Annotated in this window: 71 protein-coding genes and 8 tRNA genes; 22 read left to right on the top strand and 57 right to left on the bottom strand. The window is 35.5% G+C overall.

All coding sequences use genetic code 11. The features are described 5' to 3' along the window. Window positions 1-19: 19 nt before the first annotated feature. The 20 genes from SCA31_RS20515 to SCA31_RS20420 form a co-directional block, all read right to left on the bottom strand. Window positions 20-93, bottom strand: a tRNA-Asp gene (locus SCA31_RS20515). 127 nt (window positions 94-220) lie between these two features. Next, window positions 221-538: a thioredoxin gene (trxA, locus tag SCA31_RS20510; RefSeq protein ID WP_027374941.1), complete on the bottom strand. Its 318-nt coding sequence runs from the start codon at window positions 536-538 to the stop codon at window positions 221-223. Between the two features lie 84 nt (window positions 539-622). After that, window positions 623-1798, bottom strand: coding sequence for a cysteine desulfurase family protein (locus SCA31_RS20505; protein WP_410698856.1), 1176 nt, complete (start codon window positions 1796-1798; stop codon window positions 623-625). Between the two features lie 2 nt (window positions 1799-1800). Next, on the bottom strand, window positions 1801-2274 hold the full coding sequence (locus tag SCA31_RS20500; protein ID WP_410698855.1) for a hypothetical protein: 474 nt from the start codon (window positions 2272-2274) through the stop codon (window positions 1801-1803). Window positions 2275-2298: 24 nt separating this feature from the next. Further along, on the bottom strand, window positions 2299-2886 hold the full coding sequence (locus SCA31_RS20495) for an HAD family hydrolase (protein ID WP_109620445.1): 588 nt from the start codon (window positions 2884-2886) through the stop codon (window positions 2299-2301). Window positions 2887-2888: 2 nt separating this feature from the next. Beyond that, on the bottom strand, window positions 2889-3614 hold the full coding sequence (locus SCA31_RS20490) for an SDR family NAD(P)-dependent oxidoreductase (protein ID WP_410698854.1): 726 nt from the start codon (window positions 3612-3614) through the stop codon (window positions 2889-2891). Further along, window positions 3614-4933 (bottom strand): FAD-binding protein, encoded by a 1320-nt coding sequence (locus tag SCA31_RS20485; protein ID WP_410698853.1) that lies wholly within the window; start codon window positions 4931-4933, stop codon window positions 3614-3616. Before SCA31_RS20485 ends, SCA31_RS20490 begins: the two co-directional genes overlap by 1 nt. Next, window positions 4930-5817, bottom strand: a complete 888-nt coding sequence (locus SCA31_RS20480) for a decaprenyl-phosphate phosphoribosyltransferase (RefSeq protein ID WP_410698852.1) — start codon at window positions 5815-5817, stop codon at window positions 4930-4932. Before SCA31_RS20480 ends, SCA31_RS20485 begins: the two co-directional genes overlap by 4 nt. Before the next feature lie 107 nt (window positions 5818-5924). Beyond that, window positions 5925-6614, bottom strand: coding sequence for an OmpA family protein (locus SCA31_RS20475; RefSeq protein WP_410698851.1), 690 nt, complete (start codon window positions 6612-6614; stop codon window positions 5925-5927). A 24-nt stretch (window positions 6615-6638) separates the two neighbouring features. Further along, the gene (locus SCA31_RS20470) at window positions 6639-7130 is read right to left on the bottom strand and encodes a hypothetical protein (RefSeq protein ID WP_410698850.1); all 492 of its coding nucleotides are present in this window, start codon (window positions 7128-7130) and stop codon (window positions 6639-6641) included. 227 nt (window positions 7131-7357) lie between these two features. After that, window positions 7358-9031 carry a S8 family serine peptidase gene (locus SCA31_RS20465; protein WP_410698849.1) on the bottom strand — a complete coding sequence of 558 codons (1674 nt, stop codon included), beginning with the start codon at window positions 9029-9031 and terminating at the stop codon, window positions 7358-7360. A gap of 89 nt (window positions 9032-9120) precedes the next feature. Beyond that, complete coding sequence (locus SCA31_RS20460) at window positions 9121-9744, bottom strand: WbqC family protein (RefSeq protein ID WP_410698848.1); 624 nt, start codon at window positions 9742-9744, stop codon at window positions 9121-9123. 58 nt (window positions 9745-9802) lie between these two features. Beyond that, window positions 9803-11452, bottom strand: a complete 1650-nt coding sequence (gene lepB, locus SCA31_RS20455; RefSeq protein ID WP_410698847.1) for a signal peptidase I — start codon at window positions 11450-11452, stop codon at window positions 9803-9805. Window positions 11453-11588: 136 nt separating this feature from the next. Then, window positions 11589-12290, bottom strand: coding sequence for a 4-hydroxy-tetrahydrodipicolinate reductase (gene dapB, locus SCA31_RS20450; RefSeq protein ID WP_410698846.1), 702 nt, complete (start codon window positions 12288-12290; stop codon window positions 11589-11591). A 56-nt stretch (window positions 12291-12346) separates the two neighbouring features. After that, window positions 12347-12988 (bottom strand): DUF5683 domain-containing protein, encoded by a 642-nt coding sequence (locus SCA31_RS20445; protein ID WP_410698845.1) that lies wholly within the window; start codon window positions 12986-12988, stop codon window positions 12347-12349. Next, window positions 12989-13879 carry a ParB/RepB/Spo0J family partition protein gene (locus tag SCA31_RS20440; RefSeq protein WP_410698844.1) on the bottom strand — a complete coding sequence of 297 codons (891 nt, stop codon included), beginning with the start codon at window positions 13877-13879 and terminating at the stop codon, window positions 12989-12991. It abuts the gene before it with no gap. A 69-nt stretch (window positions 13880-13948) separates the two neighbouring features. Then, window positions 13949-14722, bottom strand: a complete 774-nt coding sequence (locus SCA31_RS20435) for a ParA family protein (RefSeq protein ID WP_002981269.1) — start codon at window positions 14720-14722, stop codon at window positions 13949-13951. A gap of 165 nt (window positions 14723-14887) precedes the next feature. Continuing rightward, the gene (locus tag SCA31_RS20430; RefSeq protein ID WP_410698843.1) at window positions 14888-15739 is read right to left on the bottom strand and encodes an energy transducer TonB; all 852 of its coding nucleotides are present in this window, start codon (window positions 15737-15739) and stop codon (window positions 14888-14890) included. Window positions 15740-15985: 246 nt separating this feature from the next. Beyond that, window positions 15986-16276, bottom strand: coding sequence for a hypothetical protein (locus SCA31_RS20425; RefSeq protein WP_410698842.1), 291 nt, complete (start codon window positions 16274-16276; stop codon window positions 15986-15988). A gap of 124 nt (window positions 16277-16400) precedes the next feature. Then, window positions 16401-17687 (bottom strand): adenylosuccinate synthase, encoded by a 1287-nt coding sequence (locus SCA31_RS20420; protein ID WP_410698841.1) that lies wholly within the window; start codon window positions 17685-17687, stop codon window positions 16401-16403. Between the two features lie 246 nt (window positions 17688-17933). On the opposite strand from SCA31_RS20420, the gene SCA31_RS20415 reads away from it, so the two are divergent. Next, window positions 17934-19445, top strand: coding sequence for an alpha/beta fold hydrolase (locus SCA31_RS20415; RefSeq protein ID WP_410698840.1), 1512 nt, complete (start codon window positions 17934-17936; stop codon window positions 19443-19445). A gap of 135 nt (window positions 19446-19580) precedes the next feature. After that, window positions 19581-20099, top strand: a complete 519-nt coding sequence (locus SCA31_RS20410; protein ID WP_410698839.1) for a hypothetical protein — start codon at window positions 19581-19583, stop codon at window positions 20097-20099. A 97-nt stretch (window positions 20100-20196) separates the two neighbouring features. Here SCA31_RS20410 and SCA31_RS20405 read toward each other — a convergent pair whose 3' ends face one another. Then, window positions 20197-21786 (bottom strand): ABC-F family ATP-binding cassette domain-containing protein, encoded by a 1590-nt coding sequence (locus tag SCA31_RS20405; protein ID WP_410698838.1) that lies wholly within the window; start codon window positions 21784-21786, stop codon window positions 20197-20199. 195 nt (window positions 21787-21981) lie between these two features. Here SCA31_RS20405 and SCA31_RS20400 point away from each other — a divergent pair, with 195 nt between their 5' ends. From SCA31_RS20400 to SCA31_RS20365, 8 genes are all read left to right on the top strand, one after another. Next, a complete protein-coding gene (locus SCA31_RS20400) occupies window positions 21982-22536 on the top strand; it encodes a phosphoribosyltransferase (protein ID WP_076357464.1) in 555 nt (184 codons plus the stop codon). Window positions 22537-22667: 131 nt separating this feature from the next. Further along, window positions 22668-23246, top strand: a complete 579-nt coding sequence (locus SCA31_RS20395; RefSeq protein ID WP_076357462.1) for an adenylate kinase — start codon at window positions 22668-22670, stop codon at window positions 23244-23246. Between the two features lie 79 nt (window positions 23247-23325). Continuing rightward, window positions 23326-24309 (top strand): GTPase ObgE, encoded by a 984-nt coding sequence (gene obgE, locus SCA31_RS20390; RefSeq protein WP_106918251.1) that lies wholly within the window; start codon window positions 23326-23328, stop codon window positions 24307-24309. Window positions 24310-24464: 155 nt separating this feature from the next. Next, a complete protein-coding gene (locus SCA31_RS20385; protein WP_410698837.1) occupies window positions 24465-24953 on the top strand; it encodes a DUF6438 domain-containing protein in 489 nt (162 codons plus the stop codon). A gap of 109 nt (window positions 24954-25062) precedes the next feature. Next, window positions 25063-25695, top strand: coding sequence for an outer membrane beta-barrel protein (locus tag SCA31_RS20380; protein WP_410698836.1), 633 nt, complete (start codon window positions 25063-25065; stop codon window positions 25693-25695). Further along, window positions 25696-26043, top strand: a complete 348-nt coding sequence (locus SCA31_RS20375; RefSeq protein WP_410698859.1) for a DUF6438 domain-containing protein — start codon at window positions 25696-25698, stop codon at window positions 26041-26043. It begins immediately after the preceding gene. Window positions 26044-26158: 115 nt separating this feature from the next. Then, a complete protein-coding gene (locus tag SCA31_RS20370; protein ID WP_410698835.1) occupies window positions 26159-26785 on the top strand; it encodes a porin family protein in 627 nt (208 codons plus the stop codon). Window positions 26786-26982: 197 nt separating this feature from the next. Then, on the top strand, window positions 26983-28284 hold the full coding sequence (locus SCA31_RS20365; RefSeq protein ID WP_410698834.1) for a DEAD/DEAH box helicase: 1302 nt from the start codon (window positions 26983-26985) through the stop codon (window positions 28282-28284). 3 nt (window positions 28285-28287) lie between these two features. Here SCA31_RS20365 and SCA31_RS20360 read toward each other — a convergent pair whose 3' ends face one another. The 9 genes from SCA31_RS20360 to SCA31_RS20320 form a co-directional block, all read right to left on the bottom strand. Beyond that, a complete protein-coding gene (locus SCA31_RS20360; protein ID WP_410698858.1) occupies window positions 28288-29133 on the bottom strand; it encodes an acyltransferase family protein in 846 nt (281 codons plus the stop codon). A gap of 227 nt (window positions 29134-29360) precedes the next feature. After that, a complete protein-coding gene (locus SCA31_RS20355) occupies window positions 29361-30125 on the bottom strand; it encodes a TatD family hydrolase (RefSeq protein ID WP_410698833.1) in 765 nt (254 codons plus the stop codon). Window positions 30126-30129: 4 nt separating this feature from the next. Beyond that, window positions 30130-30657, bottom strand: a complete 528-nt coding sequence (locus SCA31_RS20350) for a DUF4269 domain-containing protein (RefSeq protein WP_410698832.1) — start codon at window positions 30655-30657, stop codon at window positions 30130-30132. Then, entirely contained in the window at window positions 30654-31607 is a 954-nt protein-coding gene (locus tag SCA31_RS20345; protein ID WP_076357446.1) for a GSCFA domain-containing protein, read from the bottom strand. The genes SCA31_RS20350 and SCA31_RS20345 overlap by 4 nt, the downstream gene beginning before the upstream one ends. 77 nt (window positions 31608-31684) lie before the next feature. Continuing rightward, window positions 31685-32656: a polyprenyl synthetase family protein gene (locus tag SCA31_RS20340; RefSeq protein WP_410698831.1), complete on the bottom strand. Its 972-nt coding sequence runs from the start codon at window positions 32654-32656 to the stop codon at window positions 31685-31687. 151 nt (window positions 32657-32807) lie between these two features. Beyond that, entirely contained in the window at window positions 32808-33143 is a 336-nt protein-coding gene (locus SCA31_RS20335) for a hypothetical protein (RefSeq protein WP_410698830.1), read from the bottom strand. A 112-nt stretch (window positions 33144-33255) separates the two neighbouring features. After that, window positions 33256-34398 (bottom strand): anion permease, encoded by a 1143-nt coding sequence (locus tag SCA31_RS20330; protein WP_410698829.1) that lies wholly within the window; start codon window positions 34396-34398, stop codon window positions 33256-33258. 22 nt (window positions 34399-34420) lie between these two features. Next, entirely contained in the window at window positions 34421-35059 is a 639-nt protein-coding gene (locus SCA31_RS20325; protein WP_027374906.1) for a DUF47 domain-containing protein, read from the bottom strand. Window positions 35060-35211: 152 nt separating this feature from the next. Further along, window positions 35212-36933, bottom strand: coding sequence for a DEAD/DEAH box helicase (locus tag SCA31_RS20320; protein WP_410698828.1), 1722 nt, complete (start codon window positions 36931-36933; stop codon window positions 35212-35214). Between the two features lie 390 nt (window positions 36934-37323). Between SCA31_RS20320 and SCA31_RS20315 the strand changes: the two genes are divergently transcribed. The 3 genes from SCA31_RS20315 (at window position 37324) to SCA31_RS20305 (ending at window position 40560) form a co-directional block, all read left to right on the top strand. Further along, window positions 37324-37989 carry a DUF2461 domain-containing protein gene (locus SCA31_RS20315; RefSeq protein ID WP_410698827.1) on the top strand — a complete coding sequence of 222 codons (666 nt, stop codon included), beginning with the start codon at window positions 37324-37326 and terminating at the stop codon, window positions 37987-37989. A gap of 288 nt (window positions 37990-38277) precedes the next feature. Then, window positions 38278-39072, top strand: a complete 795-nt coding sequence (locus SCA31_RS20310; RefSeq protein ID WP_410698826.1) for an FkbM family methyltransferase — start codon at window positions 38278-38280, stop codon at window positions 39070-39072. 9 nt (window positions 39073-39081) lie between these two features. Next, window positions 39082-40560, top strand: a complete 1479-nt coding sequence (locus tag SCA31_RS20305) for a lipopolysaccharide biosynthesis protein (protein ID WP_410698825.1) — start codon at window positions 39082-39084, stop codon at window positions 40558-40560. 48 nt (window positions 40561-40608) lie between these two features. Here SCA31_RS20305 and SCA31_RS20300 read toward each other — a convergent pair whose 3' ends face one another. The 4 genes from SCA31_RS20300 to SCA31_RS20285 all read right to left on the bottom strand — a co-directional run bounded on the left by SCA31_RS20300 (window position 40609) and on the right by SCA31_RS20285 (window position 45202). Next, window positions 40609-41655 (bottom strand): hypothetical protein, encoded by a 1047-nt coding sequence (locus SCA31_RS20300; protein WP_410698824.1) that lies wholly within the window; start codon window positions 41653-41655, stop codon window positions 40609-40611. Between the two features lie 125 nt (window positions 41656-41780). Further along, window positions 41781-42635, bottom strand: coding sequence for a glycosyltransferase (locus tag SCA31_RS20295; RefSeq protein WP_410698823.1), 855 nt, complete (start codon window positions 42633-42635; stop codon window positions 41781-41783). Between the two features lie 70 nt (window positions 42636-42705). After that, entirely contained in the window at window positions 42706-44106 is a 1401-nt protein-coding gene (aspA, locus tag SCA31_RS20290) for an aspartate ammonia-lyase (protein WP_410698822.1), read from the bottom strand. 73 nt (window positions 44107-44179) lie between these two features. Next, window positions 44180-45202, bottom strand: coding sequence for an N-acetylmuramoyl-L-alanine amidase (locus SCA31_RS20285; protein ID WP_410698821.1), 1023 nt, complete (start codon window positions 45200-45202; stop codon window positions 44180-44182). A 135-nt stretch (window positions 45203-45337) separates the two neighbouring features. Here SCA31_RS20285 and SCA31_RS20280 point away from each other — a divergent pair. The 3 genes from SCA31_RS20280 (at window position 45338) to SCA31_RS20270 (ending at window position 45616) form a co-directional block, all read left to right on the top strand. After that, window positions 45338-45422 (top strand) — tRNA-Ser (locus SCA31_RS20280). 14 nt (window positions 45423-45436) lie between these two features. Next, window positions 45437-45511 (top strand) — tRNA-Pro (locus SCA31_RS20275). Between the two features lie 31 nt (window positions 45512-45542). Next, window positions 45543-45616, top strand: a tRNA-Arg gene (locus tag SCA31_RS20270). Window positions 45617-45742: 126 nt separating this feature from the next. On the opposite strand, the gene SCA31_RS20265 is transcribed toward SCA31_RS20270, so the two are convergent. The 3 genes from SCA31_RS20265 to SCA31_RS20255 form a co-directional block, all read right to left on the bottom strand. Then, a complete protein-coding gene (locus tag SCA31_RS20265; RefSeq protein ID WP_410698820.1) occupies window positions 45743-46702 on the bottom strand; it encodes an alpha/beta fold hydrolase in 960 nt (319 codons plus the stop codon). Between the two features lie 171 nt (window positions 46703-46873). Beyond that, the gene (locus tag SCA31_RS20260) at window positions 46874-47932 is read right to left on the bottom strand and encodes a serine hydrolase domain-containing protein (RefSeq protein WP_410698819.1); all 1059 of its coding nucleotides are present in this window, start codon (window positions 47930-47932) and stop codon (window positions 46874-46876) included. Window positions 47933-48193: 261 nt separating this feature from the next. Further along, the gene (locus SCA31_RS20255) at window positions 48194-48691 is read right to left on the bottom strand and encodes a thermonuclease family protein (RefSeq protein WP_410698818.1); all 498 of its coding nucleotides are present in this window, start codon (window positions 48689-48691) and stop codon (window positions 48194-48196) included. 318 nt (window positions 48692-49009) lie between these two features. Here SCA31_RS20255 and SCA31_RS20250 point away from each other — a divergent pair. Both SCA31_RS20250 and SCA31_RS20245 read left to right on the top strand, forming a co-directional pair. Continuing rightward, window positions 49010-49084: transfer RNA gene (locus SCA31_RS20250), tRNA-Pro, on the top strand. Window positions 49085-49101: 17 nt separating this feature from the next. Beyond that, window positions 49102-49175: transfer RNA gene (locus SCA31_RS20245), tRNA-Arg, on the top strand. Window positions 49176-49437: 262 nt separating this feature from the next. Here the strand turns inward: SCA31_RS20245 and SCA31_RS20240 are convergent. Together SCA31_RS20240 and SCA31_RS20235 are read right to left on the bottom strand one after the other, a co-directional pair. Next, complete coding sequence (locus SCA31_RS20240) at window positions 49438-50142, bottom strand: LytR/AlgR family response regulator transcription factor (RefSeq protein ID WP_410698817.1); 705 nt, start codon at window positions 50140-50142, stop codon at window positions 49438-49440. An 85-nt stretch (window positions 50143-50227) separates the two neighbouring features. Beyond that, complete coding sequence (locus SCA31_RS20235; RefSeq protein ID WP_410698816.1) at window positions 50228-51280, bottom strand: sensor histidine kinase; 1053 nt, start codon at window positions 51278-51280, stop codon at window positions 50228-50230. 297 nt (window positions 51281-51577) lie between these two features. Here SCA31_RS20235 and SCA31_RS20230 point away from each other — a divergent pair, with 297 nt between their 5' ends. The 3 genes from SCA31_RS20230 (at window position 51578) to SCA31_RS20220 (ending at window position 53204) form a co-directional block, all read left to right on the top strand. After that, the gene (locus tag SCA31_RS20230) at window positions 51578-52666 is read left to right on the top strand and encodes a hypothetical protein (RefSeq protein WP_410698815.1); all 1089 of its coding nucleotides are present in this window, start codon (window positions 51578-51580) and stop codon (window positions 52664-52666) included. A gap of 372 nt (window positions 52667-53038) precedes the next feature. Beyond that, window positions 53039-53113, top strand: a tRNA-Pro gene (locus SCA31_RS20225). A gap of 17 nt (window positions 53114-53130) precedes the next feature. Next, a tRNA-Arg gene (locus tag SCA31_RS20220) sits at window positions 53131-53204 on the top strand. A 239-nt stretch (window positions 53205-53443) separates the two neighbouring features. Here the strand turns inward: SCA31_RS20220 and SCA31_RS20215 are convergent. The 10 genes from SCA31_RS20215 to SCA31_RS20170 all read right to left on the bottom strand — a co-directional run bounded on the left by SCA31_RS20215 (window position 53444) and on the right by SCA31_RS20170 (window position 68886). After that, window positions 53444-54133 (bottom strand): MBL fold metallo-hydrolase, encoded by a 690-nt coding sequence (locus tag SCA31_RS20215; protein WP_410698814.1) that lies wholly within the window; start codon window positions 54131-54133, stop codon window positions 53444-53446. 55 nt (window positions 54134-54188) lie between these two features. Then, the gene (locus tag SCA31_RS20210) at window positions 54189-54776 is read right to left on the bottom strand and encodes a Crp/Fnr family transcriptional regulator (protein ID WP_410698813.1); all 588 of its coding nucleotides are present in this window, start codon (window positions 54774-54776) and stop codon (window positions 54189-54191) included. Window positions 54777-55435: 659 nt separating this feature from the next. Continuing rightward, window positions 55436-56281 (bottom strand): SH3 domain-containing protein, encoded by an 846-nt coding sequence (locus SCA31_RS20205; RefSeq protein WP_410698812.1) that lies wholly within the window; start codon window positions 56279-56281, stop codon window positions 55436-55438. A gap of 22 nt (window positions 56282-56303) precedes the next feature. Next, the gene (gene prmA, locus SCA31_RS20200) at window positions 56304-57131 is read right to left on the bottom strand and encodes a 50S ribosomal protein L11 methyltransferase (protein WP_410698811.1); all 828 of its coding nucleotides are present in this window, start codon (window positions 57129-57131) and stop codon (window positions 56304-56306) included. Window positions 57132-57469: 338 nt separating this feature from the next. After that, on the bottom strand, window positions 57470-58183 hold the full coding sequence (locus SCA31_RS20195; RefSeq protein WP_410698810.1) for a 3-ketoacyl-ACP reductase: 714 nt from the start codon (window positions 58181-58183) through the stop codon (window positions 57470-57472). A gap of 312 nt (window positions 58184-58495) precedes the next feature. Further along, window positions 58496-60061 carry a calcineurin-like phosphoesterase C-terminal domain-containing protein gene (locus SCA31_RS20190; protein WP_410698857.1) on the bottom strand — a complete coding sequence of 522 codons (1566 nt, stop codon included), beginning with the start codon at window positions 60059-60061 and terminating at the stop codon, window positions 58496-58498. A 50-nt stretch (window positions 60062-60111) separates the two neighbouring features. Then, entirely contained in the window at window positions 60112-61560 is a 1449-nt protein-coding gene (locus SCA31_RS20185; RefSeq protein WP_410698809.1) for a SusD/RagB family nutrient-binding outer membrane lipoprotein, read from the bottom strand. Window positions 61561-61570: 10 nt separating this feature from the next. Further along, window positions 61571-64543: a SusC/RagA family TonB-linked outer membrane protein gene (locus SCA31_RS20180; RefSeq protein WP_410698808.1), complete on the bottom strand. Its 2973-nt coding sequence runs from the start codon at window positions 64541-64543 to the stop codon at window positions 61571-61573. A 362-nt stretch (window positions 64544-64905) separates the two neighbouring features. Next, window positions 64906-65652 (bottom strand): glycerophosphodiester phosphodiesterase family protein, encoded by a 747-nt coding sequence (locus tag SCA31_RS20175; protein WP_410698807.1) that lies wholly within the window; start codon window positions 65650-65652, stop codon window positions 64906-64908. Between the two features lie 132 nt (window positions 65653-65784). Further along, the gene (locus SCA31_RS20170) at window positions 65785-68886 is read right to left on the bottom strand and encodes a carboxypeptidase regulatory-like domain-containing protein (RefSeq protein ID WP_410698806.1); all 3102 of its coding nucleotides are present in this window, start codon (window positions 68884-68886) and stop codon (window positions 65785-65787) included. Window positions 68887-69126: 240 nt separating this feature from the next. On the opposite strand from SCA31_RS20170, the gene ligA reads away from it, so the two are divergent. Then, window positions 69127-71133: an NAD-dependent DNA ligase LigA gene (ligA, locus tag SCA31_RS20165; protein WP_410698805.1), complete on the top strand. Its 2007-nt coding sequence runs from the start codon at window positions 69127-69129 to the stop codon at window positions 71131-71133. Between the two features lie 77 nt (window positions 71134-71210). On the opposite strand, the gene SCA31_RS20160 is transcribed toward ligA, so the two are convergent. From SCA31_RS20160 to SCA31_RS20125, 8 genes are all read right to left on the bottom strand, one after another. Further along, window positions 71211-71675, bottom strand: a complete 465-nt coding sequence (locus SCA31_RS20160) for a hypothetical protein (RefSeq protein WP_410698804.1) — start codon at window positions 71673-71675, stop codon at window positions 71211-71213. 77 nt (window positions 71676-71752) lie between these two features. Continuing rightward, on the bottom strand, window positions 71753-73468 hold the full coding sequence (locus SCA31_RS20155) for an ATP-binding protein (RefSeq protein ID WP_410698803.1): 1716 nt from the start codon (window positions 73466-73468) through the stop codon (window positions 71753-71755). Between the two features lie 5 nt (window positions 73469-73473). Then, entirely contained in the window at window positions 73474-74583 is a 1110-nt protein-coding gene (locus SCA31_RS20150; protein ID WP_106918215.1) for a histidine kinase, read from the bottom strand. A 357-nt stretch (window positions 74584-74940) separates the two neighbouring features. Next, the gene (locus SCA31_RS20145) at window positions 74941-76026 is read right to left on the bottom strand and encodes a porin (RefSeq protein WP_410698802.1); all 1086 of its coding nucleotides are present in this window, start codon (window positions 76024-76026) and stop codon (window positions 74941-74943) included. Between the two features lie 12 nt (window positions 76027-76038). Beyond that, window positions 76039-76596: a potassium-transporting ATPase subunit KdpC gene (gene kdpC, locus SCA31_RS20140; RefSeq protein ID WP_410698801.1), complete on the bottom strand. Its 558-nt coding sequence runs from the start codon at window positions 76594-76596 to the stop codon at window positions 76039-76041. 10 nt (window positions 76597-76606) lie between these two features. Continuing rightward, on the bottom strand, window positions 76607-78646 hold the full coding sequence (gene kdpB, locus SCA31_RS20135) for a potassium-transporting ATPase subunit KdpB (protein WP_410698800.1): 2040 nt from the start codon (window positions 78644-78646) through the stop codon (window positions 76607-76609). 180 nt (window positions 78647-78826) lie between these two features. Next, on the bottom strand, window positions 78827-80521 hold the full coding sequence (gene kdpA, locus SCA31_RS20130) for a potassium-transporting ATPase subunit KdpA (protein ID WP_410698799.1): 1695 nt from the start codon (window positions 80519-80521) through the stop codon (window positions 78827-78829). 438 nt (window positions 80522-80959) lie between these two features. Beyond that, entirely contained in the window at window positions 80960-82285 is a 1326-nt protein-coding gene (locus SCA31_RS20125; RefSeq protein WP_410698798.1) for a sigma-54-dependent transcriptional regulator, read from the bottom strand. Window positions 82286-82679 lie beyond the last annotated feature (394 nt).

Genomic DNA, 82679 nt, shown 5'->3' with positions numbered 1-82679 from the left:
GAAATTGATAAAACTTCTGCGATCCGGACGGGACTCGAACCCGCGACCTCCGCCGTGACAGGGCGGCATTCTAACCAACTGAACTACCGGATCTGATTTGTTAAAGAACTTCGTTTCTTTTTCGTGGTTGCAAAATTACACCTTTTTTTATTACCTGCAAATTATTTTCAAAAAAAAAGCCTCCCAATAACGGAAGGCGTTCATTATCACAATTGTTTTTTTATAAGTGAGCGCTTAATTTTTCAGCGATTACCTCTTTTGGAGCTACACCTACTAACTTATCTACCACCTCTCCGTTCTTAAAAATAAGAACAGTAGGAATATTTCTGATACCATATTGCATTGAAATTTCCTGGTTGTTGTCTACATCCACTTTTCCTACTACTGCTTTTCCTTCAAAATCTGAAGCAACCTCTTCGATGATTGGTCCCAAAGTTCTACAAGGTCCACACCATACTGCCCAGAAGTCTACTAATACTGGTTTGTCTGATTTTAAAACGGTATCCTGGAATGAGCTGTCTGTAATTTCTAAAGCCATTTTGTTTCTTTTATTTTAATTAATATTATTTTCTTGTTTTTCCCTTTATTGAGTCCTCAAAATTACGATTTTTACATCATAAGACTATCTATGCTCAACATTAGTTTTTTCTATAGTATAATCACTTGAAATTTCCTTTAGAGCATTCGCCAATGCATCTATATCTGACTTGGTCGTCAAATGGCTAAAAGAAATACGTAATGGCGTACAGTGATCCATCTCATCTTCAGAAAGGACCATCATCATAACCATTGACGGTTTGGATGCACCGGAAGAGCATGCACTTCCCTGAGAAATTGCAATCCCTTTCATATCCAACTGAAGACCAATCAAAGGATTTTTATATGGAAGCAATACACTTAAAACACTGTCTACACTATTTTCCATCTCTCCGCTTCTTCCATTGAATTTAATATGCGGAACCTCTGCAGATAGTCTTTCGATAGCATATTCTTTAATTTCTCTGATATGAGCAGCATAAGCCTCCATATTGTTGATGCAAAGCTCTAAAGCCTTACCCAAGCCTACGATCCCGGCAACATTTTCAGTTCCTGCTCTCAGACTTCTTTCCTGAGGTCCACCCGTAATAATTCCTTTCAAACCAGTAGCTTTTCTAATAAAAGCAAAACCTACTCCTTTTGGACCATGAAATTTATGAGCACTGCAAGAAGCAAAATCTACAAGAGTATCTGAAAAATCAAATTTCATGTGAGCCATTGTCTTTACTGTATCGGAGTGGTAAAGAGCATTATACACTTTACACAATGCTGCAATTTTTTTAATATCAACGATATTTCCAATTTCATTATTGGCATGCATTAAACTTACCAACGTCTTTTTATCTGAAGACTTTAATAGTTCTTCTAATTTATTCAGGTCAATGTCTCCTTTCTCATTAGGACGGATATAGTTTACTTCTACTCCTTTTCTGCTTTTCATATCCAAAATACTTTCAGAGACACATTTGTGTTCCAAAGGAGAGCTAATGATCCTTTCTACTCCAAGATGTTCTACCGAGGATTTGATGATCATATTGTTGGATTCGGTTCCGCAAGATGTGAAAATGATCTCAGCAGGCGTTACATGAAGATAGTCTGCAACCTGTCTTCTTACATTTTCAATAAGGATTTTTGCTTCCTGTCCAAAACTGTGGGTTGAAGACGGATTTCCGAAATTCATCTTCATTGTACCAACCATTGCATCTATAACTTCATCTGCAAGCGGAGTGGTTGCGGCATTATCTAAATATATTTTATCCATTATTATTTTGAATATTTTAATTCTACGGAGGTAAACTGGTAATCTGCAGGAATAGCAAAAAGAAACCAAGGATTGGAAAGCACCTGAATTTCCATTCCACCGGATGGTTCTCCTGCCGGAACTTCTACATACAGTACATTATTCTTTACAGAAATGCTTTTAATTTCATTAATGGTATGGCTTCCTGATCTGAAACTTCCCAAATTATATAAAACAACTTTTTTATTTTTAGGAAATTTCGGATAGTTGATCGCAGATTCTTTTCCTTCTTCTACAAAGTTAAAACCTCCCTTTATAGCAGTAAGGAATTCTTTTTCGTCCTTAATGATTCTAAAGCCACTTTCATTTGCTCCTCCTTGAGACTCAGAGGCAATAAGTTCTGCATCTTTCTGCATATCAGACAATTTTTGTTGAGATGATGTTGCACTGGTACAGCTCATAAGCAGAGCTGCAAATGCAATTAACAGGCTTTTCATTTTTTACACTTTTATCACCCAAAATTAGTGAAAAAATTGGTAATGTCCCTCATTTGCCCATTTCAACATTGGCTTATCTCCGGAAGTATCACCAAATGCGATAATTTTATCGTATCTGGAATCATTGATTTCTTCTTTTATCCTGACTAGTTTTTCTTTTCCGTTACAATTTTTACCGATAAAGTTCCCTGTGAAAACACCATTTTTAAACTCTGCACGCGTAGAAACAAGTTGCATTTTCAGTTTCTCGGCAAAAGGTTTTACCCAGATATCCAATGAAGCCGTTACCAATAAACTTTGTGTATTATTCCTATCGATATTTTGTATAAAGTCTAGGGCATTCTCTCTTACAATCTTAGGATAATGTTGTTCAAAAAATTGCTTGGACTTTAGCTCAATTTTTTCCTGGGTCTGGCCCTTTAGGATAGATCCGATAAAACTTTTCTTTACTTTTTCTGTTTCCGCCAGTTTAAGCTTTAACAGAATAAAAAGAGGGACATGTCTTAAAAATTGTATTCTATATTTTGTAGAATCATAGAATTTAAGATACATAAACATGGTATCCTTATACGTCAGGGTTCCATCAAAATCAAAACAATACAATTTTTTCATTTTTAAAGCTTTAACTTTTTAAATATAAATTCAGGAATATTCCTTATAATCATCATAATAATACTCCAAATCGGCAATACATATGCTACATCTTTTTGCTTTTTGAAAGCCTTATAAATGCAGGCTGCCGCTTGCTTGGGAGTGGCTGTCAACTTAGGATTCAAAGGTAATCCTTCTGTCATTTTGGTAGCCATAAATCCAGGTTTTATCGTTAGAACATGTACTTTTTTACTAAAAAGATAGTTCCTCAAACCACTCAGATAGGCTGTAAAAGCAGCCTTTGCACTTCCATAAATAAAGTTACTCTGTCTGCCTCTATCTCCTGCCACTGATGAAAGACCGATGATTGTTCCCGATCTTCTGCTTTCAAATTTATGAGCAAAATAATTCATTAACGGAATCAGCTTAGCGTAATTGATATTAATAATACGCTCTGTATTCTTATTATCATACAAACCCTCCTCTGTTCCATCACCTAAATATCCTACGGCACAAAATAATACATTTGAATTGATATTATCAAATCTATTATAATCAATTTCCTTCATCAGATCCAGTTCTATGACTTCGGACTGCTGCAGAAACTTTACATCAATATGCCTTGCAAATCTTTCTGTAGTTTCTTTACTTGATGTAAATAGATAGATTTTTTCAAATTTTTCTCCTTCCTGAAGTGCTTTTTCCACAAATGCCTGTGCTACTTCAGATGTACTTCCCAGAACTATCATTATGAGTTATTATTTATGATTCTTTTGTGCTGTAAAGACACAAATTTAGGATTTTGAATATTTTTCAGGTAATTGGTCAATGATGATCTGCTCATACTGTCCTTGGTAAGATAAATTCTTCCTCCAAACTCCTGTACGATGCTGTCTAATTGATCTACCAGTTTCTTTAGTTTTGAATTCACTTTAAAATCCAGTGCTAATGTATATCCCTCAACCGGAAATGAGTTATAAGCTTCTGGATTATGTTTTCCAAAAAGCTTTAAAACTGCAAGGAATGAACCATTCCCACTATTGGCTATGGTCTCAAGAATTTTCTTCATTCCCTCTTTTCCCGCTTCTTTCGGAATAACCATCTGGTATTGTATAAATCCTGACTTTCCGTAGATCTTATTCCATTCATTAATGGCATCCAAAGGATAAAAGAACGTTTCATAATCAATAAAGCTCTTTACCTCCTTTTTAGATTGCTTTTTATAGTATAACCAATTGAAGATTTTCACCGTCAGTGCATTCAATACAAATCCAGGAAAATAGAACGGAATGGTAGGTTGTAATTTTTTCTTTAATCTTAAAGGAGTTCTTGCCATATTTTGTGGCAGTTCATGTTGAAAGGCATGCTCACCTCTCATCAGGATACTTCTTCCGATATTTTTCCCTTTTTGAAGACAATCAATCCATGCTACTGTATACGTCCAGCTTTCACTTTCGTCAAACAGTTTAAAGATCTCATCCAGATTCTCTGCTTTAATACTTTCCTGACGGATGTATGCAGATTCTATATTTTTAAGCTTAAATTTTGCAGTAAGAATAATCCCCGTAAGTCCCATCCCACCAATGGTAGCCCAGAACTTCTCAGAATTCTCTTCTCTTGAACAGGTAATGATTTCCCCATTCTCAGTCATTAATTTAAATTCAATAACATATTCTGAAAAGCAACCTTCTGCATGATGATTTTTTCCATGAACATCAGAAGCAATAGCGCCTCCTACCGAAATAAATTTTGTTCCCGGTGTTACATAAAGAAAATACCCCTGCGGAACAGATATTTCAAGTACGTCGGAAAGCAATACTCCAGACTCGCACTCTATAACTCCGTTTAAACGGTCAAAACTGATGAATTTATTTAATTTTTTGGTCGAAAATATGGTCTCTCCCAACGAAGCATCTCCATAGCATCTTCCGTTTCCTCTTGCGATAACCTCATTGTGATTGAGAACAAACTCTTTTATTTTTTTGAAGCTGTCTTCAGATCTCATTTCTTTTTCCACTACCGGGAAATTGCCCCAGTTTGTAACTTTCTGTGTGAAATTCGGCTTCATTTCTTAAAGTAAATTTGAATTAAAAATGCAGCCACCCAAAGTAATAGGGTAACCTGTATATAACGATCTCTATACACAATTTTTGTGGGAGATTCTGTCCTGTTGTAAACAAGGGTCTGTTGCAGGTACCTCAAAAGGGCAAAAACTACAAAAACCACTGTATAAAAAACTCTTTCATGGAATCTTGCCTGAACTTCCGGGGACAGGGTAAACATCAGGTAGCATACAATGGCAAGTGTTATAGAAATAGACAGTGCAATATCTGCAAACTGAACATTATATCCATCCAATGCTTTCCTTGTTTTTCCTGAAACCTGAGCGTTGATAAGCTCCCCTCTCCTCTTTCCAATGGCAAGCACCAACGCTAATACAAACGTAAGCAAGATTGCCCATTGTGAAATACTAATCCCGGTAATGTAACCGCCTGCAAGAACTCGCAATACAAATCCTATGGCAATGATAAAGATATCAATAATCGGAACATGCTTCAGCCTGAATGTATAGGCAAGATTCATCACCACATAAAAAGCGATAATGGTACCAAATTTCCATAAGAACTGATGGAAATAAAGCTGAGCAATAAACACAAGGGCAACATCTGCAAGGACAAGCCCTATAAGAATTCCTATCGCCTTGGATTTTGAGATTGCACCACTTGCTAATGGACGTCTTCTCTTTTCAGGGTGCTTTCTGTCTGCTTCAATGTCATTATAATCATTCAGAATATAAACGACACTTGCTGCTAACGAAAAGATGATAAAAGCAAAGATACTTTTGGCAAGGAGATCCAGATTGGTAATGTTACCAGAAAAGAATAGAGGGACAAATACAAAAAGGTTTTTCACCCATTGCTCCACACGGAGCAGTTTAAAATATTTCTTCATTTATGTTATTTCAATTACAAAAATAATAAATTCAAAATTGCCAGCCTAAAAATACAAAAAAAACCGCCGAGGCGGTCTTTTACGAAAATATTTATATGTTAAATTAATTACTGCCCTTGTTTGGCATCGTTAATCATTTTCTCATTTGCAGTAATAGCGAATTCAACTCTTCTGTTTTTTGCTCTTCCTTCATCTGTATCGTTGCTTGCAACCGGCATATTTTTACCTTCACCTTTGGTGAACATTCTGCTTCCAGCAATTCCTTTTCCTACTAGATAAGCTTTTACAGCATCTGCTCTTCTTTGAGAAAGGGCTACGTTGTAAGCATCTTTACCAACGCTGTCTGTGTGGCCATAGATGTTGATATTGGTATCAGGGTTGTTAATTAATACCTGAGCTAATTTTTCAAGGTTACTCTGAGCTACAGAAGTAAGGTTAGAAGAATCAAAAGCAAAGTTTACAATACTTTCATTCATGGTAACTTTAATACCATCTCCTACTCTTTCTACCTGAGCACCTGGTAAAGTTTCTTTAATATCTTTAGCCTGCTTATCCATTTTGTTACCGATAACGTTACCTGCAACACCACCGATAATACCTCCTAGTACAGCACCAATAGCACCATTTCCACCTCTCCCTACATTGTTTCCAAGGATACCTCCTAATACAGCTCCAGATGCAACACCTACAGCGGTACCTCTTTGTTGGTGATTTGAATTTTGAACAGCGTCACAACTTGTCAATAATAATGCTGATGACAAGAACAGAGCTCCTACGTATGTTTTAGTAAATTTCATTTTTTTATCTTTTATGTTATTAAATTATTTCATTCCAGCTCTTTCGAAGTTGTAAACAACTTTTACACTTCCATTTTCAAATGGAACGTCTTGCTGAAGAGAGAACTGGTCTGTACTTTGGTTGATGACCGTTAAAGTATAACCTGCTGTATTTTGTTTTGCTTTTGTACCCTCCATAATTTTCTTAAACATAAACGTATCACCGTTTTTTATTTCAAATTTGATAGGCTGTGTAATAGCCGGGCAGCTTCCTCCTCCATTCAAGGTATAAGCACCTGTCCAGTTATTAGGGATCAATCTCCAGTGGCTTCCTACGAAACACTGTGCATCTGCCCCTTCATCAAAAGGCTTAATTTTATACCCTTTATCGTAATCTACGCTCACAATCTGCCAATCTCCTTTTAATTTAAGAAATTCAGCTTTTTGATTTTGAGCCGTAGCTGCGTTATTCACAGAGGAACAAGACACTGCAAAAAGTGATGTTCCTAACATCCCTGCAAGTAGTAACTTTTTCATTTTGTTGTTTATTATTTTGTTACAATAAAGTTACAAAAAACCGTGCCAAAATTTCAATTTAAAAATAAAAAAGTCCGAAAAAATTCGGACTCCTTTATTAGGTATTTAAAAATGAATATTTTAACCTATTTCCATTTGGTCATTTTTATGCTGTTACACTGGCTTCCCATCCGAAACCCACAGATTATTCGATTATGAAAATGGATACAATAAACATCTTTTAATAATTATTTTCTAACAGCTTTAGTTGCTTTTTTTACAACAGGAGCTTTAGTTCCGTTATAAAAATTGTTATACGCATATTCAGCTGCTTTTTTTACATCTATAACGCCTCCTGCCCCTGAGAAATCATTAAAACCATTTGACTGGCTTAGGTTGCTTGATTTTTTTAATGCTTCAATAATCTGGACAGGCTTCAGATTTGGCATATAGGCCAATAAAACTGCCGCTGCTCCTGCTACCACGGGAGATGCCATGGATGTTCCGTCCAAATATTCGTATTTGCTTCCTTTAACGGTAGAATAAATTCTTTCTCCCGGAGCAAAAACATCCACCATTTTCTTATTATAATTGGAGAAGCTTGCTCTTAAGGCATTGTTATCATTGGTACTTGCCCCAACCACAATTACGTTATCAACAAATGGCTTTTCATCAGTAACGTTCTTATAATTTGTAGGATATGCCAAATGTTCTGCTACATCTTCATTCTCATTTCCAGCAGCTTTTACTAAAAGTACCCCTTTATCTTCTGCATATTTGAAGGCATCCCATACTACATTTTTACCTGGAGAAACCGGTTTACCAAAACTCATATTCAGAACTTTTGCACCGTTATCTACTGCATATTTTATAGCATTGGCAACGTCTTTATCTCTTTCATCACCATCCGGTACTGCTCTTACTGTCATGATTTTAGCCACCTTAGAGGCTATACCATGCTGTATTTCCTTTCCTTGTGGAAGTCCGGCAATGATTCCGGCTACGTGTGTTCCGTGCTCGGCATCAGGGCCTTCATAATGATTATTTCCATAGTTCTTTTCAGAATAATCATCATAATTATCTCCTACAATTTCTTTTCTTGGATCATATGAAAGGTCATATTGTTTGGCTGAAGGGGCATAATGATCGATGGCCTCTTTCATTTGCTCTTTCATCAATTTTTCAAATTCCGCAGATGATTTTCCTTTAAATTCAGGTCCTTGAGATACCTGTCCCAGAATTTCCAAAGCGATTGCATCTTTCTGTTCTGTAGGCTTTTTAATTGCTGAAATATTTTCTGCTGTCACCGGTTTTCCTGCCAATAACTTTACCATGTTCGGGATAAGGTCATTGATCATGGAATAGGTTTGGAAGTTTTGCTTCGCTTCGATACTTTTCTTTGTGAAAAGTTCTCTGGCTTTCATATACATAGCAAATTCTTCCGGCATTTGGGCTTGATTTGCTTTGTTTTTAGCAGAATCATCTCCCTCGAAGAGTGGTTGATATTTCGCAACAACTCTGGTTACTTCCATATTATCAATTCCAATATCACCGTTCTTTCCTCCTATAAAGTTCCAACCGTGGATATCATCAATATATCCGTTTCCATCGTCATCTTTACCATTTCCCGGTACTTCATTAGGGTTTGTCCACATATTTTTCACCAATCCTGGGTGATCTACCTGTACTCCACTATCCAAAACCCCTACGATTACTGTTTTCGGCTTCAAACCTTTCGACTCCAGATATTTATATGCATTTTCTGTATTTACACCATACACTTTTGAAGTGGAAAAATCTTTATGATACCACATCATCAGATCTTTATTTTCTTTCGGGTCAATACTTTTAGTTTTAGACTCTTGTGCAAAAGAGTAGCTAAAACCTGTCAAAAAAACTGCAGCTAATAATACCTTTTTCATATGTTGATATTTATTTATTATAAAGTCACATGTAATCGTCAAGGCCATCTGTTTTATTTGCCAGAAAATCCGGTTATTACGATTGCATATTAATATGACTGTTTTACTTTCTTTATATAGGTAAGCGATTCGGGTCCTTTGTTACAAACCAGATCCAGAATCGATAAATCTTCCAAAAATCCTAACTTATCTGAGAAAGTCTGATAATAGTCTTCCATTTCAAATTCTGAAGATTTTTTTGCAGAGAATTTCTCTCTAAAATTGATACTTTCAGGATTTTTGATATATTCTTCATTCAAAGAGTGTGCCTTTTCTGTTTTAAGTATCTGTTGGATTATCTCCAGTCCTTTAAGGTTAAAGTCTAAAAGAAACTTTTCTTTAAGGTCAAATATCTTTCTGAATTTATCTTCGTAGTATTCAAAATAAGGAGAACTCTGATAGGCTGTTTTGATTGACTTCCAGTGAAGTCCTCTCCAATCTTCTCTGTAAGAGATTTCTATATCTCTCATCTCTCTTTTCCCATTATGATCCATAGGAATAATCAGAGATAGTTTTCCGTTGGCTCCATAGATATTGGCTCTGTTTCTATAGGTCTGCTTTGGAAAATTCTCAAACTGTTCAAATACAACTTCGTTTTCAGCATCCAAAAACACTGAAAACCATGAAACCGGTGGCATGTAGAATACCGGCAATAAAACATTCTTCATATTCATAATGTAAAAATGAAGTACTTTTTCAAATACTTCATTCTATTTTAAGTTTAATTTTATTTTACGCTTCGTCTTCTGACTTTTTCTTACTGAATAATTTCATAAAATACTCCCAGCCGAAGAACAAGATCAGAATCATTGCTGCAATCCACCAGTATGAAGTTTTGTTGGCTTCTCCTGTATTTGTTGCCTTAAACATTCTGTCCCAACGAACCTTGAATGGTGCCTGGTAAGTTGAACTGCTGTCTGCAAATGCTCCCTGAAGACTCATCCATGTGAACATTGGCTTTCCTACAATATTTTCTTCAGGAACAAAACCAAAGAATCTTGCATCTAAGGAAGCATCTCTGTTGTCCCCAACCATCATATAATAATCCTGCTGAATAGTATATTGGTTAGCTTCTTTTCCGTTGATAAAAATCTTTCCGTTCTTTTTCTCCAAACTGTTGTGCTCATATTCAGAAATAATCCACTGGTACATTGGGAGTGTTTCCTGGTTGATCGCTACAACATCTCCTTTTTTAGGAATTCTTAGCGGACCATACCAATCCTGATTCCAAGGTTTGTTGATTGGGAATATTGACTGTGTTGTATCAATTTTTGTTTTAGCTTCATCTTTATAATATACGGCAGCTTCTCCTTTAATCGAAACATCCTCCTTCATATCAATTACCTGAGGAAGTTCTTTAATTTCTTTAGCTGTTTTATCGGTTAATCCCTGAAAAGCATAAAGATAGCCTCCATTAGGCTGTTGTACCTCCTGAACGGGTAAAAATCCGTAGGCTTTGTATAAAGTAGGGATATCCAGTTGATTTTCTGTAGTTACAATATATCTATGCTGTACTTCCTGATCTCCTAAAATGGTTTCCGGTTTTCCGTTAACGAAAAGTCTTCCGGCTCTCATTTCAAAAGTATCACCTGCTGTAGCCACACATCTTTTTACATAAGGATCTTTTCTATCGATCGCTGTATGTACGGAATCCTGGGGATAGTTGAAAACCACCACATCATTTCTTTGCGGCTTATTGAATTGTAAGATTCTTGTATAAGGCATCTTTACTCCGTCCACATAAGATTTAGGATCATCTTTTGGATTTCCTTTCTGTCCGGTATCCATGATCGTTCCCTGAAGGAAAGGTATTGCTAAAGGACGCATTGGAAGTCTGTATCCGTAGCTCCATTTATTTACAAAAAGGAAGTCTCCTACCAATAATGTCCTTTCCATAGACCCTGTAGGAATCCCGAATGGCTGGGTTACAAAAACGTGAATAATTGTTGCAAAAACAACGGCAAAGGTTATTGAACCTAAGAATGTGTCTTTTTTCTTTGCGTCTTTTTCTTCATCTGTAAGGAATAGGTCATTTGCATTTTCATCTTCCAACTCTACATCTTTAGAATAGTTGACAGTAGCCATATAAATAAACGGCAGGATCACTGTAAGGATTTGATCTTTGAAAAGAGACTTTCCAAACTTTTTCATTAAATAAAGGTGAAAAACAGACATCATGATTGGCCCTACAATCGGAAGATATGACAGGATTGCCCACCACTTTGGATGTTTTGTTTCTTTTAAAATGATAAAGTAGTTGTAGAAAGGTATAAATGCAAATAAAGGACTATAGCCCATTTTCTTGAACAACTTCCAAGTTGAAATCCCCATTAATACGGATAAAATGAGGACATACACTGTATAAGTTAAAAAATAATTCATAAATTTTTGTGCCTATTCTTATGATATAAAATGATAAATGATGAGTAATAAATGATAACAGCAGTATGCTATTTATAATTCACTATTCATCATTCATCTGTATAATTTGTCTGCAATTTACAGAATTTGTTACAAATTAAAGCCCCAAAACATCTTTCATTCCGAAGTTTCCTTTTTTATCTTTGATCCATTCTGCAGCCACTACAGCTCCTAATGCAAAACCACTTCTGTTGAATGCGGTATGCTTGATCTCGATTTCATCTACTTCACTTCTGTAAAAAACACTGTGGGTTCCCGGAACTTCATCTTCACGAATTGCAAAAATTCCAAGTTGATCACCTTGGGTTTCTTCCAGTTTCCATGCCTCAAATTTTGGGTTGTTATTGATAATACCTTCAGCTATTGAAATAGCAGTTCCACTTGGCGCATCTTTTTTGTGAATGTGGTGAATCTCTTCTAATTGACAAGAATATTCATTTACATTTTTCATTAGATCCGCAAGTCTTTCATTTAAAGCAAAGAACAAATTAACTCCTAAGCTGAAATTTGAACCATATAGGAATGCAGTGTCGTTTTCTACAGCCAGTTTCTCTATTTCATCTCTTTTCTCAAGCCAACCTGTAGTTCCACAAATAACGGGAATTTTATTTTCAAGGCAAGCCTTTATATTTTCAAATGCAACTTCCGGCAATGAAAACTCGATAACAACATCTGGATTATTAAGATTTTCAGAAGTTGGGGTTTCCTTTAGACGGGCAACTACTTCATGACCTCTTTTCTGAGCAAGCTCGTCAATGATCTTACCCATTTTCCCGTAACCAACTAATGCTATTTTCATATAATCTTTTATTTTTATTGCTACATACAGCCTCTAGGCTTTATATGTATTGTATGTTAAAATCTATAACTTAAAACAAATCCTGTTTTTGGCGCATCATAACCATATTGATCCTGAATAACTGATGGCTTAAAGGTAAGATCCGGATCATGGCGGCTTTCATAAAGATGAGCATCCACTACTGCATCTACGATATTTAAAATGTAGATTAATCCTGTAATGGCAATGGCATAGTCTCTTTGTCTTTTAGCCCTATCCTGTGCATTTCCTAAAGCTCTCTTATCCAGCCAAGGATGACTGTCTACGAACTCATTAGGAGTACCATTAAGTTTAGCGATATAATATTCGCGGTATTTCTTGTACTGGCTGTCATTCCATACTGCAATACCAACACCTGCTCCTACTGCCCCCCAAACAATGGGAATCTTCCAGTATTTTTTATTGTAAAACTGACCCAATCCCGGGAAAACCGCTGAATACAGTCCTGCTTTGGTAGGATTTAACTTTACTGTTTTTCTTGTGGGGCCGTTGGCATTTTCTAAGTCAGCAATGATCTTAGATTCTGTTTTTCCAGGTTTTATTGCAGGAACATTCTCTTTCGGAGGTGTTTGTACCTGAACAGTATCAATGGGGGCTACCACTTGTGAATAAGCTGTTACAGCAATACACAAGAAAAATGTGAAAAATATTTTCTTCATTTATTTAATATGGGATAAAATATATTCCAGCTCTTCTTCGTTTTTGAAGTCCAGAACAATTTTACCTTTTTTACCATTTCCAGAAGCCTTGATTTCCACTTTTACATCCAGGATGTCAGCGATGGTCTTCTGTGCTCTTTTATAATTATTGGAAAGTTCGGCGTTTACTTTTTTTGCTGCAGGAGATTTTGGATTTTTCAATGCAGCAGCTGCCTGTTCAGCCTGACGAACATTTAATTTTTCCTTGATAATAAGGTCAAATAATATTTGTTGATCTTCCTCACTTTCAAGACTGATGATTGCTCTTCCATGTCCAGCAGAAATTTCACCACTTCTGATGGCATTCTGAATATCCGGATTTAATCTTAAAAGCCTTATAGAATTGGTAATTGTACTTCTGTCTTTTCCAATTCTCTGGCTCAGGTTTTCCTGAGTAAGACCAATCTCCTCCAAAAGTCTATGATAAGTAAGGGCAATTTCGATGGCATCAAGATCTTCTCTCTGAATGTTTTCAACAAGAGCCATCTCAAGGAGTTCCTGATCATTTACTAAACGAATATAAGCAGGAATAGTCGTTAAACCGGCAATTTTAGTTGCTCTGTAACGTCTTTCCCCGGATATAATCTCAAACTTCTCGCCATCTTTCCTTAGGGTAATCGGCTGGATTACTCCAAGATTCTTAATAGACTGTGCAAGTTCGTTTAATGCTTTTTCATCAAAATAAGTTCTCGGCTGCGTCGGATTCGGATAGATATCTTCAAGCGCAACTTCTACTATATTTCCCACAAACTTATCTGCTCCTTCATCAGTAGCTGAATTGATAGTTGCTTTAGATTCTGCACTTAATATGGCGCCCAAACCACGTCCCATAGCTCTTTTTTTGTCCTTCATAGATATAATTGATAAATGATGTTTAATAAGTGATGACTAGCATTCACCCATTTCCCATTTATTATTAATTTAATTCTTTATTAAGTTTTCGTTCTTTAGAAGAACTTCTTCTGCTAATTGAATATACTGAACAGCTCCTTTACTTTCGGCATCATAGTTCAGGATACTTTCTCCGAAGCTTGGAGCTTCACTCAACCTTACATTTCTGCTGATTATTGTTTCAAAAACCATTTCCGGGAAATGCAGGTTTACTTCTTCTACTACCTGATTGGACAATCTTAGTCTGCTATCATACATGGTAAGAAGAAGTCCCTCTATTCCCAGGTCTTTATTGTGGATCTTCTGAACATTTTTAACGGTGTTCAAAAGTTTCCCAAGTCCTTCTAATGCAAAGTATTCGCACTGGATAGGGATAATTACAGAGTCGGCTGCAGTAAGAGCATTCACTGTAATAAGACCTAAACTTGGTGCACAGTCGATAATGATATAGTCATAATCATCTCTTACACTCGCTAAAGCCTTTTTCAGCATATATTCACGGTCTTCCTTGTCTACCAGTTCGATTTCTGCTGCTACCAAGTCAATATGTGACGGGATAATATCCAGATTCGGAGTAGCAGTTCTCTTGATACAAACTCTTGTATCAGCACTATGCTCCAGTAGATTATATGTAGAATACTGAACATCTTCAACGCCTAATCCTGATGTGGCATTAGCCTGAGGGTCAGCGTCAATAATTAATATTCTTTTTTCCAATACTCCTAATGCTGCTGCTAAATTTACAGCGGTGGTCGTTTTACCAACACCTCCTTTTTGATTAGCAATACCTATGATTTTTGCCATTATTAGAACTTTAAGTTTCAAAAATACACTTTTTTCTTTGCTCTCGATGAGTGGCGAAAATCAAAATTGAGTTAAAGTATTGTTAATAAACACTTTAACTGTTAAAAAAAATTATCCACAAAAAAAAATCTTTGTGGATAACTTTAAAAAATTGTTTTTTTGATATTAATTATCAAACTTCATAGAAATTGGAATTTTGAAGTAACTTCTTACAAATTCTCCTTTTTTGTTTTTGGCAGGAGTCCATTTTCCTTTGTTGGAAATTAATTTCACGGTTCTGATTGCCTCATGATTAAAATCGGCGTTGGTTCCATTAGCTTTTACCCCTGATATTGTTCCGTCCATTTCTACAATAAAGGTTACCATAGTTTTCATGACATCTCCTGATTCAAAACCAGAACTGTCGAAGTTGCTCATCACTTTATTTCTGAAAGCATCTATTCCTCCATTAAAATTGGCTTCTACACCTAATTCTCCAGCATCTACGATTTTATTTTTATCCACCGGATCAGAAATTACTGGTGGAGGTGTACTGATTACAGGACCTGTTCCAATAGATGTAGTCGTAGGCACATACCTGTCATTAGGCACCGGATTTCCTTGTAAATTTGTATTCAAACCCGCTACAGCATCATCCGGTATAGGATCTTTTTTCACATTATCCTGTGTCGTACTGGATGGTGTGGGAACTGTACTATCAAATGTTTTCGTATTTGGAGGTGCAACAGGCTTTACAATTCGGGCAGGAGGGTTTACTTCTGGTCTATCTACATCTTGAACAACAAAGGGTCCTGGATCATAAACAGTAATTGTGTCGGTAATACTTGGTCCTTTTAATGCTGAAATTACAAATGGTGTAATTGATACGGCAGCCATTAAACTCACTCCTATAAAAAGTGCCTTGGTTAATATTCTATCTGATTCGTTTCTTAATGCATAGGCACCATATTCTTTGTTGCGGTGCTCAAAAAGAACTTCGTTGAAGCGAAATTCTTGATTTTGGTTCAGGTGTTTCATCACTATTACTATTTAAACTGTTAAAAAAAGTGATTATTAGTTTTATTAGTTCTTATCGATAAGCAATGAGTCAATATCAAAATATCTGCCATAATTTTATCAAAACAATATAATTTTACAAAAATTTATGACAAAGTTGAAAATTTAACATTTTAAACTTGAACACTTCCTTGAAATTCGCATTATTTTTTAGAGGAATGAGAATACTACAATAAGCTTATAGCTGCTGAGTTTGAGAACATTGAATTATGTAAAAGCCACCAGCAAGAGAGCCAGCGGAATTAATAATCCTAGTGAATTAATAATGATCAGAATAATTGAACTCTTCTTTACCTCTTTATAACTTTTTACTGCAAAAAAAATAGCAGCTAAAGTAAACACCAAACCGCAGACAATAAATAGTTTGAATCTAAAATTACTGATTTGAGCAAGGGGCATTTCATTATATACAAACAGCAAAACTCCGTAAGCCACTGTAAAAAGCAAGCTGAATAGGATATTGTTCAGCATATTATGAGATTTATTATGATCTTTCATTTGATAGAATTAGTTGATTAAATATAGGATAATATCAACAACTATGAGAGATAATCAGGGTGGATTTATAAAAAAAAGAGACCGCCCAAACTGACAGTCTCTTTTTATTTTATGTTCAAGAATATTAGAATAATTCTTTTCTGATAATGTTCTGGCTTCTTTCTGGTCCTACAGAAACTAAATATACATTGATTCCTAAATACTTCTCGATAAATTCGATGTATTTCTGAGCATTGTCAGGAAGTTCATCATAGCTTCTTGCTTTTGTGATATCTTCTTCCCAACCCGGTAAATCCTGATAGATTGGTTCGTAGTTGTATAATTTCTCTGTGGATGAAGTGAAATAGTCGATAATTTTTCCGTCTTCAGTTTTATAATGAGTAACGATTTTAAGGTTTTCAATTCCTGTAAGAACGTCTAATTTTGTTATTACAAGGTTGTTAATACCATTAATCATACAAGCATGTTTTAAAGAAACAAGGTCTAACCAACCTGTTCTTCTTGGTCTACCTGTAGTAGCTCCAAATTCACCACCAATTTGTCTGATTTTTTCTCCTAATTCGTTATCCAGTTCAGATGGGAAAGGTCCGTTTCCTACTCTTGTACAGTATGCTTTTGCAACACCGATCAAGTTTTGAAGTGAAGTTGGCGGAACTCCTGCTCCTGTACAAACACCTCCTGTAGATGGAGAAGATGAAGTAACGTATGGATAGGTCCCGAAGTCGATATCAAGCATCAAAGCCTGAGCTCCTTCGAACAATACGTTCTTTCCTTCCTGGATTGCCTCATTCAATTCCAGTTCCGTATCAACGATTCTGTCCTGAAGTTGTTTTCCGATTTCTAAGAATTCATTGTAGATTTCTTCAACATCTAAAACCGGCTTTCCGTAATATTTTTCAAATAGAGAGTTTTTAACCTTTAGGTTTTTCTCAATTTTATCTCTTAAAATTTCAGGGTTCAAAAGGTCAACCATTCTGATTCCAATTCTTGCAATTTTATCTTCGTAGCAAGGTCCGATTCCTTTTTTGGTTGTTCCAATTTGAGTCCCTCCGTGTTCCTCTTCACGATAAGTATCCAAAAGGATGTGGTAAGGCATGATAACATGCGCTCTTCTGCTGATAAAAATATGATCTGTTCTCAAGCCTTTGCTCTCGATCTGACCAACTTCTTTAATGAAAGATTTAGGGTTTACCACTACTCCGTTCGCAATGATACATTTCCCTTTGCATTGAAGAACTCCTGAAGGAAGAAGGTGTAAAACGAATTTCTCTTCACCCACATAAACCGTGTGACCAGCGTTGTCTCCACCTTGGAAACGTACTACATAGTCCGATTTTGCTGATAAAACATCCGTGATTTTTCCTTTGCCTTCATCTCCGTACTGAAGACCTACAACTACATAAGTTGACATAATGTACTTTTGTTTTTAGATTCATGCAAAATTACTTTTAAAAAAAATGACGGCCAAATTATAGGGGATATTTATTTTGGGTTGGGGTGAAAATCATGAGGTTGAGAGTCTAGAATAATTATGTATATTTGAGTATTACTTCAGGATGTTAAATATTGTTTTCTGCTTTTAACAGGAAGAATTTTGGTTATTTTTCATCAAGAAAAAAATACATTTCAACAGGTTTTTTCAAACGAATAAAGGATAATGAATTTCGAAATAACAGATCACATTCAACTAAACATTAGAAATCTCAAGGATAGCTTAAATAATGATTATAATTTTTTTCCTGTTGCCACTGAAAAAGAAGTAGAAAGTTTTGAAAAAAGGTTCTCAATAATAATTCCTGAAGATTTTAGATGGTTTTTACTCAATATTGCAAATGGTGTTGAGAGTTCTGATCCGATGCAATATGATCTGTTCAAAAAGGTTGATTTTTCAGATTATTATTTTGAAGAAGACATGCATAACCCATCATTACCATTTAAGCTAACAAAGCCATTTGATTACCATCATGATGAATTTGAGGATTTTAATAATGGAACGATTCATTTGGCTGGATACGGTTGTGGATGTTATTCATTTTTAGTGATCAACGGCGAGGAATATGGAAATATCTGGACTGATAATTACGCTTCAAACTCTGAAGTTTACCCTGAAAAAACGCTCCATAGAAAAAGAATAAAGTTTTATGAATGGCTCAGTCAGGAAATAGAGCAAGCGGTTAATCGGAAAAGAGACTATGAAAAAGAGAACCAGGGAAGAATAGAAAAAGAAAAAATACTTATTATGAAGTCACCCCAAAAATCCGCCTATCTACCATCCAAAATAGACAATGAATCACTGCTTTTCCACACTCTGTTTTCTACGGAAACAGCAAAAGCCACGCTGCTCATTGTTCATGGTATGCAGGAACATAGTGGTAGGTATTCTGAAATAGCAGCGTATTTTGCTCATCACGGAATTGCTGTATTGACCTACGATCACCTAGGGCATGGAAAATCTGTAAAAGAGAAAAAAGATATTGGTTTCTTCCAACTTGACAAACCGGATGAGAGATTGGTTGCAGATGCAGAAATGATGGCCAATCATCTTGCAGAGCAATATCCTAATGTCCCCCATTTTATTTTGGGACATTCCATGGGCTCTTTCATCACCCGGTGTCTTCTTCAAAAAGCAAGTACTAAGTTTTCAGGTGCTATTATTACGGGAACCGGTGGGCCTCTGCCGGGAATCGATATTTTAAGAGGGTATTTATCATTGGCTAATTCTATTGCTCCGCGTCATCGTACTTTTTTGAATTCTGTTTTCACTAATGTTAATAACAAACATTTTAAAAAGGATAAGGACTTTGGGCCAACCAGCTGGCTTAGTATTAATCCTAAAAACAGAAATGCTTTTGAACAGGATGAGCTTTGTGGAATTCCATTCACCCTCAACGCGTTTTATACTTTGTTTACGGTTTACAAAAGGGCTACGGCAAGAAATTGGGCCACTTCTATTTCCCCATCATTTCCGTTATTGTTTGTAAGCGGGCAGAATGACCCGATTGGAGATTTTAGTAAAGGCGTTACCTATACTGTAGATCATTTAAAAGCTGATGGATTTCAGGATGTGAGTACCAAGATTTATCCGAATATGCGTCATGAGATTTTAAACGAAGAAATACGAGAAGAAGTGCTGAATGGAATCTATGAATGGGTTTTGAAACATATTTAATAGTATCTCGCAGATTGTAAGGATTTAGCAGCTCTTCAATTTTCAAGAAAAGACTGCTTGGAGGTTCTTTTCTTGCTGGTTTATTTTCAAAAGGAATTCCTAAATTAGAACGCTGGAAAAATCAAAATTAAACCCATGACCATAGAAGAACTTTTTAAAGACAAGACAAAAAAAGCAAAGGAAAAAACGGAAATCCTTAGCAAATGGATCATTGACACATCTCTTCCTACCGATGAGCTGATTGCCTTTGCAGAAAAAGCTAAGGATCCTGTAAAAGGCACCTGCATAGAAGCCATTGAATATACTACCAAGCAAACCCCGAGCCTTGCAGATGAAGCCGTATTTACATTTGTCACCCATACACTTACTGAAAAAGCACCAAGAATAAAATGGGAAAGTGCGAAAGTAATAGGTAATACCGTCCATTTATTCATTGAAAATCTGGACGAAGCAATTACAAATTTACTAGCCAATACTGAACATGAAGGAACTGTAGTACGCTGGAGCGCCGCTTTTGCATTGGGCGAAATACTTAAGTTGAAAACCAAGCACAATACAACTCTTCTTCCCGCTCTTGAAAGCATCAGTGAGAAAGAAGAAAAGAACAGCATTAAGAAGATTTATCTGGACGCCATTAAAAAGATAAAGAAATAATACTTTTTAAATCCAATAAAAGCCCTGATGAACAGAAAGCGGACTAAAGTCCGCTTTTATTGAATTTTATATAATCTGTAAGAAAAAATATTGTTCGTTATTTCAACACTACTTCCCTATCAATTCCTATCTCATCAAGAAAAATTTCATCATGGGAAATCACCAGCAGAGTTCCATGATAATCTTTAATAGAATTGGTCAGAATCTCTACATTCTGCAGGTCCAGATTGTTCGTTGGTTCATCCAGAATAATCATATCCGGAGCTTTATTGCTTATAGACAGACCACAAAGAAGTAATCTCAAACGCTCTCCACCACTCAAAAATTCACATTTTTTATCCCAGGTTTCCTTACCAAATAAAAATCTGGATAATAAGGTCTTTACTTCCGATTCTTGTAACGCACAGTCATTAAAGGTCTGAACAAAATCATAAACCGTTAATTCAAGATTAATCAAGGAATATTCCTGATCAACATAGATGCTTTGGAATTCTGCCCTGCTTACTTTCCCTTCAAAAGGCTCAATATTTTCTAATAAAAGCTTTATCAAGGTAGTCTTTCCTGATCCGTTTGATCCTTTAATGGAAATTCTGTCTCCGCTGCGAACTTCAAGATTAAGGTTTTCTTCCCAAAGCTTATCCGTTTCATATTTAAAATTGATATTCTTCACAGCTAATAAAAGCTTGCCAGAATGCAGACCGGAATCATTAAAATTTACTTTCATCTGATCAGAGTTTCTTACAGTAGAACGCAGATCCCGCAAATCTCCTGAAATATCATGTATCTTCTCAGCATGTACACTTTTCAGTTTGGAGGTGTTTTTTTCGGCATTGTTTCGAAGCGTGTTCATCATAATTCTGGCAACTCCCGATTTCTCCTGCTTCTGTTTTCCCCTTGCATCGAGCTTTTGTTTACGCTCCAAGGTTTCCCGCTCCTTTTCTTTTGCCTTTTTCAAAGCACGTTCCTTGGCATTGATATCATTGTGTAAAGCATCCTCTTCAACTTCTTTTTGATCTGTATAAAAATCGAAGTTTCCGCCATAGGTAGTAACACCCTGATTGCTTAGCTCAAATGTAGTATCAACCAGATTCAATAAAGATCTGTCATGGCTTACAATAATAACTGTAGCACTTATTTTATCTATAAGGTCATACAATAATTTTCTTCCCTCAAGATCTAGATGATTGGTAGGTTCATCCAAAATAATAATATCAGGATGATTAATTTGAATTCCGGCCAGAAAAACCTTTGTCTTCTGCCCACCACTTAATCCTTCTAGTTTTTGGTTTAATTCAAAATCCTGAAGTCCCCAATATTGCAGGGCATTCTTGCATCGTTCCTCAACATCCCAATCGTCATTTAAAGTTTCAAAATATTTTTCGTCAACTTCTCCATTTGTAATTTTTTCAAGAGCATTGAGTTTTTGGTCTATTTTCAAGCACTCTGAGATCGTTAAGTGATTAAAATTTCCAAACATCTGAGGAACGTAGAATATTTCGCCCTCAAGATTTATATTTCCGCTTAAAGGCTGTATTTCATGGGCGATAATTTTCAGCAAGGTAGATTTTCCCATGCCGTTATTTCCTACTAAAGCTGATTTAGTATGAGATTGTATTGTTAAATTGATATGATTAAATAGAAGATTTCCTCCCGGAAACCCAAAGGATATATTTTGCAGTAAAATCATGATTTCTTTCTTAATAATGGTTAAACACGGGTAACTTATGGGTTACCACTTGAGTGAATCTGAAAGAAATTGTATCCTACATATCTGTATTTATGGGTTTTGAAAGAACAAATATAGGACAAATCCGGGATTAAACACAAAAAGATTTTATTCAAAAATCAAAAATCCGTAACTTTGCCTCCTACTAAAAATTTTATGGAAAGCATTAAAGTTCACGACAAAAATTTCGTTCCTTATTTAAAGGAGTCCGAAATTCAGGAAATTGTAAAAGAGACAGCGTTAAGAATTTATGAAGATTACAAGGATGAAGTTCCTGTTTTCATTGGTGTATTGAATGGAGTGGTCATGTTCTTCTCAGATCTTTTAAAGTATTATCCAGGTGAATGCGAAATTGCCTTCATTCAGATGAGTTCTTATGTTGGAACTGAATCTACAGGAATCGTTTACCAAAAAATGGAACTTACTAAGGATGTAAGAGACCGTCACATTATTCTTGTAGAAGACATCGTAGATACAGGAAATACGGTTGAAAGTCTTTTCAAATACTTTAAGGAAACTCAGCGTCCTAAATCTGTAAAACTGGCAAGTTTCTTATTGAAACCTGAGATTTATAAGAAAGATTTCAAGTTGGATTATATTGGAAAAGAAATTCCAAACAAATTTGTACTTGGTTATGGATTGGATTATGATGAATTGGGAAGAAACCTACCTAATTTATACCAATTAGAAGACGGACAAATCAACCATTAATTATTGTCATTAGCTACCGGCTATTGGCCTTTAGCTTTAAAACTTAATCGAAATAAAAGTAAAATATTAACTTAAAAAAGCTAAAGGTCAACTATTATACGATTATTATAGACCGGAAGCGAATCAAAATTATGATAAACATTGTTCTGTTCGGCCCTCCAGGAAGTGGAAAAGGAACACAAGCTCAGAATCTAATCGAAAAATTCAACTTAAAGCAGGTTTCAACAGGTGACCTTTTCAGATATAACATGAAAAATGACACTGAACTTGGAAAACTGGCTAAGTCTTACATCGATAAGGGAGAATTGGTTCCGGATCAGGTAACAACAGATATGCTGATTGATGAGATTAAAAAACCTACTGATACCAACGGTTTTATCTTCGATGGTTACCCAAGAACGACTGCTCAGACAGAAGCCTTGGAGAAAATCGTTAAGGAAGAACTGAATGACGAGATTGACATCTGTCTTTCATTGATAGTAGAAGATAAAATTTTGGTTGAAAGACTTCTTAAAAGAGGAGAAACCAGCGGTAGATCTGACGACAGCAATGTAGAGATCATCGAAAACAGAATTAAAGAATATTATGCTAAAACAGCAGAAGTAGCCGAACTTTATAAGCAGCAAGGAAAGTATGTAGAAGTAAACGGCGTAGGTGAAATTGATGAGATTTCCCAAAAACTTTTCGCTGAGGTAGAGAAAATTAAATAAGGATTTAGGATTTAGGGATTAGGATTTAGCATAGTTAAATATCTATTCCCTAACCCCTAAGGCCTAAACCCTAAAAATTATGTCAAACTTTGTAGATTACGTAAAGATTCATTGTAAAAGCGGACACGGAGGAGCAGGATCTGCTCACCTTCGCCGTGAAAAATATATACCTAAGGGAGGTCCTGATGGTGGTGACGGAGGTCGTGGAGGACACGTTATCATGAGAGGAAATGCTCAGGAATGGACTTTACTTCCGCTTCGCTATACCCGTCACATAAAAGCTGAGCGTGGTGAAAACGGAGCGAAAAACCAGCTTACCGGAGCTGATGGTTCTGATATTTACATCGATGTTCCTATTGGGAGTATTGCTAAAAATGAAGAAGGAGAAATTATCGGAGAAATCCTTGAAGACAAGCAGGAAATTATTTTAATGCAAGGTGGAAAAGGAGGAAGAGGAAATGAGTTTTTCAAGTCTTCTACCAATCAAACTCCAAGATATGCGCAACCCGGAATGGACGGCGAGGAAGGCTATGTTGTTTTCGAGCTTAAAATTTTGGCAGATGTAGGTTTAGTAGGGTTTCCAAATGCAGGAAAATCTACACTTTTAGCTTCTGTTTCTGCGGCTAAGCCTAAAATTGCAAACTATGCCTTTACTACATTAACTCCTAACCTTGGGATTGTTGATTATAGAAATTACAAATCATTTGTAATGGCTGATATCCCAGGAATCATTGAAGGAGCAGCAGAAGGAAAAGGATTAGGACACAGATTCCTGAGACACATTGAAAGAAACTCAATTCTGTTGTTTTTAATTCCGGCTGATTCTGAAAATCACTTCCAGGAATTTAAAATTCTTGAAAATGAATTAAAGGAGTATAATCCGGAGCTTTTGGATAAAGATTTCATTATTTCTGTTTCAAAATCCGATCTTTTGGATGATGAGCTGAAAAAAGAAATCTCAGCAGAATTTCCAGAAAACAAGCAACCACTATTCTTCTCAGGAGTAACAGGGGAAGGGCTTGTAGAATTGAAAGATGCTATCTGGAAACAGTTACATGGATAAAAATAGTTTTGATCACAACTCGTGATTGGATATTGTAAGAAATAAAATAAAGAGAAGCACTGTTGCTTCTCTTTATTTTTTTACCATTTTCACCCTATACTTTTTCTCCGATTCAATTGGAATAATTATTGAAAGATCATTTTGAAATTTAAACTATGAAATATTTACTAGGCCTTTGTGCATTTATATTTTTATTTTCGTGTACTTCACAGACAACGAATTCAAAATATACTAAAATTGAATATCAGGCAGGTGCCTGCTTTGGGTTTTGCCCTGTTTTTAAAATGACTATCAATCCGGACAGGACTGCTGTTTTTGAAGCAGAACATTTTAATTTCAACGACAAGCCATCAAAGGATGAATTTTCAAAACCTCGTGAAGGAACCTTTACAGGAACAATCAAGGAAAAGGATTACAATACATTGATCCGTTTACTTGACGGCTTGGATGTAAAAAATCTAAAGTATAAATATGGAAGCAGAAATATTACTGATCTTTCTACAGCTTATTTGAGAATTAATTTCAATGATGGAGCTTCTAAAAATGTAGAGGATTACGGGAAACGTGGTAATGAAAAGCTTTCAGAAGTATATCGTTTTATTGAAGACTTAAGGAAAAACCAGGAATGGACTAAGGTTCAATAGTCCCATTTAAAATAATTTAAATATTTAAATTATTTTTGTACAATAATTCTTTCATTTTGGGGGAATTATTTTTTATAAAACAGTAATCAATTAATTCAAAAAAATAAACATGAAGAAGAACATTCTTTTCGGTGTACTATTAGCTGTTTCAACTTTAATTAATTCACAAAAGATACCGGATAAACCAATCAGTTTTGGAGTGAAAGGAGGATATAATTTATCCAGTATGAAGTTTTTTGATGAAAAGCTGGATTCAAAATCTTATTTCTATGCAGGTATTGTAGCAGAACAAACATTATCACCTAAATTCGGATTACAGGCTGAAGTTCTTTATACTCAATTAGGAGGTAAAGTTGCATATTCTACAGTAGCCTTAATAGGAAGTGAAATTGTGGAAACAGGAGATACAACATTCGAATACCGTCTTAATCAGATTCAGGTTCCTATTTCTGTAAAGTATTATATTATTCCAAATCTTTCTGCATCTGCAGGGATGAATTTTGGATTTAATATTTCAACAAAAGCAGAAACAAGTAACGCTATTACAGGGACTGATAAAAGAAATTATGAGGGAATAAAGACATTAAGCCTTTTCCCATTTTTAGGGGCAGAGTATAAGATCAATGATCAGTTTTTTGTGGATGCAAGATATAATTTCAACTTCATTGAAGTAAACAAAAACAATAGTATTCCAGTGAAAGTCGGTTTTCTGCAGGCTGGTGTAGGGTATAAATTTAAATAAATTCTACATTTACAATATAAAAAATGGCTACCATCTTCGGATAGCCATTTTAATTTCAATGATAAACATTCAAAAGATGAGTTTTCAAAACCTAGCGAAGGTACTTTTACAGGAACGATCAAGGAAAAGAATTACAATAAATTGATCCGTTTGCTTGATGGTCTGGACGTGAAAAACTTAAAGGATAAATATGGAAGCAGAAACATTACTGATCTTTCTACAGCCTTTTTAAGAATTAACTTCAATGATGGAACCTTTAAAAATGTAGAAGATTACGGGAAACGTGGTAATGAAAAGCTTTCGGAAGTTTATCACTTCTTTGAGGACTTAAGGAAAAACCAAGAATGAACAAAGGTTCAATAGATCTTTATAAAATATTTAAACTATATTTGTAAAAATAATTCCTTCATATGAAGGAATTATTTTTTTATAAAAACGTAATCATTTAATTCAAAAAATAAACATGAAGAAGAACATTTTTTTCGTTGTACTATTAGCTGTTTCAACTTTAATTAATGCACAAAAGACACCGGACAAGCCTATCAGTTTTGGAGTGAAAGGAGGATATACTTTATCCAGCATGAAAGTATATGACACCCCTTTTTCATCAAAATCTTCTTTTTACGCAGGTGTTTTAGCTGAATACCCTTTATCTCCTAAATTTGGCATACAGGGTGAGATACAGTATACACAATTAGGTGGTAAAGATGTATACCCTTGGTTTGTAGTTGTGAACCAACAAATTATATACATGGGGGACAGAGAGTATGATTATAAAATAAATCAAATACAAGTTCCAGTTTCCCTAAAATACTATTTCATTCCTAATTTTTCAGTTTCTGCAGGTATAAATTTTGCATTTACAGCTTCCACAAAGATAGTGGTAACAGACAAGGCAGGTGACACTTACGAAGATGCAGCTGACAATGATGGAATAAAAAAAATGATGATATTTCCTTTCCTAGGTACGGAATATAAGATTAATAAACATATATTCGTGGATGCACGATATAATTTCAATTTCTTTGAAACCTCTTCTCCAGTTAATATTGGATTTTTCCAGGCTGGATTAGGATACCGATTCAAATAAGAACTTAATAATTATAATATAAAAACAAATGGCTGCCTATGTTAGGCAGCCATTTTCTATACTGTTAAAATCCTATTCATTATTTGGTCAACTGTTTTGAAAATGAGGGATATTTCTTAATTTTTTTTAGACTACCTTTGTAGGATGTAATTCTTTCAAGCAGAAAGAATTTTTATATAAATTTTAAAATAATTCATTTGAATTTTACAGACTTAAACTTAATAGAACCTATTGCGAAAGCAATTAAGGAACAAGGATATACAACTCCAACCCCCATTCAGGAAAGATCAATTCCTGATATCTTAGATGGCAGAGACTTTTTAGGCTGTGCACAGACAGGAACTGGAAAAACAGCAGCTTTTTCTATCCCTATTTTACAGAACTTATCTAAAAACAAAATTCCTAATAAACATATAAAAGCATTAATCCTTACTCCAACCAGAGAGTTGGCTATTCAAATTGAGGAAAACATTAATGCTTATGGTAAATACCTTCCTTTAAAGCAACTTGTTATCTTCGGAGGGGTAAAACAAGGCAATCAGGAGACTGCTTTAAGAAAAGGAATTGACATCTTGGTCGCAACACCGGGAAGACTTCTTGATTTTATTGCACAGGGAATTATCAGCTTAAAAAATATTGAGATATTTGTCCTTGATGAAGCAGACAGAATGCTTGACATGGGCTTTGTACATGATGTTAAAAGAATCATCAAGCTTTTACCTCAGAAAAGACAAACTTTATTCTTTTCAGCAACAATGCCAGGTGAAATCCAGAAGCTTGCTAACTCAATCCTAAACAATCCGATTAAGGTAGAGGTTACACCCGTTTCTTCTACGGCAGATACCATCAAACAATCTGTTTATTTTGTAGAAAAGGACAATAAACTGAATCTATTATCCCACATCCTGGAAAATGATATTTCAGAATCAGTATTGGTGTTTGCAAGAACAAAACACGGAGCCGATAAAATCGCAAGAAAGCTTCAAAAAGATAATATCTCCGCAGAAGCTATTCACGGTAACAAATCTCAAAATGCGAGGCAAAATGCCCTTAATAATTTCAAATCTGGAAAAACAAGGGTTCTTGTAGCAACGGATATTGCAGCAAGAGGAATTGACATCGATGAGCTAAAATTCGTTATCAACTTTGAGCTATCAGACGTTTCTGAAACTTATGTACACAGAATCGGAAGAACAGGAAGAGCAGGTGCTGAAGGAAACTCTATTTCGTTTGTAGACGGACTAGACCTTTTAAACCTGAAAAATACAGAGAAACTTATCGGCAAGAAGATCCCTGTTATCAAAAATCATCCGTTCCACACTGATGATTTGATAGCACAGAAAAGAGACTCTAATAACAAGCCTTTTTCTGGAGGTTCTGAGAGACCTAAGACTTCTAATAATAACTCCAGACCGAATAACAACAAGAAACCTGCTGGTGCTGGTGCTCCGACTGGATTTAAAAAGCCTAAGAATAAAAACTTTACTAGGAAAAAATAGTTCTTAGCGGGACGCTGCTCTATACTTATTTTTTAAAACAAGAAATCTCTTTTCAAAGTATTGATATGAGAGATGGGAAATGAGTATAGTAATCAGTATCACTGAAAGGAAACTAGAAATAATAATTACGGGATCACATAATTTGTATTTGGAAACGATCTTAAGGAGGATAAATCCTACAGGTTGCATTACAATAGCATGATACATGTAGATCCCGTAAGAAATTTTCCCAAGATGAATAAGTCTTTTATTCTCAAAAAAACGGATAAGTTTATGGGTGAAAAAAATAAGAAACACACCAAATAATATCATTCCAAAAATATGATATTGTAAATCTGACATATTATTGATGAAAATATCAGTTGTAAAGTAAATGAGTAACAGAATACTACTTACAACACAGATAAAGCTATTGTACTTACTGTCTTTAATTCTCAACAAAGAACACCACCCCGTAAAAGAAAAATAGAAAAACATCATTTGATATTTACTTAAAAAGCTTAAGGCTGGGGCAAAGTATAAACCAATAAATAAAAAGCTAAAAATAAATAAAAAGGCTTTGATATATTTTTGTGGGACCACAAGAATGAGAGGTGCTACCAAAAGATAAAACTGCTCTTCAACCCCTATAGACCAAAGCATTTCTAGAATTCCTCCTGGTCTTAAAGCGGCAAAAACATTAGGAAAAAATGTAAACAAGAGAATGACACCCTCTATGAGGTTATAATTGCTCTGAAAATCAAATCCCATATTAGGAAGGATAATATGATAATAAACCATTCCTATGATGGCAACAAGATAATATAATGGAAAAATCCTGAGCATTCTTCTTATATAGAAATTCTTCAGATCAATTCTTCCGGAAATTATCTTCTATTCGAATAGCTGCCTGATAATAAGAAAGCCACTTAAAGAAAAAAACATATATACAGCTTCAATTCCTTTATTAAATATAGGCAAATCATTGAATGTTGCTAGCCCTCTATTTCCAAAAAATTGTGGGATATGAAAGATCATAACCAGGAAAGCCAGGAAAAACCTTAATGAAGTAATGTTAGGAAGCAATTTCATATTTTTTAAGTATGAAAAATATTTCTTGCATTCTCAGTAGTAATTCTATCTATCTCCGAAAAATCCTTACCATAGACATCTACCAGTTTCCCGGCAACTAAGTCAAGGTATGAGCTTTCATTTCTTTTTCCTCTATATGGAACGGGAGCTAAATAAGGAGAGTCTGTTTCAAGTACAATTTTATCTAAAGGAATTTCGTTCAGAAACTGGTCTATTTTCCCATTTTTAAAGGTTACTACTCCACCTATTCCTAAAATAAAGTTCAGGTCAATAGCACGATGAGCCTGCTCCAAATTTCCGGAAAAACAGTGAAAAATCCCTCTTAATTTTGGATGTTTTTTTCTTTCCAGCACTTCGAATGTTTCATCAAAACTTTCTCTTGTGTGAATCACAATGGGAAGATCTTTTTTTATGGCCCAATCAATCTGTTGCTCAAAAGCCTTTACCTGAATATCAAGGGTAGTTTTATCCCAATATAAATCAATTCCAATCTCTCCTATCGCAGGAAAATGTCTTTGATCAAGATAATTTTTAACAATCTCCAGTTCCTTTTCCCAAGATTCCGGCTTCACATAACAAGGGTGAAGTCCCATCATTGAAAAAATCTGCTTTGGATATTCTGCTTCCAGTTGCAGCATTTTATCGTGTGATTCAGAATCAATGGCTGGGAGATAAAACTCTGTAATACCTTTGTCTAAACCTCTTTGAATAGCTTCCTTTCTATCTTCATCAAATTCTTCTGCGTATAAATGTGTATGTGTATCAATCATTTTTTTATAATTTTAATAGATCTTCGTAGGGATTTTTCAGATTCATCAGCATTCCAAATGCCGGCTCTGTTTTTATCCCTTGCTTTTTAAGATCTATTATTCTCTGTTTAAAATCCTCTCCTCTTTCCTGCAAAATATTGTATTCTGCAATCATATGTCTGTAAGCATTCTGTTCTGTAACAGGTTTATTTTGTCCGAAAATCTCAATAGGAAATTCTTCAAGCATAAAGTTCAGAACAATACTTTTCTCTCCGTTTACAGTTATATTTTCGACTTTAACATCCGTACCGAATGGAATTAAATTGCTAAGTGTCAAATATTCCAAAAAATCTTCTTCAAATCTCAGATCAACCTCACAAATAATATCAAGAGCGCTGCTTTCAACATCAATTTCAATAGGAATGGTTCCGGCCAGAACAGCAGAATAAGGTTCTAGTTTTTCTAAAATATGATATTTTTTAAGAACATCATAGACTCTTTTTTGCCTTTCATTTCCATTTTTCAAATAGTCAATTCTTGTAAAATCAATCATCTGAATATAGTATGTTTTACTTTCTTACGTTGATTTTCTATTCTTTGATCCAGCTTTTCCCTAAATTCTATAAACTTCGGATCTTTCTTATCATTAGTTTTATGTTCCAATGCCTTGATGATTTTAAAGTTTTCTTTGATAAAGTTTTGGGTTTCTTCTGAAAAATAGGAATCTCCGAATTTGTCAAAAATATAGTTAACAGCCTGCGTGCTTGGATGAATCATATCTTCCTTGTAAAAACGGTAATCCCTCAAATCATCCATCAAAATCTCATAGACTGGCAAATAATGACAGTCTTCAAACAAAGAAATAGATTCATGGATGGCCGTAATTAATTTGGATTTACTCAATTGATTTTCAACCATTCCATCCTTGGTATGTCTTACCGGTGACACCGAAAACAGGATTTGTACATTTTCCTTACAAATATCCTTAAGCTCCAGGATTGTATTGTAGATAGAAGCCGTTAGTTCCTGATGGGAAAGCAGCCTCTTCTCAAAGAATTTCTGTGGAATTTTATGGCAATTAGCTACCAGTTTATTCTTTGGAAGAAATTCATAGATAAAAGATGACCCGTACGTGATGATAATCCAGTCAGCTTCCTGAAGAAAGGCATTTCCCTCTTCAATGTTTCCGTTAATTTTATCTAACGTCTGATGAATATACCTTGTGTCAAAACTGGTATGATGATCCAATGAAATATATTCCTCATTGTATATAATCAACTCCTCTTCCTCATAGAATGCAGAGTCATGAAGTCTCTTTACAGCATTATTGATCGAAAAAGGATTAAAAATTGTACCGAAAGAATTATTAAGCGTCTGAAGCTGCCCATCTTTCAGTAAATCAGTCATTTCAGTAGCAAAACAAGACCCGATTGAAAATATTTTATCTTCAATCTCAATTTTCTTCTCCGATTTTGGGATGTCAACCTCTGTTCTGAATTTCATTATGTAGATATTAGGTTGCAGGAAATAGGTAACAGATCATTTACTGATAACCGCTACCTACCCTCTGCTGCCTATATTTAGCTTTCTCTTCTCAATAAATAGTTTGCCAATTCAATGAATGGTTTTTTCTTCTCGTCAGGAATATCAATTTTCTGAAGATAGCTTTGACCGATTTCGTTATGTTTTTCAATTAAACGGAGTGCTTTTTCGTCTACTTTTGTTCTTCTGAAGATCTTTTCAACACCGTAGATTTTATCGATATTATCTGTCTTTTTAGAATACCAGTAATCCAGTTCTTTTCTTTCCTCCTCTGTAGCATGCTCTTTTGCCAATAGATAAAGAACTGTTTTCTTGTTTTCGTAGATGTCCCCCGCATGTTTTTTACCAAACTGTGCCTGATCTCCGAAAACATCAAGATAATCATCCATGATCTGGAATGCAATTCCGATGTGTTTACCGAAGTTGAAGATAGCTTTTGCATCCTTGAAGTCAGCTCTTGCAATCAAGGCTCCGATCTCAAAAGAAGAAGCACTTAATACCCCTGTTTTATAGGTGATCATTCTGATATAATCATCAAAGGTTACATTTTCCTGAGTTTCAAAATTGATATCATATTGCTGTCCTTCACATAATAGAAGTCCGGTATGGGTAAAGATTCTGATACAAGCCTTGAAGATTTCAGGTTCAAGATCCTCGAAGAATTTGTATGCCTTAAGCATTAATCCGTCTCCGGAAAGAATCCCAACGTTTATACCGTGTAACGTATGAATTGTAGGCTTATTTCTTCTTAAAGGAGCCTCGTCCATAATATCATCATGGATTAGGGTGAAGTTATGGAAAAATTCAATAGCCAAAGCCGGTTTTATAGCCTCTTTAAGATCTCCCCCAAACAGATCACAAGCCATTAGCACCATAATAGGACGAAGACGCTTTCCACCGTGGGAAATAATGTAATTCATCGGATCATACAGCTCTGTAGGTTTATCTTTAAAAGTGTACTTATTAATGGCGTCAGCAACAATCTGTTGGTATCTGTCTAAAAATTCCATAAAATCTTATAATTTGAACAAAAATACGATTTTTCGAGGCTTTATAAAACAAAAAACTTTGCCCAAATGGACAAAGTTTTTTGTAATAAAAGAAACCATCATACTCAGCTGAGATTATTTCTTTTATTTAATGCTTAGGTAAGTCTTTAGCTTACTTATAAGGCTTTCCTCTGCAATACCAATCATGCCTGATAATAGTATCTTTTTTATGAATGGCAAGCATTAAATCTCCTCTTTTCTTAATTATTGTATCTCCCTCTTCAACTTCATTATAATCGTCAATCCAATCATTATGCACCATAATATTTGATTTTTTATTTGTTATTGGAATATAACCTCTAATTTTTATCCATGTTCCATTTATATTTGCATCTTCCACAACCAAATTGTATTCATTAAGATAGAATCCTTGTTTCGCAGTATTACAATCAATTTCACCGCAAGAAAATAAACAAAATAAAAAAACAAAAAAAACAAATATTTTCATAATTTAATCAAATTGAGGCCTATGACCAAATTTTTTTTTAAACCAACTTTCAAAAAAACAAAAAACTTTGCCCAAATGGGCAAAGTTTTTATGATAAGTTGTAATTTTTATCTTAGGAAAGGAAAGTTACCAAAAGATAAGTAGTTGCTGCTACAATAGCTGAAATTGGAATGGTTAGTACCCAAGCCCAAAGTAAGCTTACTGTAATCCCCCATCTTACGGCTGAAACTCTTTTCGTTAGTCCAACTCCGATGATAGAACCTGTGATCGTATGTGTTGTAGATACAGGAATACCGAAGTGGTCTGTAATGAATAAAGTGATTGCTCCCGCAGTTTCTGCACTTACTCCTTCCAATGAGGTTACTTTTGTAATTTTAGTTCCCATTGTTTTGATGATTTTCCATCCTCCACTCATGGTACCTAAAGCAATGGCAATAAATGAAACTAAAGGAACCCAAATATAGTGTTGAGCAAAATAATCAAAACGTCCTGCAGAAGGAATATTCAAATACTGTGCATCCTGAAGCATATTAACGTGATAATAAATTACCGCTGCTCCAATGATTCCCATTACTTTCTGAGCATCATTCAAACCATGTCCTAAACTAAACAGTGCTGATGAAACCAACTGCAATCTTTTAAAAGACTGGTCTGCTTTATGTGGATTTGATTTTTTATAAAGGTGTACAATAATCAATGTAATAATGATTGAGATAATCATCCCTATGATGGGTGCCATGAAAATGAACAGGAAGATAGGAATAACTTTATCAAACTTTACAACACCCTGATGAGTTACCTGGCTTAAAGCTTCTTTAATAGTATCCCACATCCCAAGCTCTGGCTGTGCTGCTGCAACATCATGATAATCCATCATGAAAGCATGCATAAGAGCAGCCCCTAAGAAACCTCCAATCAGCGTATGCGATGATGAGGAAGGAATCCCAAACCACCATGTTAAAAGGTTCCAGGCAATTGCAGCTATAAGACCGGAAAATATAACCTCAAGAGTGATAAAATTCTCATTAACTGTTTTGGCAATTGTATTACCAATTTTGAATTCTCCAATAATATAAGCAGCAATAAAGAATGCTGCAAAATTCCAAAGCGCCGCCCAAAGTACAGCCTGGAATGGAGTTAAAACTTTTGTAGAAACTATAGTTGCAATTGAGTTTGCTGCATCATGGAAACCATTGATATAATCGAAGATCAGAGCCAGCGCAATAATAACTATAAGTAAAATCGGAAATTCCATTTTTTGCTATGTTAAATATTGTTTAGGCGTATTTAATCATGATGTTCTCAATCGTATTGGCAACATCTTCTGCTTTGTCAGTTACAATTTCAAGATAGTTTAATACAGATGAAACTTTGATAATGTTAATCGCATCGTTGGTTTCAAATAATTCTACCATTGAGTTGGAAAGCAAGTCATCTGCAATATTTTCAATAGAGTTTACTTTAATACATGCTTCTTTCACCTGCTCCATGTTCTTGAACCCTTTAAGGTTCTTCATTGCATTCTGAATCTCAAGACATGCTTTGTGGATCAATAGAGAGAAGTCTGAGTAAGCTTTCATCTCCGGAGATTTGTATAGGAAGATATATTTTGTAGAAGCGTAGATATAATCAGCAATATCGTCTAATCCAGTTGCTAATGTGTGAATATCTTCACGATCGAAAGGTGTTATGAAGTTTTTCCCTAGTTCTACGAAGATCTCATGAGTAAGTTCGTCATTTTTATGTTCGAAGTCACTCATTTTTTTCAACATTGAATCGTCATTAAGATCGAAATCCTTAATTCCAGTGTTGAATTCCTCAGACATTGCAACTAGGTTTTCAGTTACCTTTTCAAAAAGTACAAAGAAGATTTTATCTTTGGGTTGAAAAGCGTGGAAAATATTACCAATTCCCATTTTTTAGTATTTATAATTCGAGTGCAAATTTCCTAAAAAAGGATTGCACGTGAAACTATATAACATTAAGTTTTGTTAACATTCGCTTACCATCTGATTATCAAATAAAAAAACCGGCATTACTGCCGGTTCTGTATGGTATGAACAAGGGGTTAGTTTGCCACTTCAGCCCTCATATCTTTTCCTTTGAACTTCATAGATTGAATATTGCTCAAGACATTGTCTTTGAACGATTTTTCAACCTCGAAGAAAGAGAATTTCTCTAAGATTTCGATATCACCGATTTCAGCTCTTTTCTTGCTTTTTCCATCATCTGTCGCTTTATTGATAATATCTAAAACATCAAGCTTCTTCAAGTGATCTTTCTTTCCAAGATTGAAGAAAAACCTTACCATGTTCTCATCTTTTCTTCTTGGTTTTCCGCCACGATCTCTATCTCTTCCGCGATCTCTGTCTCTGCTATCTCTTACATCTCTGTCACGACCTCTATCTCTATCTCTGTCTCTATCACGACCACGGTCTCTTCTTGAGTAATCATCATCTCTACTGCTCAACTTCTGCTCAACAAGATCATGTTTGTCTTTGTAATATAAAGCAAGATCCTTTAATTGGAATTGTAGCAACTGGTGCACCAATTCTTCTTTTGTAAATTTGCTTAGATCAGGGATTAAGCTATCATCAAACTCGAATAAATCTTCGTGTTCTGTTAATAGTTTCTCGAAAACACCTCCCACCTGAGCCTTGATAATCTGGTCTCCTGTAGGGATAAACTTTTCGTTAATTTCAATTTTTGTAGCAGATTTGATTTGTTTCAATTTTCTGCTTTCTTCAGGCTTAATTAAAGCCATGGAAATACCATCTTTTCCAGCTCTACCTGTTCTTCCACTTCTGTGAACGAATACTTCAGGATCATCTGGTAAAGAGAAGTGAATAACGTGAGTCAGAGAGTTTACATCCAATCCTCTTGCTGCAACGTCTGTAGCGACAAGAATATCAATGTTCTTCAATCTGAATTTTTTCATTACTGTATCTCTCTGTGCTTGAGAAAGATCTCCGTGAAGAGCATCAGCTGCATATCCATTCTGCATCAAGAAATCAGCAACCTCCTGAGTTTCCATTCTTGTTCTACAGAAAATAATGGAATACTGGTTCGGGTTTGCATCGATCAATCTCTTCAACGCTTCTTTTTTCTGACGGTAACCTACCACATAGTATTCGTGCGTAATGTTCTTCTTCACTTCGTTGATAGAACCTACTGAAATACGGTGGGGTTTTGTAAGATAATTTTTGGAAATTCTTTCCACTTCTTTATTCATCGTTGCCGAGAATAAGAAAGTTTGTTTTGTTTCCGGAGTTTCTCTTAGAATTGTTTCCAATTCATCTTTGAATCCCATGGAAAGCATTTCATCGGCTTCATCTAATACCAACCAATGAATAGCAGAAAAGTCAAGTGCCTTTCTGTTGATAAGATCAATTACTCTTCCTGGAGTTCCCACAATAATTTGTGGTTTATCTCTCAAAGATCTCATCTGATCTACAATACTACTTCCACCATAAACCGCAGTGGTTTTGATGTCCTTCATGTACTTAGAGTAATTCTTTATGTCCTTCGAAATCTGAAGACATAATTCCCGTGTCGGACAAAGCACCAATAATTGGATTTTGCGACTCGTACCGTCAATCATATCCAAAATCGGAAGCGAAAACGCTGCTGTCTTGCCTGTCCCTGTTTGCGCAAGTGCGATCAAGTCGCGAATATCTGAAAGAATAAAAGGGATAGTCTGTTTTTGGATTTCTGTTGGGCTTTCGTAGCCCAGTTCGCCAATTGCCTTAAGGATATCAGGACTTAAATTGGTTTCCGTAAATAAATTCATTAACTATTTTAAAATTTTTGCAAAGATACAATAAATATTTGACTTGTTTTTAAACAAAGTTTTAAATATACAATCTTAAATTCACAATTCTTTAATATTTTCTTAATTTTTAAAAAATAAAACCTAAAAAAACACGCCTATCATTAAAAACCTGCTAAACAATATTTTTTTTTATTAAAGCAGATTGATTTTTTTGGTACTATTTATGATTTTTCAAACAAAACTACACAATTGTACTTTTTTATTTTGATTTTCTTCGTTATTATGTAAATTTGAATACTGGGATGATTTTGAGATTCAGGAGATAAAGTTCAGAACCCGAAGTAAGGAAAAATTTCAAAAAGTACAAATTCCCGGTAAAATCAACCAAAGTAAAAACACCAATACTGTATGTCAGCAAGCATTTCTCCCAAAACATTCGACTTTCTAAAAAATTTATCTATCAATAACAACCGTGAATGGTTCAATGAAAACAAAAATCTGTATACAGATTCTCAGGAAAACATTATTGCTTTCCTGGATGACCTGATCAAGGAAATGTCCGGTTTTGATGAGGAGCTTGCTAAAATCGACAGCAAAAAAGCATTATTTAGAATTTACCGTGACACTCGATTTTCAAAGGATAAGTCACCCTATAAAACAAATTTCGGTGCGTCCTTGGGGATGGGCAAAGGAAATCAGAAAGGAGGATACTATCTTCATATGGAACCTGGCAAGTCCTTTTTGGCAGGAGGAATCTACATGCCTGAATCTTCTGTATTGAAAGAGGTACGAAAGGAAGTATCCTTATATGGTAATGATTTTCTTAAAATCCTAAACAATAAAGATTTCAAAAAATATTTCCCGGAACTTGATCAGGATGATAAGCTGAAAAAAGTTCCTCAGGGTTTTGAAAAGGAAGATCCAATGGCTGAATATTTAAGGCTTAAAAACTTTATTGTATTGCATCATTTAAAAGATGAAGAGATCTTGGACAAGAATGCAGTAAAGACGATGGCTAAGATATTTAAACTAATGAAACCATTTAATGATTTTTTAAATACACCTTTTAACTAGTAAACCCATACTATTAAATACTTCAGGGAATTTCTTGTATGGGATTCCCTAAATTAATTTTAAGCAGTAAATATTTACCTTGCCATTTTTTTTAGACTTTAATCAATTTAACAAGCTGTTCAGCAACCAGAGATGTCTATGTGACAAATCAATAACCTGTTAAATCTCATTTTTCATGAAAAACAGCCAACAACGCCTTTCCATTGAAAATCAATAGATTATATTTAACATTTTTTAAGATAAGTTTTACATTTTTGTTTATCTTTGCTATTCGTCAAAAAGCTAAGGATGTCTTTATACCAAAAAATTGCAGAAAAACTACAATATATAAGTCCGAATTTTTATAAAAAAAGATATTTTAAGACCCTAAATAATCTTAATAAAGATAATTTTTCGGAACGTAATGTAGAACCGGAACTGGTATGGATCAAGGAATACCTTCCTAAAAGTGCTATTATTCTGGATATTGGTGCCAATGTAGGGACTTTCTTATATCAGCTGGAGAACAAGCTGGATCATGAGCACGTGTATGCTTTTGAGCCTAATAAAAAGCTCTACAGAAGACTAAAAAGACTATTCCCCACTATGCGGGTACTTCCTTTAGCACTTTCTGACGAAAATACGGTAGCCGAGTTCAAGGTTCCGATTATTAACGGAAAAACGATTGCCTCCCGTGGAACTTTAAATACTTCATACAAGGAAAAAGGTGAAGAAAAAAGCTACACGGAAAAAGTAAAAGTCATCAAGCTAGATGAATGGGCTGCACTAGAGCACTTCAGCAGATTAGATTTTATCAAGATCGATGTTGAGGGAAATGAAATAAAGACTCTTTTGGGAGCCAGGGAGACCATCAAACAGTTTCTTCCAACCCTTATGGTTGAAATGGAACAAAGACACCACCAAACACCAATATGGAATGAAATCTCCACAGTAAAAAGCTGGGGATATGAAGCGAAGTACCTTAATCGAAATAGCTTCATCCTGGAAACACTCACAGAGGACATTCTGCTACAAAATACAAACGACGAAAAAAATAAAACTCAGTACATCAATAATATTATTTTTATACCTAAAAACCTTTAAAACAACTTTATGAGTGTAGTAGCGAGACAAGGCTTCAAATATTCCATTATCGGTTATATTGGTTTTTTGCTGGGCACAGTTTCCGCAATATTCATTTTTCCTAATGATTTTGAATTTTACGGGAAACTCCGCTATATCCTCCCTACTGCTGAAATGCTGGTTCCTTTTGTGGTACTTGGTATCTCCTACTCTAATGTAAAGTTTTTTCACACGGTAGAAAAGGATGGCAAAAAACAGAATATGTTATCGCTGTCATTACTTACTGTTTTTGTCAACTTTCTCATTTTTACGGGTGTATTTTTTATACTGCCTTATTTTTATCCAAAATTCAGACATTCAGAAGCGTGGAAGATTAAGGAAATGATCCTTCCTTTGATTTTAATTCTTTCATTTTGTACCATTTTCAATAAATATACATCCAATTACAAAAGGATTGTTGTCTCTAATATCTTTGACAATTTATTTCCGAAAATAGCCAACCTTGGAGCTTTCTGTCTGTTTTATTATTTTGCATTATCCCAAAAGATTGCATTTGCATTTTTCTTCGGCATATTTGCCTTGATGCTTTTCGGATATATTTATTACACCAACAAACTGGAAAAAATTCAGCTTGATTTCAATACGGATTACTTCAAGAAAAATAATTTCTGGCAGCAGTTTTTCAATTACAGCTTTTTCGGATTTTTGGGAACTTTTGGAAATTATCTGGCCATTAACAGTTTTATGATTGGGGAATTCATGGGTATGGAAGAGGTCGGAATTTATTCTGTCCTGTATGCCTTGATCTCCCTGATTTCAATCCCACAACTGGGGTTGTTCAATATTTCGGCTCCCATCATCAACAAAACACTGGCTGATGGAGATATGGAAGAACTGGACAGGTTTCACAAAAAGACCTCATTGTCTTTATACTTTTTAGGTGCAGTTTTATTCTCATGTATCATGGTGGGATTCCCTTACCTTACCCAGTTTATGCCAAAAAACGGAACAATGCTCAGGGAATATGAACCTGTAGTATGGATCTGGGGTTCTGCTGTCTTAATAGATCTGGCAACCGGATTCAATGGGAATATTATTTCGCTCTCAAAATACTACAGATTCAATATTTTAGTAATGCTTTTGTTGGCTGGATTAACGATTGGACTGAATTATTATTTCATCAAAAATACGGATCTGAAGCTTATTGGAATTGCTTTATCTACTGCAATTTCCCTGACCATTTACAACGTGGTTAAGATCGTCTTCAACTACTTTGTATTTAAGGTTTCGCCGTTGACGATTGAAATGATCTTTGTTTCAATTATCTGTACTCTAGCTATTACGGTGGCTATTGTTTTACCTAATTTCCACAGCAATTTCATCAATCTGATGTATAAACCAGCTGTAGTTTTAGCGTTAATCTACGTAGGAAATTACTTTACAAAGATATTCCCGATAGAAGATTACCTGAACGCCAGATTTATTAAGAGTATTTTTAAGTTTAAGTAATAAAACTAAGAAAGCCGAGAGAGTTAAATTCAGATTCAAAAAAGACTTTTATTTGGAAATAAGCTTGTTCAATAGCTGTTCTAATCCTTTTTGTATTTCTTCTTTGCCATAGCTTTTTTGGAAGTCAAAATAATTATTTGAAAGCCCATTCAATTGCTCTTGAACGTTTTCTTTTTCAGCCAGAATAAAATCTAGTTTTGAGGGATAGTTATTAGGGAAAACCGCTAATTTTCCATAGGCAATAGCGTCTCCGATATTCCCGGTCATTTTGGTCTTTCCATACACTTCCTTGATGCTGAAAAATTCTGTTTCCTGTTGAATAGGGCACCAAAGAATATCAGCCTTGCACATCCATTTCTCAAAGTCTCCAGCAGAAACCCTTTCTGAAAAATAAGTAATCGTGATGTTTTCAGGTAATGCTGAGGATAAATTTTCAAGCTGTTTTAATTCGTTATCCTTTGCTTTTCCAAGGAATACAAATTCACAGTTCATACTTGTCCCTATCCCTTGAATGGTTTTAAAAATATGATTATAATCCCTCCTTTTCTGCGAAACACCACCAGGAATAACAATGACTAGATTTTCATTTTCAGTTTTATCAAAGGTTTTTGTATAAAAAAGAGGTAAAAACTGATGCCTATCCGAAATCAAAGCCTCATCCAATACCACAAGAGATCCGGATGTCTGATACACCTTGGTAGAGTAAAGCAAGCCTTCTTTCCACCAAAGTTTCAATCTGTACATGACATCTCCTTTGAATACACTTTTTATCAAATCCAGCCTTGAAGCTTGTGTAAAGTTCAGATTATGGGTAATAACAGCTGTATTGTATTTCTTTGTTACCGCTAAAAATGTATTGAAAAAACGATGAACAGTGCCAATAATAACCAGATCATATTTCTTGGTTTTCAACTGATCTAAAATCATAGAACTATCTGACAGAAACACTGCTGCATCGGATTCATTGATCTGATCCTTGATTTTTTTTGAAAAATAATAATCTACACTGAAATGTTGATTTCCCTCTATGATATTCATAAAGGCCTGTGCTATTTCTGCGTGGGTATCAATTTCTATGTAGGCTATTTTTTTCACTGATTAATTGTATTAAATAGATTTTGGCTAAAGCCAATTGAATTTTTATTTTATTATTAAATGGGTTAAAACCCATTCCTATTGATATTGACAAGATTTGGAAAACCCCTTTACATCATTTTCTCCTACATTTTCAACCATTTTTTCTTCAACATTCTCCAACGTTGGTCATTAACGGCTTTCTGCTCTTCTTTTGTAATTTTCAATTCTAGTTTTTGAGATTTGCAGGCTTCATAAGCTTTAATAATATCAAGGAAAAATGATGGTGACTTACTTTTCATAGCTTCTTTTGAAGAGGCAATATAAGCCAGAAACCTGCTTAATCCGAGGAAATAAAAGTATCGACCATAATAATCGGCAGGTCGTATGGTATAGTCTGCTCCTTTTACCTTAATCAGCTTTACATGAAGTTCTGGTAAGACAATTTCTTTCCATCCCAAGTGTTCCAGCAATATGGAATCTATATTGTCCCAGCCCAAGGTTTCCCTTAACCCACCCATTTGAATATAACATTCCTTTCGATAAGCTTTCATTGGGCCTCTTACATGGTGTTTATTAGAATTTCCTTCGTACACCCAACTTCCCTCTTTTTCTACATAGAGTAATCCGCCTACTAATCCATATGTTGGATTGCTTATAAAGGCGTGAGCTACAGCTTCCAGATAGTTTTCGGGCAGAATAATATCGGCATCAAATTTACAGATGACATCAAACTCATCAAGAGATTGGGTCTGTAAGCCGTTTTTAAAGGCATGTACAACCTTGGATCCTGGCTGATGCTCTGATTTTTGAAGATTAATGGTTTCAAAACGGGAATCACTCTCTGTATATTTCCTGATGACTTCAGGTGTTTTGTCTGTGGATCCGTCATTAACGACCACTACCTTAAAGTCTCTGTTCCTTTGCTTTTGCAGGGAATCCAGAGTGAATGAGAGGTTCTGCTCTTCGTTGTGGGCAGGAATAATGATTAAAAACCTCACGAATTATTTTATAAATGATGAATAACAAGTGCTAAGTGACCTAAAGCTGCCACTTAGCACTTATTGTATGTTATTTGTTATGCGGTTTCAGCATGTTTTTCGGATCAAGGATTTCGTCCAGTTTTTCCTGGGAAAGAATTCCTTTTTCCAATACAAGGTTGTAAACGCTTTTTCCTGTTTCTAATGCTTCTTTCGCAATCTCTGTGGATTGTTTGTAGCCAATATAAGGATTAAGTGCTGTTACAATTCCAATGCTGTGTTTCACCATGTTCAGGCACACTTCTTTATTGGCTGTAATTCCTACTACACATTTTTCACGAAGAGTATCCAGTGCATTGCAAAGGAAATTGATATTCTCCATAATAGCGTGGGAAAGTACAGGCTCCATTACGTTAAGTTGTAATTGTCCTGCTTCTGCGGCAAAAGTTACTGTCAGGTCATTTCCAAATACTTTAAAGCAAACCTGGTTAACCACTTCCGGAATCACAGGATTTACTTTCCCTGGCATGATGGATGAACCGGGCTGCATTGGAGGAAGATTGATTTCGAATAATCCTGCTCTTGGTCCTGATGAAAGTAGTCTTAAATCATTACAGATTTTAGATAGTTTTACAGCAAGACGCTTCATTGCAGAAGAGTAAATCACATAAGATCCGGTATCCGGAGTTGCTTCCACCAAGTTAGGCGCAGAAATAACCGGGTACCCTGTAATCTGAGCCAAATTCTTAGCGCAAAGAACGGCATAACCTACCGGAGCATTTAATCCTGTTCCAATAGCTGTGGCCCCCATGTTCACTTCTACAAAAAGGTTAGCATTATTATTCAGCTTGGAAATATCTTCTTCCAAAGTAGCTGCATAGGCTTCAAATTCCTGTCCTAATGTCATCGGTACAGCATCCTGAAGCTGTGTACGTCCCATTTTAATAACATCCTGAAATTCTTCTCCTTTTGCACGGAAAGCTGCTATAATTTTCTCTAGTTTTTCTACCAGGCCTATATTCATCTGCAACAATCCCATTTTGATTGCTGTAGGATAAGCATCATTGGTAGACTGCGAAAGGTTGATATGATCATTTGGTGAGCAGAATTCGTACTCGCCTTTATTCTTTCCTAATTTTTCTAATACAACGTTGGCAATTACTTCATTTGCATTCATGTTGATTGAAGTTCCTGCCCCACCTTGAATCATGTCTACCGGAAACTGGTCATGATATTTCCCATCTACAATTTCGTCGCACGCTTCTGCTATCTTGAAATACAGGCTTTCGTCAAGAAGACCTAATTCATAATTTGTTTTTGCTGCTGCTTTTTTTACAAAAGCCAATCCTTTGATAAAATCCGGATACGAAGACAAAAGTTGTCCCGAAATCTTGAAATTATTGATTGCTCTTTGTGTCTGAACCCCATAATAAGCATCTAAAGGCACGTTCAACTCGCCTAATAGATCACTCTCTTTTCTGAAATTTTCCATTACAGATATTTTACTGTTTTTGATCGTTTAAAGATAGCAAAAACGCATCTAACCGATGCGCTTTAACTTAAATTTATTTTACTGAATATTTTACATTTAAAGCTTGCAGTATTGCCCATGTTTCAGCATCCATGATTCCGTCATAGTTTTGTGGACGGAAGTGATACTGAAATGCTTCAATGGTCTTCTTGGTAGCATCATCCCATTTTCCACTAGGCTCTACTCCATATCCGAATTTTTGCAATGCAGTCTGAATACCAAAAATAAATGACGGATCACTATATTTTACGACAAAGTCTTCCTGTGCAAGATCAAAGTAATCCTGCTTGGTAGTCTGGTCATACCACATTCCTATCTGATATTCATCATAAAGCTTTTTCCATGGGAACATTGGCCCCGGATCCTGCTTTCTTGTAGGGGCAATATCAGCATGAGCAAGAACATTAGTTGCCGGAATTTGATATCTTGTTATAATATCTTTTGCCAATGCAGCAACCTTTCTTACCTGATCGTCACTAAAAGGAGCAAATACTCTTGTAGCTGTTCCATTAGGAAAGCCTGCATTCACAATTTCAATTCCTATTGAAGTATCGTTAAGGTTTTTATCGCTTCTCCACGAGCTTACTCCTGCATGGTAGGCACGCTTATTCTCATCCACCAGTTGATAGATTTCGTTATCTCCTGTATTATTTACCAGATAATGGGCACTTACAGCCTGCTGTGTAAGAACTGTAATGGACTTATCATCCGGAAGTGCGGTATAATGCAATATAAGGTAACGTTGTCTGAAATTCTGAGCAACAGCAGGGAAATAAGTTTTCACTACCTTATATCCGGCCGGTTTTGCAGATACAATAGAACCGTAACTTGCTGTATTATCATTTTTTGTTGCGTCTGCTATATTAGTAGTAAAAAATTCTACTCCGTGCTCGTTTGTAATTTTTGGTTTTGGAGCTTCCGAAGTTTGTGTTTTAGCCACGGGTTTTGGCTGTACCACTGGGGTTTTCGGTTTGTATGTATTTTTTTTTACATTTTGTTGGGAAGTACATGAAAAAACGAATGTGCTTAATCCGATGATATATAATGTTTTACGCATCAGTTTGGTTTTTGAATGATTTATTACCTCAAAAATACACAAATTTTTCTTGAATTTTATTTGGTAAATAAAGAAATCTATTCTATATTTGCACTCGCAATAACGGAACAACGATCATTAAAAAATAAACAAAAAGGAGGGTTGCCAGAGTGGTTAATGGAGCAGTTTGCTAAACTGTCGACGCGAAAGTGTCGCAAGGGTTCGAATCCCTTACCCTCCGCACTCTTATATATTCGGGGCGTAGCGTAGTCCGGTCATCGCGCCTGGTTTGGGACCAGGAGGTCGCAGGTTCGAATCCTGCCGCCCCGACTGTTTTAGTAATTTTCTCAAAATTACAAATGGGTGCGTAGCTCAGCTGGATAGAGCATCTGCCTTCTAAGCAGACGGTCAAAGGTTCGAATCCTTTCGCGCTCACAAATAAGGTCATTTAAAACATATGTTTTAAATGACCTTATTTTTTTATAGATGGTTCCTTATCACCATTTCTTCTAGAATTTCCATTCACTGCAAATAGCCCTAATCAAATATCTATTATTTATTCTACTTACTTTTTAAGGAAGTTAGACATTTTTCGTATGTATCATTTAAAGCTTCTGCTACAGTTTTTGGGTCTTGCTGGTGTATTCCATGGCTATAGCGCGGCAATAGGATAAGCTGACTATTACTGTTATTTTTTATCATCTCTGCATAATGCTTTATTCTTAAATCATCCAACTCTTTCCACCACGGGATTAAATTGATTCCTAATTTCTGTTTTTCATTCATTTCTGTTTCGTAATGTTCAATATGCTTGTTATATGAAATCATCACCGTTACAGGAACATCTTTAAGAGGTTGCAAGGATTTGTATCTTTTAAAGAACTCTGGTGAACTCTCATTCAACTCTCTCTTTGCTTCATTTCGAAAACCATTTGATATTGAGCTATCATTGATGATATTTTTAAGGTTTATTTCAAATAATTCCCTGTAGCCTGTCGAGCTTGATGTATTTATTTTCACTTTGCGGTCTTCATCTTTTGTAAGCATAAAATCTGTTGGATCTATGAAAAACAAACCACAAACTTCATCTGGATACATTGAAGCATACAAACGTATAAATGGTCCGCCTATCGAGTGTCCTACCAATAGATAAGGTGGGTTTATTTTTAAAGCTGCTAACAAATCGTGAAGTCTTTTTATAACCTCTTCATCTGTTTGTATGGAAGTATCGATTTCAGATTCCCCAATTCCATTCCTATCATAAACTATTCCTGGATATTTTTTTTGAATAAAAGGGAACAAACTGCCATACCCACCGCCACCTGAACCAAGCCCACTTTCAAAGACTAGAATTGGCTCATTAGCCTTTCTTTCACCAAGCCCAAAGGTTTTATATGCCATTTGTTTATTGTTGATGGATATAAATTTCCTTTCAGAAGTCTGTGAATGAAATAATGTTATTGAAAACAGAGTAATAAATACAGATATTATTATAGACCTCATCTCTATTGTTTTTAGCATAAGCATCAATGAACTTAAAATTGCTGTCAACTCGAAAATACACACCATGTACATTCTGAATATTTTAAACAATATTAATGAATTTTTAAAGGCTACAATACACTTTATCAATATTATCATAAAAAAACCACCTCAAATGTTGAAGCGGTTTTTTTACTTTAAATCCACAATCTATTTCAAAACTTTATCATAGATTATATTGAGCAGGTTTTGTCTCATTTTTGAGTTTCTTTGGTTTAAAAGAATGATGAATCCCCATTTTTTAGCCCTATTGTAGCAGATGATTGAAGATTGCCCCATAGAGTCTCCAGACTTTAAATAGATTGTATTCTGATCATCAGTACTAATACCAAGCCCTAGCCCTATTTCTCTTTTTTCGTCTTTATAATAGATCTTTTCTGTTATTAATGCAGCTTCATATATAGGATTTCCTTGGGTTAAAATTGCTTTCAAATAGATTACCATATCAGAAGTATTTGATTTTATCAATCCAGCAGGTGCAGTAACATTCCATTTGAAGAATTCCTGAGCTCCACCATCAGGATTATAACCTGTTGTTCTATTTTTCACATTGAAATCCTTTGTGAATGTATTTTTCATTTTTAAAGGACGAATTATTTTCTCACGAATTATTTCATCATAACTTTTAGCATACACCGTTTCCAAGATCTCTCCAAGTAAAGTATATCCAATAGTAGAATAACGAAACTTCCCATAGTCAATAAGTTCAGTACAGTTATTAATAATAGAAGCCAAAGATTTCTCAGTAACACTACTTACAGGCTGCTGTGGATTCAGTTTCATTAATTTCCCAAAATCCAAGTCAGGTAAGCCGGATTGATGAGATGCCAGATCTGAAATTTTTATCTTGTTTTTAAGATTTGCATTTAAAACATATCTTTTTGGCAGATAATTGTCAATATAATCATCTATTTTAAATTTATGATCAATAACCGCCTGCGCAATTAAATTAGAAGTCAAGATTTTAGTAATAGAAGCAATTTCGAAAATGGAATTTTTATCAATATCAATTTTACTCTCTTTGCTCAATTTACCATATGCTGTGAAAAACTCTTTATTATTACTGATAAAGCCAACACTAATTCCTGCATCAGGATTCTTTTGATAATTATCCTTTACGATGGAATCAATTTTCTTGGAAAAATCTTGTCCAAAAGAAAAACTGCTGATTAATAATAGAACTGCTAAAAAGGTGAATGAAGTTTTCATTGTATCGTTGTTTAATGTTATAAAATTATTTCGATACAAATTTGAAAAAGTAAAATCTCTTATGCGACCGAATAAAAGTATTCGGCCTCATTTATCTAAAAAAACAGGTATGAATAGTTATAAGAAAGAGTACGAATAATTACAAAATACTAAAAAACAACATTTTACAAATCTAAATCAACACACGTTTAGTTTTTTTTTCAAAAGTATTATTAAATGAATATTCTCAAGTAAAATCCACTTCGGCCAATATTTCTATTATTAATTTTTGGCAACCTGATATTTTTTATTTCTCTGCTCTCTCTTCATTTTTCTGTAATCCCAAGGTGCCATTGCATGAACATCCTGCCACAAACCCGTCTTAGTACGTTGTGCATTTTCCTGCAATTGCCCCAAAGAAGCATCTTTGGAATAGGAGAAGTACCACCACCCCATTCCAGCTTTTATAAGCTCTTTTGAAAGGTATTTACCATTATCATAGTAAACCTTAGCTACAGAGCGACCATAGCGGTCTTTATTGGTTTCAATAAACTTAACTGTTTTACCAAATACCTGAGCCGAAGTAAACTGCTTGGCATTTTTCCCAAATGGCTGTCCATTTTCCGGGCAATCTACCTCAGCCAGTCTAAGCTTTTTTTGTTCATTTCCTTTTAAAAGTAAGGTGATTGTATCTCCATCTGAAATTTTGATTACTTTTCCGCTTGTCTGAGAGTAAATAAGTACCGGGAAAAGCAGGCTCATCAACATTAATCGTTTCATCCGGCAAATATAGGAATTAAGGGAGATTTTCTTATTTTTAGATTAGAAAAAGAAACTGTTTGCTTAATTTTTTTCTTTCGTAAGGATTTTAAAAATCATGCTCTTGCCATCTTTTGTTCCTGTTCTTCATATGAGTTGAAAAAAATAAATATTTTTTTTTGACATCATAAATCCATGGTTATTAACTCAATAAAGACAATCAAAAGGGCTCACAAAAAAATAATTAAAAATTCTTCTCATTTTATTTTTTTTATTCCAAAAAGTATTGCAACTTTGCAACCCCAAAAACGATGTAAAATTCGTTATTGATGGCCATCTCGGGGCGTAGCGTAGTCCGGTCATCGCGCCTGGTTTGGGACCAGGAGGTCGCAGGTTCGAATCCTGCCGCCCCGACTTTTTCAAGATTTTAAGGGTGCGTAGCTCAGCTGGATAGAGCATCTGCCTTCTAAGCAGACGGTCAAAGGTTCGAATCCTTTCGCGCTCACTCAAGGAGACACTATTTAATAGTTGTCTCCTTTTTTATATCATTAAAATCTGACGCCAAACTATTACTGCCTGATCTTTTATAAAAGTATTTCAGTGTATATTTAATAGGCATTTTCAGAAATTTGATCACTCCTTAAGATCTCAAGGTTATATCTTTGGCCTATTGTATTTCTTTGACATGAGATACAGAAAATCCAATACAACGATCACTTTTTCTTCATTCACATTGAAGCTTGATTCAATATGAGATTCGATTTTTACTATTTTAAAATAATTGTTTCCAAATAATTTTGCCAGTTTTCTTTGTAACTGGCTCCAATGGGAATTTCTATGGAGTTTATTTCAATTTCGTTCTTAGTATAAGCAGTCATTTTTTTTGTATGAATAATAAAAGAACGATGAATTCGAATAAATTCAGAATTCAATAATTTTTCAAAAACCGAAATATTCTGTTTTATATGATGTGATTTCCCACTTTCCAAATGGATCGTTATGTAATCTTTCAGGCTTTCGATATACACAATCTCATCAAAGATAATTTTAATATGTTTATTGCCACTTGTTACAAAAATATAACTTTCTGATCCCGCATTAACTGCTTTCTTTGGAGGTTGAAACTGTTTAAATTTTTCTATTGAAACAAAAAAACGTTCAAATGTAATGGGCTTCAAAAGATAATCGACCACATTAAGCTCGTAACTTTCAATTGCATATTCTCTGTAAGCTGTTGTAAAAATTACTTTAGGCGGATTTTTTAATTTTTTCAAGAAATCATTTCCTTTCAGTAGAGGCATTTCAATATCTAAAAAGATTAAATCGACAGAATTATGCTCTAGAAAGGAATACGCTTTTAATGCATTTTCAAAAGAATCTATTAACTCAAAACTTTCAAAATTTGCCAAATGAGAAGTTATTAATTCTCTTGCCAAAGGTTCGTCGTCAACAATAATACATCTGTGTTTCATGAGAGATAAGTAGTTTGGAATTCTAAAAGCTAATTTAATGGTTTGGAATGGTCTATCGGCGGTGTTATAAAACTTCTTTCCGGTTTTAATTTTTCAGACAAAGTTTAACGGTATAAAGCATCTGCGTTTCTTCAATTTGCAATTGATACTTTTTTGGATATAATAAATCCAATTGTTTCCTGACATTTTCTAAGCCAATTTTAGATTTGTCTGAAATTTGGGCAAATCCATTTTGAGGTTTTGTATTCTCAATACTAAAAATAATTTGTCCTTTTTTACTTTCTAAATCCAACCTGATTGTTGCTTTTTCAGTTTCATTAACTACACCATGTTTAAAAGCATTTTCGATAAAAGTCAATACAATTAAAGGCGAAATCTTATTACTTTCCTGGATATCTTTCGTAAATAAAACATCCAATCTGTTTTCGTCATAACGTAATTTTTCCAGAGCAATATAATTCTCAATCAGCGTAATTTCTTTTTCTACAGAAACATAATCTTCATTGCAACGATATAAAACAAAATCTAAAATCTCAGATAATTTAGCAATTATTTCAGGTGCCTTATCATCTTTTTTTAGGGTTAAAGTATATAGATTATTTAAAGTATTGAACAAGAAATGAGGATTCAACTGGTTTTTCAGCACCTTTAATTCAATCGACCTTTTTTCTTCTTCCAGTTTTAAAAGACGTTGTTGTTTGCGGTTAAAACTGATAAATCCTAAAATAATAACGGGATATGTGATAAAAGAAAACTCTCTTACTATCAATTTGCCCGAAGTAAGACGTTCACGCATCGTCATTGTATGCCCAAGCCAATCATCGAAGAAAGCTGGGAATCTGGGTTCTAGATAATAAAATTTTAAAGTTATTAAAAGAGCAAAAACAATATAAAGCCAGCCTAAGGCAGAAATTATGAAAAATAAATATTTTTTTTTATTTAATGTTTCCGGAATAATCCAATATATCAAACCGTAAGCAGCAACGGCCTGTGCTAAAATTTTACAGGAATAAATAACAATGAATGCATAAGAATCTTCATTGTCAGATTTATTTGAAAAAAAAAATAGCAAAAATAAAATCCAGTATAAACAATGAAGCGCCGTCCTTCTTAAGTCAATTCTCTTAATAAAATTCATTATATATTTTAATTGATGGCAAAGTAACAAAATATAGAAATATAGTCCGTCAATTAATATGAATAGCCTGTTTTAGCTTCTGAAAAATGTATTTCGGCATACGAATTCAATAAAATTTAAAAATCGATTATTTGAATGCTTAAACAAGCTCTTCGACTCTACTCAAAACAGGATCATAATGACGTGATTATATTCGCTTAAAATAACAAAAATGATCACACTTATTATTCTACCGACAGCACTGTTAAGTAATATAAAAACTCTTTTAACGAGAAATGATTAAACCAACTAAACGAAATGAAAAAAGTAATTAAAAATGCAATTGGGATTCTGTTTCTAATGACTACCTTAAACCTGTTTTCGCAAGAGACCCAACAAAAAATAGTATACAGCAAAACTTCTAAACTCATAAAGCCCACCTTGTTTGCTGATTTGGGAGAAACCTGCCAAACGCCAGACGGAATGGCTTTAGATAAAAAGGGAAATCTATTTTTATCAATCACAAATCCAACCACATTTGATCAATACAGAAGCAAAATTCTAACTTTTGATAAAAATGATAAACCCATCACTTGGTTTGATCAACTTCCATTGCATCCTATTACTAAAAAAGTACATCCAATGGGAATGGAATTTGGTCCCGATGGAAATTTATATTTCATGGATAATCAATTTTTTACAGGAAACGAAAATTTTTCTAGATTGATTCGGGTGAATGTAAAAGACGGAAAACCGGTAAATGCTGAAGTTTTGGTTGAAGGATTTAATTTCGGAGAAGCCGTAAGATGGTCTAAAAACAGAATTTATATAACAGACGCATTATTTAAAAACAGAAGAGAAAGCGGAATTTATAGTTTTACAATGAAACAATTAAATTCTAAAAACATCACTTTAGATGCAGATAATAAGAAAAATTACCTCATTGCAACTTTTACCTTAAAACCAGAAATTACAAAAAAAACCATAGGAATTGACGGGATTGCTTTTGATAAAAAAGGAAATTTGTACGCCGGAAATTTTGGAGACGGCGTTATTAATAAACTAGAATTTGACAAAAACGGAAAAGTAATATCGAATACAATAGTTTTCGATTCAGACCTGTTAAGATGCTGTGACGGTTTTTTTTATGACGAAAAAAGAAATTCAATTTTTATCGCCAATTATGAGAATAACAGTGTACATCAGCTTAACTTAGATACCAATACAATTTCGCTGATTTGGGAAAATGACAATGCAGACGGTTCTGATGGACAACTGGATAATCCTTGTGAAACTATTATCTATAAAGGGAAATTGCTTGTTGTTAATTATGATACTTTTCAAGGAGAAAAAAATAAAGAAATAGATGCCTTTCATACTATATCAAGCTTTGATCTTGCAAATTGAAATTAAATATCAAGTAAACTAGCTGCATCAAGCCAGCCTTGAAAGTGTTGAATAATAATCCGTCTATGATCATAAAAGACCCACAATTTCTTGTGTGTCTTTTTTGTTTTGAATTCCCCAATTCTTCTGATAAACCTATTTATCACCTGAGTGGAACAAACACCACGTGGCGACCAATGAAAAAAAAAAATATTTTTTACCTGCTTTAATTAAAACAATATAAAATCGTGGTTATTAAATAAGTATAGCTAACCAAAAGGGGTTCATAAAAAATTAATTAAAAATTATTCTATATTTTATTTTTTTATTCCAAAAAGTATTGTACCTTTGCAACCGCAAAAACGAAGTAAAATTCGTTATTGATGGCCATCTCGGGGCGTAGCGTAGTCCGGTCATCGCGCCTGGTTTGGGACCAGGAGGTCGCAGGTTCGAATCCTGCCGCCCCGACTTTTTCAAGATTTTAAGGGTGCGTAGCTCAGCTGGATAGAGCATCTGCCTTCTAAGCAGACGGTCAAAGGTTCGAATCCTTTCGCGCTCACAAAAAGACTCACAAGAAATTGTGAGTCTTTTTTGTTTTAATTCCACCTGAACTTTTACTATTGGGACATTTAGCGTTCGATTTTTGAAGCTAGAATTCTCTTATTATTTGTAAGAAACTTTACAGAAGTACCTCAATATATTTTCTACAGCACTTTTCCGCACATTCAAAATCCCTTAAGGTTGCTCTGTTTTTTCTGGCTTTTTTAATTTTTTAAGATGAGCAATAAACAACACGATCTATCTATAAATAGCCCCACTGCATTTAGCCACAAATTTCTCAAACTTTCGATCTTTATTTCGCATGACTGGTCCATGGCCAAAGCAGATAATGGCAGGATTCAGCTCTGCTAACTTCCGGAGCGATTCGATGTTACGTTGCTGGTCGGAGGTGAATATGTTTGGCGGAAGCTTCAGACCTGTCGCTGTTGTGAGCAGATTCATATTTGTTGCCACATCTCCGATGATCAGCACACCATCTTGCTCACGGAATAAAGAAATATGACCTGCCGAATGTCCGGGTGTCTCTATTACCTGAAAGTTTCCGATTCTATCGTTTTCAACGATTGTCCGTTCTACTTTATGGCCCTGACCTGCCCAGTACTTTTGTTGAAGCTTTGCTACCCAATGTTGCGGAGCTGGATAGTCGTTGGTTACCATCCCCGTTTCGGTCCTAAAAACTTCGTTGGGATGACAGAGTAAGGGTATCGCGAACTCAGCGCATATCTGATCGCTACAGCCCTGATGGTCTGCATGGGCATGCGTTAGTATATGTTGATAAACGGGGATTTTCTGGAGCACTTTCTTTACAGTGGTATACGAACTTCTTATTCCGGAGTCTACCAATACACCTTCAATAATATAGCAGTTGATACTGTTTCGTGGCATCAGTGGAATCTGAAACACTTCGGGAGCAATTTGATGTAGCATCGTTTTTTTTGCACAAATCTACATCGCTGATCAAGACAGCATAAGGACATTTGTCCTATAAGAGGTTGGGTCTATGTATTTGTCCCTTCGCCCGTGTAAGTGATCGCTGCGTGATGCCGAGGTATGATGCCAGATCCTGCGTAGAAACACGCTGGACGAGTATTGGTTCACTAGAAAGTACATGAAGGTATTTATCCACAGCCGACCTATTATTATAATTCAGCAGGTAACGTTCCTTTTGGTTATACTCCTGCTCCATTACTGATTTTATAACTCCGTTCCAAGCGGTCACCTTACCAAGCAGATGCTGATAGTCTGGGTAGTTTATCCTATAGATTACACTATCTTCTATAGCCCTGATACTTCTTCTGGATTTTTTCTGCGCCACAAACTCCGGAAACGAGGTGACAAATTCCTTTTCAAATTTGAAGCAGGTTATATTTTCCTTTCCTTCCTTGTCGATAGCATATGCTTTTACAGCACCACTAGCGATAAACCCAATATGACGGCAAGGTTCATCTCCACGAATAAAAAAATCACCTTTTTTTAAGTGGATCGAATTGAAAAACTGCGCAGAAAAGTTAATTTCCTCGGCTAATAATAGTCTTGTTGAGAATAGGTAATTTTCAAATACATCAATCATTTTGCAATTTTTTCGTCCTTTTATTTTCTTATTAACCGTCTATAGATTACATACTAAAACCAGTATCCAAATTTAACAATTATTAATACATTCAAAAATACTCGCAAAATCCAATTAAAATCAGCATCCAAAAGATTTCGAGGAATTTCCACTTCACAACGTGAAAACTCCGTTTCACTGACCCATTTTGCAGCATCAGCTTAACTTTACCCCTTACGAATGGCTATTCGTATTACTTTTACAGTGGTAAGCTTTAACAAGGGAGCCATTAAATGTTAGTTTTATGATGTAAGGAAACCTGATTAAGGGTCAATAAAAATCTTTTTTGTGCAACTTTATATTCCCTATAGCCATTATGGCTACACTATACACTTAATCATGTTTGGGTAGGATTGGTTAATTCCAATTCTATTTTTTATTTCTCTTAAGAATCCAAAAGAAAAGCCTCTACATGGTTGTAAAGGCTCTTTTATTGTTAAAACTCACATTCATCTATCATTGTATCGTTCAACAGGGTTTTCGAGCAAATTTCATGGCTTTTTACAGCTCCCTTTACTCTCCAAATAATGGTATATTTCTTACCACCCTTCATCTGAGGATTTTAAAACAAAAAAACCACTGTACAATACAGTGGCTTGCCTATTTTTTTAATGAAGAGATTATTTCAACTTATAAGAACTTCCATTCCAAAGATAAGTCTTGGATGAGCGTTTTTTTGTTTCTCTTTCTTTTTCGTCTGTTTCCATATCTTCTACCTTAAGGATAAAAGCATCGGAAATACCTCCTTTATCGTTTGGAAAAACATATTCTTCACTATGATAATAAGCACCTGCATCTCCTACGTTCATCAACTGTGGAAGTGCAATTAGTTTTTTATCCTTAAAAAGAACATATTGATCATAAGTGGCTATACCGCATGCTTCACCCGAGACCATTGCTTTTAGGGTAAACTCAACATTCTGTAACTTATGATTACTTTCAATGCTGAATGCAGCTGTACTTAATTCTTCTCCTTTTCCTGTATCAAAATACACCTCATCAATCAGAGTACTCTCCTCCATTACTTTGATTCCTGCTATATTTTGTTTTTCAGTTTCATTAAGGGTCTTGATTTTCCTATCTACTGTTTTTGATAAACCGAAAAGGAAATCATATCCATTTTTATTACGATAGCCTACACAAAGATTACCTCCCCAAACATATCCCTCAGAGGTCACATCTCCTTTCTGATAGGAAATCTTATACCAATTGGCATTTCTTTCTCCTAATTTCAGAACTGGAACCGTTTCTACCTTTTGAAGAACCATCACGGATTGATTAACCTGTAACGAGTCTGTGATCTGAGCACTAACACTGGGTTCTTTTCTTACTCTTGTCCAATCTGTAAAAATTTTCTGGGTTTTATTTTCTGTAAAACCAAAAACACCATCCGCATACACTTCATTTTCCTGAGCTGCAAAAAGCTGCAACATCAGCATACATAAAGCTGTCAACAAGGTTTTCATATCTGTATTTCGTTTTTTTTAATTATTTTTCAAGCAATAAACTTACCCATTCTTCTCTCTGCAACTGCTTTTTAAGGGTAAGGCCACTTTCTTTACATACTTCCAGAATATCATCTACATCAAAGAAACAAAGTCCTGAAAGCAATAATTTTCCCCCTTCATTTAGCACAGAAACATAGGTTGAAATATCTGAAATCAGAATATTTCTATTAATATTAGCCAAAATAATATCATAATTTTCTTTTCCAAGATTTTCTGCTGTTCCCTGCTCAATATCGAGTTCAACACTGTTTCTCGCAGCATTTTCCTTTGAATTTTCTACCGACCATTCATCGATATCAATTGCCTTTGTATCTCCCGCTCCCTGCTGTTTTGCATAGATCGCCAATACAGAAGTTCCACATCCCATATCCAATACTTTCTTACCGGTAAAGTCGATATCCATCATCTGCTGGATCATCAGGTGTGTTGTTGGGTGATGTCCAGTTCCGAAAGACATTTTCGGCTGGATAATAATCTCATGCATTCCCGGTACAGATTCGTGGAATTCTGCTCTGATTAATACTTTATCATCGATATTGATAGGAGAAAAGTTTTTTTCCCATTCTTCATTCCAGTTGATGTTTGGCATTTCTTCATAAGAATACTCAATTTTTACATTTTCGTTTTCAAAAATGGAAAGAGCCTTAAGCTGATCTTCGTGAAACAAATCTGTCTGGATATATCCTAAAATCCCGTGAATTTCTTCTGTAAAGCTGTCAAAACCTATTTCAATAAGTTCTGCCATTAATATCTCGTTCCAAGGTTGCAATGGAGTAATCTTGAAGTTGAATTCTAAATAATTTTGCATGTGAATAATTTGGTGCAAAAATACTAATGTTATTATTGTTAAAAAAATAGAAAGGGTAAGTTTTGGCTAAAGCCGGATGATTTTATGATTTTGTTAAATGGACAAAAGCCTATTTCTATTGAATTCTGATATGAAGCTCTCACTGTTTATGGAGATTAAGCAGATGATTGTGAAAAAGATCTTGGACCTGTGAGAAACAAGAGCTATTTTTTTCCGGTTGTAAAAGAAAAAAGCGGGCTTCCATTGATTGGATTTTCCCGCTTTTATTAGATTTCATTATTCAAGACAAGCTTAGAGTTGTTTCTGTATCTTCCCCTTGAATTTTAAGTTTCGAATTTCTATGGATTTGTAGAGAAGATAGAACCATTAGCAATTAAAGCTCTTCTGTTCATTTTCAGGATATCTCTTACCCATTCTGCAAAATCCTCAGGTTGTAATACTGTATCCGGATTTCCGTCTGTAAGCCCGCCTTGGATACTCATATCAGAAGCAATTGTACTCGGCGTTAGGGTCACTACACGGATATTTTGCTTTCTCCATTCCGCCATCATCGATTGTGATAATGAAACTACAGCGGCCTTTGAAGCTGCATAAGCTGACATATTTGGTCCTCCTTTTAATCCTGCTGTGGAAGCTACGTTCACAATATCTCCCTCTCCTTTAGCTTTCATAAATGGATGTACGGCCTTAGCTGCATAATACACACCAAATAAATTAGTTTTGATTACCTGTTCCCATGTTTCAGAAGACATATCTTCAATGGTTCCGAAGTCTCCAATACCTGCATTGTTCACAAGAATATCTACTCCACCTAGTTTTTCAGCTAAAGCTTCAATTCCTGTTTTTACAGCGGCTTCATCATCAATACTGAATACTGCATAGGTAGCATTTACTCCTAATTTTTGGATTTCGTCAACTGTATTTTTAAGGTTCTCTTCGTTTCTTCCTGTAATGGCAATATTCACTCCTTCATTGGCCAAAGCTAGTGCTACAGCTTTACCTAATCCTCTTCCACCACCTGTTACAATGGCATTTTTTCCGTTTATATTCATAGTAATAATACTTTTCGTGTTACAAAGTTACAAAAGAACATTTTTACGGCATGGAAAGAATGGAGATTTAATAGTTTTTTAATGGTTTTTATTAAACCACAAAAGGCACAAAAGTTTAAAAAACTTAAGGAGAATTATAGAATATAAGCTTATTACAAATACTGTTGAGAAGAATACTTAAGTGGTATGCAGCTCTTACGTATTCTAAAAATTTCTTTTGTAGTTCATCCTTTTCAACCTCAGCCAAAAATAAAGCCGGCTCACGATGAACCGGCTACTCAATCTAAAAAAGTATAGTAAAAAATGAAAAACTTAAGGAATCTGGATGGCATTTTGTACTTCAAATTCTTCTGAAGCTGAGAATTGATTTCCATACATATCTACGGCTCTAACCTCAACTTTATGTTTTCCTAAGGCTAGTTTTTTAGGAAAATTTGCTTCCCAGATATGTTTTGCTATTTCCGGATTGGATGGTCTTCTTCCCTGTAAAATCTTCTCTGTGGTATCCCATTTGAAAACAGAAAGGGCAAAATTAGGGTCTATGGTTTCATCATACTCCATTTCTTCCCATTTTCCGTTGTCTATTCTGAATTCAACCTTATCTTTTTTGCTTCCGATAAAGAAGTTAGCCAATACTTTTGCTGATGTTTTTGACGGAAACGGAATTACCTTTGGAACGTATAATTTGATTTGATAATCCTCTGGTTTTCCGGCTGTCTTATATTTTACTTTATATTGGTTATCTGTAAAGCTTATGAATGAATACCCTTTGGCTGTTCCATCTCTCATGGTTGAAGTAGGAAGACCTTCTTCATCAGGTGTTCCGGAATACCAGTCGCCACAAGTGGTTCCTACGTTATATTCATGCAGTTCTTTTACCCCGTTCCAGCCTGCTTTTTTACCATAGAAAATCTGCTGTTGAATATGAGTATGTGCTGATAAAAGCAATACATTCTGGAAAGGATGTAAGAAATCAAATAACTTCTGACGGTCTGCATTTCTAAAGCTGTCTTCATTGTTATGCTCTAACGGAATATGAAAAGATACTACGATAAGTTTATTTTTATCAACCAGCTTCAAATCGTTTTCAATAAACTGCAACTGGTCTTCTCGGAAACCACCCCAATATCCTTTACCATCTCTGGGATCCGGATACAAGATATCATCCAGAATAATGAAATGTACGTTACCATAATTGAAAGAATAATTGGCAGGACCAAAATTGGATTTGAAGGTTTCATCGGAAAGATGGTCATCTTTAGCATCATAGTTCATATCATGATTTCCCATGACGTTATACCAAGGCAGCCCGACTTCTTTCATTACGTCTGCATAAGGTTTCTGCAGGCTTAGATTATCTCCTACAAGATCTCCTAAACTAATTCCAAGCACTGCATTTTTCTTGGTATTTTTAACTTCATTTACAATTCCTCTCTTAAAATAATCTAATTCTTTCTCGGTATAGGGCTGTGGATCTCCAAAAACCAGAATATCAAAGTTCTTTTCTTCATTCTGCTTGTAAAGTGGGAAATTCAATTCCTTAGGAAGCTCTCCGGTTGGCGCAACTCCTTTGTACTTAAAGTCTGCTGGAGAACCTTTAGGCTTATGATGGTAATAAAACTGTGGCAGATTGTTGCTATTTAAAGCGGTCTGATACCCCGATGGCTTGACCACAAAAACAGTCTGATCTTCCTGAATGGGTAGGCTATAACGTCCGTTTTTATCTGTTAATACAACTTGAGCTCCGTTGGAAACAGCTGCGCCTTCTATTCCTTTTTCCCTGTTTTCTTTCTTTTGGTTTTTATTGCTGTCTTCGTATACATACCCTGAAACAGAAGACTGGGAGAATGCCATTGCTGAAATTAATAGACCGGGCATTAAAAGTTTTATTTTGATACTCATTTTTATTTCTTTTTTACTTATTATGTTTATTTATTCCACCACATTTTCACGTTGATATTGTCACCACCCATCTGCTGAACTGCAGCCTGATAGTTTTCCATATTTAAAACTCTTGAATTAGGTGGATACATTAATCTTTGAGGAAGATTTCCTCCATTTAAAAGTCCTCCGTTATTGGGCAATTCGGGGAAGCCTGTTCTTCTTTTTTCAAACCATTGCTGCTGATCTACAAAAAAGAGCGCTATGTATTTCTGAAGCATAATTTTTTTCATATTTCCTGTTCCGTAGGCTACATTGGGGTTATCAAAATAATTGGCAGGAACTACCGACCCCCATTGTTCTATAGAGCTTTTCACTCCATTTTCATAATAGGCCTTTGCACTTCCAGAAATGATCCCTTTCAATGCCAGTTCAGCCAATGTAAACTGAAGTTCAGCATAGGGATACACAAAAATCTTCAATGGTGCTTTAGCCAAATTCTGGTTAAGGTTTGACGGCTGATTGGTAAATACCGTTCCGAATGGATATCCTGACGGCGCACCCAGATATCCAATATTATTTCCTTTAGGATCTTTTGCCTGAGAGAAAAACATGGGAATACGTGGATCATTATTAGCTTTCATGCTCTCAACAAAAAATTCTGAGGCAGCTCTGCCTGTTGTAAAATCCTGATATCTTGCAATGGGGGGCATTAATGGATAAATTCCTGAAATATCTACTTTTACAGCATCTGTATTACTTTGGAAAATGGGAAATATTGTTGGATTATTAGTGATTTCCTGAATTCTTTCTTTAACGTTCACTTCTCCATCTCTGTTCAAAATCCTTGTCAAAAGTCTTAAAGAAAGTGAGTTACAAAACTTCTTCCAGTTGATAATTCCATTGGCATCCGTATCTGCTTTGTAGAATAAGTCTCCTCCGGAAAGCATTTTATTGGTAACAAAAAGGGAGTTTGCCATTTTTAAGTCATCCAATAACGTTACATAAATATCTTTTTGTCTGTCGAATCTCGGTTGTGAAATATTACGGTCCAATTGTGAGGCTTCAGAAAACGGAACATCTCCGTAGGTATCTGTAAGGTTGGAGTAAATCCATGCATTCAGTACCATTGAGATGGCCTGATAGTTTTTATCTCCTTCAGCAGTTGCAGCTTTTCTAAGATCATCTACCTGCTTTAGCCATCTGTAAGAATTATTCCAGAAACCATTTCCTGTATTTTCTGTGATGTAATAACGACTCAATGAGTTTCCTTCATTGGGGAAATCCAGAGAAACCTGCATGATATCAAAGGTAAAATCATTGGCTCTGTTATATCCTACCGAAGCCATATTGTACTGGATAGGAACCAGCAAAGAACTGGTAACAGGTTCATTAATTCTACTGGTATCTTTATTGATTTCATCAAGACTCCTGTCGCACGAAACAACACTGCTTACAAGCGCGAGAAATGAACAGATATAGATTAATTTTTTCATTTTTCTGATTTTAAAATTTAACGTTTAACTGAATTCCTATGGTTCTTGCCTGAGGCAGCTGCCCCATTTCCACTCCCGGCGTAATGGTAGAATCATCTAGTGTAGCAGCTTCCGGATCAAATAATGGAAACTTCGTCCACATCCAAAGGTTTCTTCCAAATAGGGCAAGACTAATATCTGTAACTTTTAAAGGCTCAACCACTGATTTTGGAAACGAATAAGAGATTCTGGCATCCCTCAGCTTAATGAATGAAGTATCAAATGAATTGGTTTCCACATTCGCTCTTCTGTAATAATCTCCATAATAGGTAGAAACAGGGATTCCTTTTGTATTTGGCGAGAAGCTTCCGTCTGGGTTCTGTACTACTCCCTGCCCTACAATTAACCCTCCGGGATTATCTCTTCCGGCAAGGGTGTGGGTAAGTTTTCCTTGTTCAGACATTTTATGATGGGACTGCGAATAGGCCATCCCTTTGTACTGACCGTCAAATGAGAAACTGATGGTAATATTTTTATATTTAAATTCATTTTGAAGGCCTGCTCTCCATTTTGGATAGGCATTTCCAATCTTTCTTACTTCAGTTGGCTTGGCTGTTAACCCATCGGTATCATAAATCACCTGTCCATCCGGAGAATATAGTAATCCATAACCATAAATATCTCCCAGAGATCCACCTACCACAGCATTATAATATACTACACCTCCTACGCTTCCCATGGTATAAGGTTTTCCCTGATACTCTTCCGGAAGTGAAAGAATCTCATTCCTATTCATGGACCAGTTGGCATTTATATTCCAGGAAAAGTTTTTATTTTTGATTGGATAAGCATTTAAGGTCATTTCAATTCCTCTGTTTCTCAACTCACCGGAATTGATAATTCTTTTGTTATAGCCTGTTTCATACAGCATAGGAATTACAATTGACTGGTCTTTAGAATTGTTTTGATATGCCGTGAAATTGAAAGTCAGTCTGTTTTTCAATACGGTAAAATCCATTCCTCCTTCTATGTTGGTAATCATTTCCGGTTTAAGATTCGGATTCGGGTATAATAGCGGAGATTCTACAGATCCTGTAAATGCACTGTTTTCATAGTACTTTTCAAGCATATAGTTATAGGTATCATTTCCAACTTTTGACCATGATAATCTTAGTTTCCAAAAATTCAGGTTATCAGATTTTATTTTAAAGATATCTGACAATATAAAAGATGAGGATAAGGACGGATAGAAGTAAGACCTGTTGTGGGCAGGAAGTGTACTGCTCCAGTCATTTCTGGCTGTTACATCCAAAAATACCATATCCTTATAGCTAAAGTTGGCCAATGCATACATACTATTCACCTGATTATCATTAGGCCTAGGAAGCTTAGTTTCAAGAGATGTAGCGTTGGAAAGCTGATATAGACCTACTTTATTCAATCCATTGGCTCTATAATCATTCATGGTGTATTCATGATATCTGATATTACCTCCGGCAGAAGCATTTACCCCAAAGTTTCCGAATTTGTTTTTATAGGTGAATAAAATATCATTATTCAGGTCCAGATATCTGATGTACTGTTCTCTGTAAAAACCTTTCAGATAGTTGGCAGAACTCCATGGTCTTCTCTGCATACGTAGTTCATTGTTCCACTCTACTCCGGTTTTATAGGTTACATCAAAGTTTTTTGCCAGCTGATAATTAATATTAATATTTCCTGTAATTGTTTTCTTATTGGTTCCGTTCAGGTTTTCATATGCAATCAGGTAAGGATTATCAATATAGGAGCTGAAAGGATGAACCTGTTCTATCTGCTCCTGTCCTTTTTTCCAGATGGGTTTGTACCACGCAAGATCTACGTTAGGATTCTGAAAAATCATAAAGTAAGAGATCGACTGGTTGTTATAACCTGTTGCCGGAAGATTATCACTTTTTGTCTGGCTAAAATTGACCTTGGTTCCGATCTTCAGTCTGTTGCTTAGCTTATGATCTAAGGACAGGGCTGCATTCAATCTGTTAAAGCCTGTATTGGGCATCATCCATTCATTCTTTAAATAGGAAAGAGATGTTCTGAACGCTGTAGTTTCATTAGAATGTTCTATTGACAAGCTATTTGAATAATTAGAACCAACCTGCCAAAAGTCTTTGATATTATTGGTATAAGGTCTCCAAAGTTGTCTTTCCAAGCTTTGGCCCTCTATGTTTGGATCATATTGAAAGTAATACTGGCCGGCAAACTTTGGTCCGAATGCACTACTGGTAGATCCGGTATTGATCCCATCCACAGAAAGTCCATAAGAATAATAATAGTTTCCGTTTTTATCTTTCTGCTGAGTTCCCTGCCCGTATTCATATTGATAATCCGGCCATTTCAGGACCGTATCATAACTTGAATAGGAATTAAAGCTAATCTGAACTTTTCCTTTTTTACTTTTTCCGGATTTTGTGGTAATCATAATGGCGCCTCTGGAACCTCTGGAGCCGTATAATGCTGAAGCAGTGGGCCCTTTCAGGATAGAGATCGATTCAATATCGTCTGGGTTGATACTATTGAAACTGTCTCCGTAATCTATGGGTAGATCACCTCCTGAGCCCGCACCATAGGCAGCGGTTCCTGTTCCGGTCTTTTTTCCACTTAAAGGAACGCCATCAACAACAATCAAAGCATCATTATTCCCCATGTTCATGGAAATGTCTCCACGAAGCGTGATACGAGTCGTTCCAAGAGGTCCTGCTCCTGCAGTCTGAACTTTTAATCCTGCTACCTTACCCTCTAAAGCCTGTGCCCAGTTGTTATTCTGGGTTTTTAAGATTTCCTCAGATTTAATAGTTTGGGTTGAGTACCCTAAAGACTTGTCGTGCCTTTTGATTCCCAAAGCAGTCACCACTACTTCATCAATTCCTTTGATTGTGTCTTTTTTAGCTTTCTGCTGAGCCATCAGATTGACGCTGATGAATCCTAACAACGACAAAACCAACAGTTTTTGTGTCTCTTTACGCATATCCTTTTTGTTTGCGCAAAATTAGAACGACATTATCAGTAGGGCTTTAACACTATTTTAACATTTGTTAAAGATTTATTGAATACTATATTAATTTTTTCTTAACAAAATGAATTAAAACACTGATTTAAAGTTATTTAAGTAATTAATAATTCTTAATGCCATTTCCTGCCTATATTAATATATATTTATTGTCTTCTATTGGGATAATAAAACACAAATAACTCATAATCAATGCATTAATGTAAGTTTAGATTTTAAAAAATATATTCTAACAGTTAAAAAGGGTGATTCTAGGGTAAAAAACAACAGTCTGCCCCTTTACGGAGGCAGACTGTGGAATTTATTGATTGTTAAAAATATTATTTTCCTTTCAGCTGTTCAGGAATATTGGTGGTTACAAACCCGATTCCTTGCTTTTTCAATTCGTCGTATACTGCAACATCATTTACGGTCCACGAATTGGTGATAAGACCTAATGTTTTCGCTTCTGCGATCCAGGTTGGATTTTTCTGGAAAACACTGTAGTGATAATCCATTCCGTCAAGTCCTTCTTTTTTAATTTGTTCCGGTGACAATTCTCCGTTCAGGTATTGAACTTTAAATGCCGGAGCTAGTTTTTTAATCTCTTTGCAGATATTCAGACTGAAAGAAATGAATTCACTTTGAGATTCCAACTTCATATCCTTGATCATTTTAATGGTCTTTTGAGTAATCTCATTTTCAATTTCAGGAGTTTTGGCTGGCTTGATCTCAACGATAAGCTTTACAGACGGATCTATTTTTCCCTGCTTTAAATAATCCTTTAAGGTAGGAAACTTTTCGCCGTTGGATAATTTCAATGCTTCCAGTTCATTGAATGAAGCTTCAGAAATTTCCATTTTACCGTGGTGCTCATCGTGGTTAATGACCAATACTCCATCTTTGGTCATTCTCACATCAAATTCAGATCCGTAAACCTTTAATTTCTGAGCGTTTGCCAACGATGTAATAGAATTTTCCGTTGTAGGAGGCTGAGCCTGAAAATATCCTCTATGTGCGATAATCTGAGTTTGTGCTTTCATCAAAACTGTACTTAAAACTGCTAACCCTAAGATAAAATTTTTCATAATATAATTTAGATAATTAAAAACAAAGTCCCTAAACTTTTGATAAAGGTAGTTAATATGAGACTTATTGAGAAATATAAACCACAAAAGACAGCCTTTTAAGTCTTCTGTGGTTTAAAAAATGAGTACTGATTAAAAACTATACTTTGCTCCAATCTGGATCTGATATGGATTTCCTGACAATGGCGCCAAACCGCTTCCACTGATATTCTTTTCATACTCAAACTGTCTGGTTGTCTGGTTGAAGCTTTTGATTCTGTACATGGAAGTGTTTCCGTATGACTCGTTGACTCCCCATTCTTTATTAAGCAGGTTCGCCACGTTGAAGATATCTACAGAAAGCTCAAAGGCACCAATTTTGTCAAATTTAATTTTCTTGGCTACACGTACATCCCAAACTCCATAGAATCCATTCTTTCCTCCATTACGTTCTGCAATTTTACCGTTGTATTCATTCACATAATCTTTCAATGCCTGCCCTACCTGCGGATCGTTCACGATGGATTCTGCGATATTTGGGAAGATATAGGCTAGATCATTGGTGTCTACAAAGTCTCCGTTAATGTTTCCTCCTGAGGTCATAGAGAAACGTGTTCCTCCAATTCCTGAATACCTAAGACCCAATGTAAATCCTGCAATAGTAGGTGAATTTCCATAAATGACTACTTTATTACGGAACTGATTATCAGAATAAGTCATTCTTAAATCTCTAGGATCACTCTGAATAAGGGTTGATAATGTTGCAGAATTGGCTACGTTTCCGTTGTAGGAAGTATTATCCTTGATGTCTGACCATGTATAACTTGCTGTGATCTCTCCGTCCTTCCAATAACGGTAACTTGTATCTACTACGAAAGAGAACTGATTTACTTTACCATCACTTACCAATTCCAGTACTCTTCCGAAATTGTTATTAATTCTTCCTTCTTTCCAGTCCAATTTTGTTCCCTTAATCGTAGAAATCGGAACATATACTCCTCTTCCGCCCTCATTATCCAGGGTAAAGAAAGGATTGGATACCATATTTCTGTCGTAATAATAGTAGTTATTTCTTCCTAATGCCATATAACCGGCAATTCCTGCCCGGAATCTTTCATTAAAGAAGTGGGTATAAGAGATATTAGCCTTATAAACAATCGGGATTTTAGCATCTTTTCCTGTATAGTTAATTGTTGGCATCTGATCCTTAGGAAGTGTAGGTACCGTATTATAATTATCTCTGTAGCCAAAGAAATCAGGAATAAGACCTGCAACTGCCGGATCTACATCTACTGTTGCCAAATGTTTTCCATCAAATACAAGATTGTTGATGATCATATAATTGTTGATATCGGAAGAGAATATCCCTGCTCCAAACTTAATGAAGTCCTTATTATCTTCATTGATATTCCAATCAAACTGGAATCTAGGCTGGATAACAAATGATTTGATTTTATTATCTGTTCGGATTCCCATTTCATCAAACAACTTCTGATTGAACTCGGCTTTAGGGTATCCTCCATAATCCAATCTTATCCCCGCCATCAAATCAAGGCCTTTTGCAATCTTTGTCTGGAATTGCCCATACAGCCCGATGTTCCAGATATTGGATCTTACAGAGATATCATCCATTAAAGGAACCTCTCTATAGAATCTATAAGGAATGAGGTTTTCAAAATTATAAAGGTTATTACCCGGATTGGTTGTAATATTTTCTCTGAAGTGGAATCTTCCATTCACTTCACTTCCGTATATTGATTTGGATGAAGTGTACATCAAATCAGCCCCGAAAGTATATTTAACCTTATCTGTATTGTAGTAAAGGTTATCTACAATCTGAAATACATTATTTTTAAAGCTTTCCTGCGCAAAACGGTGGCCTCCAAACTGAATATTGGTAGCTCCTAGGCCGGGAGTGGAAATATTTTCTACAATTGCTCTTGGAACAGGCTTTCCGAGTTCATTATTTTGGTAACTATCCTGAAATGTATATAGATATTGAGCTTTTAATTCATTGGTTAAATTAGGCTTCAGATTTGACCTTAGCGTTAATAACAAACTGTTATCAAGGTTTTTGTCATTTCCATAAGATTCAAAGAAGTTAATGCTTGTATTATCAGCAAGCCCGTTTTTATTCAGATCGTGGGTGAAATTATTTCTTAGGGTCAACAAATGCTTCTCACTAATCTGCCAGTCTAAACGTAAAAATGCGGCATCAGAATTTCTTACCTTATCAAAGCTTCCGAATTGAGGTGTATTTCCTACTCCATACTTGGATCTTGCAATATCCAAAAACTTATTAAGAGTTCCTGAATTAATGTTTAATCTTTTCTCATCATCCTGCGATTTGATATCTGCAATCTGTAATGGTCTTGAATCCAGCTGATGATCCCATGCTACAAAGAAGTGTAATTTATTTTTAATGATGGGTCCTCCCAAAGTGAATCCAAACTGAGAAGTAGAGAAATCATTCTCTCTCTTATTTCCTCTAATGTCATATGGACTGGAAAGCCAGTTGGTTCTTAAATATTCCCAGGCACTTCCGGAAAATTTATTGGTCCCTGATTTGGTAACGGCACTTACTGTTCCACCGCCACTTCTCCCTAATGTCACATCATATTGGTTGGTTGTAATCTTAAATTCACGTACTGCTTCAATTGAAATAGAAAAAGGGGCACCGCTTCGGCTGGTAGTAGCTCCCGCAGAAGTAGGGTTCTTTGCGGTCATTCCATCAATAGTAAAATTGGTAGAAGATCCAAGCTGCCCTGAAATACTTCCGTTTTTCCCACTTAAAGGAGAAAGATCCGTAAGGCTCGCAAAGTTTCGTCCGTTTACAGGAAGTATCCCAATATTTTTTGCAGAAATAGCTGTAGCAGCTCCTAAGTTTCCTATTTTGTTCTTTAGATTTCCGGTAATTTTCACCTCTTCTATTTCCTTTTCTCCTCCCAGGTTCATGTTTACGGTAACCTGGTCTCCGAAGTTCACACTGTATCCTTCTTTTTTATCATCATTTACAATGACTGTATAAGGGCCTCCAAGAGGGATTTCCTTAAAGATATACTCCCCCTTTGAGTTTGTTTCTGTCTCTGTTCTGAATCCTGTAGATTCATTTACAATCGTAACTTTCACTTTTTCCTGAGCCGAACTTCCCGGGCCGGTCACTTTTCCTACGATGGAAGCCTGTGTGGTTTGTGCATAAGCCATTGTTCCAAGTCCTAAAAACAACAACCCCAATACAATCTTTACTTTTCTCATTTATTAGCATTAGATGTGCAAAGGTATCCTGACTTTTCAGGCTGGCTATTTAAGAGAATTTTAACATTTCCTTAATTAAATTAGAACGTTATGTTAAATTACTTTAAACAAATATTCTATTCTTTGGGTAACCAGTTTGTTGTGGGACATTACGTATTTTTAATTTTCCGGTAATATTTAATTCTGTTATTTTTTAAATGAAATTACTTTAGTTATTTTTGCTCAAAAGATATAAAAGCAATGTCTGAAAACATTCAACAAAAAATAGAACAGCTCCGCAAAGAGCTGCATCAGCATAACGAAAACTATTACCTTCTGGATACTCCTACCATATCTGACTATGATTTTGATATGCTGTTGGAGGAACTTCAGGACCTTGAGGCGAAACACCCTGAGTTTTATGATGAGAACTCACCCACAATGCGTGTAGGAGGAGGCATCACAAAGGTTTTCCCTACCATTCAGCATAAATTCAGAATGTACTCACTGGATAACTCCTATGATTTTGATGATCTGGAAGACTGGGAAAAAAGAATCATTAAAGCAATTGATGAGCCTGTAGAATTTGTAGCAGAGCTTAAATATGATGGAGCTTCTATTTCCATTCTTTATGAAAATGGAAAGCTTATACAGGCAGTAACCCGTGGTGATGGGTTTCAGGGAGATGAGATCACCCCGAATGTCCGTACTATTTCAGATATTCCTTTGACCTTGAAAGGAGATTTCCCCTCTCAATTCTTTATGCGTGGTGAAATCTATTTAACTAGAAAAAACTTTGACAAGCTTAATAAACTTCGTGAGGAAGAGGGATTGGACCCGTTCATGAATCCTAGGAATACAGCAAGTGGAAGTTTGAAAATGCAGGACAGTGCTGAGGTAAGAAAACGTTCACTTTCTTCTGTGTTGTACCAGTTTATCTCCGAAGAAGTTCCTGCAGAAACCCATTGGGAATTGCTTCAAAAGGCTCAGGGCTGGGGATTCAAGACTTCTCAGCAGGCCAAATTATGCAAAAGCCTTGATGAGGTAAAGGAATTTATCACGTTCTGGGATACGGAGCGTCACAATCTTCCATTCGAAATTGATGGGATTGTTTTAAAAGTAAACTCTCTGCATCAGCAAAGACAATTGGGATATACTGCCAAATCTCCGCGTTGGGCTATGGCTTATAAATTTAAGGCAGAAAAGGTAGAAACAGAACTTCAGAGCGTTTCTTATCAGGTGGGAAGAACAGGTGCTATTACTCCTGTAGCCAACTTAAAGCCTGTTTTATTGGCCGGAACTATTGTGAAAAGAGCTTCTCTGCATAATGAGGATATCATCAAAAAACTGGATCTTCATGAAAATGACTTTGTATATGTAGAAAAAGGAGGTGAGATCATTCCAAAAATTGTAGGAGTAAATACAGATAAAAGAACTGAGGAAAGTAGAGAAATAGAATACATCAAACATTGCCCGGAATGTGGAACTGAATTGGTAAAAATAGAGGATCAGGCCATTCATTTCTGTCCGAACGAACTTCATTGTCCCCCACAGGTTGTAGGAAGAATGATTCATTATGTTTCAAGAAAAGCTTTAAATATTGATAATCTGGGAAGTGAAACCATCGAACAGCTTTACAGGGAAAAACTGATTGAGAATCCTGCAGACTTCTATGTTTTGACAAAGGAACAGCTTCTTCCATTGGAAAGAATGGCGGAAAAATCTGCCCAAAATATTATTAGTGGAGTTGAAAAATCGAAGGATATCCCCTTTGAAAAGGTTCTGTACGGAATTGGGATCAAGCATGTGGGAGAAACGGTGGCCAAAAAACTGGTCAAAAACTTCCCTACTATTGAGGAGCTGAAACATGCAACTGTGGAAGAACTTTGCCAGGTGGAAGATATCGGGGCAAAAATTGCGGTAAGCATTGTAGACTTCTTCCAAAACACTGAAAATCTATTGATGATCGAGCGCCTGAAATCCTACGGAGTTCAGCTTGAAAAAGGAGAAAACACCAATGAAGTTCTTTCCAATGTATTGGAAGGGAAAACATTCCTTTTCACCGGAAAACTGTCACTATTCACCAGAGAATCAGCTGAGGAAATGGTAGAAAAACATGGCGGAAAAAACATTTCTGCAGTTTCTAAAAACCTAAACTACCTTGTTGTAGGAGAAAAAGCAGGAAGCAAGCTGAAGAAAGCTCAGGATATCGGAACAATTACTATTCTGGATGAGCAACAGTTCCTAGATCTGATTGAGAAACAGTAACTCATAAAATATTACTATCCATAAAAAAGACTGCAGAATAACTCTGCAGTCTTTTTATTTTTTTAGATCTTCAATATTTATTTAAATACAAGAATCGTGTAAGGATTGTTTACGCCGGCTTTGGGGGTAATCAACCTGATATGTTCTTTATTTTTATAATAATCTATATAGGTATCTTTGGTGATGGTCTTTCCTTTTTCAGTCTCCTTATAGCCGGAAGCCAGGATTATTTTAAGGTATTGATCATATTCTTTTTTAGTCTTAAATTCATACTCAATTCTGTCCTCCGATTTTTCTTCTGCAAATACAAATTTTCCAATCTTAGATTTGTAGTCAGGAGCCTCATATTCGTTTAAAACGAAACCTAAGCCTTCTGTTTTGTCATAAAAACCATAGTTAAGCTTTTTCATTTCCTTTTTAAAATCAGACATTTCAAGCTTATTGAATGCTGCAAGCTCCTCTAATGTAAAAGTCTGGGCAGAAATCTGCATACTCATTATGATGAAGAATAATACAATGAATAGATTTATTTTTTTTCTCATATCATTAATTTGTCTGCAAATATAGAAGAATACTGGCAAATATTTTTTTTAAATGAGTCGGCCAAATATCTAAAACTTTAAGCTACAGGCAACCTGAAATAAAAGGTACTTCCATTATTCAGCATACTTTTCACTCCAATTTCACCATTTTGTTTTTCGATGAAATTTTTTGAGATTGCCAGACCAAGTCCGGTTCCATTCTGGTGTTCTCCGGGAACCTGAAAATAACGATCAAAGATCTGACGATGATACTTTTCGTCAATACCACTTCCTGTGTCCTTAATATTAAATTGGATGAATGACTCATTTCTTTCCACTATAATTTGAATACTTTCATCCTGAAAAGAATGTTTTATGGCATTGGTAAGGAAGTTATTCATTACCCAAACGGTTTTGTCAAAATCTGCTGTTATAAAATCTGTTTCTTCCGATAAATAGTCCGTACTGATTGAAATGTTCTTCTGCTCTGCCAGTTTTTCAACATTTTTTACGGCGGTCTGCACAATTTCCTTGGGTGAACATTTTTCAACCATTAATCGAATATTTCCAGATTCTACCTGCGAAAGATTCAGAAGTTCTCCTGTAATATCCAACAAACGCTGTCCATCTTCATTGATACTTTTTAGCAGCTCCTGCTGCTGTGCATTAAGTTCTCCAAATTTTTGATTGCCCAATAACTGCACGCCCATTTTTATAGCTGATATTGGGGTTTTCAATTCATGGGAAATAGTGGCAATAAAATTGGTTTTAGCAAAATCCAGTTCCTTGAAAGGGGTAATATTTCGCAGCAAAATTACTTTACCAATATATTTCTTCTCCTTTTCTCCAGTTCTCACAATATTGATAGGTACAATATCCTGTTCAAAATAATTCTCTTTGTTGTCTCTGACAATCTTAATAGGTTCTTTAACAGGATGATCGATATTTTTCAGCAATTCCCGCATCAAATCATTATTCACCGCAACTTCATGAGCTGTTTTTCCGATAATCTCCTCTTTACGAAGATTGGTAATTTTTAAGGCTTCATCATTAATCATGTAGATAAAATGATTTTCATCCAGGCCAATTACTGCATCATGCATGTTATTCACCAATGTTTCAATCCGTTTTTTCTCCATCAATTGCTGGGAAAGAGTACTGCTTTCATATTCCTGAAGCTTTTCTGCCATCACATTAAAAGACTCTGCAAGGCTGTTAAATTCCTCACTTCCTTTAAAATGTACCCTTTCATTATAGTTTTTATCAGCAATCTGTCTGATACTGAATGTTAATTGATTGATAGGTTCTGCAATGGTCTGTGGCAGATTGAAAAGTAAAATAAAAGCAATTAAAAAACATACCGTTCCGAGGCTGACAATCCAAAAGGTGGCATTTTCTGCTGTAATAATGGCAATATCACTTTTCCTTTCAATCCCTTTCATATTGAGGGACATAATTTTTGCCAGATCTTCACGGATGAGTTTTTCCTTATTGAAATTAGGTTCTTTTAAATAACTATTGAAATGCAGATTCAGATTCTGAGTAGCCTCTTTCTCTCCAAACTCAGTAAGATTTTTTTCCTGCAGTTTGTTATTTTTCTGAAAGTCTGCAATAGCCACAGTACTGTCAATACTTATATGATCCAGTGCGAGAAGCATATTTTTGGAAAATTCCAGACTGTTGTAATTGGCCGTAAGGATCTTCTCTGTGTCAGATTTTAATTTATTGATATATACAGAACCTATTACTGAAAGCAGAACAATCAGTAAGAATAAAAGGCCGACGCCTAAGGTAAGTTTTGTTTTAAGTTTCATTACTTTTACGATAAAATAATAATATCTATCTGTCTTTCATTCAGCCCGTTCATAAGGCTATAAATCCAGCTGTATCCAAACAGACGCTGCCAAAGTTTTGCATGAGGTTTTCCAATACAGACCGTTGTGATATTATGGGCAATTACATATTCAAGAATTCCGTTATGAACACTGCTTTCTTTTATTCGGACAACCTTGGCACCTAATTCCTGTGCTAAATTAAAATTATTAATCAAATACCGCTGTTTATCCAATGCAATTTTTTCAGGATTTTCAGAGGGTTTCTGAATGTATAAAACGATCCACTGGCTATTGTAATAGCTCGCCAATCTTGCTGTTTTACGAATGATTGTTTTAGCAATCTTTTCATTACTGCTGATACAGGCCAAAAATTTTATGGGTTTAAAATTTTCCGTTTTAATCTCAGTTTCCACTTTCCTTTCCACATGGGTAGCAACTTCCTTTAGAGCAAGCTCACGAAGCTGTAAAATATGTCCGCTTTGAAAAAAATTACTGAGTGCTGTCTGAATTTTTTCTTTTTTATAAATTTTTCCCTCTTTTAATCTGGTCAACAATTCATCAGCAGTGAGGTCAATATTCACTACTTCATCGGCCAATGCCAGAATTTTATCGGGAACTCTTTCTGTGACTTCAACTCCTGTGATTATTTTTACTTCTTCATTCAGGCTTTCAATATGCTGGATATTCATGGCACTGATGACATTGATTCCGTTATCCAGAATTTCCAAAACATCCTGCCATCTTTTTTTATTTTTGGACCCTTCTACATTAGTATGAGCCAGCTCATCCACCAGAACAACTTCAGGATGCTCATTAATAATAGCCTGAAGATCCATTTCCTCCAGATTTTTTCCTTTATAAAAGACAGATTTTCTTCCTATTTCCGGAAGTCCCTCTACAAGAGCTACCGTCTCTTCCCGATCATGGGTTTCTATGTAGCCTATCTTTACATCAATGCCGTTTCGTAAAAGGGAATGAGCTTCCTGAAGCATTCGGAATGTTTTTCCGACACCTGCACTCATCCCAATATAGATCTTAAATTTCCCTTTTCGGGATTTTTGGATCAGTTCTAAAAAATGTTTTGCTGATGACATTGATTATTACTTTTTCAGTATTAAGTTATTGTATATTTTTTGAACCACAAAAGTGACAAAAGTCTTCTTTAATAAGGTACCTTATAATAAAACATTTTGGGACTATTAACTTTTAAAACACTCCTGTAAAGCTTATAATATTTTTTACACTTTAGTTATTTTTAGGTACTACTAAATGTTTGACAAGAACACTTTAGTTTTGAAAATCATTGATTTTCATCTTATGTGAACTTTTACAGAATTTTCTTTTAAAGTTACTTAAGTGACTAAAGTATCTTACAATAAAAGCTTTTGTGACTTTTGTGGTTATTTATTTCACGGTATAAAGCCATTAATTTCTAAATTCTAATCTCTCATTTAAAACCAGGCTGCCAGACTCGTTGTAATAAAGAAATTTCCTTGCTTCAATCCGTCATTCTTAACAAAGATGGCATCTTTAGACGTAAATCCTCGTGCTTCTGTACGGAAAACCACATTCTTAAAAATAGCATAATCTACGTTCAGGGAATATCCAAAAGTTTGAAACCCATTAGGAGTTCCTGTACTTATAATTACCCCATTTTTATCATTATAATATTCCAGTCTTCCTGCCAGTGCCCATTTATTATCAAGTTGATACTTCATCTGTACATTGGGGCTGTACCAGATATTATACTGCTCACTTCCTTTTAGCTTCTGCTCTGCTCCAATATCAAATCCAAGCAATGCTGAAAACTGATCTGTCAGTTGAAAACTTCCATATAAATCATGGAAATAGCGCATTCTTTTTTCATTTTTAGCTTTATCGTTTCCAATAAATGAGCTGCTGTTTAGGGTAATCTTATCACTGGGTTTGTAGGTTAGCTGATGACCGAAAGAAATACTCTGATTTCCCTCCGCTTTGGCAATACGCTGCCAACCGTTTAGAACCAAACCACTTAAAAACCATTTTCCATTGTCTGAAGTATAGGAAATCTTAGCGCCGGTTTCGAAATAAGGAGAATTTTCCGCAGCAAAACTTCTTGTAAGGTTAATATTATCCTTGCCAATAGCACTTTCCCAACCAATATGGGATGGCATAATCCCTGCATCAATCCATAAATTTTTATTTTTTGAAATTTTGATTCCAATATTCGCCTCATTGATATATCGCAAAGCTCCTTGTTCTGCAACCATATTGTCCTGTGCATAGGTTCCTCCCATTAAAGCAAGGTTGGCTCGAAGATTATCACTCTGATAATTTGCTTTTATAAGTCCTAAATTGAGATTCAACTCATTATGCCTGTTGTATGAGTACAAAAAATTCTGACGAAGATGATTGTTTGGTTCATTAAAATCATAGGTATAAAAGAGTTCTGCATAGGCAGAAAATGTAACCTTATTTCCTATTTTTAATGAATCGGATGATTGTGCTTTTGGGAAGAATACCCCCAACAACAATCCTATAATTAGATATTTTTTCACGTTAGTTTTATATTATTTTAGTTGATCTAAAGCAATGTTAAGCTTCAGTACATTTACTTTTGAGGGGCCAAGAATTCCTAAAAACGGTTTCTCAGTCTGTTTTTTTATTAAATTATTGATTTGCTCTTCAGATAGGTTTCTCACTTTGGCAATTCTCTTTGCCTGATATAAAGCACCCTCCTCAGAGATGTCAGGATCCAGCCCGCTTCCACTTGCTGTAGCTAATTCTACAGGAACTTTAGTATTTCCCATCTCAGGATTTTGAAGCCTTAGAGTATCTATTCTTTTTTGTACAGTTTCCAGATATTCTTCATTGCTAGGGCCTTTATTACTCCCTCCGCTCCCGGCTGCATTATAGTTTACCGAAGACGGACGACCATGGAAGTATTTTTCAGATTTAAATTCCTGACCAATATTAGCATAGAATTTCTGTCCATTATGAGTGATAATTTCTGCATTTCCCTGCGTAGGTAATACTTTTGAACCTCCATAAACTATGACCAAATAGATTCCTACAACGACCAACATTACAAGAGTTAATCTGAATGCTGAAACAATATGATTTTTCATTTTTAAAATTTTAATAGAATAAACTAATCAGTAAATCAATAATCTTGATTCCAATGAATGGGACAATTACACCACCCAAACCGTATATCAAAAGGTTTCTTCTCAATAATGCACTGGCACCAATCGGCTTGTAGGCCACTCCTTTCAATGCTAGCGGAATAAGAAAAGGAATAATCACCGCATTGAAAATAACCGCTGATAATATGGCTGTTTCCGGGCTATGAAGATTCATAATATTTAACTTCTGAAGAGATGGAATAAAGGTGATAAACAAGGCAGGAATAATGGCAAAATATTTTGCTACATCATTGGCAATACTGAATGTCGTTAATGTTCCACGAGTCATCAGTAACTGTTTTCCAATCTCTACAATTTCAATCAGCTTAGTAGGGTCATTATCCAGATCCACCATATTACCGGCCTCTTTTGCAGCCTGTGTTCCGCTATTCATGGCTACTCCTACATCTGCCTGAGCCAATGCGGGAGCATCATTGGTACCGTCTCCCATCATGGCAACCAATTTACCTTCCTGCTGTTCTTTCTTGATGTAATTCATTTTATCTTCAGGCTTGGCTTCGGCAATAAAATCATCCACTCCTGCTTTTTCTGCGATAAATTTTGCCGTCAAAGGATTATCTCCGGTCACCATTACCGTTTTTACCCCCATTTTTCTCAGTCTTTGGAAACGTTCCTGAATTCCGGTTTTAATGATATCCTGAAGTTCAATTACCCCCCATACCTTTTCATTAACTGCTACAACTAGAGGAGTTCCACCGTTTTCAGCAATTTTGGTTACAGCATTTTGTGTTTCCTGTGGGAAGATATTCCCGGTTTTTTCAGTCAGTTTTTTTATAGTATCATAGGCTCCTTTTCTGATTCTGGTATCCTCAAAATCAATCCCCGAAGTTCTGGTTTCTGCCGTAAAATCTATATAAGTAGGATTGGGAACCAATAAATCCTCCGATTTCAGCTGGCTAAGTTCTATAATTGATTTTCCTTCAGGGGTTTCATCTGCTACAGAACTTAAGGCAGAAGCTTTAATGAAATCTTCAAGTTGAATTCCCTCGGCAGGATGGAACTGGGTTGCTTTACGGTTTCCGATAGTGATTGTTCCTGTTTTATCCAGCAGAAGAACATCAATATCTCCCGCAGTTTCCACTGCTTTTCCGCTTTTGGTAATGACATTGGCTCTTAGTGCTCTATCCATTCCAGCTATTCCAATTGCAGAAAGCAGACCTCCGATTGTTGTCGGAATAAGACAAACGAAAAGTGAAATAAATGCCGCAATAGTAATCGGAGTCTGCGCATAATCTGCAAAAGGCTTTAAAGTGAGGGTAACAATTATAAATGTAAGGGTAAACCCGGCTAATAGTATAGTTAATGCGATTTCGTTAGGTGTTTTCTGTCTTGATGCCCCTTCTACAAGAGCAATCATTTTATCTAAAAATGACTCTCCCGGTTTTGTGGTTACTTTTACCTTAATTCTGTCAGACAACACCTTTGTACCGCCTGTTACAGAACTTTTATCACCACCTGCTTCACGAATTACAGGAGCACTTTCTCCGGTAATGGCAGATTCGTCAATGGTTGCCAATCCCTCAATGATCTCACCGTCCATTGGAATTTGGTCTCCGGCTTCACAAAGAAAAATATCTCCCAGCTTCATCTCTGCTGACATTTTCAAAGCTGTTTCTACCTGAAATCCTGGCTTATTATCAACAACTAATTTTGCAGGGGTTTCTTCACGGGTTTTTCTAAGGGTATCAGCCTGTGCCTTTCCTCTGGCTTCAGCGATAGCTTCCGCAAAATTGGCAAACAAAACCGTGAAAAATAAAATTATAAATACGAAAAAGTTATAAGAGAAACTTCCCTGGGTTTTATCACCAGCCAAGCTGAACATGCTTACAATAAACATGACAGCAGTTCCGATCTCCACCAGAAACATTACTGGATTTTTAAACATAATTTTCGGATTCAGTTTCACGAAGGACTGTTTAATCGCTTCGTTTACCAGATCTCTTTGAAACAATGTTTGTGATTGATTTTTCATTTTTTTGAAAGAGTTTATAGCATTGTAAATCAATAATAACCATCAAGGCAGACCAAAATTATTAAGAAATGGAAATGGATAATAGTATGTAGTGAATGTTTCGGTAGTTTAGACTAGCATTCCTAAATACTTCAGCTCCCTTAATGGTTGGGTATTGATTTTAATTTTTAATGTTCACTTTTATTTAGAGAAATACTGGATCTGTTCAGCAATAGGGCCTAAGGTCAATGCAGGGAAGAATGAGAGTGCTGCAATAAGCAGAATCACCGCCAATGTCATGAACCCAAAAGTTGCTGTATCCGTTTTTAATGTTCCTGAACTTTCCGGAATGTATTTTTTCTGTGCCAATAATCCAGCAATGGCTATCGGCCCTATAATCGGAATGAATCTGGAAAGTAACAGTACAATTCCTGTTGAAATATTCCACCATGGGGTATTATCTCCCAGCCCTTCGAATCCTGATCCGTTGTTGGCAGAAGAAGAGGTAAACTCGTACAGCATTTCACTGAACCCATGAAAACCAGGGTTATTCAATGTTTTTGCACCAAATTCCGGTAAATAGGCTGTTAATGCAGTTCCCACAAGAATTAAAAAAGGATGGAACAAAGCCACAATCATAGCGATCTTCATTTCTTTGGCTTCAATTTTCTTCCCCATAAATTCGGGTGTTCTTCCCACCATCAGGCCACTGATAAATACAGCGAGAATGATAAAAATAAAGTAATTCAGAATTCCTACTCCACAACCGCCATAAAAACAGTTTATCATCATGGCAAGAAGCTCATTCATCCCTGAAAGCGGCATTGTACTATCGTGCATAGAGTTTACAGAACCAGTTGAAATAACAGTGGTTGCAATACTCCAATATCCTGAAGCAGCGCTTCCAAAACGGATTTCTTTTCCTTCCATTGCTCCGAGGCTGCTATCAGCTCCCATCTTTGTAATCAGAGGATTACCCCCTGTTTCATTAACAATGTTTGGAATGGTAAGGGCTAGAAACCCAACAGTCATCACAGTAAAAATAACCCATGAAAGTTTTCTTTTCTTTAAATAAAAACCTAGTGCAAAAACCAATGCAAACGGAATGATCATCTGGGTGACCATTTCTGTCATATTCGTTATATAGTTAGGATTTTCAAGGGGATGTGCCGAGTTGGCTCCAAAAAAGCCTCCACCATTGGTTCCAAGATGTTTAATTGCAACAAAGGCTGCTACAGGTCCTCTGGAAACATCTATTTTTTGCCCCTCTAAAGTAGTAATATGATCTTTTCCTTCAAAAGTCATTGGACTTCCGTTTATGGAAAGAATTAAAGCGACCATCACACTTATCGGAACTAAAATTCTGATCATTGATTTGGTAAAATAATCGTAAAAATTACCAAGTTCTGTAGCCGTTTTTTCTTTAAAAGCTTTGAAAAGAACAGCCATTGCAGCCATCCCCGTTGCAGCAGTTACAAACTGCAAGAACATCAGATAAAGCTGACTTAAATAACTTACTCCTGTTTCTCCCGAATAATGCTGTAGATTACAGTTGACTAAAAATGAAATGGTTGTATTAAAAGCCAGATCAGGAGACATATTGGGATTTCCATCAGGATTTAAAGGAAGCCACGCCTGATTTAGCAGCAACAAAAATCCAATGATAAACCAAACCAGATTAATCGTCAGCATGGCATACATATTCTGTTTCCAATTCATCTGACGGGTAGGATTAATTCCCGATATTTTATAAATAAACTTTTCAATCGGCTGAAAAACCGGATCTAGAAAAGTTTTCTTGTATCCATAGACATTAGCAATATATTTACCCAAAAATATCCCGATGACTAATGTAATAGCAAACATTGCTATGATGCCTAAAATTTCTGTACTCATGATCTCTTAAAATTTTTCAGGTTTCATTAAAACATAACAGATGTACACAAAGGCAAGTATTGAAAGGAAAAATAAACTCCACATAATTTTATATTCTATCAAAAAATTCAACTGATTTATATAAAAGCCAAAACAATACTGCAAAAAGCAGAATCAAACTTATGAGCATCATACTTTTATTATTAAGGTTAAAAGAGTAAACAATACATACGATACAATCAGCAAACTCAAAGTGGAATGCTCACGTTTTTTGAACGTTTTTCTTGAAATTGTCATTTTTAAATATTTTATTCAAGTACTATATGCCAAAAGAAAGTCCAAATTAGAATTAACCAATTTAACTAACTATAATTCAGTATATTAAATCAAAATATCTAACGGCATAAAAACAAAAAAGCCTATCAAAATGATAGGCTCATTATTAAAATGATAAAATATTTATTTTAAACTGTATTCTTCCAGTTTACGATACAGCGTCGCAATACCAATTTCTAAGAGTCTGGCCGCTTCTGCCTTATTTCCCTTCGTATACTGTAATACTTTCTGTATATGAATTTTTTCAAGGGTTCTCATGCTTAAGGAATCACATTCGGGAACCGGTTTTTCAGAATAGTGAGGAAGGCTTTCAGCATCCAGTACATTATCGTTCATTAAAATCAGGCTTCGCTCCACAGCATTCCTCAATTCACGGATATTACCTTTCCAATCATTTTTCTCCAAGGCTTTGTAGTAATCAGGGTTTACCTGAATAGAGGATAAATGAAGCTTATGGGAAAATAGATCGATAAAATTTTTTGTCAGTAATTTTAAATCCTCTTTTCTATCTCTTAATGCAGGAAGGCTAATTTCAAAAACGTTTAACCTAAAATATAGGTCTTCTCTAAAATTTCCCTGCCTAATTTCTTCTTCCAGATTTCTATTGGTTGCAGCAATCAGCCTAAAATCAGATTTAGAAACCTTAGTCTCTCCCATTTTGATAAATTCCTTGGTTTCTAGTACTCTAAGCAATTTCGCCTGAAGCTCTATCGGCATCTCACCAATTTCATCCAGGAATAATGTTCCGCCATTGGCTTCTTCAATCAATCCTTTCTTATCCCTTAAAGCACCTGTAAAAGCACCTTGTTTATGGCCAAAAAGCTCACTTTCAAGAATTTCTTTACTGAATGCGGAGCAGTTGATGGCAACAAAGCTATTTTTCTTTCGATCGCTTCCCTCATGGATAGCATTCGCAAAAACTTCCTTGCCAGTTCCTGTTTCACCTGTTAGAAGAACAGCAGCATCTGTTAAGGCTACTTTCTCAGCCAATTTCTTTGCGTGTAAAATCAAGGGAGAATTACCAATAACCTGTGCAAAGCCTTTTACAACGGGAGATGACTGAATCGTTCTGGACCTGTTATCTTTAGCCTTTTCTAGGGCTTTATACACCAAGGGAATAATCTTCTCGTTGTCATCACCTTTTACCAAATAATCATAGGCCCCATTCTTCATCGCCTGAACAGCATCCGTAATATTTCCAAATGCCGTCATTAGGATAATTTCAAGATGGGGATATTTTGTCTTAATTGATTTTATAAGATCTACCCCAAAAGCATCAGGAAGCCGGACATCGCTCAACACAACATCAAAATCATACTGCTCCAGCATGGTCATTGCAGAACGTGCCGTAGAAGCTTCTTTTACATTAAAATTTTCTTGGGAAAGGATCATTCCTAATAACTTTAGGAGCTTGATCTCATCATCGATGATCAGAATGTTTCCTGACATTATAATTATTTTTGGAAAACTGATACAAACTTATTGATTTTATTCGAGTAAACCCCTTTTACAAAGGGAAATTCTTTTCATAAATTATAAGAGGAGCTTCATCCCGCTATCCACTGATACTCCTCGCACCAGAGCTTCCAACAGCTTATCCTTTTTGGCCCTTTCCCTGCTGCGGGGTAACCGTTTCTATCGGGGCTAATGATAAGTCATATTCGTAATTAATGATAAATGAGGGTGAATAATCGCAACCGATTCAATAGAAGCATGCCTTGGCCCATAGCCTTGTGTATACAGCGTGCAGTGTCCCTGGAGTTCACTGTAGGGCACAAAAAAAAATCCTTTATCGCAATGATAAAGGATTTTAAAAATAAAATAAAAACTGGCGGCGGCCTAC

This window comes from Chryseobacterium sp. SIMBA_028, from assembly GCF_046535285.1.
Classification (GTDB): domain Bacteria; phylum Bacteroidota; class Bacteroidia; order Flavobacteriales; family Weeksellaceae; genus Chryseobacterium.
Note: the sequence above shows the minus strand (reverse complement) of the source record. Positions and strands in the feature narration are given on the sequence as shown.

What these genes read in the sequence shown, in the direction of transcription:
- trxA (WP_027374941.1), bottom strand. Translation starts at nt 538, where the DNA reads ATGGCTTTAGAAATTACAGACAGCTCATTCCAGGATACCGTTTTAAAA.
- SCA31_RS20505 (WP_410698856.1), bottom strand. Translation starts at nt 1,798, where the DNA reads ATGGATAAAATATATTTAGATAATGCCGCAACCACTCCGCTTGCAGAT.
- SCA31_RS20500 (WP_410698855.1), bottom strand. Translation starts at nt 2,274, where the DNA reads ATGAAAAGCCTGTTAATTGCATTTGCAGCTCTGCTTATGAGCTGTACC.
- SCA31_RS20495 (WP_109620445.1), bottom strand. Translation starts at nt 2,886, where the DNA reads ATGAAAAAATTGTATTGTTTTGATTTTGATGGAACCCTGACGTATAAG.
- SCA31_RS20490 (WP_410698854.1), bottom strand. Translation starts at nt 3,614, where the DNA reads ATGATAGTTCTGGGAAGTACATCTGAAGTAGCACAGGCATTTGTGGAA.
- SCA31_RS20485 (WP_410698853.1), bottom strand. Translation starts at nt 4,933, where the DNA reads ATGAAGCCGAATTTCACACAGAAAGTTACAAACTGGGGCAATTTCCCG.
- SCA31_RS20480 (WP_410698852.1), bottom strand. Translation starts at nt 5,817, where the DNA reads ATGAAGAAATATTTTAAACTGCTCCGTGTGGAGCAATGGGTGAAAAAC.
- SCA31_RS20475 (WP_410698851.1), bottom strand. Translation starts at nt 6,614, where the DNA reads ATGAAATTTACTAAAACATACGTAGGAGCTCTGTTCTTGTCATCAGCA.
- SCA31_RS20470 (WP_410698850.1), bottom strand. Translation starts at nt 7,130, where the DNA reads ATGAAAAAGTTACTACTTGCAGGGATGTTAGGAACATCACTTTTTGCA.
- SCA31_RS20465 (WP_410698849.1), bottom strand. Translation starts at nt 9,031, where the DNA reads ATGAAAAAGGTATTATTAGCTGCAGTTTTTTTGACAGGTTTTAGCTAC.
- SCA31_RS20460 (WP_410698848.1), bottom strand. Translation starts at nt 9,744, where the DNA reads ATGAATATGAAGAATGTTTTATTGCCGGTATTCTACATGCCACCGGTT.
- lepB (WP_410698847.1), bottom strand. Translation starts at nt 11,452, where the DNA reads ATGAATTATTTTTTAACTTATACAGTGTATGTCCTCATTTTATCCGTA.
- dapB (WP_410698846.1), bottom strand. Translation starts at nt 12,290, where the DNA reads ATGAAAATAGCATTAGTTGGTTACGGGAAAATGGGTAAGATCATTGAC.
- SCA31_RS20445 (WP_410698845.1), bottom strand. Translation starts at nt 12,988, where the DNA reads ATGAAGAAAATATTTTTCACATTTTTCTTGTGTATTGCTGTAACAGCT.
- SCA31_RS20440 (WP_410698844.1), bottom strand. Translation starts at nt 13,879, where the DNA reads ATGAAGGACAAAAAAAGAGCTATGGGACGTGGTTTGGGCGCCATATTA.
- SCA31_RS20435 (WP_002981269.1), bottom strand. Translation starts at nt 14,722, where the DNA reads ATGGCAAAAATCATAGGTATTGCTAATCAAAAAGGAGGTGTTGGTAAA.
- SCA31_RS20430 (WP_410698843.1), bottom strand. Translation starts at nt 15,739, where the DNA reads ATGAAACACCTGAACCAAAATCAAGAATTTCGCTTCAACGAAGTTCTT.
- SCA31_RS20425 (WP_410698842.1), bottom strand. Translation starts at nt 16,276, where the DNA reads ATGAAAGATCATAATAAATCTCATAATATGCTGAACAATATCCTATTC.
- SCA31_RS20420 (WP_410698841.1), bottom strand. Translation starts at nt 17,687, where the DNA reads ATGTCAACTTATGTAGTTGTAGGTCTTCAGTACGGAGATGAAGGCAAA.
- SCA31_RS20415 (WP_410698840.1), top strand. Translation starts at nt 17,934, where the DNA reads ATGAATTTCGAAATAACAGATCACATTCAACTAAACATTAGAAATCTC.
- SCA31_RS20410 (WP_410698839.1), top strand. Translation starts at nt 19,581, where the DNA reads ATGACCATAGAAGAACTTTTTAAAGACAAGACAAAAAAAGCAAAGGAA.
- SCA31_RS20405 (WP_410698838.1), bottom strand. Translation starts at nt 21,786, where the DNA reads ATGATTTTACTGCAAAATATATCCTTTGGGTTTCCGGGAGGAAATCTT.
- SCA31_RS20400 (WP_076357464.1), top strand. Translation starts at nt 21,982, where the DNA reads ATGGAAAGCATTAAAGTTCACGACAAAAATTTCGTTCCTTATTTAAAG.
- SCA31_RS20395 (WP_076357462.1), top strand. Translation starts at nt 22,668, where the DNA reads ATGATAAACATTGTTCTGTTCGGCCCTCCAGGAAGTGGAAAAGGAACA.
- obgE (WP_106918251.1), top strand. Translation starts at nt 23,326, where the DNA reads ATGTCAAACTTTGTAGATTACGTAAAGATTCATTGTAAAAGCGGACAC.
- SCA31_RS20385 (WP_410698837.1), top strand. Translation starts at nt 24,465, where the DNA reads ATGAAATATTTACTAGGCCTTTGTGCATTTATATTTTTATTTTCGTGT.
- SCA31_RS20380 (WP_410698836.1), top strand. Translation starts at nt 25,063, where the DNA reads ATGAAGAAGAACATTCTTTTCGGTGTACTATTAGCTGTTTCAACTTTA.
- SCA31_RS20370 (WP_410698835.1), top strand. Translation starts at nt 26,159, where the DNA reads ATGAAGAAGAACATTTTTTTCGTTGTACTATTAGCTGTTTCAACTTTA.
- SCA31_RS20355 (WP_410698833.1), bottom strand. Translation starts at nt 30,125, where the DNA reads ATGATTGATACACATACACATTTATACGCAGAAGAATTTGATGAAGAT.
- SCA31_RS20350 (WP_410698832.1), bottom strand. Translation starts at nt 30,657, where the DNA reads ATGATTGATTTTACAAGAATTGACTATTTGAAAAATGGAAATGAAAGG.
- SCA31_RS20345 (WP_076357446.1), bottom strand. Translation starts at nt 31,607, where the DNA reads ATGAAATTCAGAACAGAGGTTGACATCCCAAAATCGGAGAAGAAAATT.
- SCA31_RS20340 (WP_410698831.1), bottom strand. Translation starts at nt 32,656, where the DNA reads ATGGAATTTTTAGACAGATACCAACAGATTGTTGCTGACGCCATTAAT.
- SCA31_RS20335 (WP_410698830.1), bottom strand. Translation starts at nt 33,143, where the DNA reads ATGAAAATATTTGTTTTTTTTGTTTTTTTATTTTGTTTATTTTCTTGC.
- SCA31_RS20330 (WP_410698829.1), bottom strand. Translation starts at nt 34,398, where the DNA reads ATGGAATTTCCGATTTTACTTATAGTTATTATTGCGCTGGCTCTGATC.
- SCA31_RS20325 (WP_027374906.1), bottom strand. Translation starts at nt 35,059, where the DNA reads ATGGGAATTGGTAATATTTTCCACGCTTTTCAACCCAAAGATAAAATC.
- SCA31_RS20320 (WP_410698828.1), bottom strand. Translation starts at nt 36,933, where the DNA reads ATGAATTTATTTACGGAAACCAATTTAAGTCCTGATATCCTTAAGGCA.
- SCA31_RS20315 (WP_410698827.1), top strand. Translation starts at nt 37,324, where the DNA reads ATGTCAGCAAGCATTTCTCCCAAAACATTCGACTTTCTAAAAAATTTA.
- SCA31_RS20310 (WP_410698826.1), top strand. Translation starts at nt 38,278, where the DNA reads ATGTCTTTATACCAAAAAATTGCAGAAAAACTACAATATATAAGTCCG.
- SCA31_RS20305 (WP_410698825.1), top strand. Translation starts at nt 39,082, where the DNA reads ATGAGTGTAGTAGCGAGACAAGGCTTCAAATATTCCATTATCGGTTAT.
- aspA (WP_410698822.1), bottom strand. Translation starts at nt 44,106, where the DNA reads ATGGAAAATTTCAGAAAAGAGAGTGATCTATTAGGCGAGTTGAACGTG.
- SCA31_RS20285 (WP_410698821.1), bottom strand. Translation starts at nt 45,202, where the DNA reads ATGCGTAAAACATTATATATCATCGGATTAAGCACATTCGTTTTTTCA.
- SCA31_RS20265 (WP_410698820.1), bottom strand. Translation starts at nt 46,702, where the DNA reads ATGCTAAAAACAATAGAGATGAGGTCTATAATAATATCTGTATTTATT.
- SCA31_RS20260 (WP_410698819.1), bottom strand. Translation starts at nt 47,932, where the DNA reads ATGAAAACTTCATTCACCTTTTTAGCAGTTCTATTATTAATCAGCAGT.
- SCA31_RS20255 (WP_410698818.1), bottom strand. Translation starts at nt 48,691, where the DNA reads ATGAAACGATTAATGTTGATGAGCCTGCTTTTCCCGGTACTTATTTAC.
- SCA31_RS20240 (WP_410698817.1), bottom strand. Translation starts at nt 50,142, where the DNA reads ATGAAACACAGATGTATTATTGTTGACGACGAACCTTTGGCAAGAGAA.
- SCA31_RS20235 (WP_410698816.1), bottom strand. Translation starts at nt 51,280, where the DNA reads ATGAATTTTATTAAGAGAATTGACTTAAGAAGGACGGCGCTTCATTGT.
- SCA31_RS20230 (WP_410698815.1), top strand. Translation starts at nt 51,578, where the DNA reads ATGAAAAAAGTAATTAAAAATGCAATTGGGATTCTGTTTCTAATGACT.
- SCA31_RS20215 (WP_410698814.1), bottom strand. Translation starts at nt 54,133, where the DNA reads ATGCTACATCAAATTGCTCCCGAAGTGTTTCAGATTCCACTGATGCCA.
- SCA31_RS20210 (WP_410698813.1), bottom strand. Translation starts at nt 54,776, where the DNA reads ATGATTGATGTATTTGAAAATTACCTATTCTCAACAAGACTATTATTA.
- SCA31_RS20205 (WP_410698812.1), bottom strand. Translation starts at nt 56,281, where the DNA reads ATGAAAACCTTGTTGACAGCTTTATGTATGCTGATGTTGCAGCTTTTT.
- prmA (WP_410698811.1), bottom strand. Translation starts at nt 57,131, where the DNA reads ATGCAAAATTATTTAGAATTCAACTTCAAGATTACTCCATTGCAACCT.
- SCA31_RS20195 (WP_410698810.1), bottom strand. Translation starts at nt 58,183, where the DNA reads ATGAATATAAACGGAAAAAATGCCATTGTAACAGGTGGTGGAAGAGGA.
- SCA31_RS20190 (WP_410698857.1), bottom strand. Translation starts at nt 60,061, where the DNA reads ATGCCCGGTCTATTAATTTCAGCAATGGCATTCTCCCAGTCTTCTGTT.
- SCA31_RS20185 (WP_410698809.1), bottom strand. Translation starts at nt 61,560, where the DNA reads ATGAAAAAATTAATCTATATCTGTTCATTTCTCGCGCTTGTAAGCAGT.
- SCA31_RS20180 (WP_410698808.1), bottom strand. Translation starts at nt 64,543, where the DNA reads ATGCGTAAAGAGACACAAAAACTGTTGGTTTTGTCGTTGTTAGGATTC.
- SCA31_RS20175 (WP_410698807.1), bottom strand. Translation starts at nt 65,652, where the DNA reads ATGAAAAATTTTATCTTAGGGTTAGCAGTTTTAAGTACAGTTTTGATG.
- SCA31_RS20170 (WP_410698806.1), bottom strand. Translation starts at nt 68,886, where the DNA reads ATGAGAAAAGTAAAGATTGTATTGGGGTTGTTGTTTTTAGGACTTGGA.
- ligA (WP_410698805.1), top strand. Translation starts at nt 69,127, where the DNA reads ATGTCTGAAAACATTCAACAAAAAATAGAACAGCTCCGCAAAGAGCTG.
- SCA31_RS20160 (WP_410698804.1), bottom strand. Translation starts at nt 71,675, where the DNA reads ATGAGAAAAAAAATAAATCTATTCATTGTATTATTCTTCATCATAATG.
- SCA31_RS20155 (WP_410698803.1), bottom strand. Translation starts at nt 73,468, where the DNA reads ATGAAACTTAAAACAAAACTTACCTTAGGCGTCGGCCTTTTATTCTTA.
- SCA31_RS20150 (WP_106918215.1), bottom strand. Translation starts at nt 74,583, where the DNA reads ATGTCATCAGCAAAACATTTTTTAGAACTGATCCAAAAATCCCGAAAA.
- kdpC (WP_410698801.1), bottom strand. Translation starts at nt 76,596, where the DNA reads ATGAAAAATCATATTGTTTCAGCATTCAGATTAACTCTTGTAATGTTG.
- kdpB (WP_410698800.1), bottom strand. Translation starts at nt 78,646, where the DNA reads ATGAAAAATCAATCACAAACATTGTTTCAAAGAGATCTGGTAAACGAA.
- kdpA (WP_410698799.1), bottom strand. Translation starts at nt 80,521, where the DNA reads ATGAGTACAGAAATTTTAGGCATCATAGCAATGTTTGCTATTACATTA.
- SCA31_RS20125 (WP_410698798.1), bottom strand. Translation starts at nt 82,285, where the DNA reads ATGTCAGGAAACATTCTGATCATCGATGATGAGATCAAGCTCCTAAAG.